We start from the raw sequence: 82,228 nt of genomic DNA, 5'->3' as shown, positions 1-82,228 counted from the left end.
TATATTTTCAAATAGGAGTTAAGCATTTGTCGCATTTCTCCCGGAACGCCGGGGAGGCATACGATATCTGTTTCATTATATTTAATGGCAAAGCCGGTCGCAGTTCCGTGATCATTGGGAATGATAAGGGCGCCGGATGGGATTGATTTCACTTTTTTGGCGCCTTCATGCAATGTGTCTGCGCATAGAGGCTTGTTTGTATATGATTCACCGCTGGGTATTAATGGCATGTTAAAGAGATCTGATACTATTTCGCGAGTGAGGTCGTTTTCTGTCGGGCCGAGGCCGCCGGTTGTGATAATCAGCCGTACCCGGCCTTTGGCGGTATTGAGTGCAGATTTTAATAATTCAGCATCATCGCGAACTGCTGTGGCAAAAAGGACATGAATCCCGTTTTTAGTCAACATTTCCGCAATATACCGGGTATTCGTATCGGTTATTTGTCCGAGAACAATTTCCGTTCCTATGGCAATGATTTCCGCTGTAGTCATTTAATGTTGCTTCCTAAAGCTGGCATAGCCAGAACCAAACAAGCATGGGATAAAAAATACGAAAAGGGAACCACGAAGCATGAAACACGAAATACGAAACACGAAATACGAAACAAATTCCAAAATACAAAATCCCAATGAAAAGAAACGGGTTTTTGAACATTTCCATGGCTTGTTTCCAAACAGAGCTTGAGAACGAGATTATAAAAACACATTTTACATGAAAGGGTTTACACATACAACGTAAAGATTTTTCACTGTATAGTCTCGGGTAGGGCGTGGTATTGCCAGCCAGCCCTTTTTTTATGCTTGTTTATTCAAAATGTAAAAACGTAAGGCATCGGTTAGATAAGGCTTGCGTAAAGTTTGGGGTGTTGGGTTTTTTGTCATTTGAATTTGTTTCGCATTTCGATATTCGTATTTCGGGTTTGGTTACGACCAAAGGCTGTGCCATGTCCTTCATGGTTAAACCCTTTTTGGTTGCGATTCTGCCGCACTATGAAAATGATTATAAACTTCATTTGCCAGTTTTGCCGGCAATTTGCCTATGTCTGTTAATTGATGTATTGTCGCGTTTCGAATGCCTTCTATGCTTCCAAAGCGTTTTATCAGCGCTTTTTTTCTGATAATGCCGATGCCGGGGATTTCATCGAGGGGCGATTTGTAATACTCTTTGTCGCGAAGTTTTCTGTGATAGGCAATGGCAAACCGGTGCGCCTCATCACGGACTTTGGCAAGGAATAGGAGGACGGGGGATGAAGGCGGAAGGAGTATAGGATGCGGTGTGTGGGGTGTATGTACCTGTTCCCCCTGCCCTTCTTTCGGAATACCGCTTTTTCCCCTGTCTTTTGATAATGCGAGAAGGTCTGTATCATTTATTGCGAGTTCTTCAAACACCCTGAGCGCAACGCCCAATTGTCCCTTCCCCCCGTCTACCATAACGAGGTCCGGCAAATCTCCCTCTTCGACTGCCCTTTTATACCTGCGTAATAATACTTCATGCATCATTGCGTAATCGTCTATTTGGTCTACTGTTTTTATCCTGAAGCGTTTATATTTTGATTTGTCAGGCTTCCCACATACAAACGTTACCATTGAACCTACCGCTTGTTTGCCAAAAATGTTGGAGATATCAAAACACTCTATACATTCCGGCAGGTTTCTTAGTCCGATAACATCCTTCAGCGCCTGTAATGTGCGTGAATAATTATCGTCCTGCGTCTGCGATACCTTATAGGCATTCATCGCATTTTTTTGCGCCATTTCAATAAGACGTAATTTATCACCGCGTTTCGGGCAAAACACGGAAACCTTTTTCCCCTTTCTTTCGGTAAGCCACTCTTCCAGCAAAACAGCATCCGGGGAATGAACCGGTATGATAACTTCAGAAGGGATAAATCGGGTCTGACTATAAAATTGATTTAAAAATGAACGAAATACCTCTTCGATAGTAATATGGTTTATTGATAAACAATAGGAGGCGATGTCTTCCATATTGCCTGAGCGGATAAACATTACTTCAATATATACATCATTATCTGTAAGGTAATAACCAAAGACGTCCCGGTCGACAAAGGTAAGGGAATTGATCCTCTGCTTCTCAACGGTTTGTTCGATGGACTGTATCTGGTCGCGCAGTTTTGCCGCCTTTTCATATCGCAACTGTTTCGACTCTTCGTACATTTGTTTCCGGAGAATGCTGATAAGGTCTTCCTGTTTGCCTTTTAAGAGAAGGATTACCTGGTCTGTCAATGTCTTGTAACTTGCACGGTCTATCAGTCCGCAGCAAGGCCCGAGGCACTTATGAATCTGATAATAAAGACACGGCTTTGTCCTGCTTTTGAACGCATTATCCCGGCATTTTCTGACAGGTATTGTGTCATTAATGTATCGTAGTGTTTCTCTGACAGCCCTGGCGGAGGCATAGGGGCCAAAGTACATCGCGCCGTCATCTTCCTTCTGGCGAACGACTTTCGGATACGGAAAATCTTTGTTAGTTTCCAGTTTGATGCATGGGAAGTTTTTGTCGTCACGTAAATTGATATTAAATTTGGGTTTGAATTGTTTTATAAAATTATTTTCAAGGATAAGGGCTTCTTTTTCAGTCTCCGTAAGCACGAAGTCAATATCAACCACGTGCTTTATCAGATATTCCGTGTAAAGTCTGTCGCCGGTTCCTTTCTGGAAGTAGCTTCTAACGCGGTTTTTGAGATTCTTTGCCTTGCCCACGTAGATTACCTTATGTTTTGCATCTTTCATAAGATAAACGCCGGGAGACACAGGCACGTTTTTTAATTTAAGTGACAAGCTCATATCATAATAGTTAAAAAAATCTGATTTTAGAAATGTAGGGAGAAGCATTTGACTATGCTATACTTGTAGCTTCTCAAACAGTCTACAGTCTACAATTTGCCGACTGTAGATTGCCGATTGCCGACTGCCGACTCTACAATGTTTGCCTCAATTTGTTGAGAAGTTACCTATACTTTATATCAGCGGCAATGCGTTTTGTAAATATCTTTGACAATTAACAACATCGATGCTATATTCCAAAAACCGTGTTGCAGGATACCCGAATTAACCATCACAGGCATAGTTATGATAATTATTCATTATCTGAATGAAAAACCATTTCCCGCGCGTACAAGCATTTCTTTCCGCCTTCACCGGAACGTAGATAACTCCTTCTGTATTTTATATTGATAAATTTTTTACGGACAACAGGTAGGGATACTATGAATACAAATGATCGTTCACAATTACTGACAGAACAGCGAAATCCCAATTCAACCGATATCGACAAAAAATCCACACTGGAAATTCTGGACATAATTAACGCAGAGGATGCAAAAGTATTTGCCGCCGTGTATAAGGAGCGTGAAAATATTGCAAAGGCAGTTGACCTGATAGTAGATGTCTTTATGAATAAGAAAGGGCGTTTATTTTATATTGGCTCCGGCACCAGCGGCAGGCTTGGCATATTGGACGCTTCCGAGTGTCCACCAACGTTTAGTACGGATCCCAATATGATTACAGGGATCATTGCCGGCGGAGAAAAGGCTGTATTTCAATCAGTGGAAGGGGCGGAAGATTTCCCGGAAAATGGGGCGAGGGATATCCAGCAAAGAGAGGTGAACCATCGTGATATTGTCGTGGGTATTTCTACCGGCGGTACGACGCCCTATGTTACGGGCGCACTGTTTGAGGCAAAAAAGCGAAACGCGAAAACGGTGTTTATCTGTTGTAATCCTGAGATAATGCCAACTTTTGATATCGACGTTATTATCAGGCCGATTGTGGGTCAGGAGGTAATAACGGGTTCTACCCGCATGAAGGCCGGTACTGCGACAAAGCTTGTGTTAAATATGTTAACAACAACTGCAATGATTAAAATTGGCAAGGTTTACGAAAATCTTATGGTAGATTTGAAGGCAATGAACGCAAAACTTACCGACCGTGCCGAGCGTATTATTATGACATGCACAGGCATCGGGCGTGAAGATGCTAAAAAGTTGCTGCAGGCGGCGTTTGGCAATGTAAAAGCTGCCATAGTTATGCAGAAGCTGGGGATTGATTTTTCGGAGGCGAAAAAACGCCTTGACGCAAACAACGGTTTTGTAAGGGCAGTTTTGAAAGAATAAACCCATTCCCTCCTTTCTGGTGGTACAGAAATCTTGGCTGTACGTACTGGCAGGACCCTGCACCACCGGAATGGAGAGCGAAGCGCCTCTTCGTCAATCTAAATAATGCTTCGGCAGGTAGGGTGGATTAAGCGACAGCGAATCCACCATTTCATCTGTCAAAAGCGCCACATCTTGTTCAGTGATTTCAAAAAGGGTTTAATTACAAATCCAGATGTAACCTCCGGCGGGGTCAGGTTATAAATTTGAAGTTTAGGAATTTCAATATTTTTGTAGAGACGCATTGCATGCGTCTGGAAACTGCTGGATGTAAAGCTGTTTTGTTTTTACACCGTTTCCCATTCACTCAGTCTTCATCATTACATGAAAAACAAGAGAGATTGCATTAGATGGATTGTCGCCACATGGTTTGGTTCCGGGCTTCTCCCGAAGGCGCCAGGCACATGGGGCAGCCTGGCGGCAGTTCCCTTTGCGTATATGATTTCCGTATATACTGGTCCCTATGTATTTATCTCAGCAACTGTCGCCATGTTTCTGTTTGGTATAGGGGTATCAAACAGCATTGAAAAAAGCGCCCGGAAGAAAGATCCAGGGTTCATTGTTGTTGACGAGGTCGTAGGCCAATGGATAGCCCTGTTCCCCTTGCCTTTTCTCTATAAATGCATCAACCACGATTCCTTTCCCTACTTTTTGATTTCCCTGATAGCAACAGCATTTATTGCCTTCCGTATTTTTGATATATGGAAGCCATGGCCCATTAGACATTTAGAACAGAGCATTCCCGGAGGCCTGGGGATTATGCTCGACGACGTTATTGCCGGTTTCTACGCCCTCTTGATAACCTCCGCATTCACAGCAGGAATACTGTTCATTTGTAACACTTTGGTTTTTTGAAAAAGTAGGGGCGAAGCATTTGCTGTAAATTGTCATAAATGCGTTCATACCCAAACGGGCAAATGCTTCGCCCCTACTTCCTTGCGGGTTCAGGTTTGTAACCTGAACCCATGAGTTTATGCGTATAATGGGGCAATATACTCCGGCAAAATTCCAATGCCTAAATCACAAAATTCCTGTTTGGAAAAGGATAATTTAGAGCGTGAATTTTACATCCGCATGATAAAAAAATTCGGCTGGACGAAGAATGTTCTTATCCACCAGATAGAGAATAAAACGTATGAAAAGACTATGATAAATCAAACAAACTTCAGCAAGGTTCTTCCTGAGGAAATCCGCAGTCAGGCAAAATTAGCTGTCAAGGATGAATATACATTTGACTTTCTTGAGCTTGGCGAAGAACATACCGAGCTTGAATTAGAGCGGGCATTGATATCTAAAGTAAATCGTTTTTTAATCGAAATGGGTGGAGTATTTACATTTGTGGGGAATCAATTTCGGCTTGAAATTAATGGCAAGGAGTTCTTTATTGATATTTTACTTTACCATAGGCGATTAAAATGTTTGGTAGCAATTGAATTAAAAGTCAGCGAATTTAAACCTGAATATGCAGGTAAAATGCAATTCTATCTTTCTGCACGCCGGAAGAGAAAGCAATTGTGGAGGGGAAGGTATGAATATTATTGATACTGTAGAGACAGGTTTCAAACCTGTCTCTACATCAGGCAAAAACAAAGGCACAGTTACGGCAAAACCATACAAACACGCCAATCATGGTTTATCTGAATTTGTCCGTGCATTTAAAACATTTTCTTCAAGGCGCATTAATGCAATCCGGCAAGCGGCTGGTTGCCAGGTTTGACAATCCCGTTTTCATGATCGTATCATCCGCAATGAACCTGAATTGAATAAAATACGTGAATACATTATCAACAACCCTTTGAACTGGGAGACAGATGAGAATTACAGAAATTGACCAAATGGTTTACAAACTCTACGACCTGACAGAAGATGAGAGTGTGATTGTGGTAGGAAAGATATGAAATCAGAAATATACTTTTCTTTAAAGACGCCTCTTAATATTGAAGTCAGAACTACTATTTAATATTGGGAACACCTTGTTACATTCAAACATCCTGTAATGAAAAGCAAGGAGGATATTGTAAAGGTTGTTTTGCAAGTGCCTGATGAAATAAGACAAAGTAAAATGGACAAAGATGTCTTTCTTTATTATAAACAGTTTGATAGACTGTATTGCGTAGTTGTCAGACACGCAGGAACGGAAGGTTTTTAAATAACTGCGTAGGTAAAGGAAGGAGATATAATATGGACAAAGTAATGGTTTATTATCACAAGGATTCGGACACAATGGATATTTGGTTTGGTAATCCCGAGGATGAAGTTATATGCGAGGAGGCGGGAGATGGTATTGTCCTTAAAAAGGATAAAAATGGAAAGACCATTGGTATTGAAAAACTCTATGTCAGTAAAACTGTTGGTATAGATAAACCATTGCCTATAGAGTTAGTAGTTGCTTAAAATCCCAGTATACCTTTATTACCCACATTGACCAAATCCTCGCCGCAAAGCAAAAGACCCCAACGCCGACACTTCAACCCTGGAAAGACAAATTGACCAGATGGTTTACAAACTCTGCGATCTCACGCCGGAGGAGATTGAGATTATGGAGGGAAAAAGATGAAGCAAATCTCATACAGGGAGTGGTCGTTCCATAGGCAGTGAAAGTTTTATAAAGAAAATGGAGTGGAAACTTGATAGGATATTTAAATTAAGGCCATGGAGAAGACAGATAAATGGGATGTGTCCCCAATAAAACCATGTATACAGAAAACATATTTTATAAAATTATTAAAATGGCACTTGAGAACGATAAACTTACCAATCGCAGGAATTTTCTCAAAGGGTCTTTTGCAGTCGCCTTTGGTTTGAACTTTCCGGAAAGTATAAATACGATGTTTCCCGGAGAAAAGGTATCTTCTCCCTCAGAAGCCGGAAAAGGGGGAGGTGTGCCAAAACGCCGTTTGGGAAAAACCGAAGGAATGGTTTCCATGCTTTGTGTTGGTGGATATCACATCGGTCGGATGAAAGATGAACATTATGCCGTCCGAATGATTCATGCCGCACTGGATGAAGGTGTTAATTTCTTTGATTCTGCCTGGTCTTACAATGATGGTGATAGCGAGATAAGACTTGGAAAAGCGCTCAAAGATAGACGTGATAGTGCATTTATCATGACAAAAACGCGAGCACGAGACAGGGTTACCGCTTCCAAAGAATTGCACGAAAGCCTCCGGCGATTACAAACTGATTGCCTTGATTTATGGCAATTTCATGACCTGCAAACGATGGAGGATGTTGAATCCATCTTTAACAAGGGTGGGGCTATTGAGGCGGCTATCAATGCCAAAAAAGAAGGAAAGATACGCCATGTGGGATTTACCGGACATCGGAATCCGGAAACGCTTGTAAATGTCATTCAAAAATACCACCATCTCCTGGAAACGGTGCAGATGCCGGTAAATCTTGTAGATCCTCATTATTTGAGTTTTATTCAACGGGTCATTCCTGAAGCCGTAAAGTATGACATAGGAATCCTCGCAATGAAAACAACGGCAAATGGAGTATTACTGGAAGATAAAGTGGCAACCATAAAAGAATGCTTATACTATGCCTGGAGTCAGTCGATAAGCACCGTGGTTTCTGGTATGGACAGCATTGAACAGCTTAAAGAAAATGTTTCATATGCTCAACAGTTTGAAAAACTCTCAGGAAAAGACCAATCCATGCTGCTTGCACGGACAGAACCTTTTTGTGGTATCGAAACGGAGTTTTACAAACACCCCTCCCAAAAATGGCGTATTTATCCGGCGAAGCCACGGTATTAGCATAAGAGATAGTCAACAAGAAGGATCGACTGGAACAATTGCAATTGTTTTGTTAGCCGGTCTTTTTTTATACTCTGGAAGGGACTGAAAATCTTTCTTAAAACGCTTTGTTCAACGTATATTTTTTGCTATGAAATTTAAGAACGCAATTTCTTTAGCGTGTCTTCAATGGTATCATGCAGCCTGGAAACACGTCCTGCCACAATGTTTTTCCCGGCCTCTCTTTTGCCCTTCTGCCAATTCTCGTGCCACCAGTACGCTTGTTCATGGTCGATAAGACCAGCCTTAACTGCCACCCGTATTTCGGCGGTGTTTAATCCTCGGCTGTGGATAATATCATTATTGATTTTTGCTATTTTTTCTTTGGCTGCAACCAGGATATTTTGTTCGTGTTCAGTAAGTTTTTGTACCGGTGTACAGTTAACGAGGGTTTTTGGTATTAATATGATTTTTCCACCCTTTTGCTGTACCTCTAACATATCCCCTTCCCTCATGTATTCTCCTTTCTTTTACCTCTTTGAAGCCTCCAATACGGTTATTCCAACCAATTCAGTTCCTTTATACCTCAGCAACACCCCGTTTTCAAGCATCTCTGAATCAGTTGCCTTCTGGGGTCTTTTAAAATTGATGTAAAGAACATCGGCTTCTTTGTCGTAATCCACCCACATTTTTGTTTCCGGCATCTTTATGAAATGGGAAACAAGCCCATAGACTTCCTTTAAAGTATTTTCTATTTTTGTTGTTGCCATACAATCACCTCTCTTTCAAGTTTTATCTTACTTGTGAAATACGCAGTTATTATAAAACCATCATTATTACTGGTTTCCTTATAAACAACAGCAAGGAATCGGTTTTCCCCTGATTCTTTCAGGGCGATCAGTGCTTGTGTATAACCCTTAACAACATAATTAGGAGATTCAATAGTATTTAGAACTTCATCATAATAGCCTGCCAAATCATCATGGTTTTCTACTATGTGAACCCATAGCTCATCAGTTAGTCTGATTGGAACACCATTAATTGATTTTACTATTTCCATCACTACCTTATTCTACCTCAAAATACCCATCTTCGTAATAACTACAAAACAATCCCTTGAAATCAAAACATAGAAGAGGGATGGGAGCAAATATCAATTACATATTTGTCAATGGTAAAGATTCGACCCCTTCGGCTTTCCTCTGGCTTTATCTTTCACTCCGAAGGATGGTTATGCATTTTTGAAAAATGAGCATAAAAAACAAGAAGTTGATGGATAGTAGCACGAATAAATCTGAAAAGAAAAAATCCGAAGCAAATTCCAATGAACAAAATTCAAAATGTTTTGGGCATTCAAACATTTGAATTTAGGATTTGTTTCGAATTTCGGTATTCGAATTTGTTCTTAATGTTTTTGTTCAGCAATGCGTCCTCACGCTCTCTGTGTTGAATTCACATATTATGAGCCTGTTGAGTATATACTGGTACATGGATTTTCCTGAATATTAACAATTCCAACATATCCTTGTAATTAAAACTGCCAAATGTATAATCTTCTCAGGGGAAAATACATTATTGTCAATATTAGGTTTGACCCCACTACTACTTAGAGTAAAACATGAGAAGAAACCGGCAACTTCTTATACAGAAGAAGACAGTCTGCCTTTGCCGTTTTATACAGACTTTATAATCATTGTTAGCCTATGAAACAAGTAAAGACATTTCTTGATACTAGCGTTCTCCTTTCGGTTTTCGGGAAGGTGCGTAATGGAAGTGGGCGGTCATATATTATAGATACTGATCAAGTAGAAAGGGTTACCTTTGAGAAATGCATCTTTGAATGTTTTCTCGCCTTTCGCGGTGTCGGAGGCAAGAAACCAGATGAGGGAAGACAGGACTGGGCAAAGCGGTTCCTCCGATGCAAAGACGACCCGATTCCCTTGGGTGACGCGACGGGTAAGCTTCATGCTGGGTCACTGATCGCGGCACATTACTGGGTAGGGCAGGTGGATGAAGCGCAATGGTCAGTGCCGGAGACATTTGACGCGTACATGGGTTGCGTGAAAAAGTATGTCAGTAAAGAAGACTGGCCGGAGGCTGCTTCAGATTGGGAGAAATTTCAGAGGGTCTTCGCGAATCATCGACGATATCAAGCACTGTTTTCTGAGTTCCGTTACTTTCTTTCTGAGTGTGGTGTTTTTGTGCTTTCATATGAAATCCTATACGAAAAATCGAGGCAGCCTTGGCGGTTGCAAACAATGGAAGGTGTAAGTCAACGTTCGACTGTACCAAGTGAAGATTTTGAGATCGTCATTGCGGCGCTCCTTTCTGAAGTGGATGTTTTCGTATCTGCAGATCGGCGTCTCTTGACTGCCGCTGCAAGCATTGAGACAAATTTGAAGAGCTGTGATTTTGTTCATTTGGAAGACATCAAGTCTTATATTGAAGCGCAGGAATGATAAGGCTAACAATAGCGTTAACTCGTACGGCTTTACCCGAAGCACAAGCGTAGGGTAAAGCCGCCGATTACGCTGCACGTTATCCCTATGAATAAAACAAAACCTCTACGCAAGAGAAGCGAACAACTGACTGGAGATGAAGATGGCAAAGATCAGAGAGAATAGCACAAAAGAAGAACCAATTGAAAAGCAGCTCTGGAAGGCGGCAGACAAGCTCCGTAAGAACATTGACGCAGCCGAATACAAGCACATTGTTCTTGGTTTGATTTTCCTGAGATACATCTCCGATGCCTTTGAAGACTTACATACCAGGCTGAAAAGCGGAAAGGGTGAATATGCCGGGGCAGACCCGGAAGATAAAGACGAATACAAAGCAGAAAATGTCTTCTTTGTCCCGGAGATTGCCCGTTGGTCATATCTACAATCCAAAGCAAAGCTTCCTACTATCGGAAAAGAAGTTGATAATGCGATGGACGCCATCGAGAAGGATAATCCATCACTCAAAGACGTGCTGCCGAAGGTCTTTGCGCGTGGAAACCTTGATCCCACAAATCTTGGCGGCTTGATAGACCTTGTCGGGAACATTGCCCTTGGCGATGCAAAAGCCCGCAGCGCTGACGTGCTTGGCCATGTGTTCGAATATTTCCTTGGTGAATTTGCCCTTGCCGAAGGAAAGAAGGGTGGACAATTCTATACGCCGCGCAGCGTTGTCGAACTTCTGGTTGAGATGCTTGAACCTTACAAAGGCCGGGTGTTTGACCCCTGTTGTGGGTCAGGCGGTATGTTTGTTCAGTCGGAAAAGTTTGTAGTTAGCCATCATGGCAAGGTAAACGACATCTCCATTTACGGACAGGAAAGCAACCAGACCACCTGGCGGCTGGCGAAGATGAACCTTGCCATCCGGAGCATTGACAGTTCACAGGTCAAATGGAACAACGAAGGCTCCTTCCTGAATGATGTCCACAAAGATTTAAAAGCCGATTTCGTTATCGCCAATCCCCCCTTTAATGACAGCGACTGGAGCGGAGATTTGCTCCGCAAAGACGGAAGATGGAAATACGGCGTGCCTCCGTCAGGCAATGCAAATTACGCATGGATACAACAATTCCTTTATCATCTTAGCCCCAGCGGCATTGCTGGTTTTGTGCTGGCAAAAGGTTCACTCACCTCAAAGACTTCTGGTGAAGGCGAAATCCGTAAGGCATTAATCGAAGCCTGTTTGGTTGATTGCATTGTCAATCTTCCCGCCAAGCTGTTTTTGAATACCCAGATTCCAGCCTGCCTCTGGTTTATTCGGCGCGGTCGCGCCGAACCCTCCCTCAATCCCTCCCAAAGGGAGGGAAGTTTCTCTCCCTTTGGGAGAGACGGAAGAGAGGGTGAAATCCTTTTTATCGATGCCAGAAATGAAGGACACCTGATAAATCGCCGGACAAAAGAGCTTTCGTCTGAAAATATCATGAAGATTGCCAATACTTATCATAAATGGAAATCTTCACCCTCCTCTAACTCCTCCCAAAAGGAGGAGAACAAAAGATCCTCTCCCTCTGGGAGAGGCGGGGGTGAGGGTGTCTATCAAGACATCAAGGGTTTTTGTAACTCCGCGTCCATCGAACGAGTGCGAGAACTGGATTATGTGCTTACGCCGGGACGATACGTAGGATTGCCTGATGACGAAGACGATTTTGATTTTAAGGAGCGTTTTACCAGTTTGAAGAAGGAATTTGAAGAACAGTTGAAAGAGGAAGAAAAGCTCAATGCACTAATCAAGGAAAATCTTAAAAAGGTAAAGCTGGTATGAGAGGCAACATCATCAAAACAGATGATTACAAGCGGTTTATTCAGGAGATAAAACAATGTATTCAATCAGCGCAGATCAAAGCGGCGGTTGCGGTCAATCAGGGGCTTTTGCGTCTATATTGGGACTTGGCCAAGCGTATGGTAACCAAACAAAAAGAGACCGCATGGGGAGATGGATTTATCAAACAAATGAGTCGGGATCTGCAGGCTGAATTTCCTGATATGAAAGGATTTTCTGAACGGAATCTAAAATATATCCGTCAGTGGTATATGTTTTTCAAACGGTGTGATACAATTGGGCAACAGCTTGTTGCCCAAATTCCCTGGGGACATAATATCGTCATAATATCCAAATGTAAAAGCACTTTAGAGGCCGTTTTCTATGTTCAAAAAACAATTCAAAATAACTGGTCAAGGGCGGTGTTAACGCATCACATCGAAAGCGGTTTATATGCAAGAGAAGGAAAGGCTATTACCAATTTTAAAACTACCCTTCCCGAACCCCAATCTGATTTAGCACGCCAAACACTCAAAGACCCTTATAACTTTGATTTTTTGATGTTGCGGGAAAAGCACGATGAAAAAGAACTGGAGGATGCCCTGATCAAACATGTGACCAGATTCTTGTTGGAATTAGGAGCAGGTTTTTCTTACATCGGAAGACAGTTCAGACTGGAAGTTGACGGCGACGAATTCTTTGTTGATCTGCTATTCTACCATGTCCGGTTACATTGTTATGTGGTAATTGAACTCAAGACAGCGAAATTTAAGCCTGAGTATGCAGGGAAACTCAATTTCTATATTTCTGCAGTTGATGGTATTTTGAAGACAGAACGGGATAATCCCACTATCGGCATTTTGATCTGCAAATCAAAAAACGATACCGTTGTGGAATATGCACTGAAGGATGTTCACAAACCTATTGGCGTAAGCGAATACACCATCACCAGAAGCCTGCCCGATGAGTTTAAATCCTCTCTGCCAAGTATTGAAGAGATTGAAGCGGAATTGGGGGGCCAGAATGAGTAAAGAAGATGATGGTATGAGGGGATGGAAAGAATGTAAGCTGGGAGATGTTGCAGAAGTTCAGACAGGGCCGTTTGGAAGTCAGTTGCATCAGAGCGATTATAAGTCTGTAGGCACTCCAATTATCACTGTGGAGCATCTGGGAGAAAATAAAATATTGCACCTAAACCTGCCTTTGGTCGGAGATAAAGATAAAAAGCGATTGAACAAATATGTTTTGCAAGAAGGGGATATTGTATTCAGCCGGGTGGGCTCAGTTGATAGACGGGCTTATGTAAGCGAAAAAGAGGATGGCTGGATGTTTTCAGGCCGATGTTTGAGGGTGAGGACAAATAAGAAGCAGGTTAATCCAAAATTCTTATCATTTTATTTCGGGCAGGAAAGCTTCAAAGAACACATCAGAATGATAGCGGTAGGTGCTACAATGCCTTCGATCAATACCGATATTTTGAGCAGTGTTACTGTAACATTGCCCCTTCTTCCCGAACAACGCGCCATCGCCTCAGTCCTTTCCAGTCTCGACGACAAAATAGACCTGCTCCACCGCCAGAACAAAACCCTCGAAGCCATGGCCGAAACGCTTTTCAGGCAGTGGTTTATAGAACCCTCCCTTAATCCCTCCCATAGGGCGGGAAATGTGGATGAAGGGTGGGAGGAAGATAGCCTTCTCAGACTTGTACAATTAGTTGGTGGTGGTACTCCAAAGACATCAATTTCCGATTATTGGGATGGTAATATTCCATGGTTAGCTGGTGGGGATATAGCTTCAAACCATAAATCTTTCGTACTCAATACAGAGAAAAGAATAACAGAAAACGGCTTAAATAACAGTTCCGCCAAACTCTTGCCAAAATATGCAACAGTAATTTCCGCAAGAGGGACAGTTGGGAAATATTGTCTACTTGCTCAACCAATGGCTTTTAGTCAGTCAAATTATGGTATATTACCGCGAATTGACAATTGTTTTTTCTTTACATATCTATTGATTAACCATGTGGTTGAAGAATTGCAATCTTCAGCTTACGGTAGCGTTTTTGACACGATAACAACCACAACCTTCAAAGAAAACAAGGTTCCAGTTCCAACCGAATTAGAAATACGGTCTTTCGAAAATTTAGTTTCGTTGTATTTTCATAAAATTTTCCAGAACAAAGCTCAAATTGACAACCTTGAAAAACTGCGGGATGTGCTGCTGCCGAAGTTGATGTGCGGGGAAGTGAGGTTGAAGATATGAGTAGTAAACAAAAACATGAGGGTTCATCGTCTATTGTTGGAACAATTTATCAGTTTTATATTGCTATTGACAAATGCTTTGAGCTACTTGACGGTGAAAAAGTGATCATTGAAAAATATGGCGATGTGACTGTCTCCGATAAGTATCAAATAGAAGTTAAACACTCCAGGCGGGTTCAGGTTTGCAACCTGAACCTATGAGTTTATGCGTATAATGGGGTCATGTACTGCGGTAAAAACCCTGTTTGTCATCTGGGATTTATTTGTCATTTTTCTGCTAATAGAAGGCTGGATTGGAAGCATAAAACGTTTGGTTCAGGTTACAAACCTGAACCCGCGAATGTAGTTTCCGGCGCCATTACGTTCCCGAACAGCAATTTGGGGGGGGGCATTTCCGGTTCTTTGCAAATATTCGTACCTGCCTGTCAGATGACAGGTATTGTATCACAAGGATTTTGCTTAATTAACCCTGACATGGTTTGGAGTCCTGTTAGGGTTTTTTCTTCCTAACCCCATTAACAGTTACAAAAAATCGGGAATGCTCCCTGGAGATATTCAAGTCTGGAGAACTTGATTTCGATAATCTCGATGCTCTATAATTTTTGGTGGATCGGCAACTCACGAGGATTCTTCGGTAGCTCAACTATAGGGTCATTACCATGAAAAATAAAAAACTACAAATCCGAAACAGCACGGTAGAATTTCTCATTTTTACGAAACAGGAAAATAAGAATACTATAGAGGCCCGCATTGAAGACGAAACGGTCTGGCTTACTCAAAAGGCAATTGGGCAACTTTTTGGTGTAGAAAGCCATACCATAACCTATCACTTGAAAGAGATATTCAAGACTGGAGAACTCGACGAGGAGGCAACTACTCGAAAAATTCGAGCAGTTCAAAATGAAGGGAAGAGACAGGACAAAAATTGTAACACTTTAGTCTTTTGAAACTGGAAATTGTCATTTGTAGTGCGACGAGGTTCGTCGCACTACATGAATTTATTGGGCTTAAATATTTCAAGTGAGGAACGAGCAGCAACCGTTTATATACTCCGCTCCTACGCTTACGGTAAACATCGCTATTATTGGAATTTTTCAAAAAAATAAAGTGTTACGCGTTTTTACTTTTTCAAAGGACTAAAGTGTTACCAAAAATTACATCTCAGATTTTGACAAAGAGATAAGGCGCATTACAGGGAAAAAAGATGACGACTAATAAAATCACCGAATCCACCATCGAACAATTTGCCATTGAACTTCTCGAAAAAGCAGGCTATCGGTACGTCTACGGCTCTGATATCGCACCAGACAGTATAATGCCAGAACGCCAGTCTTTTGAGGATGTCCTGCTCATTGAGCGGCTTACTGCTGCCGTGGCTCGTATCAATCCGAATGTCCCTGCGGATGCGCGGGAAGATTCGGTAAAGCAAGTGCTTCGTCTTAATTCGCCCGAACTTATATCAAATAACGAATCTTTTCACCGGATGCTTACCGAAGGTATTAATGTAAGCTACCAGAAAGATGGCAACCGTCGCGGCGACCTCGTATGGCTTGTTGATTTCAGCGACCCGGAGAACAACGAATTTTTAGTGTTGAACCAGTACACGGTAATCGAGAACCACGTCAATAAAAGGCCAGATGTTGTGCTTTTCGTAAATGGATTGCCGCTGGTAGTTATCGAACTGAAAAATCCTGCCGATGAAAACGCTACCGTTCACTCCGCCTTTCAGCAGATTCAAACCTACAAGCAGGTGATTCCCGGATTGTTTACATACAACGGTTTCATCGTTATTTCAGATGGGCTGGAGGCCAGGGCTGGTACAATTTCCTCCGCTTTCAACCGTTTTATGGCGTGGAAGACGGCTGACGGCAAGGTTGAAGCCTCTCCTCTTATTGGTCAGCTTGAGACACTCATCAAGGGTCTGTTGAATAAGACTACTCTCTTAGACCTTGTCCGGCATTTTATTGTTTTTGAACGAAAGGCTGTTCAAAAACAACCCTCCCTCAGTCCCTCCCAAAGGGAGGGAAGGAATTATAGGGGGGGGATGTATTTTGCGGGGATGATTGAGCGGGTTAGAGAGCTTCGGAAGAATCAAACGAATGCTGAAGAATTTTTTTGGGAACTGGTTAGAAATAGACAGTTCATGGGACTAAAATTCAGACGGCAACATCAGATAGGGCACTATATTGTTGATTTCTATTGCCATTCGGAAAGATTAATCATTGAATTCGATGGTGAAGTTCATAATACTTCGGAACAAAGGAAAAAAGATGAAAAAAGGGATAAGTATTTAAAAAGCCTGGGCAATAAGGTATTGCGATTCAGCAATGCCGAGTTGATTGAGGATACCGAAAATGTACTAAATACAATCAAAAAAAGTCTCTCTCCCCCTGGGAGAGACGGAAGAGAGGGTGGTGTCACCATCGGGAGAGACGGAAGAGAGGGCGGCGTAGATGGTGGTATAGGGGATGGTATCACTACCATTACCACCATCAAAAAACTTGCGGCTTATCATCAGTATTATGCAGTCAACCGTGCCGTCGAATCGACGCTGAGGGCGTCGGGTTTTGTTGCTACAAGACCCAAAGAACAGGATTGTCCGAAGGTTATAGAATCGCCGGAGAACTATGGGTTGCCCGACGCCGGGTTACAACCCGTTGGCGACAGAAAAGGCGGCGTTGTCTGGCACACGCAGGGCAGCGGCAAATCTCTTTCCATGGTTTTTTATACGGGGAAAATTGTCCTTGCAATGGACAACCCCACGATATTGGTTATTACCGACAGAAACGATTTGGACGACCAGCTTTTTGATACGTTTGCCTCTTCAAAACAACTCTTGCGTCAGGAGCCGGTGCAGGCTGAAAACCGGGAGCATTTGAAAGAACTCCTGAAGGTTGCTTCCGGAGGGATTGTTTTCACCACCATTCAAAAATTCCAACCCGATGAAGGCAATGTTTACGAAAGGCTTTCGGACAGAAAGAACATCATTGTTGTTGCAGACGAAGCCCACCGCACGCAGTACGGTTTTAAGGCTAAAACCTTAGATGCAAGAGACGAAAACGGAAGCATTGTCGGCAAGAAGATTGTTTACGGCTTTGCCAAATACATGCGCGATGCCCTTCCAAATGCTACCTATCTTGGGTTTACAGGCACGCCGATAGAGAATACCGACGTTAATACCCCCGCGGTTTTTGGTAATTACGTTGACGTTTACGATATATTACAGGCCGTGACCGATGGCGCAACGGTGCGGATTTACTACGAAAGCCGTCTGGCAAAGATTGCCTTGAGCGAAGAAGGAAGGAAACTGATTTCATCTTTTGATGAAATCACCCTCACCCGTCCTCTCCCAAAGGGAGAGGAGGAAGCCCTAGCCAGGCAAGAGGTGGAGGAGGATAGTTTCTCTCCCTTTGGGAGAGACGGAAGAGAGGGTGGTGTCACCATTGGGAGAGACGGAAGAGAGGGTTTTGCGAAATGGACACAGCTTGAAGCCCTTATCGGAAGTATAGATAGGATACGGCAGGTTGCGCAGGATATTGTTACCCATTTCGAACAACGGCTGGAAGTATTCGAAGGCAAGGGCATGATTGTCACCATGTCGCGCCGGATTGCCGCCGAACTTTATGCGGAAATAATAAAAATACGGCCACAGTGGCACAATGACGACTTGCGAAAGGGCGTAATAAAAGTGGTTATGACCTCCGCCTCATCCGATGGTCCGGAAATTTCAAAACACCACACCACAAAAGAGCAGCGGAGGACTTTAGCCGACAGGATGAAGAATCCGGAAGACGAACTCAGGCTTGTTATCGTCCGGGATATGTGGCTTACCGGTTTTGATGTGCCATGTCTGCATACCCTTTACATTGACAAGCCGATGAGGGGGCATAACCTGATGCAGGCAATTGCGCGTGTAAACCGTGTGTATAAAGATAAGACCGGCGGTCTCATTGTTGATTATCTCGGTATTGCCGCTGACCTTAAAAAAGCCTTGTCGTTCTACTCGGATAGCGGCGGTAAAGGTGACCCGGCCGTCGCGCAGGAAAAAGCTGTTCAGCTTATGCTTGAGAAGCTTGAAATCGTTTCGCAGATGTTTCATTCCTTTGCTTATGAGGAATACTTTGAAGCCGATACAGGCAAAAAACTGTCTCTTATTCTTGCCGCTGAAGATCACATTCTTGGATTAGATAACGGGAAAAAGAGGTTTATTGATGAAGTAACGGCGCTGTCCCTGTCCTTTTCAATTGCAATTCCGCATGAACAGGCAATGGACGTTAAGGATGAAGTCTCATTTTTCCAGGCGGTCAAATCCAGACTTGCGAAATTCAACAGCTCCTCTACCTTTGGGAGAGGCGGGGGTGAGGGTTTAGAAACGGCGATACGGCAAGTCATCGATAAGGCGCTCGTTACGGAGCAGGTCATAGACGTTTTTGACGCGGCGGGCATTAAGAAACCGGATATATCGATTCTTTCCGAGGATTTTCTTGTCGAAGTTCAAAACATGGAACACAAGAATATTGCCCTTGAGGTGCTCAAGAAACTTCTGAATGATGAAATCAAGTCGCGGGTTAAAAAGAATTTGATACAAGGTAAGTCATTAATGGAGATGCTCGAAAATTCCATCAGGAAATATCACAACAAGATTCTGACAGCAGCCGAGGTAATTGAAGAACTTATTAAACTGAGTAAAGAAATCAAGGAAATGGATAAAGAACCTCAGGAAATGGGGATGTCGGATTACGAATATGCCTTCTATACGGCAATCGCTAATAATGATAGCGCACGGCAATTAATGAAAAAAGACAAATTGCGGGAATTGGCCGTTGTCCTGTTTGAAAAGGTAAGGGAAAATGCATCAATAGACTGGACAATCAAGGAGAGTGTAAAGGCTAAATTGAAGGTGATTGTAAAAAGGATATTGAGGCAATATGGTTATCCACCGGACATGCAAATGCTGGCAACCGAAACGGTATTGAAACAAGCAGAATTGATAGCGGATGAAATTGCACATGGGAAATAAGAGCCGTCTGTGCCATCACCTGTGGTGGGCTTGGCGAACCAATGACTCCGACGGGGAAGAGTGTCGCGGGGTTGCTAACAAGGCGCTGGTTTGGGATTTTAAAAGATCCGGCTTCGCCGCCACTTTTAAAATCCGCACATTGCGACGTTAGGCTAAAATAAAGAAGGAGGAAAACGATGTACACGCTTTATAAAATAAATGCAAATAAACCAGATAGTGTTTCCTAAAAGGTTTGAAAGCGATGTTTAAAAATAAATAGATTGAATAAGTTTTACTGTATGCTGTCAATGTAGGGATAGCTTTTTTCTTCAAACTTCTTTGCATCGTGTTTTTCGTGTTCAATATGTCCAAATGATATTGTGAAATTTCCCTGATAAGGTAAACATCGCCTTATGGAGGGAAGAAACATGTCAGAATTAAATCTTTCCGGCCCATTTTTAGGGTGATAAAAGGCGTTTTTCTTTTTAGGTACAATTTTGCTATCAGTCATTTCATTATCGCTTATACACTTACTGCTATAACCCAATAGCCTTTTTTGCTATAGCTATTATTTCAACACATCTCCGGGTAAAAGGGTCGTTCATATCCTTAACCGCCGGGATATCTCTAAATGGGTCTCGAATGATTATTCCGTCTTTTGGTAGGTTATCCATTTAGTCATCTCCTGTAATGATTCCTGAAAGTAAAATTAAGGGCAACCGCTCAGGATTGCGGTTTTCGGGTGATCATCCCTAGCTCTTAATCATTATCACTATTTGCTTTCCAGATACCCCTTACGCTGCCAGTTCTCATCGTAAATGGTAATATGCCCGTCCCTCTCCCGGATATACCCTTTGCGCTTGCCCTGTTCGTCGTAAACGTCATAATACTGTAGCTCTGTTTGTGATACCGTTGAAGTACACCCGGCAACCAACAAACATAAGGCGATGATTATTGTTTTCATAGTGTCCTCTAAAAAAATGTACGGTAAAAGTACGGCAGTAAGCTACTGGCAGGAAATACAAGCTGTCTTGAATACCAATACACATAAGGCTTTGCAGGTGATTCAAATCGCCTTTTCCACTTTATCTGCAATAAATTTGCTGAATGAAAAAGAAGAGGTAAATGCGGGGGATACCGCGTTTAAAATGTGGGTGGAAGTTTCTTCCTGTTCTACAACGAAATCCATCTCCAGTTTCATTGTTCTTGTATCAAGCAGTTGCGCCCTTATTCCCGGGGTGAGATAATCGCCGAATTTATCCTCTTCCAGTTTTTTCACTAAATGAGCGGCTTGTTTTATGAAATATTTCTTATAGTGTTTTTTCATCTCGGCAAATGCCAGATCTCTGAAATTAAAAGAATTCATAAGAAAAAGTTTTGCCTCGTACCGGAGTATTTCAAAGAATTCTCCGGGATGAAAATTGGATAAACCCTCATAATTTTCCCTCCAAAACACGGGAATTGCCGTTGGCCCCATTTTTACCCTGCCGTCAACCATTTTTGTAAAGTGTACGCCAAGAAACGGGTTTTTCAGGTTGGGAACCGGGTATATGTGTTTTTGAATAAAATTACTGTCCTTATATTCAATATACAGTCCTTTAAAAGGAATGAGGGTATAGTGTTTTCCTACACCGTATTGGTGGCCTATTTTATCGGCATACAGACCGGCACAATTAATAAGGTGCCGGTAGTGTATCGTATTTTTATTAGTGACTGCCGAATGAAGGCCTTCCCGCTTTATGAATTTTTCATTCAATAGCAGCTTGATGTTTTTTTTAAAACCGGTTGCGATATGGTTCAATACTTCTTTTGGGTTCACCACTGAAGTTGCAGGAGAATGGATAGCTTTGCAATATGTCCTTGCATTTGGGTCGATTTGGGATAGTTCCTGTTCATCTATTATTTGTAATTCAACGCCATTTTTGTCGCCTCTGTTTTTTAACTCATAAATCCCTTTTAAATCCTCTTCGTCTTTCGCAACCACTACTTTCCCGCATCTGTTGATGGGAAGGTTGTGTTGTAAACAATATGCTGTTAAAAGCCTGTTTCCCTCAACCGTAAATTTTGCCTTTAAACTGTCAGGAGTATAGTAAAATCCCGCATGAAGTATGCCGCTATTCCTGCCACTTGCATGGCGGCCCGGGGAATCTTCTTTTTCGATTAAAGTAATTATTAATTCAGGATGTCTATGATGCAGCTCACGCGCGATGGAGAGTCCCATAATGCTGGCGCCAATAATTAAAATGTCTGTTTTTATCATGTACGATATTCCTCAATCGATGGTTGCTGTACGGTTTTCGTCTGAAAATACCTCCCGGCGGGTTCAGGTTTGCAACCTGAACCTATGAGTTTATGCTTATAATGGGGCCATGTACTGCGGTAAAATTCCAATGCCCAAATCCCAAAATCCCTGTTTGGGATCTTAAATTTATTTGTTATTTGTTCTGTTAATAGAAGGCTGGATTGAAAGTATAAAACGTTTGGTTCAGGCTTCGACGTGAGCTCAGCCGAACGGTTGCAAACCTGAACCCGCGAATGTAGTTTCCAGTGCCATTACGTACCCAAACATGAATTTGGAAACGAGTTGTGCTTCGGTAGTTTAATAGATTACGCTGAATAGTTACAAATATTTTCTATCCCACAGACTTCGCGAAGTACGATTTACGAGGTACGATTTTAGATTTGGGATTTTAAATCGTACTTCGTACTTCGTAAATCCCAAAGGATGTTTCATTCTTCTTTTTGAAATTGACCGGTAGTTTTATTTTATGTACGATAACAAGGCGTTGAAAAAGGCCTGTTTCTATAGACCATTAATACCATTCTGCTTGTCTTAAAAAATCAATCGATAAAGCAGAGACACAGGATTTATGCCTTTACTTTTTTAATAATTATTCATAATTGCATTACGTATATGATATTAGTATTATCCGGCACCGAAGAGGGCAAAGAAATCGTCAGACAACTTCATTATGATGGTTTTAATGTAAGGACTACTGTCGCTACTGAATATGGCAGAAAGATGTTTGAACAAATCGGACTTGGCGCTCTTTGCATTCAAAAGCGTTGTGACAAGGAAGGATTTATAAGACTCATTCAGGAAAGAGGAATCACGGTTTTCATTGATGCAACACATCCTTTTGCGGTTGAAGCGACAAAAAACGCATATGAAGCATGCAGGGAAGTTGGCATTGACTATTTTCGTTTTGAACGCAAAGACTCCGTGATATCTGATCACCCACTTATACATAGCGTCAGTTCTGCCGATGATGCGGTAAAAAAAGCCAGGCAGCTTGGAACTAATATTTTTTTGACAACCGGGATTTCAGGCGTTTCAAAGTTTATCCCTTTAAAAAATGAAAAACAGCTATTTGTTCGTATACTTCCCATACCGGAACATATTGCGTCGTGCATTGAAATGGGTATATTTCCTAAAAACATTATCGCAATGCATGGCCCGTTTTCAACAGAGTTAAATAAAGCCATGTTTCAGCAATACGGGATCAATGTCATCGTTTCAAAAGAAAGCGGGGGAGTGGGTGGGGTGAATGAGAAAATTCAGGCAGCAATTGAGTTAGGTATCGACACGATTCTGATAACAAGGCCTGCATTAGCATTGCCGGATGTTTACACAAGTATTGCTGATATCCTGAATAAAGTAAAAACCTTGAGGTAAAACGATGCATTTGCATAAACATATATGGAGTGATTATGGTAAGTACCATCGAACTTGACGGAAATTCGTTGACGCTGGATCAATGTATTCAGATAGCCAGGAACAATAGGAAAATTCAACTGAGCAAAAACGCATTTTCCAATGTAATGGCAGCGCGTAATTGCGTGATGAAGGCATTGGAAAACAACAGGGCAATTTATGGCCTGACGACTGGATTTGGCGCTTTAAGTGAAAAGGTGATTTCACATGAACAGACAAGGCAATTGCAAAGAAACATTTTAATGAGCCATGCCGCAGGAGTAGGCAGATATTTCGACAAAGAAACTACAAGGGCAACGATGCTTTTAAAAATCAATGATCTGGCAAAAGGGCATTCCGGCGTTACCGTAGAGCTGTTAGAAACCCTCGTAGATATGTTGAATAAAGACGTCTGCCCAATGATGCCGGAAAAGGGGTCTGTTGGTGCAAGCGGAGATCTTGCCCCGCTGGCGCATATGGCATTGGTATTACTGGGGGAAGGCCATGCTTTATTTGAAGGGAAGTTATTGTGTGGCAATGATGCCATGAAATATGCGAATATTGAGCGGGTAACTCTTGAAGCGGGTGAAGGCCTGGCGCTCATAAACGGGACACAAGTAATGACTGCAATAGGGGTGATGAATGTGTACGACGCATTGAAATTATTAAAAACCGCTGACATTGCCGCAGGAATGAGCATGGAAGTGCTTCTGGCCTCCAATATCGAACTGGATAAGCGAATCCACAAAGCAAGACCACATACGGGGCAGATTATAAGCGCCAATAATCTTAGGAGGATTATACAAGACAGTGAAATAGTGTCATCGCACAAAGATTGTTTACGCATTCAGGATGCATATTCATTACGCTGTTCACCGCAGGTACATGGGGCTTCCCTTGATGCGGTGCATTATGCAAAAAAAATAATTGAAACTGAAATGAATGCCGCAACAGGCAATCCGTTGATTTTCCCGGAAGCAGATCAGATAGTTTCCGGAGGCAATTTTCATGGTCAGCCGGTTGCGCTGGCGATGGATTTTCTTTCCATTGCTCTTTCTGAAATAGCAAACATATCGGAAAGGCGCATTGAACGCCTTGTAAACCCACAACTGAGCGGGTTGCCTGCCTTTCTCATTAAAGATGCGGGGCTGAATTCCGGCTTTATGATAGCCCAATATACTGCCGCATCCCTTGTGTCGGAAAACAAATCGCTGGCGCATCCTGCAAGCGTTGATTCCATTCCTACTTCGGCAAACAAGGAAGATCATGTCAGCATGGGCACCATTTCCGCGAGGAAGTGCCGGGATATCCTGAGAAATACAGAGTTTGTGGTTGCAATTGAATTGTTATGCGCGGCTCAGGCAATGGATTTATTTACAAATCTCAGGGCAGGTTCAGGGACAATGGAGGCATACCGTTGTATCCGGCAGTATATATCACATATGGAGGAAGACCGGATCATATCTGAGGATATAAACACCATGCAAAAACTTGTGCACGAGGGTGATATCTTGCGGGAGGTTGAAAAAAAGATAGGGGCGCTTGAATAAGGGGTTTGTTTATTGCTTAAATAAAAATATTGAAATTCCTAAGCTGGCATAGTCAGAACCAAACAAGCATGATATAAAAATACGAAATTCGAAGTACGAAATACGAAACAAATTCTAATGACAAAGCATAAAATTCAAAACAAAAGCAAGATATCCCTGTCTGCGTGCAGTCACGCACAGGCAGGCAACAATTATGAAGCACTAAATGCGAGATACGAAAAAGGCATTTGTTTAGAATTTCAAATCATTTTGTCATTAGAATTTGTTTCGGATTTCGTACTTCGAATTTCGGATTTCACCAGTAAGGTACTAAACATTGACGTAGATACCGCAGGTTTGGTTTGTTGCCCGATTTTAAGGGTGTATATTTTGACAGAAGATTTTTTTGAGGTGCGACAATGAAAATCATATCATTTGGCGACATTCATGAAGACATCAGTAAACTTCCATTAATAAAACATATTGTAGAAAAAGCTGATTTGATAATTATTTCAGGCGACATTACAAACTGTCACGGCAAAAAACATGCTGAACCGGTTATAAGCGCATTGAAAAAGATAAATAATAATGTATATGCACAGTATGGGAATATGGATACCTCTGCAGTAAATAATTATCTGACTGATATCGGCATAAACCTGCATGGGAAAGGTTATTTTTTCGGAGATGTTGGTGTATTTGGCTGTGGTGCATCAAACCCAACCCCTTTTAACACTCCGTCTGAAATCAGTGAAGATGAAATAGCGGCAAATCTGTTAAAAGGATTTGACATGGTAAAGGACGCACGATGGAAAATTATGGTGTGTCACACACCGCCCAAAGATACCGCTGTTGATAGAATCAGCAATGGCATGCATGTAGGAAGCGGTGCCGCGAGGGATTTTATTGCACAGCAAAAGCCTCACGTTTGCATTTCAGGACATATACATGAGGCAAAAGGAAAAGATAAAATCGGGGACACGCTTATATTGAATGCGGGCATGTTTCGTGATGGTTGGTATATTGACGTAAATTGTAATGAAAAAACAATATCCGCTGACCTGCGGTCAATAGCATAAGGGATTTCTATCTTTAACAACAATAACAGCATAAAGTCGCTGCCAAAGGAGCCTGATTTCAATGAAGATTGCATTAGTAGTGTATCAATTTATTAAAGAAAAAGGCGGCGTTGAGCGTTATGTATGTAATTTGGCAGAGCAACTAGTCAGTAAAAAATATGAGGTGCATATATTTACGCATTGTCTTCCAGAAAAAGAAGATAACAGATATATCTTTCACTATGTACCTGCCATTTCTTTCTGGTCTCCGCTAAAGTACTGGACATTTGCCTTCAATGCCCCACGGGCGGTTAAAAAAACTGGCATACGATTTGACATTGTTCACGGGTTTACACAAACACTGTATCAGGATATTTACAGAGTAGGGGGGGGATGTCACTGGGATTATATGCTGCATACGTATCCTTCCATGCAGACCGTCTTTGGCAGGGTTTTGCTCTGCCTCAATCCAAGGCACATGAGCCTTTTACTTTTAGAGAAAATGATTTTTAAAGGGAAACGTTACAAACAAGTTACTTGTATTTCCGAGATGTGCAAAGAGGAGTTGGTGTCACATTATAAAATACCCCCTGAAGACATAGCAATTATCTACAATGGCGTGGATACAACGCTTTTTAGTCCGGATAACAGCCGGAAATACAGGGATAGCATAAGGAGCATGTATGGTGTGTCTCCGGATGATATTCTTTTGGTGTTTGTGGGTTCCGGGTTTAAGAGGAAGGGACTCATACATGTGATACATGCCTTGGCAATGGCAGATATGCCAAAAAACGTAAAACTGTTGGTTGTTGGCAGGGGAGATGAAGAAAAGTTTCGGGCAATTGCGAAGGGAAAAGGTATTTATGAACGGGTAATTTTTGCCGGCACAAGCAAAGAAATTCACAAAATATATGCGGCAGGCGATATTTTTGTTTTCCCCAGTGAGTATGATGCGTTTGGCACGGCATGCCTGGAGGCAATGGCTTCGGGTCTTCCGGTAATTGTAAGTAAGGCGAGCGGTGCATCTGAGATTATCGATGACGGCAAAGATGGGATTGTTATTGAACATCCGATCCATGCAAAAGAAATCGCGGATGCTTTGCAGATGCTTTATGATAAAGAGAATCGGAAGCAAATGGGACTGGCAGCAAGGAATATATCTGAAAAGTATTCATTAGAAGTAAATATCAACAAAACGTTGTCGGTATATCGGGGCCTTGTGTGTGACAGTAACTTTTAATACCATACTCGGCAGTCGGCAAATTGCAGATTGCCGACTGTAGACTGAGGATTGTTTTTAGCGCAGTTCAAGCGTAGTATTAATGATGTTTCTAAAAGTTGTATCCAATGCTTCCAATAAGAGTGGTATCATCTTTTTTATTAGCCCCGGAAGGGGTATTATCATACTGGTTTATTAATACCGTGCTTAGTGACAAACCATTCGTCAAGTTATGCTTTATTCCCAAACTTGAATCTAATCGCCAATCTTCCTGATCTTCAACGCTTGTGGTGTATTCATTTTTTGCATATAACTTTGTAGAACTCAGCGTCTGCCAGTCAAAATAATGCCCAAACCGTAAACCGAAATTGTTTTCCGTGATACCTCCGTGATATCTTTCATGGGTAAATGCAGGGCCTCCTTCAAGTCGATATTGAATTCTTTCACTACTAAACAAACGATACCCAGGCCCAAAAGAGGAAATCGTCCTGTAATTTAAATTTTCAAGTTCATCATGTTCAAAATATTCCTGCAAAAACAGATATACCTTGAAAGAGGTGTTATATTCGTATTTCAATGTCACTTTTTGCTCATTGGCGGTTTCTTCAGACCCACCGGAATCTTTGTTCTTCTTTGTTTCAAAAATGGCAAGCATATCGAAAAATATTTTGTCGTGTTTCCTTTCGTTTGAATATCCCATTTTCAGGTGCGTTGTCGTGGATTCTGTATTTCCTGTTTTAATGTTAATGCCGGATTCAACGCTCCCTTTCCATGTTTTTTGAGGAGAAGAATCTTTTTTGGACTCATCTACCGCCAGTGTAACGGTTTTATCCTTATCACCGACAATTGGTGGTGCGGTATCGCCTTCCTTTTCGGATGTATGCGTATCTGATGGTATTGCCTGTTTGGGTATTAAATATGAAGATGGTTCTTTTTGTGCGGTTATTATTTCATCGAGGGTATGAGTGGCATCTAATAGTTTAAAAGCATCAACGTTTATTTTTTTGATGGATACATATTCACCGTTTACAGTTTTGAGAATCGAGAACTGAGTGGGTTTGTTTTCATGATAATAGACTTTTATAATTTCGTTATTACTGGAAAAAACACTGACGTTCTCTAATCGGATAGTACAGATGTTTTCTCCGTCCTGCAAAAAGGTTATGGAATTATCGGTAATTTTCATAAGTTTCCCTTTTATGTATATCCCGTCAACGGTTATCAATTCATCAGGAAGCGTCTGAGATGTTGAGGTACGCAGCTTGTTTTGCATGTGTATTTTTGTATTTGCAGATTTGATGTGCCTGAGGGTTTTTATGGCGTCAATGTCTTCATCATCAGGGGCGTAAACGCTATATTTGTTTTCAGTAAAACCATGTGCATTTTTACTATGCGAATTATTAAATGCCATATGAAGCGAAGAAATAGCGCCTGCCGGAATAGAGAGTATTAGTTTGTTATTTGCATAGGCGTCCACTTTACATGGAATGGTTATATCATCCACATTTAAGGAAACATGACCGGAGGTGTAAGTATCGTCGGGAAACTGCATTATTAAAGATTTAAGATCGCTTTCTGACAACTCTGCGGTTACATAATTTCCCTCAAAACCGACAATTTCAATATCGATGCTTTTGTCGGCATTCTTCAAAAATAAAGAATCTCCGTATGCAGCGGAACAAACACTTATAAGCAAAATTATTACAGGGAAAGAAAGCTTCATTGTTGATTGCATTTGCAGAATTGATAAAAAGTAACAATTTATTTTTTTGAAAAATTCCAATAATAGCGATGTTTGGCACAGAGTAGGGGCGAAGCATTTGCTATAAATTGTCATAAATAAGTGCATACCCAAACTGGCAAATGCTTCGCCCCTACTCTGTAAAATTGAAATTATGCGAGCGAAGGGAATAATTCACGCAGGCCGTTTGCTATAATTTCTATTGCGATTGCGGTCAGAATCAAACCAAATAAACGATTAAGGACATTGAGCCCTATCGGGCCTAATGTCCTGCCTATAGGGCTTGCAAGGCGAAGCACTATCCAGAGCAGTATGCAGGTGATAATAATACATAGTATTACCGCCGCCCAGTGATAAGCGGAGGAAGAACGGTGCATTTCTATTATAACAGTGCTTATTGAGCCGGGACCTGCTAGCAGTGGAATGGCAAGGGGAACGACGGCAATTGCCGCCTTGTTCTCTGCCGCTGCCTCTTCTGTGGGGCTTGTTTTTACTTTATCGGTCTGTGCTCTTAGCATTGCCAATGCCATTATAAACAATACAATGCCGCCACCGACTCTAAAAGAAGCAAGGCTTGTGCCAAAGGTCTTTAATAATGATTCACCGCTAATGGCAGAGGAAATGAGGACAAGGGCTACCGTTATTATGGTAACAAGCACGACCCGTGCTTTTTGTGGTTGGCTGTATCCCTGTGTAAGGCTTAAAAATAGGGGGATAGCTGCAAAAGGGTCCAGTATTACCATGAGGGCTGTTAAAAATCGCGTGTATTCCGTCCAATGTTCCATATAGTATTATCCTGTAAAAAATTCTTTATTAATGTAACACTTTAGTTTTTTGAAAATTTTCCAACAATTGCAGTGTAGGGACGAAGCATTTGCTCTAAATTGTCATAAATGCGTTCATACCCAAGCTGGCAAATGCTTCGTCCCTACTTTTTCAAAAAACTAAAGTGTTACATTTTAATAGTTCTGCCCCATTTTTTAACTATCCCAGGTAAGAGAAAGAACACCCAGCCTCTCAAGCATGGGAAATACAAAAATCACCTCATGGGAAAAGATTTAGAATATCAGACTATAATCAAAGAAAAAAGCATGGACAGTATTGAATTGTCCATGCTTTTTTTGTGTAAAAATAATTGTCTAACGAATGTTGCTTACCAACCCGCAACTGTCTGGTAAGTTTCTTTTTAGTCTACATTAACGTCAAGTATTGATTGTAAATCGCCAGAGGAAAACTTTATGCTAATATTGTCCTTTTTTGATGTTTTCCTGGCGCCTGTCACCGTAAATACTGCCTTACCTGCTTCGTCTGTCAATATTGCGGTGGATGAAATCTTTACCTTGCTGCCATCCTTTTGGACAATTGCGTCAATCTTGGCATCTACTGCGGGGCTTCCGTTTTTACATTTTGCCTTGACTGTTACTTCGCTGCTTTCTCCTTCTTTGAGTTTAAGCTTTTTATCAGGATTTGTTGTTAAACTGCCAAGACTGCATGCTTCTGCCTGAACCTTTACCTCTAGTTTAGCGCTGAGTTTTTCAGCCTTAAATTTAATTTCTGCCGGCTCTGTATCGGTTTTCATATCACCGGACACAGTAAAAACTGCCTTTCCATTTTTGTCTGTTTCAGCGCTTTTGGGAGTAAGCGTTATATATTTCTTGCCTTTTATTACCTCGGCTTCCAGTTTAACTCCCTCTGCCGGACTATCGTCCTTGCACTTTACTTTAACGGTAATGCGGGCATTTTTGCCTTTTTCAAGGGTTAATTTTTTATCTGGAAGCGTTATTACTGTTTTTGGTTTGCAAGGAGTTGTTATTTCAGTAGTTTCCTTTGTAGATGTTGTTTTAGCGGTGTCTGCGGAGGTTTCCTCTTCCGTTAAAGAAGTATCTTCTACTTCATCTTCATCGGTGGATAGGGATTCATCAACTATTTCTTCGGTAGATGACTTCTCACGTTCTTCTTCCACCAGGGAAGCGTCCACGGTTTCTTCTTCAGAACCGGCTTCTGTGTCTGCTTCTGCTTCTGCTTCTGTTTTAACCTTTACCTCGAGAATTGTTTTAATATCATCTGCGGAAAATTTGATGGTAGGTGCATCTTTCTTTGTTTTACTGATACCGGAAACGGTAAAGACGGCTTTGCCGCTTTCATCGGTTAATGCGCTGGAAGAGGAAAGTTTTATGCTATCACTGCCCTTCTGTATGATAGCATCCACCTTAACATCAGCCGCGGGGCTTCCATTGTTGCATTTTAACCTTACGGTTATATCGCTGCTTTGCCCTACTAAAAGTGTTACCTTGTTCTCAGGATTTGTCTTTATAGTATCCAACTTGCATTCTTCAGCCTGAACCTTTACCTCTAGCGTAGTGCTAAGTTTGTCTGCCTTGAATTTGATTTCAGCATTTTCCGTTTCTGTCTTCTTATCTCCCGTGATAGTAAATACGGCCTTGCCATTTTCGTCTGTTACCGCACTTTTTGGAGAAAGGGATATGTTTTTGTTGCCTTTTAATACATTAGTCTCTATGGCAACACCGGAAGCCGGGCTGTCGTCCTTGCATTTTAACCTTAGAATGACATTGGCGCTCTTGCCTTTTTTGATGGTAAGTGTCTTTTCCGGGCTAGTTTGCATAGACTTTGGCTTACAATCAGAGGCGATTGTACTGTTTGTTGGGATAATAGCCGAAATAAATGAAACACAAATGAAAACAATACTATACAAAAAAATATTTCTGCACGTAATTCCGTTCATGCGCCTTTCTCCTAATCTTCTTTTCAAAATGTTTTGCGGTAGAGAATAAAGTAAATTTCCAGTTTTTTAATGTAAGAGCGGGATAATATTTATGGGTTATTTGATGTGTGACAAAGAAAGAAAAAAACACGCTATTCCGATAGATATGTTTATTGATATGAGTGAACATTATAAATACCCTATTGAGAAAATGCAACGTTAAAAGTAAATGAGCGTAACAATTTAGCTCTTTGTAAAAGGGAGCGCATCGCCCTTGTGATCGGCATTATGCGGGGGATAAACCACCCGCGCTGCCACACTTCCTTTTATTATTTAGTTTTTGAAAAAGGTATCGTACCTCTTGGGAGGGGATTGAGCCAAATTTATTTCTTTGCATTTTTTGGGCAAAATATTTAATTGTTCCTTCTACAGTCAGCAGTCGGCGGTTGACCAATGACCAATAAAAACAGGCTGGATATTATATCCAGCCTGTTTTTATTGGTCATATACGACGATGAATCAATGAGTGGCTGATTCAGATAGGGTAAAAACGAAAGAATGTATTACTGTCCGGTTCTCTCGTTAAAAACTTTCTTACACTGTTCTGAACAGAAGTAATATACCTCCCCTTTGAATTCTGATGAAGGGGAATTTTTCAAATCCTTAACTTCCATTCCGCAAATGGGATCTTTTGCAATACCTTCCTGCCCCTCTTTTTTTGTTTCGTGCTTATGTGGCGGACTCGGCTTGTGGCTGACATTACTGCCGCATCCTCCACAGCTTGCCCATGAAGCAGCGCTTATGCAAAAGATGCTAATGCAAGTAATAAAAAAGATGGTTGCCCTGTTTGTACAAAAATATTTTTTCATAAATAAATCTCCTAAAAAAATACACTTGATTTATAACTTAAAATAATACAGCAACGCCTCCTTTCGAAATAAAGAAAATTGGGTAACAGTTTCGCTTACCGCATAGAACGCTGAGACTTTGTCGTGATCTCAGTCGAACGACCGCAGAGGTTTTTAGGGGATAAAAACAGAAAATTATGCAGGTGCCCATTTTATTTGTTTTCTCCGCGTTCTCCGCGCCCTCTGCTTTTCGGAAAACTTTTCGACATCTTTAACCACACCCTCAAATAAACCCATTGCTTTTTGCCACACAATCAAATCTCTGAAATCCCTCATTTATGCGCCTCCTTTCATAATTCTAAATATTTTCCCTTTTACTCCGCCTTAAGCGGGCAGTCGCAATCCCTTCTACATCAGGTCAATGATTTCCACAACATCATTGAAACTAGGATGGAATCTAATAACACGGTCGCAATCCCTTCTACATCAGGTCAATGATTTCCACGTGAATAAAATACTTTTGGTTTATTGGTTTATTGTCATACGTCGCAATCCCTTCTACATCAGGTCAATGATTTCCACAGCGGCATATGTAAGCCTATTAGAAATAAATACTTGCAAGTCCATTTCCTGTAACCTCCTTGATCTGTAATCATTACACATCGAAATTTTCCTACTTTTTTACAAAAAATTGTCCTAAAGTATTAGAATACAATTGATTATGATTTTCCTGTAACCACCCCCTTTTTAAACCATGTTTTCAAAATCCGTTAAATGCTTATTACGTTTTAAATTACGTATATATTTTCAATTTTCGAGACTTTTCCCTTCCCCATTACCTTTATCTCCTTTTCGCATCCGGCGCAAACAGAATAGATACGAATGCTGTCGTCTTTTTCAGTGATTATCTTCTGTATCCTTTTTATCATCTTGTCTAAAAGTTTGTCATCTAAAATACATTCAAACACACTATACTGGACACGGTCGCCAAAGTCTTCAAGAATTTTTGCGAGCTTTGTCCTTCTTTTCGTCTCTGGTATATCATAGGAAACCAGATAAAACATCAATCATATCTCCAACAAAAATGAGGTATAAGGAATATCGTTTTGTAGATGGGATGCCAAATGTTCCGCTTGTATGCGAAAACATTTTCTGAGGGTGGTATTTTCTTTCTGCTGTGGATGAAGAAATTCCCTGTTTAACATTGTTTCATATTCAACAAAATACCGTTTTAATGACTCGCGTTTCAGATACACGCCTTCCGTCTTTGGGTTTGCATAGAAATCTTCCTGCCCAAATATCCGGTTATTGATAAGAGTAAGGATAAAACGATCTGCAACGGGAGCGCGAAACTCTTCCATCATGATTTATTCGATTCGCTATTCAACGGAATTTCTATAGCATCTTTTAAGATTTCGTTCACGAATGGATTATCTTCAGTAAAATCTTCCGGCCTAAATGGATGCGGTTCAATACGGGAATCTATTTTTATCATATATGGATTGACCTTTTTCCTGTCATAAAATCCAATCCCGGTAAAGTCCGTTGAAATTAATGCAATATCAATATCGCTCCATTTGTTTGCGTTTCCCTTTGCATAAGAGCCAAAGAGTATTGCCCTCTCTATGTGCAATCCACTGGCGGAGACCATGCTTAGGAATCTTTTAAGCTTTTCTAATATTTCATCTGAGACAACAACCAATGATACAACTCCTTTATTTTTAAAAATTGTTCTTCTGTAAATTCCATGGTGCACATTTGATAAAATTTAAATTTCAAATCCGGATATCGGGTTTCTATATTGAAATCGTTGATATCCGCAAAAAGTGTTAGTTGCTCCTTTGTAAAAGAGATTCCCGTGTTCTCCGCGAGTCTCACTAAATTGTGAATCTTTGGTGGGATTTCTTTTTTGCTTTGCACATAAAAGGACTTGAGGACTTTTTCAATAACCAGATGACCGATAAATAAACACCAGTCGTACTTGCGATTTTGGAAAAGTGTTTCAGCGGCTTCCATGTCATGGGCAGCGGTCTTAAGCCAATAATCAACATGTTCCTTAATGTCCATGTGTTTAAGTAATTCCTCTTTACTTGTTATGTTTGAGTTAAAAGGGTTTTTATTAACATAGGCGAAGTATTAATTGTTTATCTCTGGTTACGCAGTGACCTCCTGAATCGTATCTCATCCTTTTCACGAAGCACTCTGTGTGCAACTTTACAGAGTGCTTCATTATCAGTCTCTACCAGATGGATTCCTTTCAACGATTCCTGAACGACAAAGGGCGATTCATCTTCATTGTCAAGTCTCAAGATGGAAATCTGTCTTTCGGTGGACATAAGAATTTTGTCTATTATCTCTATCTCCTCTTTCTCATCCCTTGCCCTTATGAATACCGCCAGGTCAATATCCGATCGTTTGTGTGGCGTCCCTCTTTGCATATGAACCGTAGAGAAGTGCAACAGAGATTTTGTCTTCTTTTCTGAGTTCACAGAGAACTTCTTTCAGGGGTTTTAATTCTTTTTCTATATATTCATGGAACCTCAAAACCATACCTTTCTCAATTCATCATTGTTCATTAATTTCTGTCCCTTCTACATCAGGTCAATGATTCCGACCGTACCCCTTTTAACCACAATGAATACAAACACTTGCAAGACCATTTCCTGTAACCACCTCCTTTTTTGCAAAGTTTTCGAGTTTCGTTAAATGCCTTTACTGTAAAAATATAAGGTTCAAATCTCCAAAAGAGCTTATTTAAAAGAGAACTAAAAACTACCGTGAGGCTCTCATCATTTTAGGAGATCTTCTAAATAATTGGCTTTCCATGTATCTGGCTCGTGTAGCTCAGAATGGCCAGGCCGTCCTCCATGTCCATCGTCAGTAGCTATTTGATTAATCATCGTCATACCATCACTGAGCGTTCTGCCCTCACCTCGCCGGTTTGGAAAAGTACCTGCTGGAGTTTGAACAAGGTCGATGGTAGAGAAAACGTTATAAAACATTCCGATATTACGGAGATCAGGTAGATACTCTAAACGAACGGGTGTGCCAAGGGTAATTAACTTTCTCATTTTCAAACCAAGTCTGGTAGCAAGAAAGCCGACATTGCCGCCGTGACTGTGCGCAATGATGTCGAGGTTCGTACATGGATGAGACCCAACCCAGGCAACAAGATCGCTGGCGGCCTTGACTCTCTCTTTATGGTCGTTTGCCCCGGACCAGGAAAATGAATCCTTTCCACCATATACGTTACCCGTTATTCCATTAACGTAATTCCAGAAATTACCGCCGCGTTGCCACCATGTGCTCGTGGCAGCCCAGGTGCCGTGAATGATAATTGTCATGTCCTGTCGTTGTACAGCTTTCATCACTTTTTGAGCTGGCTGAATCAGCCTTGCACTCAGCTCTTCAAAATTACGAAGGAGTGATGGATGTTTGACTGACTCATCGGTAGCTATATTCCACGCAAGGTTAACAGGCTTTTCTGCAATAAGGAAACGCGCATAATTCCTGGCGCTTGCCTCGTTTTCTTTCAGTATCGTCAAATCTAAGTCATCGGGGAGTAACGATAACACGTACAATCCAAGCATCGCTAAATCGGGAGTAGAACTTGCCAGCAACCGTTGCACATCATTGAGAGAAACCTCATCCGGATAAAGAGATTTGGTTGTCCGTGGCATTTCAAGCAGTCTTGATATGCGAGTGACTAATTCTTCTTCTTCTTCTTTCAACAATTGCATATTATTTTCCTCCTGAGTGGTGAATCATCAATAATGTTCAATTATCAATGAATCCCTTCTTCATGTCCTCATTCCTAATTAACTTCCAGTCCCTTCTACATCAGGTCAATGATTTCCACCGGAGCATGTCGGATTTACAGACCTTCGTGTCTTTATAGAGTCGCAATCCCTTCTACATCAGGTCAATGATTTCCACGCTCTCATCAGAATTACGAGACAAAGCGTAAGCGCGCAATAAATAGTCGCAATCCCTTCTACATCAGGTCAATGATTTCCACATGTTGGATGTCATGGTAAGTGAAATAATAAGCGAGAAGAAAGTCGCAATCCCTTCTACATCAGGTCAATGATTTCCACATCAATTGTTATTCCTGTCGCCGGAGAAATAAATATTGAATTTCTAGTCGCAATCCCTTCTACATCAGGTCAATGATTTCCACAGCGGCATATGTAAGCCTATTAGAAATAAATACTTGCAAGTCCATTTCCTGTAACCACCCCCTTTTTAAGCCATGTTTTCAAAATCCGTTAAATGCTTATTACGTTTTAAATTACGTATATATTTTCAATCTTCGAGACTTTTCCCTTCCCCATTACCTTTATCTCCTTTTCGCATCCGGCGCAAACAGAATAAATACGAATGCTGTCGTCTTCCTCATTTATTATTTTCTGTATCCTTTTTACCAGTTTATTTAACAGTTTTATATCTAAAATACATTCAAACACACTATACTGGACACGGTCGCCAAAGTCTTCAAGAATTTTTGCGAGCTTTGTCCTTCTTTTCGTCTCTGGTATATCATAGGAAACCAGATAAAACACCAATCATATCTCCATTACAAATGAAGTATAAGGAATATTATTTTGTATATGAGACGTTAAATTCTCCGCTTGTATGCGAAAACATTTTCTGAGGGTGGTATTTTCTTTCTGCTGTGGATGAAGAAATTCCCTGTTTAACATTGTTTCATATTCAACAAAATACCGTTTTAATGACTCGCGTTTCAGATACACGCCTTCCGTCTTTGGGTTTGCATAGAAATCTTCCTGCCCAAATATCCGGTTATTGATAAGATTAAGGATAAAACGATCTGCAACGGGAGCGCGAAACTCTTCCATCAGGTCAGACGCAAGGGAAGACCTGCCATAATCAATTCCGTGATAGTACCCAAGATAAGGATCGAAACCCAGACCGTCAAGGAGGGATGATATTTCATTAAAGATCATAGTATAACTTAATGAAAGCAATGCATTCACGGGATCAGTTGAGGGGTATTTTTTCCGTCCGGGAAAATCAAACGTATGAAGGATCATTTTCCCAAAAGAAGCAAAATACGTCCTGGCGGCGTTTCCCTCTATACCAAAAAGCTGGCTGATGTTCGCCGCTGATTCCACCTCTTTTAATCGCAGGCGAAGATCAGCCATCTCTGTTTCAAAGGCATTGTTTGGATGATTATACGAAAACGACCGTACCAGTTGTATGCAATTTTGTATCTTCCCACAAACAATTGCCTTTGCAAAAGCCAGTTGAAAGTCATCATCCCAGTATCGTTTAAACTGTTGAACACGAAGGGTAATATTTTTGGTCGCAGGGGAGGTTCTCTGTCCAATAAGTTTGCCCGTTCTCGTGAGAATAGCCATTTCTATACCATGCTCAAAGAGTTCGTGCACTGCTTGTGTGGTAAACTGCACATTTCCAAATATGAGCACGGCGTCTATTTTATGGCATTGGACTTCAAGAAGTACCTTGTCGTCCTTTTCAATAATCAACCGGTCACCGCTTTTCCGTAAAATGGAATTCTGTTCAGTCAGGTAGAGATTTGCCATATTTTACATTGTTCTCTTTTGCTGAAAGTAGACATCAAGGTCTAATGGGTTTGGATAGAACAAAACCTTCCGTTCCTTTTTTGGCCGGTCAAAAGGCACCATGATCATACTTTTTACAAAAATAACTCCCAGGAATTTAAAACCCTGGTCAAAGCTAATCACCTGTTCCTCGTCCAATTCCAAAAGAAGTTTTTCCAATATTTTTTTAGTTAATTGGAGTGATTCTTGTGCCATTACAGGATTTTTGCAAAGGATGATAAAATCATCCGAAAATCGAACAAGTTTGTATCCGTTGCTGGTAAGTTCTTCATCAAATTCATCAAGGTATAGATTTGCAAGAATCGGAGAAATGGGAGAACCTTGCGGTATGCCTTTTTTTATTGTGGTTACTCTTTCTCCATCCCATACTTCTCCATTTAGCCAAAGCCCAACCAGATTTTGAATGCAAGGATCATGAATATAACATTTGAATTTTGAAAGAAGAGCAGAATGATCCACACTATCGAAAAACGCATCGATATCTGCATCCACTACCCACTTATAACCCTGTTCATAATACTCCTTGACTTTATAAACTGCTTGTTTTACGGAACGTCCCTTCCGGTAGGCAAAACTACACTCTTCAAACTCTTTTTCAAGAACAGGTTCAATGAGTTGCAATACGGCTGCCTGTATTATCCGGTCTCTCACTGAGGGGATGCACAACGCCCTTGCCTCTCCGTTTCCTTTATCAACCAGAATTTTTAAAAGGGGGAGAGGAAAGTACGTTTGTTCCGTAAGCTCCTTGTGCATAATTTTTAGATTTAGATCAAGGTTTCCTTCATAACGTTCGATAGTAACGCCGTCCGCACCGGCACAACCATGGTTTTCCTTGACGGCATCAAAAGCTGAATATAACGATGAAAGACTTAAGGCAAATTCATTCATACTCAGAATGGGTCATGATCAAATATGACAACATCACCGGTAACAGGTGAACGATAGATCAATTTCTTTGCTTTTCCGTGCAAAGCATGAGCAACCGCTAAATAAAGCCAAACAGGGGCGCTGCCAGTCAAAACAACTTCGTTTCCTTCGCCGGCTTGTTCAAGGGCTTTCTGAATATAAACAGGTAAATCACTTAATTTCGCAATATTACTATAAAAAATATCAAGATCAATTATAACCACGTCAATGTTCCTACTTAATTAGTGGACACCAGTATTGGTAAACCGCCGGAACGGATGGAGTAGATTTGTGGTAAAGTTTTACTGGCTTCCAGTGATCAAACATAGCGCCTGATAAAATGCCTGAAACTACAGGGCCTTGTATGAATAGATGAACTTCTGTGTTTCCCTGAAGATCAAAGAGATGCCTTTTTTCTCTTAGTCGATTAATCAATGTCTCTATGTCGCTTTGGGAATTTATGCCGTTCATATTAATTTCGTCTACCTCCATTTTCCAACCCATGGTATTCAAAAATTGTTCTACATCTTTTTTAATAGATGGCGTTTGAGGTACAAGTGACAAGGCTAGAGCAATGGGATTACAGGTTTGCACCCCTTCATAAAATTTAATTTTATCCTGAAAATTTTCAATCTTTGGAGCAGTCCTTGCGAGTTCCTTTAATCTTCTATTTTGCATCATAAGACGAAAAGAGGCATAACCAGCAAAAATCATTGTGATAATGCTGATAATACTCTCAAAAGGCTCAAGTGATTCTACAAATTTTTTAATTAAATCCCACATTGAAAGACCCTCTCCCTTTCTCACGAGACTTTACGGTATTTATTTGAATAGTAAGCCTTACTGATGTTAGGAGCCTAATTTAGCAATACGTTTACACCCAAAGTTATAGACACGTTGACAGTCACGCCTCACGATCTTAAATCCCTTATTCATCAGGTCAATGTTTCTCACACGAGCAATATCTTTGACGAGGATGATCTGATTACTCTGTCGCAATCCCTTATTCATTAGGTCAAGAATCTTCATTAGTCGTAACAAAGCACGTGTAGCGGAAGCTGCTCGATCGCAATCCCTTCTACGTCAGGTCAGCCCGAACGGAGATAAAGATAAAGTGAAGGTGAGAAGGTAATTACTAATGGCTTTATTATTCTTTTATTCCTCCCTTTATTCCTCCCTCCGATGTTATTCGTTAAAGTTATTTCTTCCCATGTGGAAATGTCGATAAGATTGTAAAAACGTCGTTAACAAGTCTTAATGGTAGATTACATATTGAATGGTAAGAGTATTTGCATATTTCTTTATAATCTTCTTCAGTAATTGCTCCAGGAGCAGCGTATATTATAATCGGTATTTGTTTGCTTTTTGAAGCTGATAATATATTTTGAAATCCATCCATTCCGGGTGAATATCCTACAATAATTAAACCATGGTTCTTTATGCGATCCGTATTTTGGTGTTTGTCGGTGGGGTCTTCTGGTATGTTAAAAAACTTGCTATCTCTTAAAAGTTTTGTTTCAAGCTCCATACTTTGATCTCTTGATTTAAAGATCATTATTGGTCTTTTCCTATTTTTAAACAATCTTCTTTCCTTTAGAAAGAAAAACCTGAAAAAACAAAAAAATAAAATCACATTGGATATTAGAATCCAGATTATAGTATATACATCAAAGGCTGTAGCTAAGTTATTAAAAAAATTTAACATAATATTCATTCCTTTATTAGTGAGTATTGACTTTTAGTTGTAAAAATGGTGAGTTTAGATTCATTCATAAAGCGAAAGCTCTATCCAGCCAAATGGCATAGAAGGCAAGCTGTTTTTATAAGCTATACGTTGGGTTTTAGGAAAAGGTTTAAGGAGATCTACTATCCTTTTGCCTTTTTTATTTTTATTTTGCTTCTCGCTAAAACTTAGCGCACATTTAGGGCATCTTTTTATTCTGTTATAAGTTTTCCAAATATTGGCTTTAGTTTCCCATAAAGTCTGGATTGCAGTATTACAATTTTTACAATAAATCTCATATTTGTTTTTGCCTAATTCGTATTTCTCTCTGATTCTATCTATTTGATTATCATTTAGCAGTTCTACAAGCGTTATCCCTACAAAACCAGAACCGAATCCTAATACTAAGTAAAAATTATCATTTTGACCTTTTATTATATTTTCCAAGCACGAATACTTGCTTTGAAGTTCTTTAAGACTGATAGTATTTAAATCACTTTTAGTAAGATTACCCATCCTGCATCTTTCACAATATTTCTTAGCAGGATTTTTAAAATCTTCACCAACTGCAGAGTTACAGTTTTTATGTAAGAAAAATTGCATTTGTCCATCCCACAGTTTTTTATAATAGGCGATAACGGACTTGGAAAAGCTTTTTGTTGCTTCTGATAGTTTTGTGATTATGATATTTTCTGTCTCTTGAATATTGTCCCTTTTCACTTGAGACAACTTTAAACCAAATATCTTCTCAAATTTTTCATTTAGACCTATCCATTCCCGCAATGTCTCCAATTTGTGGGCTTCAAAGAGGAGGTTTTTATCAACTGAAATTTCTACCGTAAAACCTTTGAAATCTTCTTGTATTGTTTCAAGGTATAAATCTTCTTTTTGTTTAGGCAGTAATTCACCACCTTTTTTCTTGGTAAATATGTTGTAGGGATATATTTTTATGCATTGATCATAACTAAGGTTTTGGGTATCTGAAACTTTCAAGAGTTTCAATAGATCATATTTTGAATCCCTGTAATCAATTTCCCCGTCTTTCTTTTTAACACCGCAATTAAAAAGAGTATTCATCAACTCTTCATCAGCATTTTGAGGCTTGGAAGGAAGCTCTTTACTAAAGAATTCTGGAAGTATATTTGAATCTGAGGAAATGACACTATAGGCAAGGGCAGTTCTTAGGCATCCTTTTATTGATGAACCTGGGATAAATACAGAATTTATGCTATTATTAATGCATTCCTTAACTTCCTTCTTGTCGAATCCTTTACCAACCTTTACCTTTGAGAATCTGTTCTCATCTTTCAAATTTTCAATAATATCTTTTCTTTTGATACTATCCAAAAAGCTATTCAAACTAGGTTGGAAAGATTGACTTTCAATCCATTCAACGAATTTTTTATGTTCTTCTGAAGTCAAATGTTGGAATAGAAAATCAATTTCGATCTTAATAAGGTTGTTATCATTGTCTATCAGATAAGAAAGACCATTATATTTATTACCATTGCCTATATGCACGGGAGTGAGGGTTCTCACAGAGAACTTTACCGGTTTTGTTATTTTCATCTTTCGTCCCCAAAATCTAGTTTTCCCCACACAGGATAACAGAGTCCATATTGGTAAATCTTTTTTCCTTTTAATTCTTTTACCTCAACTATATCACCGTAGATTTTAGCTCGCTCTTTTGTTTTAAATATAGATCCTTCTAAAAGGGTCATGGTTAGATTCTTCCATATGTCTTCTCCCATAAATTCCTCTCTGGATTCTACCTTTGATCGAACGGGTTTAATCTGATATAAGGCATCTGTTTCAAAATCGATCTCATCCTTTGCAGGATTTGAAATAAATCGAGAAAGACTTACAAATCCATTGGCGTTTTCAATATTGAAATTAAACGGACTTGTAATAAATGGATCGATCCAAAAATGATTCTTGCCCATTCTTTTGTTGCTTCCGATACCTGAGTCGGATAAATACTTAAAAACAGGCTCAAACCAATTTATTTCTTGTGTCTTAAAGAGAAAATATAAACCAATTCCTTTCCCAAAATATATCTCATTATTGTAAAAAGTTTGTCCTTCACCAGTAGTGGAGTTGGAAAATCTGTCCAGTTTATTCTTTTGCACTGCAATAGATTCGATATGAGGGGAATCTTGTCGGTTATCAAGAAATTCTATAAAGAGATCTTTTTCTCCTCTTTCTTTGAGAATTCCTTCAAATTGGCTATGAGGAATCCAACTAATTTTTCTAAAACGTTTATACTCTGATACTGTTTTAATAAAAAAGATATTCTCAGAGTAATGAGGTTTATCAAACTCTAATTTCCATTTATCTTGATATTTTGTCGCTATTTCTTGTAGCTTATTTTTCGACAAGGGAGGTAATTCCGGCTTAGGAAAATAATATATTTCTGTTTCGTCATATTGGACAAAACAAGGGAAGGTCGATGAAACAAGAAAAGGTAAAGACTCCCTCTTGACGAATCTTTCCAATAAATTATTTAGCCCGTTATCTCCAGATTCTCCATACAAGGTTCGAATTGCCCAGCAGATAGCCCCAAACAGGGTATCAGAAGAAGGAATTATTTCAAACGATGATTTAGGTCTGAGCTTAATCAGGTATTCAATCATGTTTTTTTCTCAACTAAAGAAAATATTTTTTCAAAATTATCTAAAATATCTTTTGCGGTACTGTGCGTATTTTGATTTACCTTTTCAAGTTTTTCAGCCATTTCGTTCCTATAATAGCTAACATCTCTTCTTTCAACCTTGATATTCTCAAATCTTACCCTTCCAGAACCACGACTACCGCTACCTCCTAAAGTACTGTCTTCTAGTAATTTTATTCCTACAAATAGGATTTTAAGTCTTTCTATATCTTTATCTTGATAAACATCATAAATAAATTCTGCAGTAAAAATAGAATCAGCTGGAACTCGTTCCATGCTTCTAGGATTGGCTGCTGAAGTAATCCTATCAATGGTATTTTCAGTCTTAAGCTCCGTGTAAACTTTTTCACCCATATAATCTGTCCAACGTTTAATGGTTCCGTCCCACTCTGATTCATTTTTTCTTTTGCCATTTGTATCAAGAAGTCCTTGAGGCCATGCATCCAGTACTGTGAGTCGTGTTGGACCTTCGGTGTGAGTTTCAGCGGATGTGCCAAAGACGACACAGACATCACATTTACCACAACTGCAAGGGCTTGCTTCCCATTTTCCTTCTTTATTCAGCTTCAGAGCGTTTTGTATTCTGGATTGGTCGGTACCTTTGTCAGGATATTCGATTATCCATTCTAATAAACTCCTCAACTTTCCTTTTAAAGATGAACCTGGAATATAAGGCAAACCAGTTATTTTATCCTTAATCACAGGATTGTCTAAACCTCCTATTTCAAAACCTTCCTCTGTACCGCCAATATGAAGGGCAGTAATTGTTCTTAAATCTGCTTTAATGACATACTTCCCTTTAAAATCGAAATTTGTACTTTGTGACATGATGTTTACCTCCAATATTTATTCTTTAGTTTTCGTTTCAGATTCCATTTTATGGTAAGCTAATATTGCGGATAAGAATTCAACTAAAATTTTGTAGTCTTCTACAAATTTTACTTTCCCATCTGACAAAGCCTCTTTCATTAACTGATAAAATTTTTCTGCAATTAATCTTCTTCCCTTTGCGTAAGCTAATTCTGGAAATAGCATATAAAATTTATGGGAAAAATTTTCTACATCTTTTAATTCCCCTTTTCTTCCTACCAATATATTTTCTAAAGATTTTACGCTTTCAAAAAATTTTCTTAGTTGATTAACCTTCATTTCTGTCTTTTCTTTCCTCTTAGCGTCAATTATATATTTTGCAACTTTATGAGCTGCCCAATCATTTCTAGCAAAATATTCAGGCGTTAATACTTCTTTAAGAGTGCCATTGCTTTTTATTTGACTAATTACATCCTCTATAGACTCTGGTTGTTTCATCATCTTACCTCCTTTATTTCCTTGATTTCATTAAGGCATAATTTGCCACTAATCTTATCTTCCTAAGATATCTCTCAGCATTTCCTTCGGTAATTAATTTCTTTTTAAGTTCTTCTTTGATTTTATCGTCCTTTACATTTCGTGTTATTTTATAAACAAGAGCAGGGATAATATTGAGATTCTCACTATCCCCAAAATATTTTTGATAATCCATTATCAATCCGTAAATAAAACTCCTGGGTAGTTTATTCTCCTTCAGTTTTGTTCCTTCATATAAACTATTAGCCAGTTCAAAATAATCATAAAATGTTTTTACTTTTACTGGTTCTCCTTTATGCGCACCTTTGATAACTATTTCCTCTTCGGCTTCTCTTACTAACTCGGCTTTCCATCGCTCTCCCTTCTCATAACCCCAAACTGCTGTCTCACCGAAAAGGGTAACCCTGTTTCTTCCTAATGCTTTAGACCTTTCATCGAGCTCATCACCCGTCTTTTTCGCAGCTATACTAATAGGATATTTGGGGTTGCAAATAAAGATTCCTGCTGAAAGGGAAATATTGGGATTATGGCATGTATAAGCCCTGAATTTATCATTAATTCTTTGAGCTAATATTGGTATTTCGCTCCAGGGACCAACAATTAACAAATCGTCGCCACCCGAATATGAAATATAGAAGATATTTTTTATATCTTCGTTTGATACACCGTTTTTTGATGCCCAATCATTGTCGGAAGCTGTTTTCCACACTTCAAAAACTTCCTGACAGATATTGTTTATGTAACCAGTAAAAAAATAAATTAACCCCCTGCTCAAGGTAGATATTCGGGATATAGACTCAAGGCTTTTTCTCTCCTGCTCAATTTCTGTTCTGGAGATTTTTAAACCCATAGAAAAGATAAAACCCAAATAATCAATATCCATCTTCAGAAGCCCGATCTTTTTGTCACCTATACTCATTTCTGCAAGAGATTCAAAGGATAGCGTTTGACCTTGGCGAACAATTCCTTCTTGCTCGTCTGAATTTTGCGAATCTTTTACTTCTTCCGACTTTAGTTTAATCGTTTTATTTACCGTAGGCAGAGTATTTCCTAAAAAAGTAAAACCTTTGATATTAGAATCAGCCAAGTAATTTATTCTTTGGACATCATAAATTATCCCCTGTTTTATGAAATCTATTAGGCTGCTATCAAATTCATCTGAAAGATAAACATTACCGAATTCAAAAGGAATTCCAGCAAGCGTTTTAATGTTAACATCTCCTTTTTTAGTAAATATAATGTATTTAGCCTTTCCCAAAGCCTCTCCAACCTTCCTATGAGTTTTACATTGGTAACAAATTTCTTCTGCTTTTTGTACTAAAGAGAGGTTACATGACTTGCATATAGCAATTTTGTTTTCTTTCTCCACTTTTCTTATAATAAAGTCCTTGTCCTTGAACTTCCTTGAGAATTTCCTTTTCTTTTTCAAAGTGAGATTGTCTTCTAGTTCGGCTTTCTTTTCACCGTATTTTTCCATAAGCTCAGGCTTACTGAGTTCTATCTTTTCTAAAATTAGACTTAATTCTCCATAAAATTCTTTGATAAGCCAATCGTTAACTGTCTCTTCAAATTTATTTAGTTTGTCTTTTACTACCTCAGTATTTGGCAAAAGTAGTTCAAAGACTCCACCACCACAAAAATTTATATTAGCAATGGTCAAATCTAGCCTATCAACCAGGTATTTAGCCATAAGTTCTGGTAACATTGTTAAATAGAACGATCTGCCTCTCAGCCTCTTAGCTATCCCACCTATGCTTTGTGCCGCCGTTATTTTATAAATAAAATCCTGAATTCCAGATATGCCTACTGCCAATAAAATAAAGGAATTGTCTTTTGTTTTGCTGCTTTTTTCCCACCAATACAAGCAAGCTGCAATTGCTGAGGTAGTTTTCAGATGATCAAAGAGAGATATATCCGTAAATACATTAGTTGCACTAGGGATAGACCATGTATATTTTTGCAAAAGATAATATACAGAGTTAAAATAATAGTCAAAATTTAGGGGTTGAATTTCTTTAAATTCAGCTTCGAAACCTTTAATATTTATTTCTTTATCCCCATACCAAAGTTTTTTGTATTCAGATACCAAATTCTTCCCATGCTCTGACTTTAGATTTTCCTTTTTGACAGGGAAAAGAATACCTTCTTCTGCCTCCAAAGGATTTAGTTCATAATACCAATTACTATAAAACTTCCCTTCTTTATCAGTCATTTGATATTTTAGTTGAACAATATCAAAGATCGAATTCAACCTCATATTTTTATGAGTTTCTTGTTCTTTTTCATCATCTTCAAAACTCTCAACGCTGGATGAAAGTATATCTGCTTCGTTGACAATAGATTTTGTCTTATGGTGATAAGATGATACTTCGGATAAATAAGTTTTATCTATTCCAGATGGCAATTCTTTGATAATTTCATCAATAAAATATTTTGTCCAAATCACATGTTGGTTGGAATAATACCCTTTATTGCAAGGACATAATTCTTTCATCCTAGAATCAAAATCAAACCCAAGTGTTTCTACTTCAGCCCTTTGCATAAGCTTTCCTATGTCATGCAATAGTGCTGCAAGCATCACGGTCTGATATTCTCTTTTTTGATTTTCGTCCATATCTTCCTCTCTCACATGTCCGTTCTGTATGTTTTTTACAGAAAATATTTTCCTAAATAACTTCCAAAACCTCATATTTCCCCAATCCAAACGAAGTCCCTTTCCCCACGTGCACGTACTCTCCCAATCTTAAAAACAGCATAAAGTTCGATAAATCACCCTCATACGAAACAGCGCCGATAACACCGCCCAGTGACATCCATTCTTCATGCCTTGTGGAATAGCGCTTCCAATCATACCAATGGATATCCGATTTTATCTGGTTTACTGCCTTTGCCTTTTCGATGAGACCTTTAAAGTCGACCTGAAATTTTTCACCACAATGGAAATAGGATAATGAAGAGATACGGCGTAAGAGGTTTCTGATGAGGACGTGGAATTCGATTTTATCGGTTATATGACCATCAAAACGCAGACGTAAGGGGGTAAGGAGAGAAATGGTTAAATGGTTCGTATGGTTATCTGCCTTTAAAGTTTCCTTTTCCCTTTTACAAGAGGATATGATCGCCGAATTTTTAACCTCTTCTCCATCGTTTGGCTGAACGCTCACGACGAAGTCCTCCTCTTCGCAAGGTGAGGGCATTTGATTATGGATTGCTATTTTTTCCCCTACGTAAGATGGGAGACTAGTGGTGGGGGGCTGATGGTTTAATTGATGGGCGTGGATTATGGGGTAGCGGCTTGTAAGTGTCTGATCTTTATGGTTGTAGATTTGTACAGCTTCGTTTCCCAAATCCATTCCTTCGGCCTGAAGCAGGTCATATTTACCACGACCTTGCCCGATTCCTTGTTTACCAAGTTCTGTAAAGGTGTAAATGAAATATGGCAGGTAATCGATAGCGTTGCCGATGAGGATTAGATGGAATGAAAATTCTTCGCCAGGTGCAAAGGTTTGTTTTTCGGTAACGGGGGGTTCGATGACGAAGGGGTGTGGTACTTTTGGATAGAGACGGAGCATCCCGGCATCTTCAGGAGGTGGGGTCTCAAAGATATAGGAATAGATGCACTTCTGCTTTAAGAGATATTCATCGCATTCTTTGCCCTTGATTACACAGACTACACGTCTAAAGGCATATCCAAAACCGCCGCGGAATGCGGCGCCTTTATATGCGGGAAAGCGTATTTGGTCTTTAGTGCAGATGGTGAGCCTGAATTTTGCTACCCGAAACCTTTCGAACATAGAAACTCCGATCAGGGTTAAATGCCAGGTAACCTCTCAATAAGTTGAGGTTTTTATAATAGTTTCTACAGTCTACAGTTTGTCGATTGCGGATTGATGACTGCACAGTATTCCCCATTAATAAGGAAGTAAGGGGGGTGTTTACCTCAACTTATTGAGAAGTTACGATGCCAGAGAGGTGGAACTTTCTGAAGAACAGCCTGCCGATACTATATGAATGCCCGTGTAAGAAAGCAAATGAAAAATAGAGGGACTAGGGAGGGGATAACAGGGGGAGGGATCAGTTGATTTTGCAGAATGAGTCTGTTTTTCGTTTCATCGCGTAATAAGCTTTTGCAAAAATATGCCCATACCTTTCGTACAACATTTTAAATGTTTCGTTGTTAATATACCTGCACTTCAATGCAAACTCCAATACTGTTTATGTTTCTGCCTCTTCTTATTCTGCCGCGGTTAATTTATTAACAAATACCGCCTTATACCTACATTTTATCACGCCTTCTGCAAGATTAACGCAGACTGACACTGAAGACCTTCGGTGTAGGGGGGATTAAGCGGCAGCGAATCCACCACAAAAAAGACAGGGAATCCCGGCTATATCATATACACTTCTTTAGGGTAATTTTCTTGTCCTGAATTTATAGGCTTTTATAACAACAAATGATTCATGGTCACACCTGAGTAGTACCGTACCCTGGATGAAACAAAATCAAAAACCATCGGACAGAATAAAAACAAAAAACCCTCCCGCATGCCTTGATAATACGAGCAGAATAAAGACTCTTTGTAAGGAACAAAAATATATCAAAACACCTGAAAAGGTCATTAAAATGTTATGACATGTTTGCGATTATTCTGTCTGCAAACTCTGAACATTTCAGCAATTGAGCGCCGTCCATTTGCCGTTCCAAATCATATGTTACCGTTTTTTGCCGAATGGTTTTCTCTAATGCCGCTATAATTAACATTGCTGCTTTATCCCATCCAAGGTGTTCAAACATCATAACTCCTGATAAGATTACTGAGCCGGGATTAACAATATCCTTTCCGGCATATTTTGGCGCAGTGCCATGTGTCGCTTCGAAGATTGCCGCATTATCGCCAATATTGGCGCCCGGCGCCATGCCTAATCCGCCAACCTGTGCCGCGCAGGCGTCGGAGATATAATCGCCGTTTAAATTTGGAGTGGCAATAACACTATATTCCTCTGGCCGAAGGAGTACTTGCTGGAACATTGCATCTGCAATTCTATCCTTTATCACTACCTTGTTTTTGGGTGCTTTGCCGTTATGTTTTTTTTGTACTTCTTCCTCAGTTATTACCGATTTAGAGAATTCTTCTCTGGCGACTTCGTATCCCCATTCACAAAAGGCGCCTTCAGTATACTTCATAATGTTGCCTTTGTGCATAAGGGTTACACTGTATCGCTTTTTATCAATGGCATACTGAATTGCACGCCTTACCAACCTCTTTGTGCCTGTCACACTTATCGGTTTAATGCCAATGCCGGAATCTTTTCTGATTTTTACCCGGAACTCTTTTTCTATAAAAGCGGCGAGTTTTTTTGCCTCGGGAGACCCTTTTTTGTATTCGATACCCGCATAAACATCCTCGGTGTTTTCACGAAAAATGATGACGTTTAATTTTTCCGGTGATTTAACAGGACTGGGAACGCCATCAAAATAGCGGACAGGGCGGACGCAGGCATATAAATCGAGTTTCTGGCGAAGTGTGACATTGAGGCTTCGGATTCCACCTCCAACGGGTGTCGTCAGAGGGCCCTTGATTGCTACCTTATATTTTTTTATTGCTTTTAAGGTTTCCCCGGGCAACCATTCGCCACATTCGTTAAAGGCCTTTTCTCCTGCCAGTACTTCCAACCAGTGAACCCTCTTTTTGTTTTTATAGGCAATGCTTACTGCAGCATCAAACACCCGTACCGAAGCATCCCAGATATCAGGGCCTGTACCGTCTCCGCTGATAAACGGAATAATAGGGTCATTCGGTACAACCAAATGAGTTTTTTCTTTTGTTATAGCGCTACCTTCCTTTGACAGTTTTTGTGTTTTTGTTACCAAGACGAACCCTCCTGTAAATTTGTTCAATTTTGCAGCAGTTTATAAAAGGCTTCATAGTACATTCATAAGAAGATAAATTCAATTTAATAGTAACAGAAATTTAGTAAGGCGCCTTGTTATGGGTTCATTGCTTGCATGTTCCGTGCGTGGTAGTATATCTTATGTTACTGATATCCCTGGCAAAACTCCGATATTAATTCATAGTTATTTTTTTAATTTTAATAAAGACTAAATGGGTTGTGCCTGCAAGAAATATTGTATAAATTGAACATTTTGGACATAAGATGTGTAGATATATTTTTTTACCAACTAAGGAAATAATATTATTGACAATATAATTTGTGTCTGCTACCATGATTCTCCTTTAGTTTTGCATCTTATATTAAGATGTTTTTATGGCCTTACAGAGAAAATATTATAAGGAGGACTATGTTGAACGACGAAGAGATTGAAAAAGGTGTAACCTCAATAGTTGCAGAGGTTACAGAGCTGGATGAAAAAGAGATCTGGGAGAAAAGGGATGCGAATTTTTTTCAAGATCTTGAAATTGATTCTCTTTTAGCGCTTGAGATTTTAGCGCTTATAGAAAAAAAGTTTAAAGTACAAATTCCAGAAGAAAAACTTGTAGATATTACTTCTTTGAGCGCCACGATTGATTTAACAAAATCGGTTTTGGCGGAGAGTGGGAAGTAAATTGGTTATTCGAAAATCATTGTGTAATGAAAGAAAGAGATATTCAACATGATACTTTTTGAGGAAATACGATCACTTCTTCCTCAAAAATATCCCTTCATATTTATCGATAGAGCGATTGAGTTTGAAGAAAGCAAGAGAATCGTTTGCGTAAAAAACATTTCCGGTAATGAACCCGTCTTTGTAGGACATTTCCCTGATTTTGCCATAATGCCTGGTGTTTTAATCATTGAGGCGATGGCGCAAGCTTCAATAATCTTGTTCAAAAAGAGTCTTCCTTCCAGGAACGATGAAGATGCGGTTTTTTTATTGGCATCAGTCAATAATGCCAGATTTACAAAACCCGTCATTCCCGGTGATCAGCTTACCATAGAAGTGATTGTTGAAAAAATTGTTTCGAGGGGCGCTATAGTTCAGTCTGTTGTGAAAGTTCAGGAAAAGGTCGTTGCTAAAGCAGCGTTGACATTTGGTATTGCGGAAAAGAGTTCGTTGGTTTAATTAAAGATAGCATGAATATATGAATAAACGAGTTGTTATAACTGGTGTTGGGATGATAACGCCCATTGGTTCGGGGAAAGATGCTTTTTGGAACGCCCTTACCGCAGGGGAATCGGGCGTATCTGAAGTGTCATGTATAGATACTTCAGGATACAGAGTCCATAAAGGGTGCGAGGTCAAGAATTTTAATTATTCAGATTATGTTAAAGATGGCGTCTTGAAAGAGATAGGCAAGGGTTCTCAATTTGCGATAGCGGCTACGAAACTTGCGTTAGATGACGCCAAAATTGATCTGTCTAAAACTGAATTGGAACGAATGGGGGTGTCTGTTGGGACAACTGCCGGGGAAATACAAATCTTAGAGAAAGTAAATTACATCAGACATAGAGACGGAGAAGCCAGAGTAGCCCCTGATTTGTTTTTAATGCATCCCTGTAACAATATTCCTGCTAACATTGCAATTGAATTTGGTTTGAAAGGCCCCAATACGATAATACCCACTGCATGTGCAGCGGGGAATTACGCTATTGGCTATGCTTATGATTTAATTAGATTTGGAAGAGTAGACGTGATGGTTGCGGGGGGTTCTGATCCCTTTTCGAAAGTGGCTTTTACCGGTTTTGCCCGTTTAGGCGCTATAGCGCCAGAAATTTGCCAGCCATTTGATAAAAATAGAAAGGGCATGATGGTTGGTGAAGGTGCGGGAATGCTTGTTTTGGAGTCGCTGGAGTGTGCAGAGAAAAGAAACGCAAATGTTTATGCTGAAATTATTGGTTATGGTTTGAGTTGCGATGCATATCACATTACCATACCACATCCGGATGGCGAAGGTGTTATCTCTGCAATGATAAAAGCATTAAAGAGTGCAAACCTCAGGCCTGAAGATGTTCAATACATAAGTGCTCATGGTACCGGTACTCCTGCAAATGACAAGGCGGAAACTATTTCAATAAAGAAAGTCTTTGGAGAAAAACCTGAACATCTGGCAATTAGTTCAATAAAATCGATGATAGGGCATACAATGGGTGCTGCCAGTGTTATAGAAGCAATTGCTTGCGCCTTAGCGGTGCAAAACGACATTATTCCTCCTACGATAAATTATGTTACGCCTGATCCTGAGTGTGATTTGGATTATGTGCCCAATGTCATGAGAAAACAAGAGGTAAACATTGCGTTGAACAATGCTCATGCCTTTGGGGGCAATAACAGTTGTCTGGTAATAAAGAAATTTACCAATTAGAATATTTGTAAAGAAAATTTATTTTAAAAATAATTGAAATAATTATATTTAGAACGATATTTCCAAAGTTGAAGCGTATAAAATAAGAGGTTTATAAATGGGCGATACGAGGATTGTAATTACAGGAATATCTGTCATCTCCCCTCTTGGAGAAACGAAAGAGGTCTTTTGGCAAAATTTAATAAATGGGGTATCCGGGATTAAACCGGTAACGTTATTTGATGTAACTCATTTTAATAGTAAACAGGCGGGAGAGATCACGGATTTTGACCCTAAAATTTATTTGGGGAAAAAGGGTATTCGCCACATCGACAGAACATCCCTTCTGGTATCTTCGGCTACGTGTCTGGCGATTAAGGATGCAAATCTTGAGAATAATACTTACAATGAAGATGAATTAGGCATCGTTGTAGGCTCTACTTATGGCAGTATAGATAGTATAAGTTCTTTTGATTTTCAATCACTCAGGGAGGGTCCAAATTATGTAAATCCGATGGACTTTCCCAATACGGTAATAAACGCACCTGCCAGCCGGGCGTCGATTTTTTGCAAGGCAACAGGCTTAAGTACAACAATTTCTAACGGGGTAACGAGCAGCATTGACGCCATTATCTATGCATCTGATTTTCTGCGAATGGGAAGGGTAAAGGCGGTAATTGCAGGGGGAGTTTATGGATTAGGCCATGACATTTTTTGGGGAGCGCATAGCTCAAAAATCTTGGCGGGGAGTAATAGCGGTACCCTTGAAATTAGTGCGCCTTTTGACAAGAGACGTAATGGCATGGTCCTGGGAGAAGCCTCTGCGCTGGTTGTTTTAGAAACATTAGAGGATGCGTTAAAGAGGAATGCAAATATTTACGCGGAAGTAAGGGGTTATGGAACAGCCTTTGATCCTAAGATGTCCACCAGTAAAGAATACCAGACAGACGGCAGCATAAGGGCTATCGGGAGCGCTTTAGAAGATGCAAAATTAACGCTTCATGATATTTCCTGCATATCTGCTAATGCATATTCCGGAGTGTATGGCGATGCAATGGAGGTAAGGGCTTTAAAAGAAGTATTTGGCATGCGCGCGAAACTTATTCCGGTGACGGCTATCAAATCAATGACAGGTGAATGTCTTGACGCATCAGGGGCTTTACAGACAGTGGCGGCGGTGATGTCTCTTAACACGCATACTATTCCTCCGATAATTAATTATAAGGAACCTGATCCGGAATGCGACCTCGGTTTGGTTGTTGAAAGAGCGGCGACTGTTCCGGTAAAAAATGTCCTTATAAATTCATCCTCACGTTTAGGAAATTGCTCTTCCTTGATAGTATCAAAGTTTAAATAAGTTTCATGTCATCGACCAAGCCTATCAAGCCACATATTCAATCCACAAAAATCGATACATTATATCCTTCTTACGATGTAATCGTAATTGGAGCGGGTATCGCAGGCCTTATTTGTGCCGCATTTCTTGCTAAAAGCGGGAAAAAGGTGCTTCTTATTGAACAGCATTTTATTCCAGGCGGATATTGTACTTCGTTTAAAAGAAAAGGATTTCTTTTTGATGCGGCTGTTCATCACATCGGTGGTTGTGGTAAATGGAGTGTTGTTGGACGTTGTTTTAAAATGCTCGGGATAGATATGGATTTTTACCACTTAGATCCCATGGATAATCTGATTTTTCCAACATTCAGCATTGAAATTCCTGCCGACTTAGACGAATATTTATTACGTCTACAGAAAAGGTATCCACATGAAAAGGACAATATTAAGGGGTTTTTTCAAGATTTTATAAAGCTTTATCGTGCTACATTTCATAATGAAAAAAGTCAAGTTATAGAAAAATACAAAGACATGACTTATGGTATGATGCTCGACCATTTTTTTGATGATAGTGAGTTAAAGATGGTTCTTTCAGGGCAGTGGGGTTATGTAGGTTTAGCGCCGTCGAAAGCATCTGCGATTGCCATGTCTCAAATGATGATAAATTATCTTAAGGATGGCGCCTTTTTCCCAAAAGGCGGAACGCAAGAGTTTGCAAATGCAATTTTTAGGAAATTTATTGATTTTGGCGGACACGTTATGTTATCATCCAAAGTCAAAAAAATCTTAAAGAAAGGACTCTCCGTTAGCGGTGTTAAATTAAATGATGACAAAGAGATACATTCGAGCGTTGTCGTGTCTAATATAGATGCAAGACAGACGTTTTATCATTTGTTGAGTGATAAAAATGATGTGGATGCGATGTACCTTAAAAAGATTGAAGGAATGAAGGAAAGCTGTTCTTTTTTCCTCTTGTATTTGGGAGTTGGAGAAGGTATAGATTTAAATACTTTAAAAAGAGGATTTTATTTATCCGGCTCAACTTTCGACTCTATTGATAGTGAATGGATGTATATATCTGTTCCGACCAGGATATGCCAGACCCTCGCCCCGCAAAATAAGCAAATAATCTCCTTAGTAGTGTATAAGAAGGAAGAATTTTATAAAAATGTGACGGATTGGGAATTGCTTAAACAAAATTTAGTTTCAAATACTTTGGAGAGATTAGAAAGTTATTTGCCTGATATAAAAAAACATATAGAAGTAATAGAGATGGCTACTCCTAAAACCCTGGAGCGTTACACATTAAATACCAATGGGGCAGCTTATGGCTGGGCAGTGAGTGTTGATCAAATATGGGAACAAAGGCTTTCGCCGGCAACACCAATTAGCGGCCTTTATTTGGCAGGCCATTGGACAAGACCTGGTCCTGGTATATGTGCTGTTGTTTCTTCGGGATGGGGTGTTGCTAATTTAATTTTGGATAATTGGAGGTAAAAATATGAAAAAAATGATGCTCATTAATCCACATAAGCCTGGGAGGCATGGAGAAGAGAGTATTACGGTAATTGTTCAGATGCCGTTAAACCTTGCTTATATTAAGGCCCTTACGCCAGGTGATTGGGAATTTGATGTTATTGATGAAAATATTGAACTGGCAATTGATGATAATGGTGAACTTACTTTTGCACCGGTGGACCTTGTTTGTATTACCTCAGTGACCTACCAATCTCCCAGGGCATACAAAATTGCTACTGCATGTAAAAGGAAAGGCATGACGGTAATAATGGGGGGCATACATGCGTCTGTAATGCCTGAAGAGGCTTCAAAGTACGTGGATACTGTTTTTATTGGTGAAGCAGAGGAAGTATGGCCACGGGTAATAAAGGACTTTGAATCGGGAAAGTTAAATAAGGTTTACGATGGCGGTTTGCCGCCGTTGAATTTGATGAAAAGGGTTTTCCCTGACAGAGAGTTTATGAAGAAAAAATATGATTATAAGTTTTCTTCTATTGTCACTACGAAGGGGTGCCCGAATTATTGTGATTTTTGCAGTGTTCCTACATTTCAGGGAAGAAAATTCAGGGAAAGACCTTATGAAGATGTATTGGAAGAGTTAGCAGCGACTGATTATAAGGGACTCATGCTGGCAGAGGATAATTTTTATGGACATGGGAAGCGGTCAAATGAAAGGGCGAGAAATCTTTTTAAAGGCATGGTTGACCGCAATCTTCAAAAAGACTGGTTAGGGTTTACGGCTTTAAATATTTCGCAAGATAAGGAAACATTAGATTATATGGCGAAAAGCGGTTGTTTTGGCATGCTTATGGGCATAGAGTCGACCAATGAAACCGTTTTAGAAAAAATGAATAAAAAGGTAAATTTAAAGCTGGGCACAGACAGCTATTATGATTGTATTCAGAAAATACATGATGCGGGTTTGGTTGCCTGGGGTTCGGTAGTTTTTGGGGCTGATGGGGACGGCAAAGATTCTTTTAAAAGGATGACAGATTTTATATTGGAAAATAACATAGACATTTTGACCTTTGGCATTAACTGTCCTTTTCCAAAAACGCAGTTGTATCAAAGGTTGGATTCGGAAAAGAGAATATTCAGGAAAAACTATCCGGATGATTGGGAATATTATGATACAGCACATGTTGTCCATCGGTTGGTAGACATGACATTGGAGGATTTTATCGAAGGAATGCAATATGTTTATGATCATATTTATGCAGGAAATAATTTGAGGAAACGTTTTAGAAATTCTATTAAAACTACGAACAATCCCAGAAATTCCATGTTTGCTTTTCGTGTAGGTTCTGATTGGCAACAGGTATTCAGTCAGGTATTGGAAAATTTAAGATTATTATATGATTCCGGCGATTATTATAAAGATTATTATAAATCAAATTCTGTGTCTGTATCGAAACCACTGGTAGAAAGCATCGCCACATAACAACAAGGTATTTTTGGATATTTAATACAAAGTAAACGTGTAGGAAAGGAGAAATGAAATGATAGGCAAATTATTGTCTTTATCTATGGAAAAATCAATTATTCCGGATGTTAGCCCAAAATTTATTCTGATTGTTACGATAGCCCTTATCTTTGTGATACTATTTGCATGGAAAAAGGAGGAATAATTGCCTGTGAGCAACACAGCCTTTGATCTTGCTATCATTGGAGGAGGGCCTGCAGGTTATGTTGCGGCAATAAAAGCCGCTCAATCCGGCTTAAAAACTGCTTTAATTGAAAAAGAGAAAGTCGGTGGTATATGCCTGCATAAGGGTTGTATTCCCACAAAAACGCTGTTGTACTCTGCGGAACTTTACAGAAAGTTTGCTAATGCAGGTGAATACGGAATCATTACCGGCAGTTTGAATGTCGATTATCCTCTAATACATCGGCGCAAAGAATATGTTGTTAAACGCTTGTTTCAGGGAGTTCAGTCCCTTTTAAAAAAAAACAATGTCGATGTCTTCAGCGCCGAAGGGCGTATCATATCTAATCAGGAAGTTTCAATAGTCAGCGATAGTATAGAAACAAACCGGATAAAGGCAAAAAATGTTATACTTGCCACAGGTTCTGTTCCTTTCATCCCCAAAAACATACCTTATGATAAAAAATATGTACTTACCAGCGATGACATTCTTATGCGGGAAGAAATCCCAAAATCGATGATTATTGCCGGTGGCGGTGCGGTTGGGATTGAATTTGCCTGTCTCTTTAATGCGTTGGGAACAAAGGTTACGGTTTTAGAGTTTCTGGAGAACATCTTGCCTTCCGAGGATAGGGAAATCAGTGAAGCCTTGGAAAAACTGCTTATACGCAGAGGGATAAATATTTTGCCTAAAACCTCTTTGGAAAAAGTAGTAGTAGAGAATGGCATTACAATAGAGATTAATAACGGCAAAGATATTGCCGGAAACAAAGAATTTTTGAGTGCGGATTTATTACTGCTGGCGGTAGGAAGAAGGCCGCTGTTGGATGACCCAGGCATAAAGGAACTAGCGTTAAATTTTGATGGAAAATATTTACAGACGAATGAAGTTATGGAAACTAGCCAAAGCGGTATGTATGCAATTGGCGATATTACAGGGCCTCCACTTCTCGCGCACAAAGCAATAAATGATGGCATCTTGTCGGTAACTCATCTTACAGGGAAAGATATGCACATCACAAACCGTAAAAATATTCCAAGAGTTGTTTACGGTTTTCCTCAAGTAGCGAGTATTGGTCTTACACAAAAAGAGGCTGAGGAAATGGGATACAAGGTGAAAATCGGAAAATTTCCTTTTGCTGCGAACAGTATGGCAATAATTGAAGGAGAGTCGTTGGACTGTTTTGTAAAAATTGTTTCGGAAGAAAAATATGGTGAAGTTCTGGGAGTGCATGCAATAGGTCCTCATGTAGGAGAGTGGATGTGGGGAGTTTCGCTTAATTCTATTTTAGAAGGTACGGTTCAGGAAATATCAAATGCTATATTCCCGCATCCTACCCTTTCAGAGGCTTTATTTGAGGCCGCTCATTCAATAGTTGATAAACCTATACATAATTGATCTAAAGTTACAAGGGTATCCCATAAGAACATAAAAAAACAAAGTACCTATCGTGCATTTCTCTGTCCCTAACGCTATTCTTGTTCAAAAGAGAGTAATCTCCCATTTAAAGAACCGGTGTACCGGGGAATGTTTGTGACCTGCCTGAACGATGCTCGCCGACAGGTTGGTTTTCTGTCTTCCCGAAAACTTGATGCATCGAAGCCTCTCCATACCCACCAGTCATGGCAATCACATCATAACTACAATCCTTTTAGCACTTCTCAAGAGTAAACATGACATTTTTTACATATTTGAAAATTAGTGCACTTATTTTCATTCAATATGGGGAACACGGGGGTTGTACAAAAAGTTCCAAATGCTGATTTTGATATGCAACATACAGAGCATATAGTGCGAAGTGGTTCAGGTATTTTTATCAGAAGGCTTCATGTCCGGCGGTGTTTTTAAAATTGTTGCAAATTGTTTAGGGGTTAATACGCCGCCAGACAGCAGTGTTTTAAATGCATCTTCAACGGTAAGGTTTGTGTCTATCACCGCATCTTCTGTCGTATATATCAAAAAACCAGATGTGGGGTTTGGAGTGGTTGGTACAAAAACACTAATAAATATTTCCTTGCCGTTCTCTTTTACACTGCCTGTTACAAAACCAATTGCTTTTGTGCCTTCTTTTGGAAAATCCAGTATAATAACACGTTTGAAAGCTTGTTTGCCGGGGAGGCTTACTGCGTGTACGATTTGTTTCACGGTGGAATAAATATTGCTTATGACAGGTGTTTTTGTTAAAAGGTTTTCAGAATAATGAATTATTGATTTGCCGATAATATTTGCAGCGAAGATACCTATAAAATACAATGAGGCAAATGTGAAGATAAGCCCGATGAACGTAATTATAAATTCATCGGCAGATGTTTTTGGCAGTTCGGCGTCAAACAGAAGAAAAATTCTTTTTATAAGTGGAGAAAGAGTCCCCCCAATAAAACTAAAGAGAAATTTTACAACAAAAAAGGTTACATAAATGGGGAGGATTAATAACAAGCCCGTTAACATCCTTTTTCGGATGTCTGTTTTTAATAGATTGAAAAATTTATTTAATGTTTCCATACACGCCTTACTTTATCGAATTAAAAAGTTAAAGATTGCCATAAAATCGCCATAAGACCGGCAAAAATAAAATTAAAATCTGCTATCGTTTCCAGCAGCAATCCTTCAGTTATTATTCTTTTTTGGAAAAGATATTGATAACCGGAGGCATACGCTATGCACGGAAGCAAAAAATATCCCAGCGTTGATATCCATCCAAGGTGTGTGCCTGCTATGAGAAGAAATGCCATGAAAAGGGTAATGCTAACAAGAATTTTTTTTGTGCGTTCTTTTCCAATTGCAATAGGAATGGTTTCTTTGCCCAAAATGCGGTCCCCCTGAATATCCCGAATATCAAGAACGACAGCGCGTATAAAAGCGAGACTGAATGCGAATGCAAGAGCAATGGCAAGCGCCGGTATGAAGTCTCTCCGTACACCCAGAAAAGGAATTAAAGCGGTGCTTGCTGCCCAGGCGATGCCGTAGAAAATCTCTTTTGAACCCGGTATTTGCTCAAGGCTTCTGTAACGGATAAAACCGGAAAAACTCTTTGGTATAATTTGCAGCCGGTAAAAAATACCAAAAAGGCTGGCGAGAAAAATACAAAAAAAGATGGATTTACCGTGGTATAGCCCAAGAATTGAAGATAAGGCCGCTCCTAATATACCCAAAATAACAAAAAGGACCTGCTTCTTTTCGTAAAATTTTGCCCGCGCCGGCTCGTTGAGCGCCACGGATTCTTTATTGGCAAAATGATTAAGCACCTGCATTGAAAAAATGAAAAGAGCGGCGATTATGCAAAAAATCAATCTTGGCTGAACACCAAGCAGCAGTGCACACGAATAACTCATGCTTGCCGCACCTAACCCTACATAGGTGCAACTGCCTATTAAAAAGTTGAAGATATTTTTTGTGGCAAATAAGATTTTTTGGTATTTATTGACTTTGTATGTTCTTACCTTGTCAACAACCCTTTTTATCATCCAATTTGGTGTTGATGCGCCTGCAGTAACGCCAATGGTATTAAAATCTTTTAGTTTATTGAGATCTATTTCTGAGTCTGTTTCAACGTGAAATGTCGGAGTTCCCTGTGATTCGCATATTGTGACTAGCCGTGTTGTATTTGCGCTTCCCCTGCCTCCAACAACAATCATTGCATCTACAGATTTACAGAGATTCACTACTTCATCCTGTCTTTTGTAGGTGGAACTGCAAATAGTTTCAAAAGATTCTGAATTCGGATAACGCCTTTTTATTTCATCGATAGCCCTCTTAAATAAATGCCTGTCTTGCGTTGTTTGGGCGACAATGCATACCTTATCCATCGGGGGAAGTAGTTCTATATTTTCCATGTTTTCAACTACATGCCCTCTTCCTTCGGCATAACCGAGTAATCCTACCACCTCTGCATGTCCATTATCACCGACAATTATTGTCGAATATCCCTGTGCGGCATACTTTTTGATAATAGATTGCACCCTCATTACATGCGGACAGGTAGCGTCGCATACTTTTGCGCCTTTACTTTCGATTTCCTCTCTTCGGGAAGGAGTCACTCCATGCGCTCTGATGACAACCGTGCTATTCGAGAGGTCTGTAGTATCATTAACAATGTGAAGGTCTCTTTTTTCAAGATATTCAAGCACTTGCGGATTATGGATTAACGGACCGTCTGTATAAACTTTAGCGCCAATATTTTTCTCATTCGCCGCATCGAGCAGGATATCCATTGCCCTCCGGACACCCATACAAAAACCAGCGGTTTTAGCAACAAAAACTTTCAAGGATAACTCCAAAAAGAAATTTAAACAATATTACTATAGCAGACATAAGCTCAAGTATCTTCAAGATTTATAATTTTTAGACAGAATTCTATCAATTGCCATATTGGTTGTCAATGATTTTAAATGAGAGGCGCTTTCGCTATTGAAATAATTGGCGATTTTAATTTCTCAATTATTAATTGACAAATTTATTGATAATTTATATACTTCGGCTTACTTTGATTTCAGGAGTAGCCTGACTACTTAAAACAGCTTTTTTTGTATTAAATTTAGTGAAGATATTTGTATTAAGGAAGGGATTCGTAATTATGGTAAAGAAAATGCGTTCGATGGCCTTGGTTTTTAGTTTGTGCAGTATTTTATTTGGTTTTGTCTGTAGCTTGCACGCTTCAGAGAGTTTGGAAGATGGCATCTTATGGTTGACAAAAAATGCAGTTCGGGAGAAGTTTGGGACGCCAAATTACTTATATTGCGAAGAAGAGCCTTTCAGGAGATACAGAATAGTTACTCCGGAGGAAGAGGAAGGTTTGAAAAAAACTTTTTTGTATGATGTTCCGCTACACGATCTGTACTATTTAAAAAGAAATAACACTAATATAGAATTAAGAATTTATTATGGTGTTGACAGATCAAATGGTGGGGAAACATATCGTGTGAGTGAATACTATGTGAACTTTACGGATGGGCCGGTACCTCTTGGAAAAATCTCAGGATTAATTCCTGAATGTAAACCAATCCATCAGTCTCCAAAAGTATTTCAGGAACACATGTTTAACCTTAACAACTACAGAATAATCTTTGTTACTGATAAGGTTAGTTCGCTTACCAATCATTTCGGATCAATATTTGTTGATCCCGATAAGGATATAAAAGATTGGTCATTGACGTATGATGTTATTCTGACCGAAGGCGAATCCGAAAATGTATCGTCAAACAGTATGGTAAAAGAAATAATCGTGTCGGTAGATGGCGAGTACAGAATAGGGAAAACTAAGCATGTTTTTAAGACGAGACGCATTAATAATCCTTTGCAATAACGTGACGGTTTAGAGAATTAAAATCTGGTATCATTGAAAAAGCAGTAATGATGAATGACCTTTCATTTATCTTGCTGCTTTTTCTTTTTAAGGCTGATAATGGCAAAAATAATACGGGGAGGGCGATAATTGAAAATATGTTGTATTGGCAGCGGTTATGTAGGTCTTGTGGCAGGCACATGTCTTGCAGATATGGGCAACGATGTTATATGCGTAGATTCTAATAAAAGCAAAATAGATAATTTGAAAAATGGTATCATTCCTATATATGAACCCGGTCTTAAAGACATGCTGGAAAGAAATGCAAGAGAGCGAAGGATTACTTTCACAACAAATATTAAAGAAGGCATTCAAAAATCAGACGTTATTTTTATTGGGGTAGGAACACCATCCGACCTTAATAATTGCGCTGATATTTCTGCTATTATTTCGGTTGCTGAAAGTATTGGAAAATACATGAATGGGTATAAAGTTATAGTGAATAAAAGTACCGCACCTGTCGGAACGTTAGAAAAAATAGGAAAAGTGGTAAAATCGTTTCAAAAAAAAGCAATACGGTTTGATTTGGTATCGAATCCTGAATTTATGCGAGAGGGTGAGGCGATTAAGGATTTTACCAACCCGGATCGAATTGTAATAGGCGTGCAAGGCGAAAAGGCAAAAAAGATTATGGAATCGATATATAATGGTATTTCAAGAACAGATAAACCGATTATGTTTACTGATATAAGGAGCGCGGAGTTAATTAAGTATGCGAGTAATGCAATGCTTGCAACGAGAATTTCTTTTATGAATGAATTAGCGCAACTATGTGAGAAAGTTGGTGGAGATATCAAAGAAATTGCGAAGGGGACTGGATTAGATTCAAGAATCGGGCCACGGTTTCTCCAGGCAGGTATTGGATATGGCGGGTCATGTTTTCCGAAGGATGTAAATGCATTGATACAAATAATGAATGAAAATGGCATTGATGCAAAAATACTAACGGCGGTTAATGAGGTAAATGAACAACAAAAGAGGTCTCTTTTTGAAAAAATACAAACGCTTGTTCCCACAATGAAGAACAAAAAAATTGCTATATGGGGTTTGGCGTTTAAACCAAAAACAGATGATATGAGAGATGCGCCTGCTATAACGTTAATTAAGCAATTGCAGGAAGCAGGCGCTCAAATTAATGCCTTTGATCCTGAAGCAATGAATAATGCAAAGACTATCTTTAGAGGGATAAAATATTATGATGATCCTTATTCCGCGGCTAAAAACTGTGATGCCCTGGTGATTGTGACAGAATGGAACGAGTTTAGAGACCTTGATCTTAAAAAAGTAAAAAGACTTTTAAAATGTCCAAATATAGTTGACGGAAGAAATATATACGAACCGAAGGAGATGAAAGAATTGGGTTTTCATTATTTATGCGTGGGAAGATAATTATTAATGACCTTCAAGCTTCAGAGGAGGTATTATTGTTACATTTTATGATCTGACAGGCGTTAAAAATATTTACCTGTTGTTTACTTATAACAGGAAGGCAGGCTTCCTTTAATAATAAGTCAAGATCGAAATGTTTTCCTAAACCGAGTTTATCCCTTATGGGTGAGATAATTTTTTCAAATCGTGAGATGAACTGATTATCAATGCCGGCGTAATTTAAGATAAAAATATCCCCTTTCTTTTTGCAAACCCTTTTTATTTCATTTAAAGTGCGCATGGGTTCCGGTACAACTGTAATAACATGTGATGCAATGACTTTATCAAAAGTATTATCCCTGAAGGCCAGCAATGATGCATCCATAGTGGCTAAGTGCACGTTATCCAAGGTGTATTTCATTTTTTTCGCCTTTGCCCGCAGTAACATTTCTTCACTCAAATCTATTCCTGTTATACTGATTCCCTTCGGATAAAGCGGCAATGACAATCCTGTACCAATCCCTACTTCAAGAATGGTATCATGGGGTTCAATATCCATCATCTTAAGAGCTGTGCATCTGCCATGTTCGAATATTTTTCCGAAGAGCGTGTCGTAAACGTACGCATAAAGTGAATATATTTTTTTTATATGATCGCTCATGTGTGTGATTTATAAATTATCTGCTAAAAATTGGCAAATCTCGTCTTGTGCTTTTTTGGCATCGCGTAAGCTTTTAAAATTATTAATAAGAATAGAAAATGCAAGCCTATCGCCTTTAGAGGTATCAATATAACCGGAAAGCGCCGAAGCTCCGGCAATGTAGCCGGTTTTTGCATGAATTTTACCCTTATATTGCGGAGATGCCATACGGCGGTGAAGTCCGCCATCTATGCCTGAAATTGGAAGTGAGTCGCAAAACATTTTGCCGTGTTTGTGTGTATTCATATACGATAAAAGAGTGGTTATCATATTGGGCGAGAGTTTGTTTTCTTTTGACAAACCAGACCCGTCCCGTATTTTGTACTCTTCACTGTCAAAGCCTAACTTTTTCATGAAAGCGCTAATAACTTGTAAACCGTTTTCTGTATTGCCACAGCCTTTTATATGAGCTCCCAATGTTTTTATTATTTGTTCCGCATAGAAATTCTGGCTTCGTTTGTTTGTGATGTGAATAGATTGTTCCATTGTGGAAATGGTTTTGGCAATTTTAATAGGTTTATTCGAATATGATTTCCGGTCGTTTTCATTAATTAATCGGACAGTTCCAAAGACAGATATACCGCCATTTTCAAGCATTTCTTTAAAAAGTGTTACAAGATAGAGTGAAGGATTATGCACACTTACCCACTCCCGTTTCTGAGAGGCGTTCGTCCAAAATTTCCCCTTAACATAAATATCGTTTGTTCCTGGTTTTCGATAAATGGAATACGCATGTTGCTTCTCTTCAGAAGTATAAATACACTCGTTATAGATAGTGACAAACGAAGTGTTAGGTACAATTAACAGCGCGACTTTTTTATTTACGTTATTCCTGGGAACGAAAATAATATCAATGCAATTGTCATTAAATGATAAACCGCTGGTGGGCGCACAATACCACTCATGCAATTGGTTTTTTGGCCAGGCATCGTTGATATAATTGCGGTCAAAGATTGAGTCATCTGCTACAATATCCCCTGTAATTTTTTGTATACCAAGATTTTTTATTGCTTGTAACCAAGCATTCGGAATAGTTAAAATATTGCCGTTGTAAAATCTTCCCGATAGATTTGGATCGCCGCTTCCCCGGATGATAATGTTGCCTTCAAGTGTTCCATCGCCCGTTATATTCCCATCTGCTTCAACGGAGGTATTGTATTCAAAATCTGTACCTAAATATTCCAATGCGGTTGCGGTTGTTGCAAGTTTCATATTAGATGCAACCATGAATAAATCGTTGCTTTGGTAATTAACGACAGGGGTATTCGTTTTTAGAGATACAACGCTGATTCCGCAGTGAGCATTTTTTAATAAATATTTCTGTAAAATATTCCGGATTTGATCATTGATATGCGTTGGTTTAGCCTTGATTCCTTTGACTGGCAACGTTAAACATATGAATAAGGCAATAAAAATTATGCAATTTCTCATATAAAAATGCAATAACCGTTGAAATAGAAACATAAATCGTATTGGTATGAAAAATTGGGAGAGAAAAGTTATTTCTTTTTTAGAGAGGTTTTACGTTTTTTCGGTTTTATGTTTTCGGCGGTATATTTCATCTTTAACAAGTTATCGATAGTTTGCACTGCGATAATGGGATCTACAGGTTTAGAGAGAACAATATTTGCTCCGGCCTTAATTAAAGAAGATTCAACTCGCTTTGATTTTTGCTCACAAATCATAATTATGGGTAAAGATTTATTTGTTTTTCTGATATCGTACATAATTTCTATGCCAGGGATGTCTTGAACCATTTCGCTTATTATAAGAACATCCATTTTCCTCTCATGGAGAATATTCAGCGCTACATTTCTATTAAGTGCAACCTCTGTTTCATAACCGTATTGTTCAAATAAATCCCTTAATGTATCAACTGTTTGTCGCTCATCCTCAACAATCATTATTCTTGATGAAGGCATAATTTACCTTTCTCGTTAATTGTGTGGTTTTATAAGGCGCAAAAACCCGTATAATTAATTGTTTTAAAGAAAGAGAATGAAAAAGGAGCTTTAAAATTCCTTTTTTATGTTTTGATACATTTGTTTCACTGGAAAATGTTTTTGAATACTATTATTAATTAACTGATATGAAGGTTAAAATTTTTTCATTACTTGGCGAATCTCTCTTTCAACTGTTCTTTTTTTAATGTCTTCACGTTTGTCAAACTTGGATTTTCCTCGTACTATTGCAATTTCTAATTTAGCAAGTCCATTTTTAAAATATATTGATAATGGTATAAGTGTGTATCCTTTTTGTTGGACTTTACCTGCTATTTTTGATATTTCCCTTTTATGAAAGAGGAGCTTTCTTCTCCTTTTTGGTTCGTGATTTTGGCGATTACCCTGTTTATATTCACCAATATGCATTTCATACAGAAAGGCTTCGCCATGGTCCAATTGAGCGAAACTTTCACTTATACTAACATCCTTATTTCTTAGCGACTTAACTTCTGTACCGGTGAGCACAATTCCACATTCTATTTTTTCTAAAATCTCATATTGATAAAAGGCTTTTCTATTTTTGGCAATAATTTCCATGCTATTTAGAATAAAGCAAAGTATGCTTCTGTTTTATGAGTATTCTCACATGTATATGTTTTCTTATAGGTTTATTTTGAAACGATAATATTTATGAGGAATAAAACACGGTCTTCGTTTTATTTGAGTGTGATGTTACCAAAATAACCGCTTTAATAAGGAAAGTTTATAAATGAGACTAATTATTAGACAAAATGAATTTTCAACACTACGATAAAAAAATTTTATCGTAATTATTGACAACTTAAAGGCATACGATTGCAGATAATAACAAATTGCAAATGGCAATGCAAGGTCATTTTGTGAAAAACCTTTGACTTAATCATCTTTATTTCCTAGAATCTCTGCGTGAGTAATATAAGTAGATGTTGACAGAAACGATTATATTTGTTTGAAAATGTATGTCTTTTTTTTAATACCAAATCAGCAGAATCTCGTATGGGATATTCAAAAAAGTAAGTGTTTTTCAAGCCGAAGTGGCGGAATTGGCAGACGCGCTAGATTCAGGTTCTAGTGGTGGCAACACCGTAAGGGTTCAAATCCCTTCTTCGGCATTTAGGTGTTAAAGATAAGACGTGGTACAGGTTACAAGACACAAGGTCTTTTATAGAATTTATTCCATAGGTCCGATTTGTTCCGTGTAGCTACAACAATTTTCCGTAACTAAGGTTATAACATACACATCCCGCCCGTCCGATTCCATTCGTTTTTTTATGAACCCCTGATTAACGAAAGTTGACCATAGCTGTTTTTGGTAACACTGTAGTTTTTTTTGAAAAATATCTTTGTAACTACACCCCAAAGCTTTGTGACAGGCTGAATCCTTTTATTATAAGATGATTGACACCCCCCTCCAATATTCTGCACAAAAGGTCCTTTATCACAGCCAGTGTGTTTTTTTGGATAGGCATTGTTCCCGCAAATAAGATAATACAAATCCCTGCTTCCTCGTAGGTTCAGGTGTTTAGCTTAAATACCCTGTTTTCTATTGTTGATTATATATAGCAACTATACTGATTTTACGACTTTACCGGCAAACAAACTCGTTTATGTTTTTTTTGACAACATCAGGATTTTCTCTTTCAAAATCATTTTCAGATATTGTGTATTAACAATAATTATTACATAAAAACTTTTTGATTTTCGAAGTTAATTATTATATATTTCGTTGAGTTGGTGTTTAAATAATTTTTGCAATTTAATTAAAAGGAGGATCAAATGGGTAGCGTAAATGAAAAAGTTTATAAAATGTTGTGTGAGGTATATACAGCAGAGATAGGCGCTATAGGCATATATATGGACCAGCATACAAAGTGCGAAGATTTGGGGTTAAAGAAACTTGCAGAAATTCTGAAAAAAGACGCAATAGATGAAATGAAGCATGCAGAAATGTTAGCGGGGCGCATATTGTTTTTAGGGGAAATAGTTAAAAACCAAAAACACGCCTTACCTGAAGAAAAACAGTTTGAGATTGTTAAAATGTTAAAACTTAATAGAGATATTGAAGTTGAAGCTATTGCAAGATTAAATGAAGGCATAACAATATGTTTTAACGAAAAAGACCATGGAAGCAGAATGCTTTTAGAAGAAATTCTCAAGTCGGAAGAAGAACATTTAAGTAATTTACAAACAATGGTAAACAATATAGAAAAATATGGTGATCAATATATTGTTTTACACTTAATGTAATCTTCTATTAATCAGGTCTTAAGAATTATTAATAAAACAGGAAGTGCGTATTCCTTTATATCGCGAGGGTTTCCAGACGATCATGGAATTTATTTGCATTGCTGTCGGAAGTTTACTCGCGTCCGGTAGAAAAAAATGAGTGAATCTTATAAAAAAACTGAATCGATGGAGAATGTTGATTCTTTGTCCCTGGGTAGCAGTGAACTGAAATCCTTGTTGATTGAATACAATCAGAAGAATGAATTACTCAGTGAAAATGAAAGACGTTTTCGTACGATAACAAACTTTCTACCGGTAGGAATTTTTTATACTGATCTTGAAGGGAATTTTCTATTTGTTAATGAGCAATGGTGTAAGATTACAGGGTTTACCGCGGATGAATCTCTGGGAAACGGATGGATGGACGCATTGCATGCGGATGACCTCACACCCGTATTGAAAGTATGGGCAGATGCGGTAAAAAGCAAAAAAATATTTAAATCGGAATTTCGCCTTATTTGCCCTGATGGGAAGATTATGTGGGTATTGTGCATAGGAATTCCACTGTTTTTTTCTGATGATGCCGGGAAAAGAGAGGAAAGCAACGTTTATGTAGCGACAATAACAGATATTACCGAACGGAAACTCATGGAAGAAGAGTTGCGTAAAAGCAAGGATACGCTTGCCCATGCCCAGAGGATTGCTCAATTAAGCAGTTGGGAGTGGGATATTGAAAACAAGGAACTGTATATGCCTGAAGGGACATTTCATATGTACGGTTTCAGTAAGGAACAATCTCCGAATACCATTGAAGAGTTTATCGGGTGTGTACACGAAGATGACCGTAGTTTAGTGAAAGATGCATTTTCCTGCGCATTACATGGTGGGAAACCGCTTGATATTGAGTACAGGATAATACTTCCGGATGAGACGGAACGTGTTATTCGGTCATATGCGGAAATCGCTTATAGCGATGAAAAGAAACCGCTGAAAATTATTATTGCCAATCTGGATATTACTGAAAATGTGTATATAGAGGAAGAACTTCATAAACTGCATAGGGCGGTAGAATATGGTCCTGCGTCCGTGATGATTACGAATACTCATGGACAAATAGAGTATATAAATCAAAGATTTACCCAACTAACGGGCTATGCACCAGATGAAGTCATAGGTAAAAAACCGTCTCTTTTAAAATCCGGCCACACCCCTCCTGAAGTATACGTCTATTTGTGGAAGACGGTTGCTTCCGGCGGGGAATGGCATGGCGAATTATGCAATAAAAAGAAAAACGGAGAACTCTATTGGGAATCGACATCAATCTCCCCGATAAAAAACCGTAAAGGAGAGATTGTACAATTTTTTGCTATTAAGTTGGACATTACCGACCAGAAACGTCTTGAAGCTGAAAGAGACAATAATTTCAGAAATCTGAGAAGGTTGATGGACTTTTCTACATTTCTCAATGAGGAAACACAGGAAGATGTATTGTTTAAACATTTAACCAACACCCTAAAAGATGTTTTAAATCCGGATGGGATTGCGATACTGCTGCTGGACAATGACAATCAACTGATGAATGTAGTCATAATAGATCCTCCGGAATTGTCCGATAAAATAATAAAGGATGAAGTCCTTCTTGATCCTTCATTGTGCCGTGTGATACGGACAGGCAAAGAGCTTTATGTCGCTGATATTAAGAAAGAACATGCGTGTAAATGCCTGGCGTATACATTAGAAAATAGCGGATATGCATGCTGCCCTTTAATAACAGGCGGCACTACGATTGGGATGTTGTTTGCGATAAAGGAGGAAACCGGATACTGGTGTAATGAAGAGGTACAGAAATTATTAAAAACATATATTGGGCTTGCAATGTCTGCGTTGCAAAGAATCAGACTGATGAATTTTGCAAAACGCACGGCAATTACCGACGCCTTGACCGGGATATATAACAGAAGATTTTTTGATGAAATGCTGAAAAAACAACTGGCTTTAACGAAAAGGCGCGATGAGTGTGTGTGTCTGCTTCTTTTAGACCTGGATCACTTTAAGAGTATTAACGATACATATGGTCATTCGGCAGGCGACCGGGTATTGCAGGAAGTTTCCAGGATATTAAATAATTCGTTAAGAACTTCCGATGTATTGGCACGATATGGCGGTGAAGAATTTGTAATTATAATGCCAGGTGCAGATGTGTCGCAGGCAAAAGAAAAAGCAGAAGGAATCCGTAAATCAATTGAAGCTACTTGTTTTGACACGATTGTTTACGGACAAACTTATAGACTGACCGTAAGTATAGGGATTGCATCTTTTCCACAATACGGAACCAGTGAAACCCTGGTAAATGCAGCAGATGAGGCATTATACAAAGCCAAGAAAAACGGTAGAAACCGGGTAGAAACCGGGTAGAAACCTTTTTGATTGCCTGCATAGTATCTTTTGGTAGACAGCGTTTTTCACCAATAATAAGGCACATTACAGAATAGCTTTCCACGCATTGCAATCTCTTATAATAGAATAGCGATGTTTGCCGCATAGTGTAGGGGCGAAGCATTTGCTATAAATTGTCATAAATGCGTTCATACCCAAACGGGCAAATGCTTCGCCCCTATTTTTTCAAAAAACTAAAGTGTTACGTTTTGTTTCATGTTTAAGTGAAAGATGTGTGTCTCCATGCACTTTCCTCTCCTCCATACATAAATAAACGGGAACACCTTTGCTGTTTTTCCGTATCCGCGCGGTCATAGTGGTGTATATGAATGACCTTACCGCTGCCGGATACCTCAATTTTCCGTCGAAACCGGTTAATAATTCTTCGTCAAGCAGGGCATTTTCGGGAAACCGGTTTTCAATGATTTTTTTTAATTGCGGAGATATGCGTAGTGTGCCCAAACTCAGCCACGCGATAGTGTTTGAGTCAATTTTGTCAAAGACGGCATTGATTAATGCTTCATAATCCGTCTCCCATCCACGATAACAGATAATCGGATCAAAGTGGAAAGCAACACGATATCCCGCCGCTGCACATGCTTGCGCTGCTTCTAACCTTTCCTCCAGGGAAGCGGTAAAATATTCTGCGGCGTAGATCAACTTTTGCGGATTCAATGACCATGAAATGATGATATTCTTTGCGCCGGGTGTTGAAGTGAGCAGGCGCACATTGTTGCTTTTTGTTTTGAACTCGAAAGTGCTTTTGGGATATTGCCGGAAGAAATGCACGATTTTAGGCGAATACTCCGTAATGTGGTCGAATGCAAGGGAATCGGTTAATTCTCCGGATCCGAGGCGCATGTCTTTTTTTAAATTCCTGAAGACGGTGAAAAAATCTTCTATATTTGCCGGCAGCACAATCCCAGGCGAGTTAATGTAGTTTTGAAGAAAGCAATATGTGCATTCATATGGGCATCCGCTCCCTAAATTCATTACAAAATATCCACACGACGCGGAATTGTTTGAACATGGACAGTGTTTATAAAAGTCAAATTTTTCGCGTATAATAAAGAAATTTTCCAGCCTTTTATTGTAATCGGCAATAGTAAATGCTTTCTTCTTCACGTATTCATGGTAGGACGCTATCGTGGTAAAAGTACTGTTGGGAAATTTGTCGCGTATTCTCTGAACGGTTTCGGCAGATAAAACAGATTCTTCTATAAAAAACTGTTTCGGAGAGATGATTGGTTTTGTAGCGAGATTAACCCTGAAGTAGGGATTTATATCGACGTCGCAAAAAGTCTGGCTTATTTTGACCCCATTTTGGTGAAGCAAAGGATAACGCCGTTCCAGCAAATAACTTTTAATGAAAGAGAAACGGCTTGGCGGCGGGGGGAGCTGATCAAAAACGGATGAAAATCCAACCTTTTCACGTTTTGCAATCTCAAAGATAAGGCGGGATATCTCTTGTTGCTTGTTTTGCCCAAGATAGTAATATTTTTTGCTGACGAAGGTTTTTAGAGAGTCAATGTCGTCTATTGTTGAAAGAGAGTCTTCCATAATTATACAGGCAGATAAATTTGATCTTAGAAAGGGAAACGTTTACATGGTTGTCAGATGTCGCACCTGTGGCTATTATCGGGGATAGTTGTTTTATATTGAAAACCATACATAGAGTTTGTTAACATGCAAAAACCAATTTACCGCTCAACCCTCGTGGTTATACCTACGTGGTTGCCCTGTAAAAATCATGAAAGAATACTATCAGGTAAAAAGGGGTTATGGAAAGAAAAATATTTCATATACACGGCGTGGTTATGCTTTGGCAGAAGGATTTTCGCTTTTGTAAAAATGACCTGCAACCGGCATAAAAAGCATGTTTGAACAAGAAAAGCTTATGGAAAAGCAATGTATATTTATTTTGTGTGCCGTAATAGAGCTCTTTTTTTTAATATCGCCAGGGCCTGAATTAATTGCAGCAGCAAATGAGCCTGCAACAAAATTAGAGGCTTTTCTCTCGAAAGCTGAGACGTTAATTGTCATAGAAAGTGTCGATTTGGGGAGGGTTGAAGGCACGTATGGGGCATACGTTGAAATGAAGGCCATTGTCTCTTATGAACCAATCAGTGCAAATAAAAAAATAAGCGGTTTTCAGGTTACTGTTTATGAGGGAGGAAGGAATGAGCAGAGAAAAACAGTATTTGTTGATCTGGATGAAATTGAAAATGTGTCCAATGCGGCGGAATATATGATAAGTCTGTCTGATAAATGGAAGGCTGTGCGCAGGCTAAACACAGAAGTTGCATTTACTACGAGGGACACATTCAGAATAGGTTTTTCTCAGAGTGGTTACTCATGGCAAGGGTTTTCTTCGGGTGGCTATGGAGTTGGCGCCGTATGCCGCTTTAATTCATTGGAAGATTTAAAAGCAGTAAAATTATTAATTAACTCAGGTTTAGAGTGGGTGAAAAGCAATGAAGGGCGTTGATTGATCGATAACAACCCGGCGATGAGGGTGCTTGTAATGGGATGCGCCTGGGATTCGGAGATTTGAAAGGGTTTTTCCATCAAAAATTTTAATGTGCCTGTAATGTTTTTCGAAATTATTTATTAAACAAATTACTACGGGAGATTTTTTATGCAATTCAAGGACAAGGTAGCCATTGTAACTGGCGGTACACGTGGGATTGGCAAAGCTATTGTATGGGAACTTGCAAAGAATGGTTGCAATGTTGCCTTTAATTACAGCAAAAATGCGGAGGCTGCCAATGCGCTGGTGAAGGAAATTGAAACATTGGGAGTGAAAGGGAAGTCGTTTCAGGTGGATGCGGTGAGTTTTAACGGCGCAAAAGATATGGTAAAGGAAGTGAAAGAGTTATTTGGGAAAGTAGATTTTCTGATAAACAATGCAGGCATCACCCGTGACAAACTCCTGGCGCTTATGTCGGAAAGTGACTGGGATGACGTAATAAATACCAATCTTAAAAGCGTATACAATTTCTCAAAGGCATTGATAATGCCTTTGATAAAACAGAAGTCCGGCAGCATTGTCAATATAACATCGGTAAGCGGCATTATGGGGATGGCCGGTCAGGTGAATTATTCTTCCTCCAAGGCTGGCATGATTGGCTTTACCAAGGCATTGGCAAAGGAGGTGGGCAAGGCGAATATTACGGTGAATGCCATTGCCTGTGGATTTATTGAAACGGACATGACGGGCGTTTTGCCGCAGGAATATAAAACAAAGATGATTGAAATGATTCCGGTAAAAAGATTTGGTTTGCCGGAGGAAGTTGCAAAATTGGTAAAATTCCTCTTATCTGAAGATGCAAAATACATTACCGGCCAGGTAATTAATGTTGATGGCGGCTTGGCAATGTAGTTGCTATTTTAGGGAGAAGTGATAAGAAAGGTGTTTTATAAAATGGCGCTTTTAACAATTGAAGGGGAAAAAGAGATGTTGTTTCTTTTAAAAGTTGAAGTAAAACAAATGCCGCAAATGCCGGTGAAGGATTTTCTGGGGTATGTGATAAAAGAGTGGGAGTATTTTTCACGGTATCAGAGGCGGGGAAAGATTGTGGCAGGCGGAAAACTTTCAGGCAGGAGAGGCGCCGCAGCGATTATCGACGCCGAGTCGAATGAAGAAGTGGAAGAGATTGTAGCAAAGTTGCCACTCTTCCCTTTTTTTACAGATATAGAAATTACGCCACTCGTACCAATGGAAAAAGCATTACAAGACACCAGGAGAATTCATTCCCTTATGAAGTAAGGGTTGAAGATTTTCAGTCCCCACCATAATTAAATTACCACTGAATTTCTAAAAACGTAACCGTTAAACGCTCCAATTATTAATGGAGAATACTGTATGGTCGGCAGTCGGCAAATTGCCGATTGCCGATTGCCGACTGTGTAATGTGGAAATTATTATAAAAACCTCAACTTATTAAGAAGTTCCAATATTTGCCTTCCTGATAATTGTGGCATTCTTAACCGCCCTCCGAAAACGCAGCAAGCGATATCCTGAAGAAGCGTATTTTACCGTTTCATGTTTTGGCGGAAAGAATGGTTTGTGTTGATTGTTGCAAGTTACAGATGTGATTGACGAATGGATAGAAATGAGAAAAAATGAAAAATTAAAAAATTTAGTGGCAATACCAGTTTTCAATGAAAGTGATGCTTATGACATTATTCAAAGGGTAAAAAAGGTCGGAGTGGAGGTACTGGCGCTGGACGATGGATCTACCAATGATATTGATAGTAGTTTAAAGTACATACAGGGCATACATGTCATTAGACATCAAAGGAATTTAGGTTATGGGCAAACTATCATCGATGCGTTCAATTTTGCGATAAATAATGATTATGATTACCTGGTGACTATAGATGCTGACGGACAGCACGAACCGGAGGAAATTCCGCAATTTTTAAGCAAAATGCCTTTTCGCGATTATGATATACTTTCAGGATCCAGATATCTTCTTCCGGTCAATAGCCGTCAGGAAGTGCCTCATGACCGCTATCGCATTAATATGGCAGTTACACAGTTGTTAAATGATATTACCGGATTTCAACTTACCGATGCTTTTTGCGGTTTTAAGGCATATAAGGTGCAAAAATTAAAGAATTTAATCCTGACGGAACCCGGCTATGGCATGCCGGTACAGTTATGGATACAGGCATGGAAGGCGGGACTGGAAGTAAGGGAACTGCCGGTTAAACTTATCTACAAAGACCTTACGAAACGGTTTCATGGCAATTTAGCAAACGCTGAAACAAGATTAGAGTATTATAAAAAAATTATAGAAACAGAACTTGACGGGAAAAGAGAAAGGGAAAAAGTAGCAAATTTTTCTAACATATGAGAGGGTAAAATCCGGAATTAGACTGCCGATTGCCTATTTTCGATATTGGACTCCATATAAAAAATATTAAAAACAACTTAGCGCTTATTAGTTTAGAGGAAGGCGCTGAACTATTACGAGAGAAGATATTTGAAAAATATTTTCAGATGGAAACTGTTACGGGAAAGAGAAGGTATGGATGAGCATTGGCCTTGCATTTTGCAAAATTGCTGTTGAAGCACAGGGCGGTGCTATCTGGGTGGAAAGTGATGAAGGAAAAGGGGCTGCTTTTAAGATTGAATTAGGCGGGGTTTTGAAAGACGAAAACCCAACGGCGTTTTACACATCCCGCAATTCCTTCCTGTAGAGACGCACGGCCGTGCGTCTCTACATCTCTTGAGAAGGACAACATAATGGTTAACTCGGTATTGTAGAAAAATATTATGGGAAAACTACTCGGTATTGCTTTAAAAAAGGCTTCACGCGAGCCGATGATTATCGTTAACGAGGCGCATGTTACTATTAACGATGGTATTGAAAACGATTATAAAGGAAGTATTAAAAAAAGACAAATCACGGTATTAGCACGTGAGGCATGGGACGAAGCATGTGCCGACATAAAGAAGATATTGCCCTGGACAAGCAGAAGGGCGAATTTGTTTATAGAAGGGGTGTCTCTTTTTGATACGAAAGATGCTTTCCTGCGCATAGGATCTGTTGTTTTGAAAATAAATGGAAAGACAACGCCGTGCTGGCGCATGGATGAGATTGCGCATGGGTTAATGGGTTCTCTGGAATCGTTTTGGCGTTGTGGGGTAAAATGCAGTGTGATAAAAGGGGGAATAATTTCCATTGGCGACGATGTAACGATTTGCCAAACAGCAGAAATTGCAGGAATTGCAGAAGAATAGCAGGGCCGAAACATTTGCCGGAATTGCCAGAATATTCTTACGAAGGCACTCTCTCATTGCGGGTTCAGGAACCAAAAAGAGCTTAACCACAAATGGCACAAAGAAAAACCTACAAAAAAAATAGGTTTTTACAGAATAATACTATAATTACCATGACACAAATCCTTCCAAACCATGAATATTCCCCCTTGCAGGCAAAACCGGCAAACAAGCGTTCAAAAATAATATTGTATATTATTATTGCGGTAGTTGCAGGTATGGTAACGGGGGGATTCGTTCCTGACATAGCAGTCAAATTTTCCCTGTTGGGCGAAATATTCATCAACGCATTAATGATGCTTGTAATTCCCATTGTTATTTTATCGCTTATTGTTGGAATAACAAATCTCGGCGATCTTCGCAGTCTTGGGACACTTGGCTGGCGCACTATCGTTTATTACCTGACAACGACATGTATTGCCGTACTGATCGGGATTACCCTGGTAAACATTATTCAGCCAGGGAAAGGGTTATCGACAGGGGAAATCCATCTTGACGCATCTTACACAATACAGGAAAATAATTCCTATGATGTCAATGAGGATACGATGGGAGAAGTTTTTAGACAAATACTAATAGGCGACAAAGAAAGCGGGAAGCAGGGGATGTTGCCTCATAATATTTTTGCCGCAATGGCTCAAATGGAGATTCTGCCATTAATTGTCTTTTCCCTCTTAATTGGTATGTCATTATCTGCATTAGGACCAAAAGCCCAATCTGCGGTTAATGTCATTTCTATCCTCAATGATGCGGTTATGAAAATCACACACTGGGTGCTGTATATTGCGCCTATTGGTATTTTCGGGTTGATTTCTTCCAGGGTTGGACAGGCAGGGGGATTCAGCGGATTCGTTCCTGAATTGTGGTTGCTTGGAAAATATTTTTTTACGGTATTAATTGGTCTTGCCATTCACGGTTTCGTTATTTTGCCACTCATACTAAAAATATTCGGGAAAAGGAGTCCTGTTATTTTTGGAAAAGGCATGAGCGCCGCCTTGCTAAATGCATTTTCTACGGCGTCCAGCTCGGCGACTCTTCCGCTTACCATGCAATGCGCCGAAGAAAAAAATAAAATTAGCAATAGAACTGCAAGTTTTGTCCTTCCGTTAGGAGCAACAATAAATATGGACGGAACGGCTCTCTACGAAGCAGTTACCGCGATATTTATCGCCCAGGTATATGGAATAACCATGACGCCCGCAATGCAAATCATTATATTTGTTACCGCAACACTTGCTGCCATAGGCGCTGCAGGCATTCCGGAGGCGGGATTAATTACTATGGTAATAGTGCTCAAATCCGTTGGTTTACCCATCGAAGGCATTGGATTAATCCTGGCAATTGATTGGCTTTTAGACAGATTCCGCACAGCAGTGAACGTGTGGGGCGACAGCGTTGGCGCCGGCGTGATTGAAAGGTATGAATTAAAGAAAAATATGTAGTTTCATTAATTTCTTAACATTTTAAAGAGGAGGATGTTATGGATTTAAAAAACAATCATTTCTCACGCAGGGATTTTTTAAAGAACACCGCGATAGGCGCCATTGGTGCCGGAATAGGCGCTATGGGTATTAATGGTTTCAGAGAAGCATTTGGCGCAGATTCTGATACCGATATGATATCAAAGAGCAGGGTTATTGCCGTAAAAGACCTCGGGATTATAAGCAAGGGCGCCCCTGATCAAATACGGGTTGATAAAATGGTGGATGAAGGAATGTTTGCACTTACCGGCAAAAAAACCACTAAAGACGCCTGGCGCTGTTTTTTTACACCGGAGGATGTTGTAGGCGTCAAGATCAACCCGATAGGCGGCAAATTGCTTTCTACCAGACCGGAAGTGGTAAACGCTATCATAACCGGACTGCTTGCTGCAGGTGTTAAGGAAAATAATATTATCGTCTGGGACCGTTTTGAAGAACATCTGGTCAGTGCAGGCTATGGGGTAAACAGAGGAACCAAAGGCGTGCGGTATTACGGTACGGAACATACTGCAGGATACGACAGGGATGTTTATTACGAATCGCACGATGATGACCCGAAATTACGCCAGGATGACGGCGCAAGGTCGCTTTTCAGCAGGATCGTCACGCAGCAGACTACTGCCATTATTAATGTGCCGGTAATGAAAGACCACGGCATTGCCGGCGTAACCCTGTGTCTCAAAAATATCGGATTTGGCGTAATAAATAACACCCCGCGGTTTCATTCTTCACCCTATTACTGCGACCCTGCTTCGGCGGAGGTCTGCGCCCATCCTGCCATTAAGGATAAACTGCGCCTGCATATTGTTGACGCATTACAGGCCTGCTTCTTGGGAGGCCCCAGACCCAAGGCCTCCAACACTATATGGAATGAGGAACAGTTGTTTTTCGGAACAGACCCTGTGGCAATAGACCGGATAGGGCTTGATATAATAGATGCAAAACGCAGGGAAAACCGCTTGATGCCTGTATCGCAAAAAGCAAAACACATCGCCAATGCCGGGAAGAAGGGCTTGGGCAAGTATGAAATGAGAGATATTGAGTACATAAAACTCCGCAGGTAAAAAAATCGTATCAATTTTGTTATTTTGATGGGCACGTTCTTCAACAATGTAGTGACAAGGCGTGCCTTGTCACTACATGAACAGCTTGAAATTCCCAAACGTTAAATTACCAATGGCCAATGACGAAGAAAATTCTCATTACAAAGCATAAAATTCAAAACAAATCCAGGACATCTAACAATACTAAGAGTGAAGACGATCCGAAGTCAGTAGAGAGAGTAATAAACATAAGGGAATAAATTTGGAATATCCGGACTAAAATCACACAATGAAAATTGTGGTAATAGCAAATGAGAAATGGAATATCAGTTCTAAAATGAACGGATTTATAGCAGGAGATAAATTATGCAATTAAAAAACAAAAGAATTAGATGTCTTGGCTGAAAAGTTAAATCTTTCAAGGGAAGAGATGCTAAGGGAAGGTATAAAGCTTTTTCTGGAAAGAAAACTGAGAGAAATAAAATCCGAGATATTTAAAATACGAACAAAATATGGAGTTCCCTCTGTAGAAGAGTTTGAGGAGTTATATAGAAAAGGTGAAATTGAAGAAAAGGATACCTGGCAGGATTTTCAAAAACTTGACCATCTTGAGTTCAAAAAAGACGAGCTTGAGGAAGCCTTGAGGACTCTTTGATGATCGCTGATATCGGAAAGCTGAAAGAAATAGCAGAAATTGAATTTAATGATATTGTTGAAGACATGATAATTACAGACATTAATCAATGTAGAATTATTCTCAAAGACAGCAGTTTCATTGATGTATGGTATTCTTTAAAAATCGGTGGACGGTATAGTTACCATTGGGAAAGGAAACATATAGACGGTTTAATATATCGCCATGATAACGCCACTCATAAAAAATGGCAGTATACAAGAACATTTCCAAAACATTTTCATGACGGAGAAGAAGAAAAGATTATCAAGAGCAATATAAAGGAAATTCCAGAGGATGGTTTAAGAGAATTTTTGTTTTTGTAAGGCAAAAAAGGATAGTGGTCACGACTATGCATGGTCGATAGCCACAGACCCAAACGGGGATGTTTATGTGACGGGTTATACGGATTCATCAAGTTTTCCCACTACCTCCAACGCCTACGATGCCTCTGGGCCTAATGAAGATCTAAGTGTAAAAGATCATGCATTTGTATCAAAGTTAGATAGTAATCTGGGCAGTTTGATTGCCTCAACGTTTTTGGGGGGAGTCGGTGGTAATGACCGTGCGCTGTCTCTGTCCATAGACTCAAGCGGGGATGTGTATGTGACTGGATACACCGGGTCATCTGATTTTCCCACCACCTCAGGAGCATATAGTATTAACATTAATAGTTCTGATGATGTATTTATATCCAAACTGGACGGCGACCTCTCTGCGGATACGGCATTGCCGTCACCGACTCCCACAGTTACCGCAACAGCTACACCAACACCCACTGATGAAGAGTGTACGGCTGAGACGATTACGACAGATCCTGAGAAGAAGTTGGTAATTAAGAGGAATCAGTCAGACACGGTAACCGTATCGGTGCTGGGTACTGACGGTTGCCCGGTGGAAGGCACGGTATTTAAAGCAAGGCTTAACCGCAGCAGTAAGAAGATCCGTGTTACTTCCAGCGCAACAACTGATGCGGATGGTAAAGCGGCATTTACTGTAAAGGCATATAATAAAAAAGGCGCCGCCGGGATTGTATTTTCCCCAAAAGGCTTGAAGAAGAAGGCGAAATTAAAGGTAAAGGTGAAGTAAGAAGCAGTGACAACCTTAAGATCCATGGGTGGTTTGCAACCCGAACCCATAAGTTTATATGGATAGTAGCGTAATATGTAATCGACGTTTTATAGAAAAAGAGACTGTGTTTTTATAAGCCGGATAGTATTATTTACCTTTCCGATTAAGGAGGTATAAAATGTTTGCAAGTACACAACATCGATATATCGAAAAAGACCCTGGCAAATATGAGGGTAAAGCCATTATTAAAGGCACAAGGATTCCCGTTGCATCAATTGTAAATCACTACCGTTCAGGCATGGGGATAGAGGAGATACTTGATGGTTATCCAAGCCTAACCCCCGCGCAATTATTTGATGCCCTTAGTTATTATTTTGATAACAAAGAAGAGATAGACAAAGAATTTGAATAATGGCAAGACTCTACCTTGACGAAGATGTTCATAAGAAAATTGCCCTTGCTCTTAGAGTGAAAGGTTATGACGTAACCAGCGCCCATGAAGTAAACAATCGGGGTATTCCCGATTATGCGCAATTGGAATATATGCCATATCCGGACAGAGGGCCATCTTCACCTTTAATATTGGCGATTTTCAAAGATTGCACAAACAAGTATGCAGAATCAGGAAAAGAACATTTTGGCATACTTCTGTCAAAACAGATACCTTTCGGAGAAACCCTGAATCGGCTAACAAGGTGGGCAATGGGGTCAGACCTGATCAGGCTGTCCGAGAATGTGATCAGCAATGAAAATAAAACGCAAAGAAAATTGTGTGTAAATCAAAAGCAATCTATAAACAAATCAGGAAAAGGTTAAAATTTTTCCATCTAAATCATAATTTTGTAT

The 82,228-nt window shown here is 39.5% G+C and carries 80 protein-coding genes, 1 tRNA gene, 2 pseudogenes and 2 CRISPR repeat arrays; of the genes and pseudogenes, 44 read left to right on the top strand and 39 right to left on the bottom strand.

All coding sequences use genetic code 11. The features are described 5' to 3' along the window. The coding region (locus ABJL82_RS08640; RefSeq protein WP_347274329.1) for a competence/damage-inducible protein A at nt 1-491 on the bottom strand (491 nt) is incomplete at its 3' end. A gap of 465 nt (nt 492-956) precedes the next feature. Continuing rightward, nucleotides 957-2,852: an excinuclease ABC subunit UvrC gene (uvrC, locus tag ABJL82_RS08635; RefSeq protein ID WP_347274328.1), complete on the bottom strand. Its 1,896-nt coding sequence runs from the start codon at nt 2,850-2,852 to the stop codon at nt 957-959. Nucleotides 2,853-3,226: 374 nt separating this feature from the next. Between uvrC and murQ the strand changes: the two genes are divergently transcribed. From murQ to ABJL82_RS08605, 6 genes and pseudogenes are all read left to right on the top strand, one after another. After that, the gene (gene murQ / locus ABJL82_RS08630) at nt 3,227-4,132 is read left to right on the top strand and encodes an N-acetylmuramic acid 6-phosphate etherase (protein WP_347274327.1); all 906 of its coding nucleotides are present in this window, start codon (nt 3,227-3,229) and stop codon (nt 4,130-4,132) included. 363 nt (nt 4,133-4,495) lie between these two features. Beyond that, a complete protein-coding gene (locus tag ABJL82_RS08625; protein WP_347274326.1) occupies nt 4,496-5,026 on the top strand; it encodes a phosphatidylglycerophosphatase A in 531 nt (176 codons plus the stop codon). 186 nt (nt 5,027-5,212) lie between these two features. Continuing rightward, nucleotides 5,213-5,665 (top strand): annotated as a pseudogene (locus ABJL82_RS08620) (PDDEXK nuclease domain-containing protein); the annotation flags it as partial. A 34-nt stretch (nt 5,666-5,699) separates the two neighbouring features. Next, nucleotides 5,700-5,888: a hypothetical protein gene (locus tag ABJL82_RS08615; RefSeq protein ID WP_347274325.1), complete on the top strand. Its 189-nt coding sequence runs from the start codon at nt 5,700-5,702 to the stop codon at nt 5,886-5,888. 464 nt (nt 5,889-6,352) lie between these two features. Then, nucleotides 6,353-6,565 (top strand): DUF2283 domain-containing protein, encoded by a 213-nt coding sequence (locus ABJL82_RS08610; protein ID WP_347274324.1) that lies wholly within the window; start codon nt 6,353-6,355, stop codon nt 6,563-6,565. A 335-nt stretch (nt 6,566-6,900) separates the two neighbouring features. After that, complete coding sequence (locus tag ABJL82_RS08605; protein ID WP_347274323.1) at nt 6,901-7,932, top strand: aldo/keto reductase; 1,032 nt, start codon at nt 6,901-6,903, stop codon at nt 7,930-7,932. 137 nt (nt 7,933-8,069) lie between these two features. Here ABJL82_RS08605 and ABJL82_RS08600 read toward each other — a convergent pair whose 3' ends face one another. From ABJL82_RS08600 to ABJL82_RS08590, 3 genes are read right to left on the bottom strand one after another with little or no spacing between them, the layout of a single operon-like run. Further along, nucleotides 8,070-8,426, bottom strand: coding sequence for a hypothetical protein (locus ABJL82_RS08600; RefSeq protein ID WP_347274322.1), 357 nt, complete (start codon nt 8,424-8,426; stop codon nt 8,070-8,072). A gap of 15 nt (nt 8,427-8,441) precedes the next feature. After that, complete coding sequence (locus ABJL82_RS08595; RefSeq protein ID WP_347274321.1) at nt 8,442-8,681, bottom strand: DUF2283 domain-containing protein; 240 nt, start codon at nt 8,679-8,681, stop codon at nt 8,442-8,444. Then, nucleotides 8,663-8,971, bottom strand: coding sequence for a hypothetical protein (locus tag ABJL82_RS08590; RefSeq protein ID WP_347274320.1), 309 nt, complete (start codon nt 8,969-8,971; stop codon nt 8,663-8,665). Before ABJL82_RS08590 ends, ABJL82_RS08595 begins: the two co-directional genes overlap by 19 nt. Nucleotides 8,972-9,614: 643 nt before the next feature. Between ABJL82_RS08590 and ABJL82_RS08585 the strand changes: the two genes are divergently transcribed. From ABJL82_RS08585 to ABJL82_RS08555, 7 genes are all read left to right on the top strand, one after another. Continuing rightward, nucleotides 9,615-10,370, top strand: a complete 756-nt coding sequence (locus ABJL82_RS08585) for a hypothetical protein (protein WP_347274319.1) — start codon at nt 9,615-9,617, stop codon at nt 10,368-10,370. A gap of 142 nt (nt 10,371-10,512) precedes the next feature. Continuing rightward, entirely contained in the window at nt 10,513-12,168 is a 1,656-nt protein-coding gene (locus ABJL82_RS08580; protein WP_347274318.1) for a class I SAM-dependent DNA methyltransferase, read from the top strand. Beyond that, nucleotides 12,165-13,196, top strand: a complete 1,032-nt coding sequence (locus tag ABJL82_RS08575; protein ID WP_347274317.1) for a PDDEXK nuclease domain-containing protein — start codon at nt 12,165-12,167, stop codon at nt 13,194-13,196. The genes ABJL82_RS08580 and ABJL82_RS08575 overlap by 4 nt, the downstream gene beginning before the upstream one ends. Then, a complete protein-coding gene (locus tag ABJL82_RS08570; protein ID WP_347274316.1) occupies nt 13,189-14,427 on the top strand; it encodes a restriction endonuclease subunit S in 1,239 nt (412 codons plus the stop codon). The genes ABJL82_RS08575 and ABJL82_RS08570 overlap by 8 nt, the downstream gene beginning before the upstream one ends. After that, nucleotides 14,424-14,627 carry a hypothetical protein gene (locus tag ABJL82_RS08565; protein WP_347274315.1) on the top strand — a complete coding sequence of 68 codons (204 nt, stop codon included), beginning with the start codon at nt 14,424-14,426 and terminating at the stop codon, nt 14,625-14,627. Before ABJL82_RS08570 ends, ABJL82_RS08565 begins: the two co-directional genes overlap by 4 nt. 458 nt (nt 14,628-15,085) lie before the next feature. Further along, complete coding sequence (locus tag ABJL82_RS08560; RefSeq protein ID WP_347274314.1) at nt 15,086-15,373, top strand: hypothetical protein; 288 nt, start codon at nt 15,086-15,088, stop codon at nt 15,371-15,373. A 257-nt stretch (nt 15,374-15,630) separates the two neighbouring features. Continuing rightward, on the top strand, nt 15,631-19,446 hold the full coding sequence (locus tag ABJL82_RS08555) for a type I restriction enzyme endonuclease domain-containing protein (protein ID WP_347274313.1): 3,816 nt from the start codon (nt 15,631-15,633) through the stop codon (nt 19,444-19,446). A gap of 271 nt (nt 19,447-19,717) precedes the next feature. On the opposite strand, the gene ABJL82_RS08550 is transcribed toward ABJL82_RS08555, so the two are convergent. From ABJL82_RS08550 to lhgO, 4 genes are all read right to left on the bottom strand, one after another. After that, complete coding sequence (locus ABJL82_RS08550; RefSeq protein WP_347274312.1) at nt 19,718-19,936, bottom strand: hypothetical protein; 219 nt, start codon at nt 19,934-19,936, stop codon at nt 19,718-19,720. Between the two features lie 25 nt (nt 19,937-19,961). Then, complete coding sequence (locus ABJL82_RS08545) at nt 19,962-20,099, bottom strand: hypothetical protein (RefSeq protein WP_347274311.1); 138 nt, start codon at nt 20,097-20,099, stop codon at nt 19,962-19,964. Between the two features lie 98 nt (nt 20,100-20,197). Then, nucleotides 20,198-20,389 (bottom strand): hypothetical protein, encoded by a 192-nt coding sequence (locus ABJL82_RS08540; protein ID WP_347274310.1) that lies wholly within the window; start codon nt 20,387-20,389, stop codon nt 20,198-20,200. A 102-nt stretch (nt 20,390-20,491) separates the two neighbouring features. After that, nucleotides 20,492-21,685: an L-2-hydroxyglutarate oxidase gene (lhgO, locus tag ABJL82_RS08535; RefSeq protein ID WP_347274309.1), complete on the bottom strand. Its 1,194-nt coding sequence runs from the start codon at nt 21,683-21,685 to the stop codon at nt 20,492-20,494. 654 nt (nt 21,686-22,339) lie between these two features. Between lhgO and cobK the strand changes: the two genes are divergently transcribed. From cobK to ABJL82_RS08515, 4 genes are all read left to right on the top strand, one after another. Then, a complete protein-coding gene (gene cobK / locus ABJL82_RS08530; protein ID WP_347274308.1) occupies nt 22,340-23,101 on the top strand; it encodes a precorrin-6A reductase in 762 nt (253 codons plus the stop codon). Between the two features lie 35 nt (nt 23,102-23,136). Beyond that, entirely contained in the window at nt 23,137-24,669 is a 1,533-nt protein-coding gene (gene hutH, locus ABJL82_RS08525) for a histidine ammonia-lyase (RefSeq protein ID WP_347274307.1), read from the top strand. A gap of 398 nt (nt 24,670-25,067) precedes the next feature. After that, a complete protein-coding gene (locus tag ABJL82_RS08520) occupies nt 25,068-25,727 on the top strand; it encodes a metallophosphoesterase (RefSeq protein WP_347274306.1) in 660 nt (219 codons plus the stop codon). Nucleotides 25,728-25,788: 61 nt separating this feature from the next. Further along, a complete protein-coding gene (locus ABJL82_RS08515) occupies nt 25,789-26,946 on the top strand; it encodes a glycosyltransferase family 4 protein (protein ID WP_347274305.1) in 1,158 nt (385 codons plus the stop codon). 91 nt (nt 26,947-27,037) lie between these two features. Here ABJL82_RS08515 and ABJL82_RS08510 read toward each other — a convergent pair whose 3' ends face one another. The 23 genes from ABJL82_RS08510 to icd all read right to left on the bottom strand — a co-directional run bounded on the left by ABJL82_RS08510 (nt 27,038) and on the right by icd (nt 50,340). After that, the gene (locus ABJL82_RS08510; RefSeq protein ID WP_347274304.1) at nt 27,038-28,648 is read right to left on the bottom strand and encodes a DUF481 domain-containing protein; all 1,611 of its coding nucleotides are present in this window, start codon (nt 28,646-28,648) and stop codon (nt 27,038-27,040) included. Nucleotides 28,649-28,818: 170 nt separating this feature from the next. Further along, complete coding sequence (locus ABJL82_RS08505) at nt 28,819-29,451, bottom strand: MarC family protein (protein ID WP_347274303.1); 633 nt, start codon at nt 29,449-29,451, stop codon at nt 28,819-28,821. A 401-nt stretch (nt 29,452-29,852) separates the two neighbouring features. Continuing rightward, complete coding sequence (locus ABJL82_RS08500; RefSeq protein WP_347274302.1) at nt 29,853-31,409, bottom strand: hypothetical protein; 1,557 nt, start codon at nt 31,407-31,409, stop codon at nt 29,853-29,855. 542 nt (nt 31,410-31,951) lie between these two features. Next, nucleotides 31,952-32,257 (bottom strand): YHS domain-containing protein, encoded by a 306-nt coding sequence (locus ABJL82_RS08495; RefSeq protein WP_347274301.1) that lies wholly within the window; start codon nt 32,255-32,257, stop codon nt 31,952-31,954. A gap of 374 nt (nt 32,258-32,631) precedes the next feature. Next, nucleotides 32,632-32,819: a CRISPR direct-repeat array (repeat unit 37 nt; unit sequence GTCGCAATCCCTTCTACATCAGGTCAATGATTTCCAC). Between the two features lie 205 nt (nt 32,820-33,024). Further along, nucleotides 33,025-33,300, bottom strand: coding sequence for a CRISPR-associated endonuclease Cas2 (gene cas2, locus ABJL82_RS08490; RefSeq protein WP_347274300.1), 276 nt, complete (start codon nt 33,298-33,300; stop codon nt 33,025-33,027). Between the two features lie 3 nt (nt 33,301-33,303). Continuing rightward, nucleotides 33,304-33,600 carry a CRISPR-associated endonuclease Cas1 gene (locus ABJL82_RS08485; protein ID WP_347274299.1) on the bottom strand — a complete coding sequence of 99 codons (297 nt, stop codon included), beginning with the start codon at nt 33,598-33,600 and terminating at the stop codon, nt 33,304-33,306. After that, a complete protein-coding gene (locus ABJL82_RS08480) occupies nt 33,597-33,938 on the bottom strand; it encodes a nucleotidyltransferase domain-containing protein (RefSeq protein ID WP_347274298.1) in 342 nt (113 codons plus the stop codon). The genes ABJL82_RS08485 and ABJL82_RS08480 overlap by 4 nt, the downstream gene beginning before the upstream one ends. After that, nucleotides 33,911-34,303, bottom strand: a complete 393-nt coding sequence (locus ABJL82_RS08475; protein ID WP_347274297.1) for a HEPN domain-containing protein — start codon at nt 34,301-34,303, stop codon at nt 33,911-33,913. The genes ABJL82_RS08480 and ABJL82_RS08475 overlap by 28 nt, the downstream gene beginning before the upstream one ends. Before the next feature lie 77 nt (nt 34,304-34,380). Further along, the gene (locus tag ABJL82_RS08470; protein ID WP_347274296.1) at nt 34,381-34,725 is read right to left on the bottom strand and encodes a nucleotidyltransferase domain-containing protein; all 345 of its coding nucleotides are present in this window, start codon (nt 34,723-34,725) and stop codon (nt 34,381-34,383) included. A 300-nt stretch (nt 34,726-35,025) separates the two neighbouring features. Further along, nucleotides 35,026-35,976, bottom strand: coding sequence for a hypothetical protein (locus ABJL82_RS08465; protein WP_347274295.1), 951 nt, complete (start codon nt 35,974-35,976; stop codon nt 35,026-35,028). A gap of 81 nt (nt 35,977-36,057) precedes the next feature. Then, nucleotides 36,058-36,416: direct repeats of the CRISPR family, unit length 38 nt; unit sequence AGTCGCAATCCCTTCTACATCAGGTCAATGATTTCCAC. A 106-nt stretch (nt 36,417-36,522) separates the two neighbouring features. After that, complete coding sequence (gene cas2 / locus ABJL82_RS08460; protein WP_347274294.1) at nt 36,523-36,798, bottom strand: CRISPR-associated endonuclease Cas2; 276 nt, start codon at nt 36,796-36,798, stop codon at nt 36,523-36,525. 3 nt (nt 36,799-36,801) lie between these two features. Then, the gene (cas1, locus tag ABJL82_RS08455) at nt 36,802-37,803 is read right to left on the bottom strand and encodes a CRISPR-associated endonuclease Cas1 (protein WP_347274293.1); all 1,002 of its coding nucleotides are present in this window, start codon (nt 37,801-37,803) and stop codon (nt 36,802-36,804) included. 3 nt (nt 37,804-37,806) lie between these two features. Beyond that, nucleotides 37,807-38,730, bottom strand: coding sequence for a reverse transcriptase domain-containing protein (locus tag ABJL82_RS08450; RefSeq protein ID WP_347274292.1), 924 nt, complete (start codon nt 38,728-38,730; stop codon nt 37,807-37,809). A 2-nt stretch (nt 38,731-38,732) separates the two neighbouring features. Beyond that, nucleotides 38,733-38,972 carry a CRISPR-associated protein Csx3 gene (locus ABJL82_RS08445; protein ID WP_347274291.1) on the bottom strand — a complete coding sequence of 80 codons (240 nt, stop codon included), beginning with the start codon at nt 38,970-38,972 and terminating at the stop codon, nt 38,733-38,735. Nucleotides 38,973-38,982: 10 nt separating this feature from the next. Beyond that, entirely contained in the window at nt 38,983-39,531 is a 549-nt protein-coding gene (locus ABJL82_RS08440; RefSeq protein WP_347274290.1) for an SAVED domain-containing protein, read from the bottom strand. A gap of 415 nt (nt 39,532-39,946) precedes the next feature. Further along, nucleotides 39,947-40,276: a hypothetical protein gene (locus ABJL82_RS08435; protein WP_347274289.1), complete on the bottom strand. Its 330-nt coding sequence runs from the start codon at nt 40,274-40,276 to the stop codon at nt 39,947-39,949. Between the two features lie 237 nt (nt 40,277-40,513). Continuing rightward, the gene (csm5, locus tag ABJL82_RS08430; protein ID WP_347274288.1) at nt 40,514-42,040 is read right to left on the bottom strand and encodes a type III-A CRISPR-associated RAMP protein Csm5; all 1,527 of its coding nucleotides are present in this window, start codon (nt 42,038-42,040) and stop codon (nt 40,514-40,516) included. Then, on the bottom strand, nt 42,037-43,104 hold the full coding sequence (gene csm4 / locus ABJL82_RS08425) for a type III-A CRISPR-associated RAMP protein Csm4 (protein WP_347274287.1): 1,068 nt from the start codon (nt 43,102-43,104) through the stop codon (nt 42,037-42,039). Before csm4 ends, csm5 begins: the two co-directional genes overlap by 4 nt. Further along, nucleotides 43,101-43,970 carry a type III-A CRISPR-associated RAMP protein Csm3 gene (gene csm3, locus ABJL82_RS08420; RefSeq protein ID WP_347274286.1) on the bottom strand — a complete coding sequence of 290 codons (870 nt, stop codon included), beginning with the start codon at nt 43,968-43,970 and terminating at the stop codon, nt 43,101-43,103. Before csm3 ends, csm4 begins: the two co-directional genes overlap by 4 nt. An 18-nt stretch (nt 43,971-43,988) precedes the next feature. After that, on the bottom strand, nt 43,989-44,453 hold the full coding sequence (csm2, locus tag ABJL82_RS08415) for a type III-A CRISPR-associated protein Csm2 (RefSeq protein WP_347274285.1): 465 nt from the start codon (nt 44,451-44,453) through the stop codon (nt 43,989-43,991). 10 nt (nt 44,454-44,463) lie between these two features. Continuing rightward, entirely contained in the window at nt 44,464-47,193 is a 2,730-nt protein-coding gene (gene cas10 / locus ABJL82_RS08410; RefSeq protein WP_347274284.1) for a type III-A CRISPR-associated protein Cas10/Csm1, read from the bottom strand. Continuing rightward, nucleotides 47,156-48,283, bottom strand: a complete 1,128-nt coding sequence (gene cas6, locus ABJL82_RS08405; protein WP_347274283.1) for a CRISPR system precrRNA processing endoribonuclease RAMP protein Cas6 — start codon at nt 48,281-48,283, stop codon at nt 47,156-47,158. The genes cas10 and cas6 overlap by 38 nt, the downstream gene beginning before the upstream one ends. Nucleotides 48,284-49,116: 833 nt before the next feature. After that, the gene (gene icd / locus ABJL82_RS08400; protein WP_347274331.1) at nt 49,117-50,340 is read right to left on the bottom strand and encodes an isocitrate dehydrogenase (NADP(+)); all 1,224 of its coding nucleotides are present in this window, start codon (nt 50,338-50,340) and stop codon (nt 49,117-49,119) included. A gap of 450 nt (nt 50,341-50,790) precedes the next feature. Between icd and ABJL82_RS08395 the strand changes: the two genes are divergently transcribed. The 8 genes from ABJL82_RS08395 to lpdA all read left to right on the top strand — a co-directional run bounded on the left by ABJL82_RS08395 (nt 50,791) and on the right by lpdA (nt 58,668). Beyond that, the gene (locus ABJL82_RS08395; protein WP_347274282.1) at nt 50,791-51,054 is read left to right on the top strand and encodes a phosphopantetheine-binding protein; all 264 of its coding nucleotides are present in this window, start codon (nt 50,791-50,793) and stop codon (nt 51,052-51,054) included. A 48-nt stretch (nt 51,055-51,102) separates the two neighbouring features. Beyond that, nucleotides 51,103-51,552: a 3-hydroxyacyl-ACP dehydratase FabZ gene (gene fabZ, locus ABJL82_RS08390; RefSeq protein ID WP_347274281.1), complete on the top strand. Its 450-nt coding sequence runs from the start codon at nt 51,103-51,105 to the stop codon at nt 51,550-51,552. Between the two features lie 19 nt (nt 51,553-51,571). Then, entirely contained in the window at nt 51,572-52,792 is a 1,221-nt protein-coding gene (locus tag ABJL82_RS08385; RefSeq protein ID WP_347274280.1) for a beta-ketoacyl-[acyl-carrier-protein] synthase family protein, read from the top strand. Nucleotides 52,793-52,889: 97 nt separating this feature from the next. Further along, nucleotides 52,890-54,128, top strand: a complete 1,239-nt coding sequence (locus ABJL82_RS08380; protein WP_347274279.1) for a beta-ketoacyl-[acyl-carrier-protein] synthase family protein — start codon at nt 52,890-52,892, stop codon at nt 54,126-54,128. A gap of 5 nt (nt 54,129-54,133) precedes the next feature. Beyond that, a complete protein-coding gene (locus tag ABJL82_RS08375) occupies nt 54,134-55,603 on the top strand; it encodes an NAD(P)/FAD-dependent oxidoreductase (RefSeq protein ID WP_347274278.1) in 1,470 nt (489 codons plus the stop codon). Between the two features lie 4 nt (nt 55,604-55,607). Beyond that, nucleotides 55,608-57,065, top strand: coding sequence for a radical SAM protein (locus tag ABJL82_RS08370; RefSeq protein ID WP_347274277.1), 1,458 nt, complete (start codon nt 55,608-55,610; stop codon nt 57,063-57,065). Between the two features lie 58 nt (nt 57,066-57,123). Further along, nucleotides 57,124-57,252 (top strand): hypothetical protein, encoded by a 129-nt coding sequence (locus ABJL82_RS08365; RefSeq protein ID WP_261341070.1) that lies wholly within the window; start codon nt 57,124-57,126, stop codon nt 57,250-57,252. A 6-nt stretch (nt 57,253-57,258) separates the two neighbouring features. After that, nucleotides 57,259-58,668, top strand: coding sequence for a dihydrolipoyl dehydrogenase (gene lpdA / locus ABJL82_RS08360; RefSeq protein ID WP_347274276.1), 1,410 nt, complete (start codon nt 57,259-57,261; stop codon nt 58,666-58,668). Nucleotides 58,669-59,073: 405 nt separating this feature from the next. Here the strand turns inward: lpdA and ABJL82_RS08355 are convergent, their stop codons facing one another. Together ABJL82_RS08355 and ispH are read right to left on the bottom strand one after the other, a co-directional pair. Then, nucleotides 59,074-59,772 (bottom strand): DUF502 domain-containing protein, encoded by a 699-nt coding sequence (locus ABJL82_RS08355; RefSeq protein ID WP_347274275.1) that lies wholly within the window; start codon nt 59,770-59,772, stop codon nt 59,074-59,076. Between the two features lie 20 nt (nt 59,773-59,792). Further along, on the bottom strand, nt 59,793-61,535 hold the full coding sequence (ispH, locus tag ABJL82_RS08350; RefSeq protein WP_347274274.1) for a 4-hydroxy-3-methylbut-2-enyl diphosphate reductase: 1,743 nt from the start codon (nt 61,533-61,535) through the stop codon (nt 59,793-59,795). 308 nt (nt 61,536-61,843) lie between these two features. Between ispH and ABJL82_RS08345 the strand changes: the two genes are divergently transcribed. Both ABJL82_RS08345 and ABJL82_RS08340 read left to right on the top strand, forming a co-directional pair. Next, nucleotides 61,844-62,572, top strand: coding sequence for a hypothetical protein (locus tag ABJL82_RS08345; RefSeq protein ID WP_347274273.1), 729 nt, complete (start codon nt 61,844-61,846; stop codon nt 62,570-62,572). Between the two features lie 129 nt (nt 62,573-62,701). Continuing rightward, the gene (locus ABJL82_RS08340; protein ID WP_347274272.1) at nt 62,702-64,000 is read left to right on the top strand and encodes a UDP-glucose/GDP-mannose dehydrogenase family protein; all 1,299 of its coding nucleotides are present in this window, start codon (nt 62,702-62,704) and stop codon (nt 63,998-64,000) included. Between the two features lie 13 nt (nt 64,001-64,013). On the opposite strand, the gene ABJL82_RS08335 is transcribed toward ABJL82_RS08340, so the two are convergent. The 4 genes from ABJL82_RS08335 to smpB form a co-directional block, all read right to left on the bottom strand. Further along, nucleotides 64,014-64,640, bottom strand: a complete 627-nt coding sequence (locus ABJL82_RS08335; protein WP_347274271.1) for a class I SAM-dependent methyltransferase — start codon at nt 64,638-64,640, stop codon at nt 64,014-64,016. A 9-nt stretch (nt 64,641-64,649) separates the two neighbouring features. Beyond that, nucleotides 64,650-66,110, bottom strand: coding sequence for a D-alanyl-D-alanine carboxypeptidase/D-alanyl-D-alanine-endopeptidase (gene dacB / locus ABJL82_RS08330; RefSeq protein WP_347274270.1), 1,461 nt, complete (start codon nt 66,108-66,110; stop codon nt 64,650-64,652). A 68-nt stretch (nt 66,111-66,178) separates the two neighbouring features. Further along, complete coding sequence (locus tag ABJL82_RS08325) at nt 66,179-66,583, bottom strand: response regulator (protein WP_347274269.1); 405 nt, start codon at nt 66,581-66,583, stop codon at nt 66,179-66,181. Nucleotides 66,584-66,775: 192 nt separating this feature from the next. Next, entirely contained in the window at nt 66,776-67,219 is a 444-nt protein-coding gene (gene smpB, locus ABJL82_RS08320; RefSeq protein WP_347274268.1) for an SsrA-binding protein SmpB, read from the bottom strand. Between the two features lie 470 nt (nt 67,220-67,689). Here smpB and ABJL82_RS08315 point away from each other — a divergent pair. The 3 genes from ABJL82_RS08315 to ABJL82_RS08305 all read left to right on the top strand — a co-directional run bounded on the left by ABJL82_RS08315 (nt 67,690) and on the right by ABJL82_RS08305 (nt 71,302). Further along, nucleotides 67,690-67,773: transfer RNA gene (locus ABJL82_RS08315), tRNA-Leu, on the top strand. A gap of 664 nt (nt 67,774-68,437) precedes the next feature. Next, the gene (locus ABJL82_RS08310; protein WP_347274267.1) at nt 68,438-68,908 is read left to right on the top strand and encodes a bacterioferritin; all 471 of its coding nucleotides are present in this window, start codon (nt 68,438-68,440) and stop codon (nt 68,906-68,908) included. A 135-nt stretch (nt 68,909-69,043) separates the two neighbouring features. Then, nucleotides 69,044-71,302, top strand: coding sequence for a diguanylate cyclase (locus tag ABJL82_RS08305; protein WP_347274266.1), 2,259 nt, complete (start codon nt 69,044-69,046; stop codon nt 71,300-71,302). A gap of 207 nt (nt 71,303-71,509) precedes the next feature. On the opposite strand, the gene ABJL82_RS08300 is transcribed toward ABJL82_RS08305, so the two are convergent. After that, complete coding sequence (locus ABJL82_RS08300; RefSeq protein WP_347274265.1) at nt 71,510-72,883, bottom strand: spore photoproduct lyase family protein; 1,374 nt, start codon at nt 72,881-72,883, stop codon at nt 71,510-71,512. Nucleotides 72,884-73,199: 316 nt separating this feature from the next. Here ABJL82_RS08300 and ABJL82_RS08295 point away from each other — a divergent pair, with 316 nt between their 5' ends. The 14 genes and pseudogenes from ABJL82_RS08295 (at nt 73,200) to ABJL82_RS08230 (ending at nt 82,198) form a co-directional block, all read left to right on the top strand. Further along, a complete protein-coding gene (locus tag ABJL82_RS08295) occupies nt 73,200-73,811 on the top strand; it encodes a hypothetical protein (protein ID WP_347274264.1) in 612 nt (203 codons plus the stop codon). A 150-nt stretch (nt 73,812-73,961) separates the two neighbouring features. After that, nucleotides 73,962-74,705: a 3-oxoacyl-[acyl-carrier-protein] reductase gene (fabG, locus tag ABJL82_RS08290; RefSeq protein ID WP_347274263.1), complete on the top strand. Its 744-nt coding sequence runs from the start codon at nt 73,962-73,964 to the stop codon at nt 74,703-74,705. Nucleotides 74,706-74,747: 42 nt separating this feature from the next. Next, entirely contained in the window at nt 74,748-75,092 is a 345-nt protein-coding gene (locus tag ABJL82_RS08285) for a muconolactone Delta-isomerase family protein (protein WP_347274262.1), read from the top strand. A 325-nt stretch (nt 75,093-75,417) separates the two neighbouring features. Then, nucleotides 75,418-76,185, top strand: coding sequence for a glycosyltransferase family 2 protein (locus ABJL82_RS08280; RefSeq protein WP_347274261.1), 768 nt, complete (start codon nt 75,418-75,420; stop codon nt 76,183-76,185). A gap of 178 nt (nt 76,186-76,363) precedes the next feature. Next, nucleotides 76,364-76,531, top strand: coding sequence for a hypothetical protein (locus ABJL82_RS08275; RefSeq protein WP_347274260.1), 168 nt, complete (start codon nt 76,364-76,366; stop codon nt 76,529-76,531). A gap of 76 nt (nt 76,532-76,607) precedes the next feature. Beyond that, nucleotides 76,608-77,075 carry an MOSC domain-containing protein gene (locus ABJL82_RS08270; RefSeq protein WP_347274259.1) on the top strand — a complete coding sequence of 156 codons (468 nt, stop codon included), beginning with the start codon at nt 76,608-76,610 and terminating at the stop codon, nt 77,073-77,075. A 92-nt stretch (nt 77,076-77,167) separates the two neighbouring features. Further along, complete coding sequence (locus ABJL82_RS08265; RefSeq protein ID WP_347274258.1) at nt 77,168-78,556, top strand: dicarboxylate/amino acid:cation symporter; 1,389 nt, start codon at nt 77,168-77,170, stop codon at nt 78,554-78,556. A gap of 38 nt (nt 78,557-78,594) precedes the next feature. Continuing rightward, nucleotides 78,595-79,659 carry a DUF362 domain-containing protein gene (locus ABJL82_RS08260; protein WP_347274257.1) on the top strand — a complete coding sequence of 355 codons (1,065 nt, stop codon included), beginning with the start codon at nt 78,595-78,597 and terminating at the stop codon, nt 79,657-79,659. Nucleotides 79,660-80,035: 376 nt separating this feature from the next. Continuing rightward, complete coding sequence (locus tag ABJL82_RS08255; RefSeq protein ID WP_347274256.1) at nt 80,036-80,293, top strand: hypothetical protein; 258 nt, start codon at nt 80,036-80,038, stop codon at nt 80,291-80,293. Continuing rightward, a complete protein-coding gene (locus ABJL82_RS08250) occupies nt 80,293-80,637 on the top strand; it encodes a DUF6516 family protein (protein WP_347274330.1) in 345 nt (114 codons plus the stop codon). Before ABJL82_RS08255 ends, ABJL82_RS08250 begins: the two co-directional genes overlap by 1 nt. A 31-nt stretch (nt 80,638-80,668) precedes the next feature. After that, a pseudogene (locus ABJL82_RS08245) lies at nt 80,669-80,725 on the top strand (SBBP repeat-containing protein); the annotation flags it as partial. Beyond that, entirely contained in the window at nt 80,705-81,400 is a 696-nt protein-coding gene (locus tag ABJL82_RS08240; protein WP_347274255.1) for an SBBP repeat-containing protein, read from the top strand. The pseudogene ABJL82_RS08245 and the gene ABJL82_RS08240, both read left to right, overlap by 21 nt. A 160-nt stretch (nt 81,401-81,560) precedes the next feature. Beyond that, nucleotides 81,561-81,794: a DUF433 domain-containing protein gene (locus tag ABJL82_RS08235; RefSeq protein ID WP_347274254.1), complete on the top strand. Its 234-nt coding sequence runs from the start codon at nt 81,561-81,563 to the stop codon at nt 81,792-81,794. Further along, complete coding sequence (locus tag ABJL82_RS08230; protein WP_347274253.1) at nt 81,794-82,198, top strand: hypothetical protein; 405 nt, start codon at nt 81,794-81,796, stop codon at nt 82,196-82,198. The genes ABJL82_RS08235 and ABJL82_RS08230 overlap by 1 nt, the downstream gene beginning before the upstream one ends. Nucleotides 82,199-82,228: the final 30 nt, after the last annotated feature.

Source organism: Candidatus Kuenenia sp., assembly GCF_039794105.1.
GTDB lineage: Bacteria > Planctomycetota > Brocadiia > Brocadiales > Brocadiaceae > Kuenenia.
The sequence above is the reverse complement of the archived record's forward strand: the minus strand, read 5'-3'. Positions and strand labels throughout refer to the sequence as shown.

Bases quoted from the DNA above. Each gene is read 5' to 3' on its own strand.
- ABJL82_RS08285 (WP_347274262.1), top strand. From the start codon at position 74,748: ATGGCGCTTTTAACAATTGAAGGGGAAAAAGAGATGTTGTTTCTTTTA.
- fabZ (WP_347274281.1), top strand. From the start codon at position 51,103: ATGATACTTTTTGAGGAAATACGATCACTTCTTCCTCAAAAATATCCC.
- ABJL82_RS08230 (WP_347274253.1), top strand. From the start codon at position 81,794: ATGGCAAGACTCTACCTTGACGAAGATGTTCATAAGAAAATTGCCCTT.
- ABJL82_RS08260 (WP_347274257.1), top strand. From the start codon at position 78,595: ATGGATTTAAAAAACAATCATTTCTCACGCAGGGATTTTTTAAAGAAC.
- csm5 (WP_347274288.1), bottom strand. From the start codon at position 42,040: ATGAAAATAACAAAACCGGTAAAGTTCTCTGTGAGAACCCTCACTCCC.
- ABJL82_RS08275 (WP_347274260.1), top strand. From the start codon at position 76,364: ATGAGCATTGGCCTTGCATTTTGCAAAATTGCTGTTGAAGCACAGGGC.
- ABJL82_RS08605 (WP_347274323.1), top strand. From the start codon at position 6,901: ATGGCACTTGAGAACGATAAACTTACCAATCGCAGGAATTTTCTCAAA.
- ABJL82_RS08355 (WP_347274275.1), bottom strand. From the start codon at position 59,772: ATGGAAACATTAAATAAATTTTTCAATCTATTAAAAACAGACATCCGA.
- ABJL82_RS08465 (WP_347274295.1), bottom strand. From the start codon at position 35,976: ATGCAATTGTTGAAAGAAGAAGAAGAAGAATTAGTCACTCGCATATCA.
- ABJL82_RS08625 (WP_347274326.1), top strand. From the start codon at position 4,496: ATGAAAAACAAGAGAGATTGCATTAGATGGATTGTCGCCACATGGTTT.
- fabG (WP_347274263.1), top strand. From the start codon at position 73,962: ATGCAATTCAAGGACAAGGTAGCCATTGTAACTGGCGGTACACGTGGG.
- ABJL82_RS08325 (WP_347274269.1), bottom strand. From the start codon at position 66,583: ATGATTGTTGAGGATGAGCGACAAACAGTTGATACATTAAGGGATTTA.
- ABJL82_RS08310 (WP_347274267.1), top strand. From the start codon at position 68,438: ATGGGTAGCGTAAATGAAAAAGTTTATAAAATGTTGTGTGAGGTATAT.
- ABJL82_RS08495 (WP_347274301.1), bottom strand. From the start codon at position 32,257: ATGAAAAAATATTTTTGTACAAACAGGGCAACCATCTTTTTTATTACT.
- ABJL82_RS08560 (WP_347274314.1), top strand. From the start codon at position 15,086: ATGAAAAATAAAAAACTACAAATCCGAAACAGCACGGTAGAATTTCTC.
- ABJL82_RS08345 (WP_347274273.1), top strand. From the start codon at position 61,844: ATGGTAAAGAAAATGCGTTCGATGGCCTTGGTTTTTAGTTTGTGCAGT.
- ABJL82_RS08585 (WP_347274319.1), top strand. From the start codon at position 9,615: ATGAAACAAGTAAAGACATTTCTTGATACTAGCGTTCTCCTTTCGGTT.
- cas1 (WP_347274293.1), bottom strand. From the start codon at position 37,803: ATGGCAAATCTCTACCTGACTGAACAGAATTCCATTTTACGGAAAAGC.
- ABJL82_RS08600 (WP_347274322.1), bottom strand. From the start codon at position 8,426: ATGAGGGAAGGGGATATGTTAGAGGTACAGCAAAAGGGTGGAAAAATC.
- ABJL82_RS08270 (WP_347274259.1), top strand. From the start codon at position 76,608: ATGGGAAAACTACTCGGTATTGCTTTAAAAAAGGCTTCACGCGAGCCG.
- ABJL82_RS08235 (WP_347274254.1), top strand. From the start codon at position 81,561: ATGTTTGCAAGTACACAACATCGATATATCGAAAAAGACCCTGGCAAA.
- cas2 (WP_347274300.1), bottom strand. From the start codon at position 33,300: ATGTTTTATCTGGTTTCCTATGATATACCAGAGACGAAAAGAAGGACA.
- ABJL82_RS08580 (WP_347274318.1), top strand. From the start codon at position 10,513: ATGGCAAAGATCAGAGAGAATAGCACAAAAGAAGAACCAATTGAAAAG.
- ABJL82_RS08375 (WP_347274278.1), top strand. From the start codon at position 54,134: ATGTCATCGACCAAGCCTATCAAGCCACATATTCAATCCACAAAAATC.
- ABJL82_RS08370 (WP_347274277.1), top strand. From the start codon at position 55,608: ATGAAAAAAATGATGCTCATTAATCCACATAAGCCTGGGAGGCATGGA.
- ABJL82_RS08335 (WP_347274271.1), bottom strand. From the start codon at position 64,640: ATGAGCGATCATATAAAAAAAATATATTCACTTTATGCGTACGTTTAC.
- ABJL82_RS08305 (WP_347274266.1), top strand. From the start codon at position 69,044: ATGAGTGAATCTTATAAAAAAACTGAATCGATGGAGAATGTTGATTCT.
- ABJL82_RS08515 (WP_347274305.1), top strand. From the start codon at position 25,789: ATGAAGATTGCATTAGTAGTGTATCAATTTATTAAAGAAAAAGGCGGC.
- ABJL82_RS08555 (WP_347274313.1), top strand. From the start codon at position 15,631: ATGACGACTAATAAAATCACCGAATCCACCATCGAACAATTTGCCATT.
- ABJL82_RS08440 (WP_347274290.1), bottom strand. From the start codon at position 39,531: ATGTGGGATTTAATTAAAAAATTTGTAGAATCACTTGAGCCTTTTGAG.
- ABJL82_RS08485 (WP_347274299.1), bottom strand. From the start codon at position 33,600: ATGATGGAAGAGTTTCGCGCTCCCGTTGCAGATCGTTTTATCCTTACT.
- ABJL82_RS08590 (WP_347274320.1), bottom strand. From the start codon at position 8,971: ATGGAAATAGTAAAATCAATTAATGGTGTTCCAATCAGACTAACTGAT.
- ABJL82_RS08545 (WP_347274311.1), bottom strand. From the start codon at position 20,099: ATGGATAACCTACCAAAAGACGGAATAATCATTCGAGACCCATTTAGA.
- ABJL82_RS08610 (WP_347274324.1), top strand. From the start codon at position 6,353: ATGGACAAAGTAATGGTTTATTATCACAAGGATTCGGACACAATGGAT.
- murQ (WP_347274327.1), top strand. From the start codon at position 3,227: ATGAATACAAATGATCGTTCACAATTACTGACAGAACAGCGAAATCCC.
- csm2 (WP_347274285.1), bottom strand. From the start codon at position 44,453: ATGATGAAACAACCAGAGTCTATAGAGGATGTAATTAGTCAAATAAAA.
- ABJL82_RS08505 (WP_347274303.1), bottom strand. From the start codon at position 29,451: ATGGAACATTGGACGGAATACACGCGATTTTTAACAGCCCTCATGGTA.
- ABJL82_RS08565 (WP_347274315.1), top strand. From the start codon at position 14,424: ATGAGTAGTAAACAAAAACATGAGGGTTCATCGTCTATTGTTGGAACA.
- ABJL82_RS08295 (WP_347274264.1), top strand. From the start codon at position 73,200: ATGTTTGAACAAGAAAAGCTTATGGAAAAGCAATGTATATTTATTTTG.
- ABJL82_RS08510 (WP_347274304.1), bottom strand. From the start codon at position 28,648: ATGAAGCTTTCTTTCCCTGTAATAATTTTGCTTATAAGTGTTTGTTCC.
- ABJL82_RS08395 (WP_347274282.1), top strand. From the start codon at position 50,791: ATGTTGAACGACGAAGAGATTGAAAAAGGTGTAACCTCAATAGTTGCA.
- ABJL82_RS08550 (WP_347274312.1), bottom strand. From the start codon at position 19,936: ATGACTGATAGCAAAATTGTACCTAAAAAGAAAAACGCCTTTTATCAC.
- ABJL82_RS08570 (WP_347274316.1), top strand. From the start codon at position 13,189: ATGAGTAAAGAAGATGATGGTATGAGGGGATGGAAAGAATGTAAGCTG.
- smpB (WP_347274268.1), bottom strand. From the start codon at position 67,219: ATGGAAATTATTGCCAAAAATAGAAAAGCCTTTTATCAATATGAGATT.
- ABJL82_RS08435 (WP_347274289.1), bottom strand. From the start codon at position 40,276: ATGGAGCTTGAAACAAAACTTTTAAGAGATAGCAAGTTTTTTAACATA.
- ABJL82_RS08575 (WP_347274317.1), top strand. From the start codon at position 12,165: ATGAGAGGCAACATCATCAAAACAGATGATTACAAGCGGTTTATTCAG.
- csm4 (WP_347274287.1), bottom strand. From the start codon at position 43,104: ATGATTGAATACCTGATTAAGCTCAGACCTAAATCATCGTTTGAAATA.
- ABJL82_RS08450 (WP_347274292.1), bottom strand. From the start codon at position 38,730: ATGAATGAATTTGCCTTAAGTCTTTCATCGTTATATTCAGCTTTTGAT.
- ABJL82_RS08595 (WP_347274321.1), bottom strand. From the start codon at position 8,681: ATGGCAACAACAAAAATAGAAAATACTTTAAAGGAAGTCTATGGGCTT.
- ABJL82_RS08540 (WP_347274310.1), bottom strand. From the start codon at position 20,389: ATGAAAACAATAATCATCGCCTTATGTTTGTTGGTTGCCGGGTGTACT.
- cobK (WP_347274308.1), top strand. From the start codon at position 22,340: ATGATATTAGTATTATCCGGCACCGAAGAGGGCAAAGAAATCGTCAGA.
- ABJL82_RS08365 (WP_261341070.1), top strand. From the start codon at position 57,124: ATGATAGGCAAATTATTGTCTTTATCTATGGAAAAATCAATTATTCCG.
- ABJL82_RS08500 (WP_347274302.1), bottom strand. From the start codon at position 31,409: ATGAACGGAATTACGTGCAGAAATATTTTTTTGTATAGTATTGTTTTC.
- ABJL82_RS08250 (WP_347274330.1), top strand. From the start codon at position 80,293: ATGATCGCTGATATCGGAAAGCTGAAAGAAATAGCAGAAATTGAATTT.
- dacB (WP_347274270.1), bottom strand. From the start codon at position 66,110: ATGAGAAATTGCATAATTTTTATTGCCTTATTCATATGTTTAACGTTG.
- ABJL82_RS08300 (WP_347274265.1), bottom strand. From the start codon at position 72,883: ATGGAAGACTCTCTTTCAACAATAGACGACATTGACTCTCTAAAAACC.
- lhgO (WP_347274309.1), bottom strand. From the start codon at position 21,685: ATGATAAAAACAGACATTTTAATTATTGGCGCCAGCATTATGGGACTC.
- cas6 (WP_347274283.1), bottom strand. From the start codon at position 48,283: ATGTTCGAAAGGTTTCGGGTAGCAAAATTCAGGCTCACCATCTGCACT.
- csm3 (WP_347274286.1), bottom strand. From the start codon at position 43,970: ATGTCACAAAGTACAAATTTCGATTTTAAAGGGAAGTATGTCATTAAA.
- ABJL82_RS08520 (WP_347274306.1), top strand. From the start codon at position 25,068: ATGAAAATCATATCATTTGGCGACATTCATGAAGACATCAGTAAACTT.
- ABJL82_RS08475 (WP_347274297.1), bottom strand. From the start codon at position 34,303: ATGGACATTAAGGAACATGTTGATTATTGGCTTAAGACCGCTGCCCAT.
- ABJL82_RS08615 (WP_347274325.1), top strand. From the start codon at position 5,700: ATGAATATTATTGATACTGTAGAGACAGGTTTCAAACCTGTCTCTACA.
- uvrC (WP_347274328.1), bottom strand. From the start codon at position 2,852: ATGCTTCTCCCTACATTTCTAAAATCAGATTTTTTTAACTATTATGAT.
- ABJL82_RS08385 (WP_347274280.1), top strand. From the start codon at position 51,572: ATGAATAAACGAGTTGTTATAACTGGTGTTGGGATGATAACGCCCATT.
- ABJL82_RS08380 (WP_347274279.1), top strand. From the start codon at position 52,890: ATGGGCGATACGAGGATTGTAATTACAGGAATATCTGTCATCTCCCCT.
- ABJL82_RS08265 (WP_347274258.1), top strand. From the start codon at position 77,168: ATGGCACAAAGAAAAACCTACAAAAAAAATAGGTTTTTACAGAATAAT.
- hutH (WP_347274307.1), top strand. From the start codon at position 23,137: ATGGTAAGTACCATCGAACTTGACGGAAATTCGTTGACGCTGGATCAA.